At 59.1% G+C, this 112,264-nt stretch carries 106 protein-coding genes, 3 tRNA genes and 2 pseudogenes (2 of these 111 only partly in view); 44 read left to right on the forward strand and 67 right to left on the reverse strand.

All coding sequences use genetic code 11. The features are described from left to right. The 15 genes and pseudogenes from ACG2K1_RS03435 to ACG2K1_RS03505 all read right to left on the reverse strand — a co-directional run. On the reverse strand, window positions 1-145 hold the start of the coding sequence (locus ACG2K1_RS03435; RefSeq protein WP_009425341.1) for a DNA-binding transcriptional regulator. The gene continues 167 nt to the left of window position 1, outside the view; 145 of the gene's 312 nt are visible here — the first part of the coding sequence; its start codon is at window positions 143-145; its stop codon lies beyond the left edge, outside the window. After that, on the reverse strand, window positions 142-510 hold the full coding sequence (locus tag ACG2K1_RS03440) for a type II toxin-antitoxin system RelE/ParE family toxin (protein WP_395428981.1): 369 nt from the start codon (window positions 508-510) through the stop codon (window positions 142-144). Before ACG2K1_RS03440 ends, ACG2K1_RS03435 begins: the two co-directional genes overlap by 4 nt. Window positions 511-689: 179 nt before the next feature. Then, a complete protein-coding gene (locus tag ACG2K1_RS03445; protein WP_395428982.1) occupies window positions 690-1,454 on the reverse strand; it encodes a hypothetical protein in 765 nt (254 codons plus the stop codon). A gap of 72 nt (window positions 1,455-1,526) precedes the next feature. After that, window positions 1,527-2,402 carry a DUF927 domain-containing protein gene (locus ACG2K1_RS03450; RefSeq protein ID WP_395428983.1) on the reverse strand — a complete coding sequence of 292 codons (876 nt, stop codon included), beginning with the start codon at window positions 2,400-2,402 and terminating at the stop codon, window positions 1,527-1,529. A 12-nt stretch (window positions 2,403-2,414) separates the two neighbouring features. After that, window positions 2,415-3,011 carry a toprim domain-containing protein gene (locus ACG2K1_RS03455; RefSeq protein WP_395428984.1) on the reverse strand — a complete coding sequence of 199 codons (597 nt, stop codon included), beginning with the start codon at window positions 3,009-3,011 and terminating at the stop codon, window positions 2,415-2,417. A 256-nt stretch (window positions 3,012-3,267) separates the two neighbouring features. After that, on the reverse strand, window positions 3,268-3,957 hold the full coding sequence (locus tag ACG2K1_RS03460; protein ID WP_395428985.1) for a KilA-N domain-containing protein: 690 nt from the start codon (window positions 3,955-3,957) through the stop codon (window positions 3,268-3,270). After that, the gene (locus tag ACG2K1_RS03465; RefSeq protein ID WP_395428986.1) at window positions 3,954-4,361 is read right to left on the reverse strand and encodes a hypothetical protein; all 408 of its coding nucleotides are present in this window, start codon (window positions 4,359-4,361) and stop codon (window positions 3,954-3,956) included. Before ACG2K1_RS03465 ends, ACG2K1_RS03460 begins: the two co-directional genes overlap by 4 nt. After that, complete coding sequence (locus ACG2K1_RS03470; RefSeq protein ID WP_395428987.1) at window positions 4,358-4,669, reverse strand: hypothetical protein; 312 nt, start codon at window positions 4,667-4,669, stop codon at window positions 4,358-4,360. The genes ACG2K1_RS03465 and ACG2K1_RS03470 overlap by 4 nt, the downstream gene beginning before the upstream one ends. Before the next feature lie 41 nt (window positions 4,670-4,710). Next, complete coding sequence (locus ACG2K1_RS03475) at window positions 4,711-4,995, reverse strand: helix-turn-helix domain-containing protein (RefSeq protein WP_395428988.1); 285 nt, start codon at window positions 4,993-4,995, stop codon at window positions 4,711-4,713. Then, entirely contained in the window at window positions 4,992-5,210 is a 219-nt protein-coding gene (locus ACG2K1_RS03480; RefSeq protein WP_094031101.1) for an AlpA family transcriptional regulator, read from the reverse strand. Before ACG2K1_RS03480 ends, ACG2K1_RS03475 begins: the two co-directional genes overlap by 4 nt. 120 nt (window positions 5,211-5,330) lie before the next feature. Next, complete coding sequence (locus tag ACG2K1_RS03485; RefSeq protein WP_009424869.1) at window positions 5,331-6,134, reverse strand: hypothetical protein; 804 nt, start codon at window positions 6,132-6,134, stop codon at window positions 5,331-5,333. A 184-nt stretch (window positions 6,135-6,318) separates the two neighbouring features. Next, entirely contained in the window at window positions 6,319-6,732 is a 414-nt protein-coding gene (locus tag ACG2K1_RS03490) for a type II toxin-antitoxin system VapC family toxin (protein WP_009424870.1), read from the reverse strand. Next, complete coding sequence (locus tag ACG2K1_RS03495) at window positions 6,732-6,986, reverse strand: type II toxin-antitoxin system prevent-host-death family antitoxin (protein WP_009424871.1); 255 nt, start codon at window positions 6,984-6,986, stop codon at window positions 6,732-6,734. Before ACG2K1_RS03495 ends, ACG2K1_RS03490 begins: the two co-directional genes overlap by 1 nt. 507 nt (window positions 6,987-7,493) lie before the next feature. Continuing rightward, window positions 7,494-8,341: pseudogene (locus ACG2K1_RS03500) on the reverse strand (tyrosine-type recombinase/integrase). Window positions 8,342-8,548: 207 nt separating this feature from the next. Then, a tRNA-Leu gene (locus tag ACG2K1_RS03505) sits at window positions 8,549-8,633 on the reverse strand. Window positions 8,634-8,827: 194 nt separating this feature from the next. Between ACG2K1_RS03505 and ACG2K1_RS03510 the strand changes: the two genes are divergently transcribed. The 8 genes from ACG2K1_RS03510 to tatC all read left to right on the forward strand — a co-directional run bounded on the left by ACG2K1_RS03510 (window position 8,828) and on the right by tatC (window position 14,191). After that, entirely contained in the window at window positions 8,828-9,481 is a 654-nt protein-coding gene (locus ACG2K1_RS03510) for a GAF domain-containing protein (protein WP_395428989.1), read from the forward strand. Then, window positions 9,474-10,058 (forward strand): GTP cyclohydrolase II, encoded by a 585-nt coding sequence (gene ribA, locus ACG2K1_RS03515; protein ID WP_009426701.1) that lies wholly within the window; start codon window positions 9,474-9,476, stop codon window positions 10,056-10,058. Before ACG2K1_RS03510 ends, ribA begins: the two co-directional genes overlap by 8 nt. A 167-nt stretch (window positions 10,059-10,225) precedes the next feature. Then, window positions 10,226-10,477, forward strand: coding sequence for a hypothetical protein (locus ACG2K1_RS03520; RefSeq protein WP_395428990.1), 252 nt, complete (start codon window positions 10,226-10,228; stop codon window positions 10,475-10,477). A gap of 251 nt (window positions 10,478-10,728) precedes the next feature. After that, window positions 10,729-12,207 (forward strand): YdiU family protein, encoded by a 1,479-nt coding sequence (locus ACG2K1_RS03525; protein ID WP_395428991.1) that lies wholly within the window; start codon window positions 10,729-10,731, stop codon window positions 12,205-12,207. A 138-nt stretch (window positions 12,208-12,345) separates the two neighbouring features. Further along, window positions 12,346-12,678, forward strand: coding sequence for a histidine triad nucleotide-binding protein (locus ACG2K1_RS03530; protein WP_395429030.1), 333 nt, complete (start codon window positions 12,346-12,348; stop codon window positions 12,676-12,678). 38 nt (window positions 12,679-12,716) lie between these two features. Continuing rightward, window positions 12,717-12,923 carry a Sec-independent protein translocase subunit TatA gene (gene tatA / locus ACG2K1_RS03535; RefSeq protein WP_009426708.1) on the forward strand — a complete coding sequence of 69 codons (207 nt, stop codon included), beginning with the start codon at window positions 12,717-12,719 and terminating at the stop codon, window positions 12,921-12,923. A 3-nt stretch (window positions 12,924-12,926) separates the two neighbouring features. Beyond that, entirely contained in the window at window positions 12,927-13,448 is a 522-nt protein-coding gene (gene tatB / locus ACG2K1_RS03540) for a Sec-independent protein translocase protein TatB (RefSeq protein WP_009426714.1), read from the forward strand. Further along, a complete protein-coding gene (gene tatC, locus ACG2K1_RS03545) occupies window positions 13,445-14,191 on the forward strand; it encodes a twin-arginine translocase subunit TatC (protein ID WP_395428992.1) in 747 nt (248 codons plus the stop codon). The genes tatB and tatC overlap by 4 nt, the downstream gene beginning before the upstream one ends. 229 nt (window positions 14,192-14,420) lie before the next feature. On the opposite strand, the gene efp is transcribed toward tatC, so the two are convergent. After that, window positions 14,421-14,981, reverse strand: coding sequence for an elongation factor P (gene efp / locus ACG2K1_RS03550; RefSeq protein ID WP_009426716.1), 561 nt, complete (start codon window positions 14,979-14,981; stop codon window positions 14,421-14,423). Window positions 14,982-15,026: 45 nt separating this feature from the next. Continuing rightward, window positions 15,027-16,163: an elongation factor P maturation arginine rhamnosyltransferase EarP gene (gene earP / locus ACG2K1_RS03555; RefSeq protein ID WP_395428993.1), complete on the reverse strand. Its 1,137-nt coding sequence runs from the start codon at window positions 16,161-16,163 to the stop codon at window positions 15,027-15,029. Window positions 16,164-16,768: 605 nt separating this feature from the next. Between earP and ACG2K1_RS03560 the strand changes: the two genes are divergently transcribed. Then, window positions 16,769-16,844: transfer RNA gene (locus tag ACG2K1_RS03560), tRNA-Thr, on the forward strand. Between the two features lie 59 nt (window positions 16,845-16,903). Here the strand turns inward: ACG2K1_RS03560 and ACG2K1_RS03565 are convergent. The 3 genes from ACG2K1_RS03565 to ACG2K1_RS03575 all read right to left on the reverse strand — a co-directional run bounded on the left by ACG2K1_RS03565 (window position 16,904) and on the right by ACG2K1_RS03575 (window position 19,242). Then, the gene (locus tag ACG2K1_RS03565) at window positions 16,904-17,362 is read right to left on the reverse strand and encodes a hypothetical protein (protein WP_009426721.1); all 459 of its coding nucleotides are present in this window, start codon (window positions 17,360-17,362) and stop codon (window positions 16,904-16,906) included. Window positions 17,363-17,573: 211 nt separating this feature from the next. After that, window positions 17,574-18,743, reverse strand: coding sequence for an LD-carboxypeptidase (locus ACG2K1_RS03570; RefSeq protein ID WP_395428994.1), 1,170 nt, complete (start codon window positions 18,741-18,743; stop codon window positions 17,574-17,576). An 82-nt stretch (window positions 18,744-18,825) separates the two neighbouring features. Further along, window positions 18,826-19,242 (reverse strand): HIT family protein, encoded by a 417-nt coding sequence (locus ACG2K1_RS03575; protein ID WP_094031104.1) that lies wholly within the window; start codon window positions 19,240-19,242, stop codon window positions 18,826-18,828. Window positions 19,243-19,600: 358 nt separating this feature from the next. On the opposite strand from ACG2K1_RS03575, the gene ACG2K1_RS03580 reads away from it, so the two are divergent. The 4 genes from ACG2K1_RS03580 (at window position 19,601) to ACG2K1_RS03595 (ending at window position 26,411) form a co-directional block, all read left to right on the forward strand. Continuing rightward, window positions 19,601-22,936, forward strand: coding sequence for a TonB-dependent receptor domain-containing protein (locus tag ACG2K1_RS03580; protein ID WP_395428995.1), 3,336 nt, complete (start codon window positions 19,601-19,603; stop codon window positions 22,934-22,936). Window positions 22,937-23,144: 208 nt separating this feature from the next. Further along, window positions 23,145-24,068, forward strand: coding sequence for a Slam-dependent surface lipoprotein (locus ACG2K1_RS03585; RefSeq protein WP_395428996.1), 924 nt, complete (start codon window positions 23,145-23,147; stop codon window positions 24,066-24,068). Window positions 24,069-24,385: 317 nt separating this feature from the next. Further along, window positions 24,386-25,843 (forward strand): surface lipoprotein assembly modifier, encoded by a 1,458-nt coding sequence (locus ACG2K1_RS03590; protein WP_395428997.1) that lies wholly within the window; start codon window positions 24,386-24,388, stop codon window positions 25,841-25,843. Between the two features lie 298 nt (window positions 25,844-26,141). Beyond that, window positions 26,142-26,411 carry a hypothetical protein gene (locus ACG2K1_RS03595; protein ID WP_009426731.1) on the forward strand — a complete coding sequence of 90 codons (270 nt, stop codon included), beginning with the start codon at window positions 26,142-26,144 and terminating at the stop codon, window positions 26,409-26,411. A 60-nt stretch (window positions 26,412-26,471) separates the two neighbouring features. Here the strand turns inward: ACG2K1_RS03595 and ACG2K1_RS03600 are convergent, their stop codons facing one another. Beyond that, on the reverse strand, window positions 26,472-27,293 hold the full coding sequence (locus ACG2K1_RS03600; RefSeq protein ID WP_009426732.1) for a basic amino acid ABC transporter substrate-binding protein: 822 nt from the start codon (window positions 27,291-27,293) through the stop codon (window positions 26,472-26,474). A 217-nt stretch (window positions 27,294-27,510) separates the two neighbouring features. On the opposite strand from ACG2K1_RS03600, the gene ACG2K1_RS03605 reads away from it, so the two are divergent. Then, window positions 27,511-28,404 carry a LysR family transcriptional regulator gene (locus tag ACG2K1_RS03605; RefSeq protein ID WP_009426734.1) on the forward strand — a complete coding sequence of 298 codons (894 nt, stop codon included), beginning with the start codon at window positions 27,511-27,513 and terminating at the stop codon, window positions 28,402-28,404. Window positions 28,405-28,464: 60 nt separating this feature from the next. After that, a complete protein-coding gene (gene era, locus ACG2K1_RS03610; RefSeq protein ID WP_009426735.1) occupies window positions 28,465-29,388 on the forward strand; it encodes a GTPase Era in 924 nt (307 codons plus the stop codon). 70 nt (window positions 29,389-29,458) lie between these two features. Here era and ACG2K1_RS03615 read toward each other — a convergent pair whose 3' ends face one another. From ACG2K1_RS03615 to alr, 3 genes are all read right to left on the reverse strand, one after another. Then, window positions 29,459-30,106, reverse strand: coding sequence for an alpha/beta fold hydrolase (locus ACG2K1_RS03615; RefSeq protein ID WP_395428998.1), 648 nt, complete (start codon window positions 30,104-30,106; stop codon window positions 29,459-29,461). Between the two features lie 238 nt (window positions 30,107-30,344). Next, complete coding sequence (gene dapE / locus ACG2K1_RS03620; RefSeq protein WP_395428999.1) at window positions 30,345-31,481, reverse strand: succinyl-diaminopimelate desuccinylase; 1,137 nt, start codon at window positions 31,479-31,481, stop codon at window positions 30,345-30,347. Window positions 31,482-31,561: 80 nt separating this feature from the next. Further along, window positions 31,562-32,617: an alanine racemase gene (gene alr, locus ACG2K1_RS03625; protein ID WP_009426738.1), complete on the reverse strand. Its 1,056-nt coding sequence runs from the start codon at window positions 32,615-32,617 to the stop codon at window positions 31,562-31,564. A 224-nt stretch (window positions 32,618-32,841) separates the two neighbouring features. Between alr and ACG2K1_RS03630 the strand changes: the two genes are divergently transcribed. The 5 genes from ACG2K1_RS03630 to glnA all read left to right on the forward strand — a co-directional run bounded on the left by ACG2K1_RS03630 (window position 32,842) and on the right by glnA (window position 38,220). Then, window positions 32,842-33,240: a DUF350 domain-containing protein gene (locus ACG2K1_RS03630; RefSeq protein WP_009426740.1), complete on the forward strand. Its 399-nt coding sequence runs from the start codon at window positions 32,842-32,844 to the stop codon at window positions 33,238-33,240. A 30-nt stretch (window positions 33,241-33,270) separates the two neighbouring features. Next, entirely contained in the window at window positions 33,271-34,299 is a 1,029-nt protein-coding gene (locus ACG2K1_RS03635) for an SPFH domain-containing protein (RefSeq protein ID WP_395429000.1), read from the forward strand. 190 nt (window positions 34,300-34,489) lie between these two features. After that, window positions 34,490-36,166: a DUF4178 domain-containing protein gene (locus ACG2K1_RS03640; RefSeq protein ID WP_395429001.1), complete on the forward strand. Its 1,677-nt coding sequence runs from the start codon at window positions 34,490-34,492 to the stop codon at window positions 36,164-36,166. Further along, window positions 36,163-36,516 (forward strand): adenosylmethionine decarboxylase, encoded by a 354-nt coding sequence (gene speD, locus ACG2K1_RS03645; RefSeq protein ID WP_395429002.1) that lies wholly within the window; start codon window positions 36,163-36,165, stop codon window positions 36,514-36,516. Before ACG2K1_RS03640 ends, speD begins: the two co-directional genes overlap by 4 nt. 285 nt (window positions 36,517-36,801) lie before the next feature. After that, window positions 36,802-38,220 (forward strand): type I glutamate--ammonia ligase, encoded by a 1,419-nt coding sequence (gene glnA, locus ACG2K1_RS03650; protein WP_395429003.1) that lies wholly within the window; start codon window positions 36,802-36,804, stop codon window positions 38,218-38,220. Between the two features lie 940 nt (window positions 38,221-39,160). On the opposite strand, the gene ACG2K1_RS03655 is transcribed toward glnA, so the two are convergent. From ACG2K1_RS03655 to ACG2K1_RS03675, 5 genes are all read right to left on the reverse strand, one after another. Next, the gene (locus ACG2K1_RS03655) at window positions 39,161-40,402 is read right to left on the reverse strand and encodes a capsule biosynthesis protein (protein ID WP_395429004.1); all 1,242 of its coding nucleotides are present in this window, start codon (window positions 40,400-40,402) and stop codon (window positions 39,161-39,163) included. 90 nt (window positions 40,403-40,492) lie between these two features. After that, on the reverse strand, window positions 40,493-40,765 hold the full coding sequence (locus ACG2K1_RS03660) for a GNAT family N-acetyltransferase (RefSeq protein ID WP_094031059.1): 273 nt from the start codon (window positions 40,763-40,765) through the stop codon (window positions 40,493-40,495). Between the two features lie 17 nt (window positions 40,766-40,782). Then, window positions 40,783-41,451 carry a hypothetical protein gene (locus ACG2K1_RS03665; RefSeq protein WP_395429006.1) on the reverse strand — a complete coding sequence of 223 codons (669 nt, stop codon included), beginning with the start codon at window positions 41,449-41,451 and terminating at the stop codon, window positions 40,783-40,785. 92 nt (window positions 41,452-41,543) lie between these two features. Further along, a complete protein-coding gene (locus ACG2K1_RS03670) occupies window positions 41,544-41,975 on the reverse strand; it encodes a nuclear transport factor 2 family protein (protein ID WP_395429007.1) in 432 nt (143 codons plus the stop codon). 96 nt (window positions 41,976-42,071) lie between these two features. Beyond that, the gene (locus ACG2K1_RS03675; protein WP_395429008.1) at window positions 42,072-44,525 is read right to left on the reverse strand and encodes a heavy metal translocating P-type ATPase; all 2,454 of its coding nucleotides are present in this window, start codon (window positions 44,523-44,525) and stop codon (window positions 42,072-42,074) included. 109 nt (window positions 44,526-44,634) lie between these two features. Here ACG2K1_RS03675 and ACG2K1_RS03680 point away from each other — a divergent pair, with 109 nt between their 5' ends. Genes ACG2K1_RS03680 through ACG2K1_RS03695 form a run of 4 tightly spaced genes read left to right on the forward strand, consistent with a single transcriptional unit; the run spans window position 44,635 to window position 45,671 of the window. After that, the gene (locus ACG2K1_RS03680; protein ID WP_009426756.1) at window positions 44,635-44,985 is read left to right on the forward strand and encodes an NADPH-dependent FMN reductase; all 351 of its coding nucleotides are present in this window, start codon (window positions 44,635-44,637) and stop codon (window positions 44,983-44,985) included. Next, the gene (locus ACG2K1_RS03685; protein ID WP_232304403.1) at window positions 44,924-45,163 is read left to right on the forward strand and encodes an NAD(P)H-dependent oxidoreductase; all 240 of its coding nucleotides are present in this window, start codon (window positions 44,924-44,926) and stop codon (window positions 45,161-45,163) included. Before ACG2K1_RS03680 ends, ACG2K1_RS03685 begins: the two co-directional genes overlap by 62 nt. Continuing rightward, window positions 45,123-45,257, forward strand: coding sequence for a hypothetical protein (locus ACG2K1_RS03690; protein ID WP_255351480.1), 135 nt, complete (start codon window positions 45,123-45,125; stop codon window positions 45,255-45,257). Before ACG2K1_RS03685 ends, ACG2K1_RS03690 begins: the two co-directional genes overlap by 41 nt. 30 nt (window positions 45,258-45,287) lie before the next feature. Next, entirely contained in the window at window positions 45,288-45,671 is a 384-nt protein-coding gene (locus ACG2K1_RS03695) for a glutathione S-transferase family protein (protein ID WP_395429009.1), read from the forward strand. A gap of 87 nt (window positions 45,672-45,758) precedes the next feature. On the opposite strand, the gene ACG2K1_RS03700 is transcribed toward ACG2K1_RS03695, so the two are convergent. The 6 genes from ACG2K1_RS03700 to ACG2K1_RS03725 form a co-directional block, all read right to left on the reverse strand. Beyond that, window positions 45,759-47,450: an ABC transporter ATP-binding protein/permease gene (locus tag ACG2K1_RS03700; protein ID WP_395429010.1), complete on the reverse strand. Its 1,692-nt coding sequence runs from the start codon at window positions 47,448-47,450 to the stop codon at window positions 45,759-45,761. Between the two features lie 58 nt (window positions 47,451-47,508). Next, complete coding sequence (locus tag ACG2K1_RS03705) at window positions 47,509-48,624, reverse strand: HlyD family secretion protein (RefSeq protein WP_395429011.1); 1,116 nt, start codon at window positions 48,622-48,624, stop codon at window positions 47,509-47,511. Window positions 48,625-48,718: 94 nt separating this feature from the next. Continuing rightward, window positions 48,719-50,380 (reverse strand): MFS transporter, encoded by a 1,662-nt coding sequence (locus tag ACG2K1_RS03710; protein WP_395429012.1) that lies wholly within the window; start codon window positions 50,378-50,380, stop codon window positions 48,719-48,721. Window positions 50,381-50,482: 102 nt separating this feature from the next. Further along, window positions 50,483-50,863: a hypothetical protein gene (locus ACG2K1_RS03715; RefSeq protein WP_402838782.1), complete on the reverse strand. Its 381-nt coding sequence runs from the start codon at window positions 50,861-50,863 to the stop codon at window positions 50,483-50,485. A gap of 222 nt (window positions 50,864-51,085) precedes the next feature. Beyond that, window positions 51,086-52,570: an efflux transporter outer membrane subunit gene (locus ACG2K1_RS03720; protein ID WP_395429013.1), complete on the reverse strand. Its 1,485-nt coding sequence runs from the start codon at window positions 52,568-52,570 to the stop codon at window positions 51,086-51,088. A gap of 385 nt (window positions 52,571-52,955) precedes the next feature. Further along, window positions 52,956-55,163 (reverse strand): TonB-dependent siderophore receptor, encoded by a 2,208-nt coding sequence (locus tag ACG2K1_RS03725; RefSeq protein WP_395429014.1) that lies wholly within the window; start codon window positions 55,161-55,163, stop codon window positions 52,956-52,958. Window positions 55,164-55,530: 367 nt separating this feature from the next. Between ACG2K1_RS03725 and ACG2K1_RS03730 the strand changes: the two genes are divergently transcribed. Further along, window positions 55,531-56,898 carry a DEAD/DEAH box helicase gene (locus tag ACG2K1_RS03730; RefSeq protein ID WP_036496410.1) on the forward strand — a complete coding sequence of 456 codons (1,368 nt, stop codon included), beginning with the start codon at window positions 55,531-55,533 and terminating at the stop codon, window positions 56,896-56,898. A 156-nt stretch (window positions 56,899-57,054) separates the two neighbouring features. Here ACG2K1_RS03730 and ACG2K1_RS03735 read toward each other — a convergent pair whose 3' ends face one another. The 11 genes from ACG2K1_RS03735 to smpB all read right to left on the reverse strand — a co-directional run bounded on the left by ACG2K1_RS03735 (window position 57,055) and on the right by smpB (window position 73,775). Then, window positions 57,055-59,025, reverse strand: a complete 1,971-nt coding sequence (locus ACG2K1_RS03735) for an ABC transporter ATP-binding protein/permease (protein ID WP_395429015.1) — start codon at window positions 59,023-59,025, stop codon at window positions 57,055-57,057. 559 nt (window positions 59,026-59,584) lie between these two features. Beyond that, on the reverse strand, window positions 59,585-60,346 hold the full coding sequence (gene modA / locus ACG2K1_RS03740) for a molybdate ABC transporter substrate-binding protein (protein WP_036496107.1): 762 nt from the start codon (window positions 60,344-60,346) through the stop codon (window positions 59,585-59,587). Window positions 60,347-60,770: 424 nt separating this feature from the next. Then, window positions 60,771-61,475: a respiratory nitrate reductase subunit gamma gene (gene narI, locus ACG2K1_RS03745; RefSeq protein WP_395429016.1), complete on the reverse strand. Its 705-nt coding sequence runs from the start codon at window positions 61,473-61,475 to the stop codon at window positions 60,771-60,773. Window positions 61,476-61,497: 22 nt separating this feature from the next. Then, window positions 61,498-62,151, reverse strand: coding sequence for a nitrate reductase molybdenum cofactor assembly chaperone (gene narJ / locus ACG2K1_RS03750; RefSeq protein ID WP_395429017.1), 654 nt, complete (start codon window positions 62,149-62,151; stop codon window positions 61,498-61,500). Next, a complete protein-coding gene (narH, locus tag ACG2K1_RS03755; protein ID WP_395429019.1) occupies window positions 62,151-63,722 on the reverse strand; it encodes a nitrate reductase subunit beta in 1,572 nt (523 codons plus the stop codon). The genes narJ and narH overlap by 1 nt, the downstream gene beginning before the upstream one ends. A gap of 73 nt (window positions 63,723-63,795) precedes the next feature. Beyond that, complete coding sequence (locus ACG2K1_RS03760) at window positions 63,796-64,158, reverse strand: cupin domain-containing protein (RefSeq protein WP_395429020.1); 363 nt, start codon at window positions 64,156-64,158, stop codon at window positions 63,796-63,798. Window positions 64,159-64,251: 93 nt separating this feature from the next. After that, window positions 64,252-67,962: a nitrate reductase subunit alpha gene (locus ACG2K1_RS03765; RefSeq protein WP_395429021.1), complete on the reverse strand. Its 3,711-nt coding sequence runs from the start codon at window positions 67,960-67,962 to the stop codon at window positions 64,252-64,254. A gap of 567 nt (window positions 67,963-68,529) precedes the next feature. After that, on the reverse strand, window positions 68,530-69,201 hold the full coding sequence (locus tag ACG2K1_RS03770; protein ID WP_009751843.1) for a response regulator transcription factor: 672 nt from the start codon (window positions 69,199-69,201) through the stop codon (window positions 68,530-68,532). Further along, entirely contained in the window at window positions 69,198-71,108 is a 1,911-nt protein-coding gene (locus tag ACG2K1_RS03775) for a type IV pili methyl-accepting chemotaxis transducer N-terminal domain-containing protein (RefSeq protein ID WP_395429022.1), read from the reverse strand. The genes ACG2K1_RS03770 and ACG2K1_RS03775 overlap by 4 nt, the downstream gene beginning before the upstream one ends. A 236-nt stretch (window positions 71,109-71,344) precedes the next feature. Next, complete coding sequence (locus tag ACG2K1_RS03780; protein ID WP_395429023.1) at window positions 71,345-72,997, reverse strand: electron transfer flavoprotein-ubiquinone oxidoreductase; 1,653 nt, start codon at window positions 72,995-72,997, stop codon at window positions 71,345-71,347. A 292-nt stretch (window positions 72,998-73,289) separates the two neighbouring features. After that, on the reverse strand, window positions 73,290-73,775 hold the full coding sequence (gene smpB / locus ACG2K1_RS03785) for an SsrA-binding protein SmpB (protein ID WP_395429031.1): 486 nt from the start codon (window positions 73,773-73,775) through the stop codon (window positions 73,290-73,292). 118 nt (window positions 73,776-73,893) lie between these two features. Here smpB and ACG2K1_RS03790 point away from each other — a divergent pair, with 118 nt between their 5' ends. From ACG2K1_RS03790 to ACG2K1_RS03800, 3 genes are all read left to right on the forward strand, one after another. Further along, window positions 73,894-74,322, forward strand: coding sequence for a hypothetical protein (locus tag ACG2K1_RS03790; protein WP_395429024.1), 429 nt, complete (start codon window positions 73,894-73,896; stop codon window positions 74,320-74,322). Window positions 74,323-74,452: 130 nt separating this feature from the next. After that, window positions 74,453-74,812: a hypothetical protein gene (locus ACG2K1_RS03795; protein ID WP_009751851.1), complete on the forward strand. Its 360-nt coding sequence runs from the start codon at window positions 74,453-74,455 to the stop codon at window positions 74,810-74,812. Window positions 74,813-74,960: 148 nt separating this feature from the next. Then, on the forward strand, window positions 74,961-75,443 hold the full coding sequence (locus ACG2K1_RS03800; RefSeq protein ID WP_395429025.1) for a hypothetical protein: 483 nt from the start codon (window positions 74,961-74,963) through the stop codon (window positions 75,441-75,443). 236 nt (window positions 75,444-75,679) lie between these two features. Here the strand turns inward: ACG2K1_RS03800 and ACG2K1_RS03805 are convergent, their stop codons facing one another. From ACG2K1_RS03805 to ACG2K1_RS03820, 4 genes are all read right to left on the reverse strand, one after another. Continuing rightward, a complete protein-coding gene (locus ACG2K1_RS03805) occupies window positions 75,680-76,159 on the reverse strand; it encodes a TyrR protein (protein ID WP_395429026.1) in 480 nt (159 codons plus the stop codon). Between the two features lie 356 nt (window positions 76,160-76,515). Further along, window positions 76,516-77,322, reverse strand: a complete 807-nt coding sequence (locus ACG2K1_RS03810) for an integrase core domain-containing protein (RefSeq protein WP_395429626.1) — start codon at window positions 77,320-77,322, stop codon at window positions 76,516-76,518. A gap of 49 nt (window positions 77,323-77,371) precedes the next feature. Next, entirely contained in the window at window positions 77,372-78,037 is a 666-nt protein-coding gene (locus tag ACG2K1_RS03815; protein WP_395429474.1) for a DUF3108 domain-containing protein, read from the reverse strand. Window positions 78,038-78,228: 191 nt separating this feature from the next. Beyond that, on the reverse strand, window positions 78,229-79,581 hold the full coding sequence (locus ACG2K1_RS03820; protein WP_395429473.1) for a DUF3482 domain-containing protein: 1,353 nt from the start codon (window positions 79,579-79,581) through the stop codon (window positions 78,229-78,231). Between the two features lie 157 nt (window positions 79,582-79,738). Between ACG2K1_RS03820 and ACG2K1_RS03825 the strand changes: the two genes are divergently transcribed. Beyond that, a complete protein-coding gene (locus ACG2K1_RS03825; protein ID WP_036496115.1) occupies window positions 79,739-80,278 on the forward strand; it encodes a hypothetical protein in 540 nt (179 codons plus the stop codon). A gap of 91 nt (window positions 80,279-80,369) precedes the next feature. Beyond that, window positions 80,370-80,445 (forward strand) — tRNA-Asn (locus ACG2K1_RS03830). Window positions 80,446-80,594: 149 nt separating this feature from the next. Here ACG2K1_RS03830 and ACG2K1_RS03835 read toward each other — a convergent pair. Genes ACG2K1_RS03835 through moaC form a run of 3 tightly spaced genes read right to left on the reverse strand, consistent with a single transcriptional unit; the run spans window position 80,595 to window position 81,742 of the window. Then, a complete protein-coding gene (locus ACG2K1_RS03835) occupies window positions 80,595-81,029 on the reverse strand; it encodes a molybdenum cofactor biosynthesis protein MoaE (protein WP_009751860.1) in 435 nt (144 codons plus the stop codon). 1 nt (window position 81,030) lies between these two features. Beyond that, complete coding sequence (moaD, locus tag ACG2K1_RS03840; RefSeq protein WP_009751861.1) at window positions 81,031-81,285, reverse strand: molybdopterin converting factor subunit 1; 255 nt, start codon at window positions 81,283-81,285, stop codon at window positions 81,031-81,033. Next, window positions 81,269-81,742: a cyclic pyranopterin monophosphate synthase MoaC gene (gene moaC / locus ACG2K1_RS03845; RefSeq protein WP_009751862.1), complete on the reverse strand. Its 474-nt coding sequence runs from the start codon at window positions 81,740-81,742 to the stop codon at window positions 81,269-81,271. Before moaC ends, moaD begins: the two co-directional genes overlap by 17 nt. A gap of 511 nt (window positions 81,743-82,253) precedes the next feature. On the opposite strand from moaC, the gene ACG2K1_RS03850 reads away from it, so the two are divergent. From ACG2K1_RS03850 to ACG2K1_RS03895, 10 genes are all read left to right on the forward strand, one after another. Beyond that, window positions 82,254-83,501, forward strand: a complete 1,248-nt coding sequence (locus ACG2K1_RS03850; RefSeq protein WP_395429472.1) for a nitrate/nitrite transporter — start codon at window positions 82,254-82,256, stop codon at window positions 83,499-83,501. Between the two features lie 105 nt (window positions 83,502-83,606). Next, entirely contained in the window at window positions 83,607-84,989 is a 1,383-nt protein-coding gene (locus ACG2K1_RS03855) for an MFS transporter (RefSeq protein ID WP_395429471.1), read from the forward strand. 45 nt (window positions 84,990-85,034) lie between these two features. Further along, window positions 85,035-85,250 carry a hypothetical protein gene (locus ACG2K1_RS03860; RefSeq protein ID WP_395429470.1) on the forward strand — a complete coding sequence of 72 codons (216 nt, stop codon included), beginning with the start codon at window positions 85,035-85,037 and terminating at the stop codon, window positions 85,248-85,250. Window positions 85,251-85,610: 360 nt separating this feature from the next. After that, window positions 85,611-86,840, forward strand: a complete 1,230-nt coding sequence (glp, locus tag ACG2K1_RS03865; RefSeq protein ID WP_395429469.1) for a gephyrin-like molybdotransferase Glp — start codon at window positions 85,611-85,613, stop codon at window positions 86,838-86,840. Window positions 86,841-87,055: 215 nt separating this feature from the next. Further along, entirely contained in the window at window positions 87,056-87,754 is a 699-nt protein-coding gene (locus tag ACG2K1_RS03870; RefSeq protein ID WP_395429468.1) for an aspartate/glutamate racemase family protein, read from the forward strand. 215 nt (window positions 87,755-87,969) lie between these two features. Then, complete coding sequence (gene moaA / locus ACG2K1_RS03875) at window positions 87,970-88,956, forward strand: GTP 3',8-cyclase MoaA (protein WP_395429467.1); 987 nt, start codon at window positions 87,970-87,972, stop codon at window positions 88,954-88,956. Window positions 88,957-88,959: 3 nt separating this feature from the next. Then, window positions 88,960-89,484, forward strand: coding sequence for a molybdenum cofactor biosynthesis protein B (moaB, locus tag ACG2K1_RS03880; protein ID WP_238747737.1), 525 nt, complete (start codon window positions 88,960-88,962; stop codon window positions 89,482-89,484). Between the two features lie 62 nt (window positions 89,485-89,546). Then, on the forward strand, window positions 89,547-90,335 hold the full coding sequence (locus ACG2K1_RS03885) for a DUF2314 domain-containing protein (RefSeq protein ID WP_238747739.1): 789 nt from the start codon (window positions 89,547-89,549) through the stop codon (window positions 90,333-90,335). A gap of 213 nt (window positions 90,336-90,548) precedes the next feature. Continuing rightward, the gene (locus tag ACG2K1_RS03890) at window positions 90,549-91,157 is read left to right on the forward strand and encodes a molybdenum cofactor guanylyltransferase (RefSeq protein ID WP_395429466.1); all 609 of its coding nucleotides are present in this window, start codon (window positions 90,549-90,551) and stop codon (window positions 91,155-91,157) included. A 172-nt stretch (window positions 91,158-91,329) separates the two neighbouring features. Continuing rightward, entirely contained in the window at window positions 91,330-91,758 is a 429-nt protein-coding gene (locus ACG2K1_RS03895) for a molybdopterin-binding protein (RefSeq protein WP_395429465.1), read from the forward strand. A gap of 224 nt (window positions 91,759-91,982) precedes the next feature. Here ACG2K1_RS03895 and ACG2K1_RS03900 read toward each other — a convergent pair whose 3' ends face one another. Then, a complete protein-coding gene (locus ACG2K1_RS03900; protein ID WP_395429464.1) occupies window positions 91,983-93,008 on the reverse strand; it encodes an ABC transporter substrate-binding protein in 1,026 nt (341 codons plus the stop codon). A 654-nt stretch (window positions 93,009-93,662) separates the two neighbouring features. Here ACG2K1_RS03900 and ACG2K1_RS03905 point away from each other — a divergent pair. Further along, a pseudogene (locus ACG2K1_RS03905) lies at window positions 93,663-94,645 on the forward strand (IS110 family transposase). A 75-nt stretch (window positions 94,646-94,720) separates the two neighbouring features. Here the strand turns inward: ACG2K1_RS03905 and ACG2K1_RS03910 are convergent. Then, window positions 94,721-95,524 (reverse strand): ABC transporter ATP-binding protein, encoded by an 804-nt coding sequence (locus ACG2K1_RS03910; protein ID WP_395429463.1) that lies wholly within the window; start codon window positions 95,522-95,524, stop codon window positions 94,721-94,723. A 394-nt stretch (window positions 95,525-95,918) separates the two neighbouring features. Then, window positions 95,919-96,911 carry a FecCD family ABC transporter permease gene (locus ACG2K1_RS03915; protein ID WP_395429462.1) on the reverse strand — a complete coding sequence of 331 codons (993 nt, stop codon included), beginning with the start codon at window positions 96,909-96,911 and terminating at the stop codon, window positions 95,919-95,921. A 578-nt stretch (window positions 96,912-97,489) separates the two neighbouring features. On the opposite strand from ACG2K1_RS03915, the gene ACG2K1_RS03920 reads away from it, so the two are divergent. Next, entirely contained in the window at window positions 97,490-99,871 is a 2,382-nt protein-coding gene (locus tag ACG2K1_RS03920; RefSeq protein ID WP_395429461.1) for a FepA family TonB-dependent siderophore receptor, read from the forward strand. 92 nt (window positions 99,872-99,963) lie between these two features. Here the strand turns inward: ACG2K1_RS03920 and xth are convergent, their stop codons facing one another. The 11 genes from xth to ACG2K1_RS03975 all read right to left on the reverse strand — a co-directional run bounded on the left by xth (window position 99,964) and on the right by ACG2K1_RS03975 (window position 109,938). Next, window positions 99,964-100,734: an exodeoxyribonuclease III gene (xth, locus tag ACG2K1_RS03925; RefSeq protein WP_009425935.1), complete on the reverse strand. Its 771-nt coding sequence runs from the start codon at window positions 100,732-100,734 to the stop codon at window positions 99,964-99,966. Window positions 100,735-100,883: 149 nt separating this feature from the next. Beyond that, the gene (locus ACG2K1_RS03930) at window positions 100,884-101,207 is read right to left on the reverse strand and encodes a helix-turn-helix transcriptional regulator (protein WP_051040418.1); all 324 of its coding nucleotides are present in this window, start codon (window positions 101,205-101,207) and stop codon (window positions 100,884-100,886) included. 311 nt (window positions 101,208-101,518) lie between these two features. After that, window positions 101,519-102,178, reverse strand: a complete 660-nt coding sequence (locus tag ACG2K1_RS03935) for a DUF4190 domain-containing protein (protein WP_395429460.1) — start codon at window positions 102,176-102,178, stop codon at window positions 101,519-101,521. A 52-nt stretch (window positions 102,179-102,230) separates the two neighbouring features. After that, window positions 102,231-102,845 carry a lytic transglycosylase domain-containing protein gene (locus ACG2K1_RS03940; RefSeq protein ID WP_009425931.1) on the reverse strand — a complete coding sequence of 205 codons (615 nt, stop codon included), beginning with the start codon at window positions 102,843-102,845 and terminating at the stop codon, window positions 102,231-102,233. A gap of 75 nt (window positions 102,846-102,920) precedes the next feature. Continuing rightward, the gene (clpP, locus tag ACG2K1_RS03945; protein WP_009425930.1) at window positions 102,921-103,556 is read right to left on the reverse strand and encodes an ATP-dependent Clp endopeptidase proteolytic subunit ClpP; all 636 of its coding nucleotides are present in this window, start codon (window positions 103,554-103,556) and stop codon (window positions 102,921-102,923) included. A gap of 81 nt (window positions 103,557-103,637) precedes the next feature. Next, a complete protein-coding gene (gene tig, locus ACG2K1_RS03950; protein WP_009425929.1) occupies window positions 103,638-104,948 on the reverse strand; it encodes a trigger factor in 1,311 nt (436 codons plus the stop codon). A gap of 203 nt (window positions 104,949-105,151) precedes the next feature. Next, window positions 105,152-105,928, reverse strand: a complete 777-nt coding sequence (locus ACG2K1_RS03955; protein WP_395429459.1) for a ferredoxin--NADP reductase — start codon at window positions 105,926-105,928, stop codon at window positions 105,152-105,154. A gap of 210 nt (window positions 105,929-106,138) precedes the next feature. Then, the gene (accD, locus tag ACG2K1_RS03960) at window positions 106,139-107,002 is read right to left on the reverse strand and encodes an acetyl-CoA carboxylase, carboxyltransferase subunit beta (protein WP_009425927.1); all 864 of its coding nucleotides are present in this window, start codon (window positions 107,000-107,002) and stop codon (window positions 106,139-106,141) included. Window positions 107,003-107,160: 158 nt separating this feature from the next. After that, window positions 107,161-107,952: a tryptophan synthase subunit alpha gene (trpA, locus tag ACG2K1_RS03965; protein WP_009425925.1), complete on the reverse strand. Its 792-nt coding sequence runs from the start codon at window positions 107,950-107,952 to the stop codon at window positions 107,161-107,163. Window positions 107,953-108,132: 180 nt separating this feature from the next. Next, window positions 108,133-109,497, reverse strand: coding sequence for a PFL family protein (locus tag ACG2K1_RS03970; RefSeq protein ID WP_395429458.1), 1,365 nt, complete (start codon window positions 109,495-109,497; stop codon window positions 108,133-108,135). 168 nt (window positions 109,498-109,665) lie between these two features. Next, a complete protein-coding gene (locus ACG2K1_RS03975) occupies window positions 109,666-109,938 on the reverse strand; it encodes an ACT domain-containing protein (RefSeq protein ID WP_009425922.1) in 273 nt (90 codons plus the stop codon). Between the two features lie 587 nt (window positions 109,939-110,525). Between ACG2K1_RS03975 and gdhA the strand changes: the two genes are divergently transcribed. Together gdhA and ACG2K1_RS03985 are read left to right on the forward strand one after the other, a co-directional pair. Then, window positions 110,526-111,869 carry an NADP-specific glutamate dehydrogenase gene (gene gdhA, locus ACG2K1_RS03980; RefSeq protein ID WP_395429457.1) on the forward strand — a complete coding sequence of 448 codons (1,344 nt, stop codon included), beginning with the start codon at window positions 110,526-110,528 and terminating at the stop codon, window positions 111,867-111,869. 272 nt (window positions 111,870-112,141) lie between these two features. Beyond that, window positions 112,142-112,264, forward strand: partial view of an MliC family protein gene (locus tag ACG2K1_RS03985; protein ID WP_009425919.1) — the beginning only. It continues 240 nt past the right edge of the window; 123 of the gene's 363 nt are visible here — the first part of the coding sequence; its start codon is at window positions 112,142-112,144; its stop codon lies beyond the right edge, outside the window.

Below are 112,264 nucleotides of genomic sequence, written 5' to 3' on the forward strand. Positions count from 1 at the left end.
GGATTTGTTCGCCTGTCAGCGGTTCGGCTTTGGTCAGGCACGATTTGTCAAAACGCCTCATTTGCGTATCGCCGATTACGCCCGCTTGGTGCAGGCCTTGCGCGGTGTCGTGTATGGCTGCGAAAACTTCGCTTTTGTATTTCATGGTTCTATCTCCGTTAGTGTGCTGTTTTCAATGGCTGCCGCTATCTGCGTATCGGTCATTGCAAGCATGATTTCGGCGGCGGCTTTTAATTCGGCCAGTTCTTCGCGGCTGATGTTTGCGCGGTTGTTCTTGGCAAATGCCAGCATGAAGAAGGCTTTGTCGCCCTTTCTGAAAATAATCAGACTCCGATAACCGCCGCTTCTACCCTGTCCTTTTCGGGCTATGCGCTGCTTGATTACGCCGCCGCCCAAATCGGCGTCTATCAGGCCGTTATCTGCCCTTTCGGCGGCTTCGCGCAAGTCTGCGTCTGTAATTCCTTGTTTGGCGGCAAATCGGGTTATGTATCTGTTTTTGAATATCCGCATGCTGTTCTTTCTGTAATGCTGGGCATTATATCGGCGTTGTCTGTTTCCGTCTAATCCGATGCATTGCCGTGTATTCGGGCGGTAAAAAACACAGGGGCGGGAATGGGGCGGCTGTTAGTTTTTGTTATTGTCGCAAAAAAGCCGCCATGCGGCGGCTGTTGCGGTTTTTCAGACGGCCTTTACTCTTGGCTGTCGGAAACGGGCGGCTCTGCGCCAAGTAGGACGTAGAAGCGGCCTTTGCTGAATTTTTTGAATTGCCAGCGTTTGCCGTCGGACGGCTTGGACAGCCACCCGATGCCGTGCAGTACGGTGCAGGCTTTTTTGGTGTCTTTGCCCTGTAGGATTTCGCCTTCAAACACGGCAGGAATAATCCAATATTCCGCTTTTTCGCCCTGGTCGCCCTCGCGTCTGTAACCGGCGTGATCGCGGTTGGTGTATTCGCTGTGCCAGTCGACAAAGCGCATGCCGTGGGAGTGCTGCTGCATAAAGGCGGCCATGCTGCGGATGATTTGGCGGTCTTCATGCTTGCCGGTGCCGTTGGCGGCAAACCAGTCTTCAAAACACTGCTTGATGCCTGCGGTGCCGATGCCTGCGGCAAGGCCGGTGATTTCGGCGGACAGTTCCAGCGCGGCGGCGGCCAGTGCGAAGCGGCGGGCAACGCGGGCGGCTTGGCCGTCCAAATCGGGCAGGGTGGAAAGAAAGGCGGCATGTGCGGCGCGGACGGTGTCGGCGGGGATGGTTTGCAGCTTGGACAGCCATGCGCGGGCGGCGGTGCCGTGGTATTGCGCTGCGGCCTGTTGCAGGTGGTCGGACAGGGTGGCGCCGTTGGCAAAGCCGTGCAGGGTGTCGTAGATGCCGTAGCGGGCGGCAGCGGGGACGCTCGGCAGGCGGACGGCCTGCCCTGCTTCCCACGGCTCGCCTGCGCGTTCCATGTATGCCTGCATGGAATATTCGCCGGTGGAAAACAGCAGGATGCGCCATTCCTGATCGGGGCGGTTGCCGCCGTCTTTGGCGCCCTATGCTTTGCTGGTGCCGTTGATTACGCTGTAGGCGGTTTTGCTGACGGTTTTGGGGCCGGCTTCGCCGATTTCGTCGAGAACAAGGAAACCGTCGTTGCGCTCAAGGGCAAAATTGGAAAATCCCAAATCTGTACCGCGCCATGTTTTTTTCAGCGTCTGCGGCTGGCCCCATACCGAAAGGCCGACGGTGGTTTTGCCGTCGGATGAGTCGCCGCAGATGTGGAAACCGCCGCCTGCTTCGTGCAGGATGTGCAGCAGCGGGGCGGCCAGCGATGTGCCCAGCGCCAGCAGCAGGCGGCTATTGCCTGCGGCATAGCGGGCGATGTTGTCCTGCCAGTCTTTCAGGCTGCCTGCTTCGGTGTAGGCTTGGCCGCCGGTGCCGTTGTAAATCACTTTTTCGCTTGTCTGGTTTACGATTTCGCCGCTTGGCAGAATGTAGGCGCTGCCCTGCCAGCCTGCTTTGTCGGCCACGGTGTAGGGCGTGGTGGCGCCGTCTGTCTGCAGGTAGTCGGCCAGCAGTTCGCGCTTGCGTCTGCCGCTTAGGATGATGATGCCGCAGCCTTGCAGGCGCTGCCAGCTTTGCGGGGTGCCGATGTCGGCGCAGGCAAGGGCGGCGGTGCGCCGTGTGTGGGCGTCGCGCCAGCGGATGATGCGGTAGTGGCCGCCGTTGGCGTCTATGCCCCGCCCGATGATGTCGATTTGGTCGGACAGGCGCAGGGGCGGCTTTTCGATAATGCGGCCGTCTTTGTCGGTTTCGGTGTGGATGTAATACACGCCGCTGTTTTTGTATTCGAAGTGCGGGCGGGCGGCTACGGGTTCAAAGTCGGCGGCGGGATCGTTTGCTGCGGTTTGGGGCTGGTGTTGTGCGGTCATGGTGTTCTCCTTTCAGACGGCCTTTGCGGCCTGTTTGGCGTTCAGATCGTTCAGTGCGTCGAATCCTGCGGTTTCACTCTGCCAGATGCCGCCGCCGATGCCTGCGCGGGCGGCGCGGCGGGTCAGGGCTTCGGCGGCTTTGCGGCCTGTTCGGCTGTGGTCGTTGTCGGCGGCTATCAGCAGGGTTTGCGTTTCAGACGACCATTGCAGGGCGTGCAGGCCGTGGGCGGACAGGGCGGCAAGGGCGGGGATGCCGAAAAGCTGCCAAGCGGCAAGGGCGGTTTCTATGCCTTCGGCGGCGATGATGCGGCCTTGCGTATCGGGGCTGCCCAAATGCACGGCTGCGGCTGTGAATGCGCCCGCGTATCGGGCGGTCATTTTCTTGGCGGGCAACGGCTCGCCCGTATCGGGATGGATGCCCGCGAACTTGCAGAATCCGCCGCGCCTGTCGGCCTGTAAGTAGGTTTTGTGCAGCCCTTGCAATGTGCCGCATGGCGTTTTTACTGCGGCCAGCAGGGCGGGATACTGCCCGATGCAGACAGGGGCGGCGGTATGGGCGTGCGGGATGGTGATGGTTTTTTCGGGGGATGTTTGGGTAGATGATTTCATGATGTTGTACCTTTTCGAGATTTGAGAATGCCCGTTAGGGGGCGGGTGCTCTCTCCGGCGTACAAACCGGCCTGCGCCTTACGGTTGGCAGACACCCGCACAGCTTGACGGCTCGCCCGATGGTTTCAGGCTGCCTTTTGACTGGATGCAGGAATTTTTTACGCCGCGAACGGGCGTAAAAAAATCAGCTTTACTGCGCTGATTGCGGTGTACATTAGGAGAGAGGCCGTAATTCTGCTTCTCTGTATCGGTTTTGTCAATGCTGTGGGCAGCCTTTCAGGCTGCCTGAATGGCGCTTCTTTGCGGGGCGGCCATGGCAAACAGCACGGCTTTGCGCTCTTGGTAGGGCATGCCCTGCCCGATTTAGGGCGGCGTTGCGGCCTACCAAGCGGGCAAGCAGGGCAAGGGCGGGTTTATCCAAGGTGTCGCGCTGCAAGGGGGCAAACTGCCCCGTCAGGGCGGCATTGCACAGCATGGCTTCATTGCTGTAGTGGTGCGGCTTAGTGTCCTTGCCTTCGGCCTTGCGTGTTGCCTGCAGGATTTCGGCCATTACCTGCTGCCCGATGCTGCTTGCTTGGCGCGCGCCCTGCCAGTCTTTGTCGTCGCGTATCAGGGTTTCTATCTGCTCGTCGCACCAGATGGCAAAATCAACGTCGCACCAGCGGGCGAAAGCAACGGCCAGCTTCGGATGCAGCCACGTGCCTTGCTGCGTTAGGTCGTTGCCGCCTTTTCGGGTTTTTATGAAGTGAGATTTTCTCACTTCGGCTATTTGCCTTTTCTCGGCTTCGCGCTTGCACAATGCGGCGATGTAGCGATCTGTTTCAGGCAGCCTTAACCAGTCAATGGGGCGCTTGCCAAACAGGGCGGCGATTTCGGTAGCGTTAAACCACGCTTCGCGGCTGGCGTGCAGGGCAAGGCCGTTGTAATCGAGTGTCAGGGTATTCATGCGCTTTTCTCCGTTGCTGCCGGCTCGCTGAAAATATCAGCAAGGCCGCGCGTTTCCACTTTGACGGCCATGTTTGCGGACAAGTCCACGCGGTCGCCGTATTTCTTGGGCGCAAGGCGGGCGGCCAGCCATTTGCGGGCGTCTATCCGCGCTTTGGCTTTGGCGACTGCGGCGGCTTCCGGCTCGCAGGCGTCGGCAATCTCGATGATTTCATCTGCCAGCATGTCGGCCTGTATCTCGCGCGCGTGCGCGTATCTCTCCGAAAATTCCGCGCTTTCGGCTATCCAGCGGTAAACGGTGGACTGCGCCGGCATGGCTTTGCTGCGGCAGATTTGCGCCATGCTCTGCCCTGCGGCCAGCATTTCGCAGATGCGCCCGATAATGTTGGCTCTATCGGTCTTCATGGCTGCTTCTCCGTGTTTTCGGGGGTGGGGCCGATACCGCGTTTCTGCGCTTCGGAGGCCAGCAGGTTGAAAATCGCGCTGGGCGTTTTGCGCTTGGCTTCCAGTATCAGATAAACGGCTTCAGGATGCTGCGCCAGCACTTGGGCAACAGCGGCCTTTGCCGCGTGCTTGCTGGGGAAGTAGCCTAATGGTGTAAAGGTGTAATTCAGGCTGCCGGCGCCGCTTGGCAGGGCGTAGGCGGCAAGGCAGGGTTTCGGGGCGGGCGGGGTGCGTTTTTCGGTTTGCATGGGCTTGACTTTCGATTGCATGGGGTTATTTTTCAAAAACGGGTCTGCATGGGATTGAAGTTTCAAACGGCCAGCGTGTAGATGCCGCGTTTGATGGTCTTGCCGTGCTTGTTCTTGGTTGGCTCCATGCGGCAGACAACGGGAAAGCCTGCCGCTCTGATTTCGTTGATGCGGGCGGTAAAGGCCATGATGCCCATCTGGGCGGCCTGATAGTGGGTAAAGCTCTGCCCGCTTTGCAGGATGGCCAGCAGCTCGGCGCATTGGCTGTTGGGTTTGAACGGGTTACAATGGCGGCTCGCTTTCTCTGCCGCGCCTGAAATGCCTTGTGTGTTTCGGGCGTTTTTCATTGGGCGGCCTCCCGTGTTGCGGCCAGCTCGGCCATGTAGGCGGCCACTTCGTCGGCAGGCCAGCGGGTGGCGTTGGCCGATACCTTGACGGGTTTGGGGAAGTTCGGGCGGTAGTGGCGGCTTTTCGGGTTATTCCAGTTCCAAATCGTCGAAGTGGAAACGCTGAAAGCCTGCGCAAGGCCGTTGGCGTCGATAAAGCTTGGTATGGTTTGCATAATCTGCCTTTCCGCCGTGTTGGGAGTGGTTGGATGATGGGCAAATTAAAAACCGCCCACTAGGGGCGGTCTATGCAGTAGCGCGCTGATTTCAGGAAATACCGCGCTGATTTCGGTAAATCAGCATGCTGATTTCTGTTTTTCCCATTGCGTTATCCATGAAGCGGCGGTTTTTTCCGTAGGTATATCGGGGGCGGGGATTTCCTGATTTGCCGCCATGCTTTGAATCTTGCGGATAGCGTCGGCCTTGCCGCCGCGCGGCTCCAAAATACGGGGATTTTTATCCAGCCATGCGAAAACAGCGGCAATTGTGCCGGCCTTTTCGTAGGGGCTTTGTTTAGCTTTGGCGGCGCGGCGGGCTTGCTCACGAACGGCTTGCTTCTCTATCTCTTGCATTGCCGCCATGTCGATAATCTCTTTCCGTCTAAGGACTGTTTGAAAATAATCGTCTTTCGTGTAAATCAGCAGCCAAAAGGCATTTAATGCAATCTCTTTTGCGTACCCTTTTAAAAAAAGCGTCCATTCGCGACGCGACAAAGGAAAATTTTCTCCGCAGGTATCGTCTATAATTTCGTCGTCGAAGCAGTCGATAACTTCGTTGATTTTTTCATACACCAACACGGCGCAAAGCTCGTAAAAGCTAGGGTCCTCAAATTTTTCTGCATCAATCCAGTCGAAGTCGTGTTTTGCAACGTAACAATCAAGCGCATCTAAGCGGTCAAATCTTCCCTCATAACTATCATCGGAATTTTCAGCTTCATAGGCTGCTATACAGTCATCAACAGCTCTTGCAATGTAGTCGATTTCTGCTTGGCTTCTATTTTTCCAAATGTGTCTAATTCCTGAAATCAACACAAAAATTTCAGGAATATCCGAACTTACGTTAAATGGGTCTTTTTCGATTTCCGCAAGCGGTCTCAACATTTTTCAGGCTGCCTTTACTCAATATTCTCAACAATCCAAGTCTGCAACAGCGGGCTGCCGACAATCAGGCGGCCTTGCGCGTCTGTGCTTAACCATTCCTTGCGCTTCATGCGCCCTGCCGGCGCTATTCGCAATTAGCCACGGGATGGCTAATTGTGGCTAACGGCTCGGGTGTTTTCATGCTTTACCCCAAAGGGTTGATCAGCCGCACGCCCGTGCGTTCAAAATCCGCAATGTTGCGGGTAACCAGTATCAAACGGTGCTGCTTGGCTGTTGCCGCTATCCATGCGTCGTTCTCCGGCGCCTTGTCGGGGATGTGCAGGGTGGCGCAAACGGCAGCGGTATCGGCGTCTGCGGGCAGGATGCGCCCCCCGAAAATCTCCTTTATCCCATCAAACCATGCCCGCAGCCTTGCGCCCTGCGCCTTGTCTTTGCGCTCCATGCCCAAAACGCCCCGCTCCAGCTCCATCAAAACAACGGCGCTAGTGTACAGGTTGTCTTGCCTCTGCCCTGCCAGCCATGCAGCTAAGCCCGCGTTTGCCGTGCCGCGCGGGATTTTCCGCATTTCGCTAATGATGTTGGTGTCCAGCAAATACATTAATCCAGCTCCACAGGGCGGCGCTGCGCGGTGCTGCGCGGTGGAATTTCCAGCTCTATATCTGCGGTATCGGGCAGGGCGGCAAGGACGTCCAGCATGCTTTGCGCTCGCCCCGTCAGTCGCAGATATTCCGCATGGCTCAACAAAACCAAATCAGGCCTGCCCCTGTTGGTTATCAGCACGGGGGCGGCATGGGCGGCTTTTTGCGCTTGGTTGGTGCGCTGGTTAAATTCCCTACTGCTGTAAATCTTCATGATGCAGCCTTTCTGTATTGATGTTTATACGGGATTATAACGCATTGGGTCGGATTGCACGGCATGGAATGAAAAATACCGGTGAAAATACGGATTTATCCGCAGTCCAGTGATAGCGAATAGCACAACTTGCAAAGGCGGTTCCGTTTGCTGGCGCTGTGCTGCGTTTCTAGGCGGGTTAAAGCGCTTGGGAATGGGTAGCCATCAAGGGTAAAACGCCAGCATTTCGCAATACAGGCGCATTTGTGAAAGTGTGGTTTTCAGGCAGCCTGAAGATTCATACCCACCATACCCACCATACCCACCGCATACCCACCAAAAAATCAGTTAGTGGGTATGGTTTTTATCTTTTAAATAAATAACTTAAACCAATCATACCCACATACCCACCAAAATCGCATTTTCTCGCGCGTATAGCGTTTTTTCAGGCTGGCAGAAAAAAAACGCCGGTATTGCGGGCGCCGGCGCTTAAGTTTTACCAAGTTTTCATATGGATACAGCCTTGATTCATGTAGGCTTTTTGGCCTCTTCATAGTGCCGGCGCAGAAAATCCGCATACCACTGCATCATCTCCCGCCGCTCGTCCATGTAGTCGGAGCGGTTGTAGGCTGCCCTGATTCGGTTTTCGTCTATGTGGGAAAGCTGCCGTTCGATGGCGTCGAGGTTGTAACCCTGCTCGTTCAACACGCTGCTTGCAAGGCTGCGGAAGCCGTGGGGCGTGGCGATGCCCTTGTAGCCAAGCCGTTCCATGATGCGGGTTAGCGTCATGCAGAAAGCCTTTCAGGGCGCGGGCGGGGTTGCGGTCTGTGATTTCCAGCATGGCCGCATAGTCGTAAACCGCGCCGATCCAATCCCTGATTTTTTCTGCCGTGTTGATTGCCCCGCGTGCCAAGATGCGGCCTAGCAGGTCTTTGATGTCGGCCACTTTCAGGCCGTCTATCGGCTCGTTTCCGATGTGCGGGAAAACGTCTTTTTCAAAATAGGCCAGCAGGCGGGCGGCGTGGTTTGGCTTCCAGCGGTGCAGATTGTCGGCATGCCAGCGGCGGGCAAGGGCTTCAAACGTGTTTTGCAGCGCCGCCCGCCGCTCTGCTTTGTCCTGTTGTTTGGCGGCGGCGGGGTCAATGCCCTTAGCCAAGTCCGTCCGCGCCTGTTCGGCGGCTTGGCGGGCTTCCAGCAGGGAAACAGCGGGATATTTGCCGATGGTGAGTCTTCTCTTTCCCGTCGATACGGTACTTCAGCCGCCATAGCTTGCCGCCCGCAGGGGTAACGGCCAAATGCAGACCGCCGCCGTCTGCCAGTTTGTAGGGTTTGGCGGCGGGCTTGGTGTTCCTGATTTGGCGGTCGTTTAAGGGCATTTGGGGGGTATTTTGAGATACCCCCAAATATACCCCCTAAATTTGGTTGATTCAATCGGGCGGGATTGGACGGCGTTAGACAATTAAAGCGGGAAAATAGGAAGGGGAAATAGGCGCAAAGCCTTATGGGTCGGGCGTTTGGTTGATGGCGTTAGACGGCGTTAGACGTAAAAAAACAGCCCGAAGGATTGGGCTGTTTTTGTATGTTGGTGCGGATGGAGAGACTCGAACTCTCACGTTTCTCAACGCCAGAACCTAAATCTGGTGCGTCTACCAATTTCGCCACATCCGCATGAAACGAAGCGGCGGATTATACGGAAACAACGGGTTTTTGCAAGGGCGGCGCGGACGGCAATCGCGGCCATAGCGGGTGTCGGCTTGAAAATCCGGCAAAACGGATTATATTGGCCGACATTCGATACAGGCCGTCTGAACGGTTTCAGACGGCCTTTCTATTTATATTTGCTTGACGAGAAAGGTCGGACGATGTCGGACACATTGGTTCGGGATTACCTGCAAACGCAGGGTTTGCGGCTTTCTGCCGACGAGGTGCGCATGGCGCATCTGGCGGCGCAGGCGGTGGTAGGAATGGGGCAGGCGGAGATCGACCGCTCCGTGCTGTGGGGCGGCGTGGTGCCGTCGGACTATCTGCCGCAGGATGAAACCACGGAAAATTTGTTGAAACAGGTATTTATGGCGCTCGATTCCGCTTGGGATCGTTCGGGCGCGCGTTCGGCGGCGGTGTATCTGCGGCTGCGGGAAGCGGGCGTGCTGCTGGGTTTGGCGCAATGCGGCGAGGTGGCGGAAGGGCTGCTGCCGCTGGACGAGGAAACCGGCTGGCGGCATTTGGCGAGCCGTTCGGCGCAGAGCGGCTGGCTGAATCTGGCCGACGACGTGGCGCGATGGTTGGAATTTGACGAGCTGCGCGGCGCGGCGCATGCCGGTTCGGGCAGCCAGATGGCGTTGCCCGTCACGCTGGAAAACGGCACGGTTTTGGGCGTGGTTTATGTCGAAGCGGCGAAGAAAAACGCTTTCGACGCGGCGGCGCAAACGGTATGGGTCGGCCTGGCGCTGGCGCTGGCCGAGCCTTTGCGGCAGCTCGCAGGCGAAGACGAAGCGCAGGAGGACGGCCATGGCTAAGCTGGCATTTGTCGCCTCCTGCCGCCTGCCGACCGAGTGGGGCGTGTTCGTCATGCACGGTTTTGAAGACGAAAACGGTCAGGAACACGTGGCACTGACGATGGGCGACGTTTCAGACGGCCTGCCCGTTCTGGCGCGCGTGCACTCCGAATGCCTGACCGGCGACGCGCTGTTTTCGCGCAAATGCGACTGCGGGCCGCAGTTGCAGGCGGCCATGCAGGCCGTGCAGCGCGAAGGGCGCGGCTGCATCGCCTATCTGCGGCAGGAAGGGCGCGGCATCGGCCTGATTAACAAAATCCGTGCCTACCGTTTGCAGGATGAGGGCATGGACACGGTGGAGGCCAACCTTGCCCTCGGCCTGCCCGTCGACGCCCGCGATTTCCGCCTCGCCCAACAGATTTTCGCCCATCTGGGCATCAAGGGCGTGCGCCTCTTAACCAATAATCCCGACAAGGTTCGGACGCTGCGCGAAGCGGGCATCAACGTTGCCGAACGCGTGCCGCTGCATGTGGGCGAAAATACGGAAAACGAGCGTTATCTGCAAACCAAGGCCGAGAAGCTGGGGCATTTGTTTTAAAAGCCGCAGAGACTTTGAGACCGTCTGAAACCCTCTTTTTTTGCTTTCAGACGGCCTCAAAGGCTGCCCACGGAATCCTTTAAATAACAGAAAGAAAAACAAAATGGAAATGCCGGGGGCTGTTTACAATTGGTTTGCGAAGCGGATTTTGCGCCAGAAAACGGCAGATGCAAGGCGCAAACAGCAGCAAGGTTGGACACCTTGTGAGGATTTGCGACGCGGCAGGTGCTGTTTTATGGCGTGAAATTCGCCGCAATACCAAATGTAAACAGTCCCTAGTTCTCATTTCGCTGGTCTGCGCCGTTTTCGTGCTGCACCTGCATACCTGTTTCAGCGAAGCGCAACATCTGAACCGCTGGCAGGGTTGGCAGGTTATTCTGATGTTTGCGCTGACGGGCACGCTGTTTATCTATAAGTGAAACAAAATAGAAAATCTACGGCGTTGCTGCGCCTTGCCGTATTACTCATACTGTCTTCGGCTTGCTGCCTTGTATCTTTCCTATTTTGTTTCACTATACTTCGTCAGCCGCACGGCTCTGCTCAAAGGCGCGGTGCAGCTTGTGCTGATAGCGGGCGGTATTGCTGTGTTGTTTGCCTGAATGGAGGCCGTCTGAAAGCACCACCGCAGCCTTTTCAGACGGCCTCAACATCCCCGCCCAAAGGAAAACCCATGTCCCACACCCTGCCGCTGCGTCCCCTGCCGCTGGCCGAACTGCCCGACGTGATGTATGCCGCCGTGCGTCCCGAGCCGTTGAACGAGCCCTATTGGGTGGCGACCAATCCCGACCTGCTGGCCGATTTCGGCCTGGCGGCGCAGGATTTTCAGACGGCCGCCAACCTTGCCTACCTGTCGGGCAGCGCCGACGGCTATTCCCCGCCGCCCGTCGCCACTGCCTACGCAGGCCACCAGTTCGGCGTCTACACCCCCAAACTCGGCGACGGCCGCGCCCTGCTGATCGGCGAAGCCAACGACCGCCACGGCCGCCTCTGGCAGTGGCAGCTCAAAGGTGCGGGCAAAACCCCGTATTCCCGCTTTGCCGACGGCCGCGCCGTGTTGCGTTCGAGCGTGCGCGAATACCTGTGTTCCGAAGCCATGCACGGCCTCGGCATCCCCACCACCCGCGCCCTCGCCCTGTGCGGCAGCGCCGACCCCGTCTACCGCGAACGGCAGGAAAACGCCGCCGTCCTCACCCGCCTCGCCCCCGACTTTCTGCGCTTCGGCCATTTCGAATACCTGTTTTACACCGGCCGCAGCGGAGGACTGCAACAGCTTGCCGACTACCTCATCCGCCGCCACTACCCCGACTGCACCGACGCCGCAAGCCCCTACTCCGCCCTGTTGCAAACCATCATCCGCCGCACCGCCGACCTTGTCGCCGCCTGGCAGGGCGTCGGCTTCTGCCACGGCGTGATGAACACCGACAATATGTCCGTCCTCGGCCTCACCATCGACTACGGCCCCTTCGCCTTCCTCGACGCTTACGACCGCCGCCATGTCGCCAACCGCTCCGACAAAGCCGGACGCTACGCCTACCACGCCCAGCCCTACGCCGCCCACTGGAACGCCGCCGCCCTAGCTGCCTGCTTCGCCCCGCTGCTCGCAGGCGGCGAAAACGAAGCCGACGCGCTGGTGCAGCAGTGGCCGCAGCATTTTCAGACGGCCTATCTCGCCGTAATGCGGCGCAAACTCGGCCTACAAAACGGGCACGCGGGCGATGCCGCTTTGGCAGAAGACCTCTTCGCCGCCCTGCACGGCAAAGACATAGATTTCACACTTTTCTTCCGCCGCCTGTCCCTGCTGACCGAAGCGCACGCCGACGCCTTCCCCGCGCCGCTGCTCAACCTGTGCGGCGGCAGCCTGCCGCCCGACCTTGCCCTGTGGATCGGCCGCTACCGTCAACGCCTGCGCGCGGAAAACAGCCGCCGCGACGAACGCGCCACGCGCATGAACCGCGCCAACCCGCTCTACATCCTGCGCAACCATTTGGCGCAACAGGCCGTCGAGGCGGCGGAAGCGGGCGACTTCGCCCCCATCGAACGCCTGCGTCGCTGTCTGGCCAATCCTTACGACGAACAGCCCGAATTTGCCGACTTCGCCGAAGCCCCGCCCGCAGGCACGCCGCCGCCCGCCCTGTCCTGTTCGAGCTAACGTATGAGGCCGTCTGAAAGCCGTTTCAGACGGCCTCATTCTTAATTTATACGCAACGGCCTTTGTCGTTTGTATTACAATCCGCGCTTTGCCGCAGGCATCAGGCCGTCTGAAAACGCCTGCCGACAGGAGAACGATATGACCGACTGCATTTTCTGCAAAATCGCCGACAAGCAAATCCCCGCCGCTGTGGTGTACGAAGACGAAGAAACCCTGTGTTTCAAAGACATCCGCCCCGCCGCGCCCGTGCACCTGCTGCTGATTCCCAAAGAGCATTTCGACTCGCTCGCGCACGCCGAAAGCCGCCACGAAGCCCTGCTGGGCAGAATGATGCTGAAAGTGCCGCAAATCGCCGCCGAACACGGCCTCTCCAACGGCTTCAAAACGCAGATCAACACCGGACGCGGCGGCGGTCAGGAAGTGTTCCACCTGCACATCCATATCATGGGCACGCCCGCACAGGCCGTCTGAACAGCCCCAACCAAACGTTATATATAAAGGAAAAACTCATGCCCGGTTTCAGCAGCCTCAGCCACTGGCTCTTATTGTTACTCATCGTCGTGCTGGTGTTCGGCACGAAAAAACTGCGCAACGTCGGCAAAGACCTCGGCGGCGCGGTGCACGACTTCAAAAAAGGACTGAACGAAGGCACCGACGGCGAAGGCAAGGACGAAGCCGCTGCCAAGTCCGCCGCCGACAACGACAAATCCGCCTAAACCATGTTCGATCTCGGTTTCAGCGAACTGCTGCTCACCGGCATCGTCGCCCTCGTCGTCCTCGGGCCCGAACGTCTGCCGAAAGCGGCGCGCACCGCCGGAAAATGGCTGGGCAAACTGCAAGGCTTCGTCGCCGACATGAAAGGCGAACTCAACCGCCAAATCGAACAGGCCGAGCTGGCGGAAGTCAAAGACAACTTCGTCTCCGCCGTGCGCGAAGTACGTGACGGCCTGCAAAGCCCGCAATACGGCGAAAGGCCGTCTGAAAACCCCGAAGCGGACGATGGCCTGCCCGCTTGGGAGCGCCTGCCGCCGCAGCGTACCCCCGCCGATTTCGGTCTCGACGGCAACGGCCGTCCGCTTGATGCGGGAGGCGCTTTTTACGACTGCGCCGTGCCCGTGCACATGGTGACCCTGCGCCGCCAGGCGATGAACCGCCGCCGCGACCTGCGCCCGCGCCACCGCCCGCAGCCGCAGTTGCGCGTGCGCCGCCAAAGAGGCCGTCTGAAAGGAGCAGGGCAATGAGCGCGCAGACGCAAACCCTGATGGAACACCTGATCGAGCTGCGCCGCCGCCTGATGTGGATCATGCTGGCGCTTTTGGCCGCCTTCTTCGCCACCGTTCCCTTCGCCCAGCAGCTTTACACCTTCGTCGCCCAACCGTTGATGGCCACCCTGCCGCAGGGCTCGCAGATGATTGCCACCGACGTGATCGCGCCGTTTTTCGTGCCGGTGAAAGTGGCGCTGATGACCGCCTTCCTTGCCACCCTGCCGCACACGCTCTACCAAATCTGGGCTTTCGTCGCCCCCGCCCTCTACCGCAGCGAAAAACGCCTGATTCTGCCGCTGGTGCTCTCCAGCCTCATCCTCTTCGCCTGCGGCATGGCCTTCGCCTATTTCGCCGTTTTCCCCATCGTGTTCAAATTCCTCGCCGGCGTCACGCCGCAGGGCGTGAGCATGGCCACCGACATCGACAAATACCTGTCTTTCGTGCTCGGCATGTTCGTTGCCTTCGGCGCAACCTTTGAAGTGCCCATCGTCGTCGTCCTGCTGCACCGCATGGGTGTGGTGTCGCTGGAACAAATGCGCGGCGCACGGCCTTACGTTATCGTCGGCGCGTTTGCCGTCGCCGCCGTCATCACCCCGCCCGATGTCCTGTCGCAGGTGCTGATGGCCGTACCCATGGTGCTGCTCTACGAACTCGGCCTGCTGGCCGCCCGCCTGTTCAAACCCGTGCCCGACAGCGGCGAAGCGGACGGGGAGGAATAAGGCCGTCTGAAAACGCAGCTTGACAATAGTTAAGACGGTTTTCAGACGGCCTTTAGCAGCTTGATAGTGAAGCAAAATATCCGCCCGCGGCGGCAGCATCGGACGGTATTCGGAAGACGCGGCGGGCATTCGCAGGCGTGTCGTTGAGGCCGTCTGAAAAAGAGAGAGGCCGTCTGAAACGCTTTCAGACGGCCTTTTGAACTGAACGGCTTTGGCGAGGCGAGGCGGCTTAGGCGCGTTTGCGGAATTCGCCGGTGCGGGTGTCGATTTCCACTTTGTCGCCGTTTTCGATGTAGGACATCACCTGGATTTCGGTGCCGCCGACGAGACGTGCGGTTTTCATCACTTTGCCCGAAGTGTCGCCTTTGACGGCGGGCTCGGTGTATTCCACTTCGCGCACGATGATGGTGGGCAGCTCGACGGAAATGGGGTTGCCTTCGTAGAAGGTCACTTCGCACACGTCTTCCATGCCGTCGACGATGAATTTCAGCGCGTCGCCGATGTTGTCGGCTTCGATTTCGTATTGGTTGAACTCGTCGTCCATAAACACATACATCGGGTCGGCGAAGTAGCTGTATGTGCAGTTTTTGCGCGCCAGAATCACGACGTCGAATTTGTCGTCGGCTTTGTAAATGGTTTCGGAAGCCGCGCCGGTGAGCAGGTTTTTCAGCTTCATGCTCACTTTGGCGGAGGAGCGGCCGCCTTTGATGTATTCGGTTTTCTGTACCACCATCGGGTCGTTGCCGACCATGAATACGTTGCCGGCGCGCAGTTCTTGTGCGGTTTTCATGCTGTTTCCAATTCTGTAAAGGTTTAAAAATCAAAGCGGCGCATTTTAGCGGTGTTTGACGAAGTTTGCCAGTTTTTCCGCCGCCGTTTCTTGGGCAAACAGGTACTGCCGCCAGGCTTCGGCGGCCTGCGTCCAGCCGTTGTCGCGCCCGGCCAAAAGCCGCCAGCGCGCCAGCCGTTCGGCGTCGTTCAGACGGCCTCTGCCGTTCAGCTCGTCCGACAGGGCGCGGTGGGCGGCGGCGGTGTCTGCGGGGAACAGCGGGTAGGGCAGGCGCCAGAAGGCGTCGAGTTTGTCCAAATGCGCCATTTCGTCCTGCGGGTAGATGTGCCAGAAAAACGGTTTGCCCGACAGCTGCGCGCGCACGAAGCTGTCTTCGCCGCGCACAATCAGGCCGTCTGCAAGATACAGCAGCGTGTCGAAATCGTCCTGCGGCACGAAGGGCAGGCGCACCAGCGTGACGCAGGCCGTCTGAAAAACGCTGCCCGCTTCTTTCAGGCTGTCGCGCGGCAGGACGCCCGCTTCTTTCAGGCTGTCGGTAATCTGCGTGCCCGCCAGCAGCAGGGTGAGCGGCTCGCCCGCCGCCTGCCACATACGCAGCCAGTGCGCCCAAACGGGGCTGCGGTAGCCGAACAGAAGCCACTCGGGCGCGGTTTTCGGTGTCAGACCGAGAGAGCGTCTGAACGCGGCGAGAGCGGCCGTATCGGGCGCGGCATAGTCTTTTTCCCGCAGCAGGCCGCCGCCGCGCCCGTCAAAACCCATCAGCCAGAAGAATTTTTCCGTGCCGTCGGCCTGCGGCGAGGGTTTGCCGTGCATCGCCGCCGCCCATTCCTCCGCGCTGAGGTATTCCCAGTTCAGCCACAACGATTTACGCGCCCGTATGCCCTGTCTGACGCGCCCGGGCAGCTCGCAGCCGAAGGTTTCGATCACCACGTCCGCGCCCTGCCATTGCGGCAAATCCCCGCCTTCGCGCCACAAACGCATTTCCATTCCCCGGTAAACGCAGGGCAGCGCGGGCAGGTCGGGACACAGGGCGCGCAGCGCGGCTTCGTCGTCCGTCCACAGCGTCACGCGCCAGCCCGGTTCGTTTTGCAGAATGCGCGCCAGCCGCAGGCTGACGCCGATGTCGCCGAAATTGTCGATAACGGTGCAGAAAATATGGCAGTCGGCGGCGGGGTAGGGCATGGCGGTATCCGTAAAATCCAATCGGATGCGGGTTTTACGCCGATCCGCCGTTTTGTCAAGCCCGAAAAGGCGTACAAAATGCCGTTTATCCACACGGCCGTCTGAAAAACGACGGGCTGTAAAGAAATTTTAAATTTCGCTCTTGACAAGCCTTAAAATCATTTAATTTGATGATTTAAAACAAATTTTATAATTGACTATTTTTTATGCAGTTTAAGGGAAAATCCCGATTCGACGGCAAAAACCGCTTCCGCCCACAAAATACCCACAAAGTTATCCACAGCTTTTGTGGGCAACTCGGCGAAGCCTTGTTTTATCGCGGATTTGCTAGAGACTGTCGGCATTCTGCCTCTAGGCGAAGAGGCGGATGAGGCAGACCCTAAGGCCGTCTGAAACAGCGTGCGGCGGCATTTCCTCAGCCCGCCGCCGCTTTTTCAGACGGCCTTTGTGCCTGTCGGACGGATGCCGCGCCGCCCTGCGGCCGCTGCGCTTCGGGAGCGGGTTTTTTAATAGAAAAAACATTGCGATGATATGAAACCCCGTTTTTCCTGCGTGAAAACGCTTGCCTGCGGGCGGCCGATGCCGGATAATGCGCGCTTCTTTCAGCCGGTGTAGCTCAGTTGGTAGAGCACCTGACTTGTAATCAGGGGGTCGCGAGTTCGAATCCTGCCGCCGGCACCAAATTAAAACAGCCCGACTTTTCAGTCGGGCTGTTTTGCGTCTGCCGCAGATGTGGCGGCTTATTTTGTTTCGACGGCTTTGCCGTTGCGGTAAACCTGTTGGTTCAGCAGTTCGCCGCTGCGGGCATAGACGGCGCGGCTGCCGTTGTCGGGATGGGCGTCGGCGTCAAACAGGGCGCTGCGGGGGAGTTCCATCGGGTCGGTGCGTTTTTGGTCTTCGGTGTAAAAATCCTGCACCAGATAGACGCTGCCGCGTTTGCCGATCAGCCGGCGGTAGTAGCCGCCTTTGACCGGGCTGTCGGCGGTTTTGCCGTCGGCGGAGAAGTGGGCGACGGTTTTTTCTCCCGCATCGGCCGCGTCGGGCAGGGCGGTTTTGCCGCCGATGGGGATGTTGACCGATGTGCCGAGGCCGAGGTGGCGGCCGAAGCCGCCGATGCCTAGGCTGAGGGATGTGCCGTTTGTGTCCGAGCAGGCGGAGAGTGCGGCGGCGGTGGCGAGTAAAAAGGCAAGTTGTTTCATGGAGTTCTCCCGTTGGGTTGGAAACGGCGGCAGTATAGCGGAAACTCCGCGCCGCTGCGGCGGTTTGTTCGGGCAGAGGAAAAACGGTGCCGACTGTTTTCAGAAACGTTATTCCCGCGTTTATGCCCCGAAGGGGTATAGGCGCGAACGGCCTCAAAAAAAGCGGCAGGATGTTTCCCTGCCGCTTTGGCGTTCGGACAATGCCCGCAGGCTATTCCGAATCGGTTTTTTCTTCGATAACGCTTTGTGTGATACCCGTGTCAAAGGCGGTTTGCGGCATCAGGTTGTCAAGGCTGAGGCTGTTTTTGTCCAGTGTGGGGTAGCCGGAGAAGGCGACGGTGTAACCGCCGTTGCCGTCGCTGCGGATTTTGGCGTGCGCGCCGAGCGGGAAGGTGGTTTTGTCGGCGATGTGGCCGAAGGGGAAGCCGGTCAGCACGGGGATTTTCGCAGCACGGGAAACGGCGGCGGTGACGGCGCTCAAATCGTAGCTGCCATCGTACACGTCGCGGATGGAGCCCATGCGGAAATCGCCCAATACAACGGCCTGCTGTTTCTGCAAAACGCCCGCCAGAAGCAGGGTTTGCAGCATCCGTTCGATGCGGTAGGGCTGCTCGCCCACGTCTTCGATAAACAGGATGCCGCCTTTGATGTCGGGCATATAGGGGCTGCCGGCCAGTGCGGACAGGACGCTGAGGTTGCCGCCCCAAAACATGCCTTCGATGTGCAGGTCGCGCCGCTGCACGGCGGGCACGGATACGGTGTAATCGGGGTTGGTGGTGCAGCGGATAAACGAATCCATCGTGTAGCTGCTCGGCACGGGTTTGCCGAACTCGCTGTACACCATCGGGCCGGCGAAGCTCAGCCATCCGCCCTGCGCCAGCAGCGCCAATTGCAGGGCGCAAACGTCGCTGAAACCGAAAAACAGCGTGCCGTGTTCGCGCATTCTCGCGCCCAGCGAGGCAAAGTCGATATGCGGCAGCAGGCGGTGCGCGCCGTAGCCGCCGCGCATGCCCATCAGCACCTTGGGTGTGGCCGCGCGGCCTGCCGCCACGTCCTGCACGTCGGCAATGCGTTCGGCGTCGCTGCCCGCAAAGCGCTGGAAGCGGCGGAAGGCCGCTTCTTGGTTGGTAACGGCAAAACCCGCGTATTGCAGCAGATTGATACCCGCCTGCGCGCGGGCGGGTTCGGGCGCGAAGCCCGAAGAAGCGATAATACGTAACACGTTGTTTCCTGATGTTTTCGGTTGTTTGCTTTGCGGCTGCGGCCGCACTTGCGCGGCATTCTGCCCCGCAGGCGTGCCCGCGCAGGCCTGCAACAAGCCCGCGCCCGCCACGGCGGCCGAACCGCGCAGCAGGCTGCGGCGTGAAATCTGCCAAGTCATTTTTCTATCCTTTCAGACGGCATCAAAAAAACAGATTTGCAAAATCAAAGCGCGGCGTTTTGGCTGCGTTGCAACTTTGCTTTCAGACGGCCTCAATGCGTGCCAGCTGTTCGCGCACCTGCCGCGGCCAGTCTTCGGGCAGCACAACGGCGCTTTCGCGCTGTGCCGCCGCCCACACCGGCGCGGGAAAATTCGCATCGCCGGCAAAACGCGCAATCACATGCCAATGCAGGTGCGGCACGACATTGCCCAGGCTCGCCAAATTGATTTTCGCCGGGCGGAACACCTCGCGCATCGCCGCTTCCACGCGGTACACGGCCGCCATCAGCTCGTCGCGGTCGGCAGGCGTAAGATCGGTCATCTCCGCCACATGATCGTGCCAAATCACGCGGCAGAACGCCGGCGCATTGGCCTCGCCGTGCACCGCAATCACCCGCAGCCTGTCGTTTTGCCACAGCACGTCTTCGTTTTCGGCCGTGCAGATAGGGCATTGTTCCATCGCCAAACTCCGCAAAATAAAAGGCCGCATTGTAACGGAAACCGCCCGCGCCGACTTTTCAGACGGCCTTCGCGCTTCCCTCCTTTACCTGATTTGACGGAGAGACGGGCAAACCCGTCCCGCTTTCCGTTCTGCCGAACAGGTTTCCCTGCATGCGGTGCGCAAGGCGTAGAGAGGCCGTCTGAAAACCAATATTTCAGACGGCCTCCCCGCATCAAAAAGTGCCAAACAGTCGCGCGTGCTTTATCGAAACCGTTTTGTTCTGTTGCACTGAGTTAAATTATGTATAATCCTAATCTTCAAACAAAAATCAAACTGATTTGCATAATTTTAGAATCATTCTGCAAGGACTTCCGCCATGAATAAAACCCGTCTCAAAACCCTCGCCGCCTGCATCGCCATACTCGGCACGCCTGCCGCCTTCGCCGACAACACCGCCGCCGACGCTGCAGAATCCTCCGCTCTCGAAACCGTTATCGTCAAAGGCAACAAAAACAAACACCAAACCGGCCGCGACCGCGTCTACACCCGCGAAGTGGTAAACCTCTACAAAGGCAAGGAAGAAGTCGAAACCTTCAAAGGCAACACCGTATCCGACCTCTTCAGCGGCATGGTCGGCGTATACAGCGGCGACGCCCGCAACAGCGGCGCGGTCGACCCCAACATACGCGGCGTGCAGGGGCAGGGGCGCATTCCCGTTACCATCGACGGCACAGAGCAGGCCATCACCGTATGGCGCGGCTACGCGGGCGCGAACAACCGCAACTATGTCGACCCCAACATCATCAGCAGCGTCTATGTCGAAAAAGGCCCGTCGTTTAACCGCGGCATCAAGAGCGGCATCGGCGGCTTGGTGGCGATGAAAACCATCGACGCCGACGACATCGTGCCCGAAGGCCAAAAATACGGCCTCGAAGTCAAAGTCGAAACCTCCAGCAACTCCATCAAACAGCGCAAAAACGTCTACGAAGATTCTGTCGACTACCGCACCCTGCCCGAACCTTCCGTCGCCACCGGCGGCATTTGGCGCGCCATGCTCGACGATACCGACCGCGTCGACCAACGCTTTGAAGGGCGTAACAAATTCTTCAAAGACAAAGCATTCCGCATCGCCGCCGCCACCAAACAAGACAACTTTGATGCCATGATTGCCTACGCCTACCGCAGCAAGGGCAACTATTTCTCCGGCAAAAAAGGCGCGGAACGCTACGGCTATATCGGCCCGCTGACACCGGAGAAACTGGAAGAAATCAAAAGATTGGAAGAAGAAGCCCGACAACGTGGTGAGAATTTTTGGGGCAGCAGCAATGCGCTTGGCTCTCCTAATGTTGCCCGCGTCGGCCTTTTCTTCCATCCTGGCGGCGAAGTATCCAATACCTCGCTGGAAACCAAATCATGGATAGGCAAAACCACCTTCCGCCTGCCGCACAACCAAACTCTCAAATTCGGCCTGCGCCACACCGACACACAGTTTGGCGACGTGATGCCCTCGCGCATCATCGGCCCGATTTCCAATAATGAAAACCTCAACAAAATCGCCGAATGGCCGCGTTCGTGGGTGAAGCAGAATTCCGTCAATATTGACTACGCCTTTAAGCCCGAAAACAGCCGCTGGATAAACTTTGATGCCACCCTGTGGACAACGCGCACCAAATCCAAAACCAACACCGCAGGCGGCTCGCCCGGCGACACCCTATATGAAGACTTGGAATTCCAATCCCGCTACGACAGTGAAATCGGGCAGTGGCAGGAAATCATGAAACAATGGCCAAACATGAGCCAAGAAGAACGGCAACTGATGATTGACGATTACGACTTTAATCCTAATAAAAAGCCGACTGTTTCCCCAAACGCCCCCAACACCAACGGCCGCTTCAACACCGTACAGGGTCAGGCTTACTACGCCAAAAACGAGCGCGACGGTTTCACCTTCGCCAACCGCATGAAGCTGACGCCCAAGCTGGATTTGACTGTGATGGGCGACTACCAGTATGAAAAACTACGCTCAAGCGACGAATTTTCCGACGAATTGCGCTGGATGGGCATGGACAAATACAAAGATGAAATAGAAGCCAAGCCTCCTATTATCCGCGCTAACTACGAACTCAGCCGCCTCGGTTATCCGCGCAACGGTAGACGACACGAAGCCAATCTGGGCTTCAATTTCCATTTCAGGCCGACCGAATGGCTGAACCTTACCGCAGGTGCACGCTACACCCGTTTCAGTATTAATGATGACGGCAGGGTAGCAAAGGAAGGATTGACACCATATGGATTTCCTATAGGGATGGATCGTGGTCGCGGCTTTACTTTTACCCGCGTTGCCACACCTGAGGAATATGCAGTTTACAAAGCGGCGAAAGCCATATCCCAAGATACTCTTGATGATATGTGGGCAAGACAGGAATTTAACCGTGCTCTCACAATCCAAGAACAGCAGAAATTTCTTCAACTCAATGATCAAGGTGTACCTTATCTTGTTTATGACGGCAGACGTTACCAGCCGCTCCGTCCTAACTTTGAAAGACCTTTTGCCTATTATTACAAAGAGCCTTACAACAAACCTCTTCCACCTACCGTGTTTTGGAACAAGGATGCCTCAGGCCGTCTGAATCTTGCCGATCATCCGATTTTAAACGGCAGTAACAGCGCGATCCTTAGCGAAGAAACCGCCAATCCTGCTTATGATCCCAATAATCCGAACAGCCCGAAAACAGTTAAAAAATATGTTTTGGCTGACAGATTTCATCAAGAGGGCAATATCAGCCCGACCGAACTGAGCCGCATCCGGCATCAAAGTAACGGCGGTTGGGCACCCGCCTTTTCCGCCACCGTCAACTTCACCGACCACGCCCGCGCCTATCTGCGCTACACCGAAACCCTGCGCTACCCCAGCATCTTTGAAGGCACTTATGGCTTTTCCAATTTTGCAGGCGGTTTTAATCGTGCAGGCTACGGTTGGAAGCCCGAACACGCCAAAAATTGGGAAGTCGGCTATATCCACGATTTGACGGGGCTGCTGCCGAAAATGCGCCGCGCCGATTTCCGCATCAACTATTTCCACAACAAAACCAAAAACGTTATCGATCGCGACGAAAACTTAGAATTTGAGCAGTTCGACAAACAGGTGCGTACCGGCGTCGAACTCTCCGCCCGCTTTGACAGCGGCCGAGTTTTCGGCAGCTTGGGCGTATTGCGCAACATCAAAAACGAAATGTGCGACAGCATGTTTTCTCCTTATCCTGAAGAATTGGAAAGTCACTTTTTAGAGCCCGATAAATATCCGAGATCTCCCTCCTGCAACCACGGCGGAGTCAGCGACAGCGGCTATCTTGCTTCCGCATTGCAACCGCGCTGGTCAATCGATGCCGATTTGGGCATGCGCCTGTTTGGCGAAAAATTGGAAACGGGGCTGCGTTTCCATTATCACAGCCGGATTAAGAAAGACCGCGACGAAGCTTGGAACAGTTACCGCAAGCATCCGAACCATTTTTGGGCAGGCAAGGTGGCAGGGCAGGAATGGCAGCCGGTCGCTACATGGGATATGTACTTGCGCTACAAAATCCGCAAAAACATCACCGCCGAGCTGGTAGGAACAAACTTAACCGACCGCTACTACCTTGATCCGCTCAGTCCCTCATATATGCCTGCTCCTGGCAGAACCGTGCGCTTCGGGCTAACGGCAAAATTTTAATCATTAAAAACATATAATTATAAAATAAACCTGAAATTTTTATAAAAAATAGGAATTATCACTAGCAATTTCAGATTACTCTTGTATAATGGTTTTATCTTGTTAACGACACTGCAGTGCAGGTTAGGTTTTGTTTGTTTTGTATGTTATGCGGTGGTGCGCAACAAGATGGTTTCTTTATAATTTTTTAACTTATGGAGTTTGAAATATGAAAAACCTGAATATTAAACTGATTGTCGCCGCTGTTTCCGTGTTGGCTGCTTCTTCTGCTTTTGCTGAAGTTGCTATTCCCAAAGGTTTGCCGAATAACCCTGTTGCAAATGATGATGGGTACACTTCTGTATCCAATAGAAACGCAAATGCAAAACAGATATATGCCACAGTCGGCACTGAGGGTGAGCATAAAGGGAAGGCTTCTCTTTATGTTTATGACAAAAATGCTCAAACCAACAGCAGCAAAGGTTTGGCTAATAATAAAAGTGTTTCTTTCGAGAAAATCGACAGAACCGCCAGCCAGTTCTTTGTTAAAACCTTTGCCAGTGGTATTTTAGGCAAAGACAAAAATGGCGTAACTGTTGCCCATATGTACAAAATGACAGGCTTCCCGTGGAACATTATCCCCAAAATGCCCGACCACTCACACTTAGGCCGTATGTCTTACGGCAAGGTCGGTAATTTGGATGTCTACTACGGCGACTGGGACAACACACCGTCCGGTGCGGGTAGCGTGAATAAAGATACCAGCAAAAACAACTACACTGTGTTCTACAGCGGCACAGGTAAAACCACCAATATGCCCACCAGCGGCACGGCTACTTACGCAGTTAAAGGCATCAATGGTCATTACGAGCAGGGTACTGCTGTATTGAGCGGCGATTTGAAGGCTGATTTTGGCAAGAAAACGCTGGCAGGGACGCTGACTAGGACAACCGGTGATCTGAAAAAATTGGGAATTGACGCGAAAATCGTAACTTCCGATGCTTCATTCTCCGGCAAAGCCGTTGCCAACGGTTCGGTAAACGGCACAACCAAAGGCAACTTCTTCGGCAATAACGCCGTAGGCTTGGCCGGTATCGCCCAGTTTGACAACAACAAAAACCTCAATGCCGCTTTCGGTGGTGCGAAGAAATAATTTGAGTGCTGCTGAAAGTTAACATGAAAGATTATTATAAGCGGGCAGGAATGCGTTTTTCCTGCCCGCTGCACTTTGAGGCCGTCTGAAACCAAAAATCCCTCGCGCATTTACCCCATCTCCTGCGCCGAAGCGCGGGGGAGGGGCGGGCGGGGTGGCAGTTCGCAGAACTGCATTTCGCCGATGCCCTGCAAAAGTTGCCGCAGCGGCGCGAGCCCCCACCCTAACCCTCCCCCGCAAGCAGGGGAGGGAACACAGTTACTGCCGCTGCTCCAAAGACCGTCTGAAACCCTACCGAACCCGTCACAGGAAAGCCCATGAAATACCGTCTGTTTCTCCTTCCGCTGCTGCTTTTGTCCCTGCCCGTCCGCGCCGACAACGAAGACATGCGCCTGCAACTGAGATACGGCATTGAAGAGCGGCAGCAGCGGCAGGAAGGGGAAACGGTGGGCGATTTGTCTTTCGGCGCAGCCGCGCCGCAGGAAGACGACAATCTGCCGACCGCGCTGATGAAGGCGGTGAACGCGCAAAATGAAGCCGAAACGCTGCGTCTGCTCGAAATCTACAAGGCGCAGCCCGATGCCGATCCCGATATGGTGCTGTTTGCCGAAGCCAATCTGGCCGTGTTCCGCGACGATTTGCCGGGCGCGCTGGCACGCTATCGGGAGCTGTATGCGCGCAATCCGCAGTTTGTCCGCGCCAAGCTCGATTTGGCGCGGCTGCTGTTTGTCGACAAGCAGAACAGGGAATCGGCGGCGCTGTTCGGCAGCATCGATATTCCCGAACGCCCCGCCGTCAACGAAAAAATCAAAGGCTTCTCCGACGCGCTCTCCAAACGCGACGCATGGAGCGGCTCGCTCTCCGTCGGCTTGGGACACGACAGCAATCTGAACCGCTCCTCCGCCGCCACCATGCTGCGCGAACAGCAAAGCTGCGGCTTCGATTCCAACGGGCAGCCGATTTTGGACGCCAACGGCAATTTCACCTGCCGCAGCGAATGGCTGCCGATGAAAACCCCCGATGCGCTAAGCGGCCGCATGTGGGCATACGAAGCCGCCGCCGGCCGCCGCCTCTCGCTCAAAGGCCACCACGGCATCCGGTTTTCCGGCTATGCGCTGGGCAAAATCTATCCCGAAAACCGCGAATACACCGAACACAGCGTCAGCCTCGGTTCGGCATACAGCTTCCAAAACAAAGACACATCGTTTGAAATCGGCCCGCAAATCCAATACGACTGGGTCGGCGGAAAAATGCAGGACAGCAATGCGGGCGTCAGCGCGTCCTACAACCGCACCTTTGCCGACAAAGCCTCGCTGGGCGTGCAGATAGAGCACAAATACGACCGCTACCGCAGCGGCTACGAACATTTCAACGGCCCGCAATCGCTGCTGTTTGCCACCGGCGTGTACGTTTTGCCGAAAAATTGGGTGATCTTTGGCGGCTACGATTTCCTGCGCAAAAACAGCCGCGAAAAAGTCGATTCCTACCGCCGCCACGGCCTGCGCGGCGGCATCAGCAAACGCTTTGATTCGGGCATCGAAGCCACATTCCAAACCATTTGGCGCAAAACCGCCTATCAGGACTTCCATGCCTGGCTCGACACGCGGCGCAAAGACAAGGAGCACACCTACCAGCTCGACCTCAAATACGACCGCCCCGCCCTGCGCGGCTTCGTCCCCGTCCTCAGCCTGAAACGCACCAACAACCGCAGCACCTCGTGGGTCAACCGCTACAAACGCAACGAAATCACCTTCAAGCTGCAATACGGGTTTTGAATGTCCGCTTTGCGGGAAGGAGGCCGTCTGAAAGTTTCAGACGGCCTTTGTTTACCCGCACGCTTTTCCGAAAGACATCAAACCGCGTGCGTTGCTGCGCAACACACCCTACTACGGCAGCAGAGGCCGTCTGAAAGGGGAAATCCCTGTTCAGACGGCCTTTTTTTCATGCGGTGCATGTGGCGGCGGCAGGGTTGGGCTGACGGGTAAGTGTGATTGGCGGTGCTTGCGCCTGCGGGAGAATTGCTTTACCCTGCGCCGGCCTGTGTTTTTCAGGCGCTTTTAAGGAAACATTGATATGAACAAGAAAACCGCTTTGCTGCTTGCGTTTGCTGTTGCCGCCTTCGGCCAACAGGCGGCAGCCAAAGAAATCAAGATTCAGGAAAACTCTGCCGGGCTTTCTGCCGCGCTGACTGAAAATCTGGCCGGAACGGCTGTGTCCATGGGTGTGAAAGAGCCTTTGGTGATTAAGAAATCGGGCGACGGGGTGGTGATTTCCGGCGCGGGGGCGACACGCTGCAACATCAAGCTGAACGACGGCAAAATCGCCGGTGTAAGCTGCAAATAGGCTGCTCTGTGGCAAAGAGGCCGTCTGAAAATTTCAGACGGCCTCTTTTTTGCGGCGGCTTTATTTGGCGGCGGACGCTTCCTGTTGCGCTGCGCCTTTGTCGAACCATTTCTGTTCGATTTTGGCGTAGGTGCCGTCGGCCTTGATAGCGGCGAGGCCTTTGTTGATTTTTTCGCGCAGGCCGTCGTTGCGGCCTTTTTTCAGGGCAAAGCCGTATTGCTCTTTCGGGAAGGAGGGATCGACGAACATGTTGTATTTCATGCCGGGGTTGTTGGCGACGAAATACTGGACGACGCCGTTGTCGCCGACGGTGGCGTCCACGCCGCCTGCGGCCAGTTCTTTAAAGGCCAGCGGCATGTTTTCGAAGCGGCGGATGAGTTTGCTGTCTTTGCCCTGCAAATCTTGCAGAATCAAATCGGCGGTGGTGCCGTTTTGTACGGAAACGCTGCGGGTTTTCAAGTCGGCGAAGGATTTGATGTCGCTGCCTTTGTCGGCGGTGACGATCATCTGTGTGGCTTCGAAATAGGGGTCGGTAAAATCGACGATTTGTTTGCGCTCGTCGGTGATGGTGATGCTGGCGAGGGCGACGTCGCTGTCACCTTTTTGCACGTTGGCGAAGATGCCTTCAAAAGGTGTGTTGACGAAGTTGAATTTGATGCCTTCTTTTTCGCCCGCTGCGGCGAGGATGTCGCGCGAGAAGCCGACGACCTGTTCGCCTTCCATATATTCCAGCGGCGCGTAGGCGGCGTCGGTGGCGACGATGTATTCCTGCGCTGCGCCCGTTTGCGCGGACGCGGCGTTTTGCTGCGCGTTTTCGTGCGAGCAGCCTGCCAGCAGCAGGGCGGCCGCCAGCGCTGCGGACAGCGTTTTCTGGTATGACATGGTGTGTCCTTAAAGATTTTTTACAAGCGCGGCATAATACCGAAAGCGCCGTTTTGCGGCAAGCCGCGGGAGGCCGTCTGAAAACAGAGCCGCAACAGTGCGCGGGGCAGGGCGCTTTTCAGACGGCCTCTTTGCCCTCTGTGCTTCTCTTTGCGTGCGGCTTGTGTTAAAACGGCGCGCAGAAAAACAATCTTTCCCGACACGCAAAAAAGTAAAAATGGAGCTGAACCAACTGAAATCCTTTGTTGCCGTGGCGCATCACGGCAATCTCACCCAGGCCGCCGAGCGGCTGTTTTTGTCGCAGCCTGCCGTTTCGGCGCAGATTAAGGCGGTGGAGGCCGAATTGGGCACGCCGCTGTTTACCCGCGCCAGCAGCGGCATGACGCTCACCCGCGCGGGCGAAATCTTTCTGCCCGAGGCCGAGGCGCTGTTGCAGCACAAACACCGTCTCGACCAGTTTGCCAAAACACTCGCCGCCAACTACACCGAGGAGGCCGACCTCGGCTTGATTCATCCGGTGGACTCGGCCAAAGTCTCGCAGCTGACCGCGCTGATCGGCGAGTCGGCGCCGCACACCCGCCTGCACATCCAATACGGCATGAGCGGCGAGGTTCTCGAGCGCATCCGCGACAAGCGGCTGCACGGCGGTTTTTTCCTCGGCATGACGCGCCAGCCGGGCATCCACAGCCGTTTTCTCGAAAACATCCGCTACGCGCTTATCTGCCCGCAGGACGAGCTGGCGGCCATCCGCAGCAATCTGCCTGCCGCGCTTGAAGATTACGTTTGGATCGAAATGTCGGGCGTGTCGGGCAGCAACAAGCATTTGAAGCAGTTTTGGCGTGCCAACCGCCTCGCGCCCAAGCGGCAGATTCTGTGCGACTATCCGCAAACCATCATCGATCTGGTGGCCGACGGGCAGGGCGTGGCGATGGTGCCCGAAAGCAAAGCCCGCGCCGCCGTGGCAGCGGGCAGGCCGGTGGCGCTGGTGGAGGAATACCGGCAGACGCTGCCGCTGCACTTTATCTATGCCGACGAATACGCGCAAAATCCCACGCTACACATGCTCAAAGAATGCATTGCCGCCGTGTGGCAGACGGAATCCGGCCTGTAAACCCCACAGGCCGTCTGAAACCCTGTTTCAGACGGCCTCTTTATTGTGAAGAAAGCCCTTATGGACATCGAAACCTTTTTAAACCAAGAATCCGCGCGCGCCGCCGGATACCGCTGCGGCTTTGTCGCCATCGTCGGCCGCCCCAACGTGGGCAAATCCACGCTGATGAACCACCTCATCGGCCAAAAAGTGAGCATCACCAGCAAAAAAGCGCAAACCACGCGCAACCGCGTTACCGGCATTTATACCGACGACACCGCGCAATTTGTGTTTGTCGATACCCCGGGTTTCCAAACCTACCACCGCAACGCGCTCAACGACCGCCTCAACCAAAACGTTACCGAAGCCATCGGCGGCGTGGATGTGGTGCTGTTTGTCATCGAATCGATGCGCTTTACCGATGCCGACCGCGCCGTGATGAAGCTGCTGCCTACGCACATGCCCGTGATTCTTGTCGTCAACAAAGTCGATAAAGGCAACGCCGATGCCGCCGCGCTGAACGCGTTTATCGAAGGCGTGCGTGCCGAATTTGATTTTGCCGGCTGCGAAACCGTCAGCGCGAAACACGGGCTGGGGTTGGCCGCGCTGATGGCGCAGGTCAAGCCCTACCTGCCCGAAAGCGTGCCGATGTACCCCGAAGAAATGGTTACCGACCGCTCCAGCCGATTTCTCGCCGGCGAAATCGTGCGCGAAAAACTGTTCCGCTATCTGGGCGAGGAGCTTCCTTATGCGATGAATGTCGAGGTAGAACAGTTTGAAGAGGGCGACGATATTTACCATATCTATATCGCCGTGTTGGTGGATAAAGAAAACCAAAAGCCCATCGTCATCGGCAAAGGCGGCGAAAAACTGAAAAAAATCTCCACCGAAGCGCGGCTCGATATGGAAAAACTCTTCGGCTGCAAAGTGTTTTTGAAAGTGTGGGTGAAAGTGAAATCCGGCTGGGCGGACGACGTGCGCTTTTTGCGCGAATTGGGTTTGTAAACCGCTGCCTTGGCAAAAAGGCCGTCTGAAAGATTCAGACGGCCTTTTTGCTGTATCTGCCGTGTTTTTTTCAGGCGGCCTTCTGCCCGCGCTCGAAGCTGCCCTGCCGCAGGAAAACCGCTGCCTGATGCGCCGTTTCGCCGTCGTTCAGCATACCCGTGTGGGTAACGGGCAAAACGATGTGGTCGGCCATGCCGCCGCAGCGGGTTTCCGCCACCAAAACCGTGCCGTCGTTTTCGCCGTGCAGGCCGAAGAGGCGGCCGACACCCATCGGCGCGTTGCCCGCGATGCTGCCGAGCATTACGCCTTCGGGCAGGGGCGGCAGGTTGCCGTCGAGCAGCTGCCGGTATGCGCCGCCCAGCAGGGGCGCGGACAGGCCTTTGTTACGGATGGTTTTGGCGGTATGACTGCCCTGATGCGGCGTGCCGAGGGTAACGATGCGGCCGCGCACGAGGTCGGGACGCGCGGCGGCGAAGCGGCGCAGCACCAGCCCGCCGAGGCTGTGGCCGACAAAATGCAGCGGCTGTTGCGGATGCCGTCTGAAAAAGTCTTCGACGGCTTTGGCCAGCGCGGCGCAGTGCGCTTCGTGTGTCTGCCAGACGCTGTAATAGCCGAAGGTTTCCACATCCAACCCCTGTTGTTTGAGCAGGCGGGCAAAGGGAAACATCGTCCAAGCGTGCATATGGATGCCGTGCAGCAGCAAAACGTGTTCGGTCATGGCTTGTTCCTTTGTCGGCGGTTTTTAAGGTGGGAGGCCGTCTGAAAACGCGCTTTCAGACGGCCTGAAACCTTTGTACAACGCCAATGTTCATCTAAACGGCGTCATTCCCGCGTAGGCGGGAATCTTTTCGGAATCCAAGCAAAATATGGTCGTATCAGAGATTATTTTGGATCAGGCAAGATTCCCGCCTACGCGGGAATGACGGAGTTTATTGTTTTCAGACGGCCTCTTTGCGTTAACCGAGCAGGTCGGCGAGCATGGTGCGGTAGATTTCGGCGAGTTGTCCGACGGCGGCGGTGTCTATGTGTTCGTCGATTTGGTGGATGGTGGCGTTGACGGGGCCCAGTTCGATGAGTTCGCGGGCGATGTCTTTGATAAAGCGGCCGTCGGACGTGCCGCCGGTGGTGGAAAGCTCGGGGCGGATGCCGCAGATTTTTTCGGCGGCGTTTTGCGCGCATTCGGTGAGGCGTCCGGCTTCGGTGAGGAAGGGTTGGCCGGACAGGCTCCATTGCAAATCGTATTGCAGGCCGTGGCGGTCGAGTATGGCGTGCACGCGGCGTTTGAGGCCGTCTGAATTCGAGGCGGTGGAGAAGCGGAAGTTGAATTTGACGGTGAGCTCGCCCGGAATGACGTTGGTCGCGCCCGTGCCTGCGGTGATGTTGGAGATTTGGAAGCCGGTGGGCGGGAAGTAGGCGTTGCCTTCGTCCCATTGTTCGGCGGCCAGCTCGGCGAGGGCGGCGGCGGCGCGGTGGACGGGGTTGTCGGCCAGGTGCGGGTAGGCGATGTGGCCTTGTCTGCCTTTGACGGCGAGCGTGCCCGAGAGCGAGCCGCGGCGGCCGTTTTTGATGGTGTCGCCGAGCTCGGCAACGGCAGTGGGTTCGCCGACGATGCAGTAGTCTATGGTTTCGCCGCGCGCTTTGAGGGCGTCGACGACGCGCACCGTGCCGTCGTGCGCGTCGCCTTCTTCGTCGGAGGTAATCAGCAGGGCGATGCTGCCGTTATGTTGCGGATTGTCGGCGACAAAGGCTTCGCAGGCGGCGGCAAAGGCGGCGATGCTGCTTTTCATGTCGGCCGCGCCGCGCCCGTAGAGTTTGCCGTCGCGCTCGGTCGGCTCGAAGGGGGGCGACGTCCATTTTTCCAGCGGGCCTGTGGGAACAACGTCGGTGTGTCCGGCAAAGCACACCAGTGGGGCAGATGTGCCGCGCCGCAGCCAGAGGTTTTTGGTGTCGCCGAAGTTCATTTCTTCGGCGGTGAAACCGAGGGGGGCGAGGCGTTCGGCGATGAGCCGCTGGCAGCCTTGGTCGTCGGGCGTAACGGAGGGGCGGGCGATAAGTTCTTTGGCAAGGGCAAGGGCAAGGGCGGGATGGGTCATGATGTTGGTTCGGCAGTAGGCCGTCTGAAAAGGTTTTAAGGGGCAGAGGCCGTCTGAAAGCCTTTCAGACGGCCTCTGTGCTATTGGATGTAAACGAAGCGGGCGCGTTTGACGTTGCACAACAGCTCGTAGGCAATAGTGCCTGCGGCGGCGGCGACTTCGTTGATGTCCACCGCGTCGCCCCACAGTTCGACTTCGCTGCCGAATCCTTCGTTGTCGGCCAGCTCGACAGTAAGCATGTCCATAGAAACGCGGCCGAGGATTCGGCTGCGGCGGCCGTCGACGGCAACAGGCGTGCCGGTGGCGGCGCGGCGCGGGTAGCCGTCGGCATAGCCTGCGGCGGCGAGGCCGACGCGGGTGGAGCGTTTGGTATAAAAACTTGCGCCGTAGCCTATCGGTTCGTGCGGCTGCAACACGCGTTCGCCGAAGATTTCGGTTACGAGGCGCATCACGGGTTTGAAGCGCGGGTCTTTTTCCAGAAAGGGATCGACGCCGTAAAGCGCCAGCCCCGCCCTGCCCCAGTCGCGCCGCGCCTGCGGGTAGGCGATGGCGGCGGCGGAGTTGGCGAGGCTCTCTTCGCCCGCCAAAGCGGCGCAGGCGAGGTCGAAGACTTCGATCTGCATATCGGTCATGCCGCGTTCTTCTTCGTCGGCGCAGGCGAAATGGCTGGTTTTGACAACGGCGGCTACTTTGCCGCTCTGCATCAGCGCGGTGTGGGCGGCGGCGAAGTTGTGCGGGAAGAAACCGGCGCGGTGCATGCCCGTATCCATTTTCAGCCAGACGGTAACGGGCGTCTGCCAGTCGCGGCGCAGCAGGCTTTCGAGCTGCCACTGGCTGCCGACCACCGGCCACAGATTGAGCCGTTCCACTTCGGCGTATTCTTCGGGTTCGAACACGCCTTCGAGCAGGACGATGGGGTTGGCGATGCCGTTTTCGCGCAGCAGGCGGGCTTCTTCGAGAAAGGCGACGGCGAATCCGTCGGCGATGTCGGCAAGGGCGTGGGCGCAGCGCAGCGCGCCGTGGCCGTAGGCGTCGGCTTTGAGCACCGCCAGCATGCGGCCGCCGTGGATTTGTTTGAGGGTTTGGTAGTTTTCGCGCAGGCGGTCGAGGCGGATTTCGGCGCGCAGAGGTCTCATGGCGGTTGTCCTTCGGTGTGGGCGGGAACGGGAAACGGGAGGCCGTCTGAAAGCCCGTGTGCACGGGAAACGGGCTTTCAGACGGCCTGCGGATTATAGGCGGGTCGGGGGCGTTTTTGAAGATGTAAAAAAAACGCAAAAGGCCGTCTGAAAGCGGTTTGGCAAGGCGGACGGGCGGCACGGTTGTGGCATAATCGGCCGCATGGTTTACTTAGGAACGAACAATGTCCATCTCCCCCGCCCAATACTTTCTCTACCTGCAATACATGCTGGCCGCCCTCGCGCTGCTGGCTTTGTTTTGCACCCTCTACGTCAAAATCACCCCCGTGCGCGAGCTGCATCTGATTAAAAACGGCAACCTCGCCTGCGCCCTCTCCTTCGGCGGCACCACCGTCGGCTTCTGCTTGCCGCTGGCATCCAGCATTTCCCACAGCGTCGGTTTTACCGACTTTCTCTTGTGGGCGTGTGCGGCGGGCGTGCTGCAAACCGCCGTTTATTTCGCCGCCGCGCGCCTGATTCCGCAGGCGTCGGACGAATTGGCCGCCAACAATGTCGCTGTCGGCGCGCTGTTCGGCAGCTTCTCCCTCGCCGTCGGCCTGCTCAACGCCGCCTGTCTGTCGTAAAAAAATCTTCAACCGCAAAGGAAAAACGCCATGTTCAACTTCATTAAAAAGCAGTTTATCGACATCATCCAATGGGAAAACCCCGACGACGAAACGCTGGTGTGGCGTTTTCCCATTGCCGACCAGGAAATCCAAAACGGTGCCAGCCTCACCGTGCGCGAATCGCAAATGGCGCTGTTTGTCGACGAGGGCAAAACCGCCGACGTTTTCTCCGCCGGCACCTACAAGCTCAACACAAGCACCCTGCCCATCCTCACCTACCTGAAAAACTGGGACAAACTGTTTGAATCCCCCTTCAAATCCGACGTTTACTTCTTCAACACCAAACAGCAGCTCGCCCGCAAATGGGGCACCGCCCAGCCCGTAACCGTGCGCGACCCCGAATTCGGCGCGGTGCAGATCCGCTCCTTCGGCATGTACAGCTACCGCATCAGCAACCCCGAAGCCTTCTTCAAGCAAGTCAGCGGCGTGGTGGAAAGCTACACCGGCCACCAGCTCGAACAGCAGCTGCGCAACATCGCCGTAACCCAGCTTGCCGCCATTTTCGGCAACGCCGCCACCCCCTTCCTCGACATGGCCGCCAACCAGGTGCTGCTGTCGCAAAAACTCGGCGAAGCCCTCGCCCCCGAGTTTGCCCGCCTCGGCCTCACCCTGGAAAACACCACCGTCGAAAGCATCAGCCTGCCCGACAACATCCAACAGGCGCTCGACAAAAAAATCTCCATGGGCATCGTCGGCAACCTCGACACCTACACCAAATTCCAAACCGCCGAAGCCATCCCGCTTGCGGCGCAGAACGAAGGCGGCGTTGCCGGCATCGGCGCGGGACTGGGCGTGGGCGCGGGCATCGGCCAGGCAATGGCAGGCGCGATGGGCGGCATGATGCAGCCCGCCGCGCAGACACCCGCCGCCGAACAGCCCGCCGCGCCCGTTCAGACGGCCGCAGAAGACCCGCAGGCCAAGTTGCAGAAACTCAAATCCCTGCTCGATAACGGCCTGATTTCCGCCGAAGACTTTGAAAAAGCCAAGTCCGAAGTGCTGAAACAGCTTATCGGCTGACGGCGCAAAGAGGCCGTTCCCGCCTACACCGTGCGGGAATGACGTTTCTGAAAAACGGAAAACGTAAAATTCCGCTTTCAGACGGCCTCCAAGCAACAACGGCTTTTCTCCGACTTTCTTTTCAGACGGCCTCTGTATAAAAGGCCGTCTGAAAACAGAGACTCCCGACCAACCAGCCCATACCCGAGCCATGACCCGCGAACCCATCTTCCACACCGACTGCCCTAGCTGCGGAGCGCGCGTCGAAGCGCATTCGGCCACCTCCGTCACCCTCGTCTGCGGCTACTGCAACAGCATGCTCGTGCGCGAAGCGGCGGGCGTGGCAGACAAAGGCCGCGACTCCGCCCTTCTGGAAGACTACAGCCCGCTGCAAATCGGCACGCAGGGGCGCTGGGGCACGCATCCCTTCTCCCTCGTCGGCCGCGTGCAGATGCACTACGACGCGGGCGTATGGAACGAATGGTACGTCCTCTTCGACGACGGCGGCACCGGCTGGCTCGCCGAAGCGGGCGACATCTACACCTTCACCCGCCCACACGCCACACCGAACGGCCTGCCCGCCTTCGACGACATCCGCGCCGGTTTTACCACCTTCGACTTTGAAAACAAACGCTTCATCGCCTCCGACGTGCGCCGCGTCACCCTCAAACACGCCGCCGCCCAGGGAGAATTGCCGTTTGAATTTTCCGCAGACAGCGTCAGCCAAGTGGCCGACTGGCGTTGCGAAAACGTCTTCATCACCACCGACTACTCCGACAGCCCGCCCGCCTTCTACACCGGCAGCGCCGTCAAACTCGACGATCTGCAACTGCAATACACCCGCACCGCCGACCAAATCAAAGAAAGCACAGGCCGTCTGAAAGGCAGCCGCCAATCCGAAAACTGCCCCAACTGCGGCTCGCCCGTCCACTGGGTGAGCGGCCTGGCCGACAACATCCTCTGCCCCTCCTGCGGCAGCGACCTCGAAGCGGTGGACGGCAAAATCGAACTCATCGAAGCCAACGCCATGCGCGAAGCGCAGCAGGAAGCCCTCACCCTGCCCGTCGGCAGCAGCGGCACGCTCAAAGGCAAAACCTACACCGTTATCGGCGCGCTGCACAAAGACGAATACGAAGCGCAAACCGCCTTCGATTTGATGTACGCCTTCAAAAAACCCTTCGCTCCCGTGCCCGTCGGCCGCTGGCGCGAATACCTGCTCTACCACCCCGAAAACGGCTTTCTCTGGCTTATCGAAAGCGAAAGCGGCTGGGAAGCCTCCTACACCCTGCACGACTGGCCGCGCCTCGACCGCAACGGCCACCCGCAGGGCTGCGAAAAACTCTACGACTACGGCAGCCGCGTCGGCTACGCCGCAGGCGCGTTCTACTGGCACGTCCGCTCCGGCGATCTCAACTATTACAGCGACTACAAACGCGGGCGCGGCAAAATCTCCTCCGACCTCTCCGCCGCCGAAATGTCGTGGAGCATCACCGAACCCGTCGACCACCGCGAAATCGCCCGCGCCTTCGGTCTCGACGAAAAAGCCGCCGAACCCGACAGCGGCGGACACATCCCGGCCTACGTCGTTTGGCTGATGATCGGCCTGCTCGCCATCCTCAACCTGCCCGCCTTCTTTATCGGCGACTCCGACGGCGGCCTCTTTCTGCCCATTCTGGCGGGCTACGGCCTGCACAAACTCGGCAGCCCCTCCGAAGAAGACGGCACCTCCATGATCGGCAGCACCACCGCCTACGTCATTATCGGCTCCTTCCTCATCATGTTTGCCACCGCCTTCCACTACGCCGCAAGCAGCAGCAGCAGCGGCACATCCGGCTACGGCGGCGGCACGGGCTACATCGGCGGCGGCTTTTCGGGAGGCCACAAATGAGCCACCTCCCCGGCCGCCACGGCCTGCTCGACCTCTACGGCTGCGATGCCAACGTTTTGCGCGACGAAGGCCGTCTGAAAACCGTCCTGCACCAAGCCGCCGAAGCCGCGCAGGCCACCGTGTTATACAGCCGCTTCCACACCTTCGGCGGCGAAGGCGGCGTCACCGGCGTGCTGCTCTTGGCCGAATCGCACCTCACCGTCCACACCTGGCCCGAACGCCGCTACGCCGCCGCCGACATCTTCCTCTGCGGCGCCATGCCCGCCGAAGCCGCCCGCCTCGTTATCGAGAGGGAGCTGCGTGCCGAAAGCAGCCGCTGGCAGAGCATCGAGCGCGGAGAGGCCGTCTGAAACGTTTTTCAGACGGCCTTTGTGCACGTTTTGTTATCGGACGCGGAGGCCGTCTGAACACGCGGCTTCGGCGCAGCCCAAACCCGTTTGCCGTCTTTGAGGCCGTCTGAAACCCGTTTCAGACGGCCTTCCTGCATTCTGCGGCAGCGGTTTCAGACGGCCTTTGAGCCGCCTGCCGGGTTTCTTTCAGACGGCCTGCATCCGCTCCTGCGTAAAATTGTTGATAATTTAACGCTGCCTGTTTATATTCCCGCCCGTCCACAACCCGCCGCCCAGGAGCAGATTATGTCCGTCAAAAACGTTGTCAAACTGATTGAAGAAAACGAAGCGCGCTTTGTCGATTTGCGCTTTACCGACACCAAAGGCAAGCAGCACCACTTTACCGTACCCGCCCGCGTGGTGCTCGACGACCCCGAAGAATGGTTTGAAAACGGCCAGCCGTTTGACGGCTCGTCGATCGGCGGCTGGAAAGGCATTCAGGCTTCCGATATGCAGCTGCGCCCCGACCCCGCCACCGCCTTTATCGACCCGTTTTTCGACGATATAACCGTCGTCCTTACTTGCGATGTGATCGACCCGGCCGACGGCCAGGGCTACGGCCGCGACCCGCGCTCCATCGCCCGCCGCGCCGAAAACTACCTCAAATCCACCGGCATCGGCGACACCGCCTATTTCGGCCCCGAACCCGAATTTTTCGTGTTCGACGGCGTGGAATTTGAAACCGCCATGCACAAAACCCGTTTTGAAATCACATCCGAAAGCGGCGCGTGGAGCAGCGGCCTGCACCTCGACGGCCAAAACACCGGCCACCGACCCACCGTCAAAGGCGGCTACGCGCCCGTCGCGCCCATCGACGCAGGACAGGATTTGCGCTCGGCGATGGTGAATCTCTTGGAAGAAATCGGCATTCCGGTTGAAGTGCACCACGCCGAAGTCGGCACCGGCAGCCAAATGGAAATCGGCACGCGCTTCGCCACCTTGGTCAAACGCGCGGACCAAACCCAAGACATGAAATACGTCATCCAAAACGTTGCCCACAATTTCGGTAAAACCGCCACCTTCATGCCCAAACCCATCATGGGCGACAACGGCAGCGGTATGCACGTCCACCAATCCATCTGGAAAGACGGCCAAAACCTGTTCGCAGGCGACGGCTATGCCGGCTTGAGCGACACCGCGCTCTACTACATCGGCGGCATCATCAAACACGCCAAAGCCCTGAACGCGATTACCAATCCGTCCACCAACTCCTACAAACGCCTCGTGCCGCACTTCGAAGCGCCGACCAAACTCGCCTACTCTGCCAAAAACCGTTCCGCATCCATCCGTATTCCGTCCGTGAACAGCAGCAAGGCACGCCGCATCGAAGCCCGTTTCCCCGACCCCACCGCCAACCCGTATCTGGCCTTTGCCGCGCTGTTGATGGCCGGTTTGGACGGCATCCAAAACAAAATCCACCCGGGCGAACCGGCCGACAAAAACCTGTACGACCTGCCGCCCGAAGAAGACGCGCTCGTGCCCACCGTGTGCGCCTCGCTCGAAGAAGCCCTCGCCGCACTCAAAGCCGACCACGAATTCCTGCTGCGCGGCGGCGTGTTCAGCCAAGACTGGATCGACAGCTACATCGCCTTCAAAGAAGAAGACGTGCGCCGCATCCGCATGGCGCCGCACCCGCTGGAATTTGAAATGTATTACTCGCTCTGATACCGCGTTTGTTTGAACGCCAAAGGCCGTCTGAAAACCCGCAACAGGGCTTTCAGACGGCCTGTGTATGCCGCAGCCGTTTCAGGCCGTCTGACAGGTGTCTTTCAGACGGCCTTTTTACTGCTTCTGTATCCCGTTTCCTTTCCTGCGCCCAAGTGTGGGGGAGGGCAGGAGAGGGAGAGTCCGCAGAACTGCTTTTGCTGATGCAACCGAACAAAAGTTTCCGCAGCGGCACCAGCCACCACCCTGACCCTCCCCCGCGGGCGGGAGAGGGAATGCAGATACCGAAATGTTTTCAGACGGCCTTAAAGGCAGCATGCGGGACGGATGCTTGTATCCGCTATGGAGAGCCAACACAAAAATCTACGGCATTGGAGATGCCAGGAAAACCTGCCTCATACTGGATGTACTGTCTGCGGCTTGCTGCCTTGTATCTTTTTGTGTTGACTCACTATATTCGCAGGCCGTCTGAAACCGTCAATCCCGCCGTACCTCTTGCTCCCTCTCCTGCGCCCAAGCGAGGGGGAGGGCAGGGGAGGGGGTGGCGGTTCGCAGAAACGCTTTTTGCCTGTTACCTGCTGCCGCAACCTGTCGGATATTTCTGCGGCCTCCGTCCCTACGCTTAGCAGTATAGTGAGCCAAAATAAAAAATCTACGGCGTTGCTGCGCCTTGCCGTACTACCTGTACTGTCTGCGGCTTGCTGCCTTGTATCTTTTTTATTTTGACTCACTATAAAAGGCCGTCTGAAACCCGTTTTGCGGTTTTCAGACGGCCTTTTGCTTTTTCGTCCGCCAAACGGCACAAGGCCGTCTGAAAGGCGGGTTGACGTTTTATTTGTGTCGAAACGGCGCTTTCAGAAACATCATTCCCGCGAAGGCGGGAACGGCCTCTGCGGATTTGGCGTTTCGTGTGTCCGCTGCGGGCAAAGCACACGGGCGCTTATTTTTTGCGGCGGCGGGGCAGGGTGTCGGGCAGGTTGACGCGGCTGTAGAAGCTGCCGTTTATCTGCGTGACGTTGACGTGGTACATGCGGTAGGCGGCGAAGAGTTCGCGGTCGGGCGGCTGCGGGTTTTGCCAGAATTCGGCCAGCGGCTGGCGCGAGGTGAGGCCGGGGATGTCGTAGTTGGCGCGGCCGAGCAGTTTGACGGGCATGTTGTGGACGAGGGCGGAGAGGCCGCTGGTGCTGTTGAGCGTCACCATGCCCGTGCCGTGGCGCAGGAAGACGGGCAGCGGCACGTCGTGGACGTAGTGCACGCGCTCGGCGAGATCGGGATGCGCGGCGAGGAAGCCGCCGATGTCGCGGCGGTAGTCGGTGAAGCCTCTGTCCATCGGGTGGTGCTTGATGATGAGCGAGGTGTCGGACGGGGCGTGTGCGGCGAAGGATGCGAGTACGTGCAGCAGGAAGTCGCGCACGGAGGCAAAGTCGCTGTGGATGTGCACCTGGCTGTCGTTGAACACTTGCAGGGGCACGATGAAGAAGCGGCCGAAGCGGCCGCTGCCGACCCGGGCGGCGAAGCGGCGGTCGGCAAGCGCGTAGCCCGCGCGGCGGATGCCCGAACGCAGCCACAGGGCGATGTAGTGCGGTAGGTCGATGGCGCGGTGATGGCGGTAGGCGGGGTAGCGGCGGCCGCAGAAATTGGCGGCGGCGTAGTAGTACATGGCGCTTTTGGCACGCGGCCAGAAGCCGTCGGGCACGGGCGCGGGCGGGTTGTATTGCTGTACGGCGAGTTTGCGCCGCGCGTTGAGAAAGAAAGCGCCTTCGCGCGGCAGCGGCGAATGGGCGTTGACGCCGCCTTCTTCGAGGGTGACGAAGTGCGGGCGGAAATAGCCTTCCTCAAACGCCCAGAAGGAAACGCGCGCCTCGGTGCAAATCTCTTTGGCGATTACGTGGTAGAGGCGGTTGTCGCCGAAGCAGGCGACGGCGTCGATTTTGTGTTCTTTGATAAAGGACGAGAGACAGGCGGGGAAGTCTTCGGGGCTGCCGCGGTAGCAGGTGACGCGGGGAAGGCGGGCGGGATAACAGGCTTCGTCACCGCCGTTGAAATTGAATTTGAACACCCGTGCGCCGCGCGCTTCGAGCCAGAGGGCGAGGCGGCGGAAGAAGGGGCCGACAGGCCCCTGCAAAAGCAAAACACGCCGTTTGCGGGCGAGTTTTTCCAGGTTGGACGGGATGGTTTTCATGTTGTTTGGGCGGCTGCGGACTGCAGGCCGCCTTTTTCGGCAGCGGCGTCTGATAAGGGGCGGGATTGTAAGCCTTTATGATGCCGTATTTCAAGTTTTTGCGCCGTTTGTCGGCGGCGTGTCGAGAAACCGTGCGGCATATCCGCAGCTGCTGTACAAGGCAATCCCGTGTGTGCGGGCGTGTCCGACCAGTGCCTGCACGAGTATTTTGGCGAGGCCGCGGCCTTGGAATTCGGGCATGACTTCGGTGTGGGTGATGTTCCAGCCGCCGTTTTGCTCCTCATAGGCGGCAAAGCCCGCTTCCCTGCCTTCGAGCGTGAGGACGAAGCGGCGGCGTTCGGGTTGGTGGGTGACTGTGTTCATGGTGTTCTCCTTGTGTTTCAGGGCATGGCCGGGCGGTGGAAGCGGGGGAGGATGTGGCCGCTGTCTTTGAGGCGCACAGACTCCAAAACGTATTCGGCATCTTTGCGGTCGTTCGGGTCAAGGTTGTCCTGCAATAGGGTGCGCAATACCGATTCGGCGCGGGTGAAATCGCCGCTGATGCGGTAGATACCGGCTAGGGCGTAGCGGGCGGACTGTTTGTCTTGGGGGCTGCCCGGTTCGCGCAGGGCTTTGTTCAGGTGGGACAGGGCTTTGCGGTGGAGCCGTTTGAGTTCGGCACGGGAGTAGGGTTCGCCGGGGTATTTGCCGTTAGCGGCACGGAAATAGAGCCAACCGACGGCGGCGGGGCTGTATTCGCCCGACAGTTCGGCAAAGGCGGCTATGCGGTGGGCGTTTTCGGCGTGCGCGGGCAGGTTGCGGTAGGCTTTGCTGTTGATGATTTTTTCGTAGTGCGCCAGCTCTTGTTTGGTGAATTTGCCGTATTTGGCGGTTTTGAACACCAGTTTGTTGCCGGGGCAGATTTGGTATTCGGGCGCGCTGTCGTGCATCGTCGCCCAAAATTCTTCGCCGCCGACGGGGCAGGCGATTTCGCTTTGCGGCGGGGGAAGCAGGGCAAAGGCGCTGCCTGCGGCGGACAGCATAATCAGGAGGAGAAGGCGTTTCTTCATGTGCATTCCTTGCGGTTTGGGAAGGGTTTGAGCTTGTGCCCACTTTGCGGGGAGGCCGTCTGAAAGGTTTTAACTTCGTTGAAGCTTCGCTTTCAGACGGCCTTTTGTCCGGCGTTTGGATGGGGGCGGCCGGCAATCAGCATTTGTGTGCCGAACCAGCCCCAGTAGATGCGGTGGCGGGCGATGAGGCCGTCTGAAAGCTGCATCAGTTCGAGGATATCCACTTGGCCGCCGTCGGGCGTTTGGTGCGGGTATTCCCAAATCAGGGTGTCGCCGCCGGTGAAGAAGCGGCCGTCTTCGCGGTACCAGCGCACGAGTTCGTTCGGGCGGCGGCGCGTGCCTTCTTCGAGGAAGGCGAGGATTTCGCTTTTGCCGCGCAGGATGCCGCTGTCGCGGTTCATGATGGCGGGAACGAGCGGGCTTTCGAGAACGGCGTCGTCGGCATAGAGGGCGATGAGTTTTTCCGTGTCGCGGTTTTTAGCGTGTTCGTGCCAGTCGCGGTAGATGCGTTCGAAGTCGTTCATGTTTTTTCCTTTTCGGGTTTGCGCTTGTGTTTTCGGTTTTCAGACGGCCTTTGTGTTGCTTGGCAGAGGCCGTCTGAAAAGGCCGTTGCCCCGCTTTCAGACGGCCTTACGCAGCCGCAGGGCGTTGGCGAGCACCAGAAGCGAGCTGAGGCTCATGCCCAGCGCGGCGAGCCAGGGGGTGACGAAGCCGGCGGCGGCCAGCGGCACGGCGATGAGGTTGTACACACTCGCCCACCACAGGTTTTGCCGGATAACGGCGGCGGTGCGCCTAGCCTGGCGCACGGCGGCGGGAATGACGGACATATCGTCGTTCAGCAGCACGATGTCCGCGCCCGCGCGGGTGATGTCGGCGCCGCCCGCCACGGCGGCGGAAACGTCGGCGGCGGCCAGGGCGGGGGCGTCGTTGATGCCGTCGCCCACCATCAGCACCACGCGCCCTTGTTTTTGCAGCTCTGCGATGTAGGCGGGTTTGTCTTCGGGCGCGGCTTCGGCGCAAAAGGTGTCGGCGGACAGGCTGTCGGCGAGCGCGGCGACGGCGGTGCGGCGGTCGCCGCTGAGGATGTGCAGTTTCAGGCCGAGGCCGCGCAATTCGGCAGCGGTTTGCGGCACACGCTCTTTGGTTTGGTCGGCCAGCAGGAATAGGGCTTGGACGCCGTGGCGGCTGCCCAGCGCGATAAGCGTGCCTTGCAGGGCGGGGTCGTCGGTTTCAGACGGCCTCTGTCCGGCAATTTCGCCGACAAACTCGGGTTTGCCTAGCGCCCACAGGCCGCGTTCGCCGTTGATGGTGAGGCGGGCGCTGACGCCGTGGCCGACGCGGTTGGCACGCTCCTGCGGCGCGAGGTCGGGGAGGTCTTGCGGAAGCGGCAGGTCGTTGAAGGCGCGGGCGATCGGGTGTTCCGACTGCGCTTCGAGCACTTGGGCGATGTGCAGGGCTTGGGTTTCGCTCAGGCTGCCGGTCAAGACGGTTTTTTCGATTTTCAGACGGCCTGCGGTGAGCGTGCCCGTTTTGTCGAACACGGCGTCGGTGGCGGCGGCCAGCGTTTCCAATGCGCTGCCGCCCGCCACCAAAACGCCTTGTGCGGCGAGTTTGCCGGTGCTGGCGGCCAGCGCGGTGGGCGTGGCCAGCGACAGGGCGCACGGGCAGGTGATAACCAGCAGCGACACGGTAATCCACAGCGCCTGATGGATGTCCGCGTGCCACCACCAGAAAAGGAACACGGGCAGGGCGAACACAATCATGCCGCCGACAAAGCGCGAGGCGTAGCGGTCGGCCAGCAGGGCGAGGCGCGGTTTTTGCGACAGGGTTTTGTCGAGCAGGCGGGCGATGTGCGACAGGCGGGTGTCGCCGCCGACGCTGTCGGCGCGGATGATGAGCGGGCTTACGGCGTTGAGCGTGCCCGCCGTGACCTTGTCGCCCGCGCGTTTGGCAACGGGCAGGTTCTCGCCGGTGAGCATGGCTTCGTCGGCCTCGCTCTCGCCCGAGAGCACCGTGCCGTCGGCGGGAATGACTTCGCCCGCCTTCACCAGCAGCACGTCGCCCGCCGCCAGCCGCGCCACCGCCGCTTCTTCGCTGCGCTCGCTGCGCGGATAGTCGGGCAGCAGATGGCAGAAGGCGGGCACGAGTTTCACCAGCCGCTCGGCCGCGTCGCCCGCTTTTTGCCGCGCGCTCTGTTCCATAAACCGCCCCAGCGACAGCAGAAACACCAGCATCGCCAGCCCTTCGAAATACATGCCCTGTCCCGCATTGGTGAGCAGCGCGTACACGCCCGCGCCGAAGGCCAGCCAGACAGACAGCGCAATCGGCGTGTCCATGCCCGCGCGGCGGTTTTTGATGTCGCGCAGGCAGCCTCGGTAAAACGGCACGGCGGCGTAGAAAATCACGGGCAGCACCATCAGGAAGCCGCCCCAGTGCAGGATGGTGAGAAACTGCGGCTCGATGTCGTCGTAAAGATAGGTCGGCAGGGCGAACATCATCGTCTGCATCATGCACATGCCCGCCACCGCCAGCCGCACGATGGCCTTTTTGCGCGACTTCTGCGCCGCCTCTTCGGCCTTGCGCGCGTCGTAGGGCAGGGCGGCGTAACCCGTCTGCCGCACCGCCAGCAGGATGTCGGACAATTTGGTGCGCCCCTCGTCCCACTTCACCCGCGCTTTGAGCGAGCTGTAATTGAGTTCGGCCGACTGCACGCCGTCCAGCCGCATCAGCCGCTGCTCGATCAGCCACACGCAGGCGGCGCAGGTGACGCCTTCGAGCATCAGCACCGCCTCGCGGCCGTTTTCCGGCAGCGTTTCGACAAAATCGCGCTGCACGTCGGGCAGATCGTAGAGTTTCAGCTGCGCGAGCAGCTCGGGCGGTGGCAGCGCGGCACGCTCCGCGTCGGCGGTGCGCTGACGGTAATAATTGCCCAAACCCGCGTCGATAATGCTTTGCGCCACGGCCTGACAGCCCGCGCAGCAGGCGGGATGTTCCTGCCCTTCGTAGGCAATGTTCAGATGCAGATTCTCGGGCACGGGCTCGCCGCAATGGAAACAGTTGGCTTCGTTTTTCATGGCGGCGGATTGTACACGCTTTGGCCGCCCTTTCAGAAACGCTATCCCCGCGCAGGCGGGGACGGCCTAAGAGGCCGTCTGAAAAGCCCCGTGCCGTGTTTTCACTTGGTTGAAACTTCGCTTTCAGACGGCCTTCCGTTCCGCGCTTTACCCGATTGGGTTACACTGCGCCCCTTCCGCAACACACACACAAGGACAACCCAAGACCCGCATCGCCCTGATTATCGGCAGCCTCAGCCGCCCCCCGCTCAACCGCAGCGTCGCCGAATACATCGCCGCGCAGGCTCCGGACGGCGTAGAAATCGAAGAAATCGCCATCGCCGATTTGCCGCTCTACACCCAGGATTTGGACAAACAAAGCGTACCCGCCTACGACCCGGCTCAAAGCCGCCGACGCGGTGCTCATCGTCAGCCCCGAGCACAACCGCAGCATCCCCGCCGCAGTCAAAAACGTGATTGACGCAGCCTCGCGCCCGTTTGGCCAAAGCGTGTGGAACGGCAAAAAAAGTGGCCGTCGTTACCGCCTCGCCCGGCGGCTACGGCGGCATCAACAGCGGCCTGCACCTGCGCCAAAGCCTGCAGTCGCTGGGCGCGGATGTGCTGATTGCCCCCGAAGTTTTCCTCGGCCGCGCCCATGAAGCGCTGGACGAACAAGGCAACATCGCCAACGAGCGCACCGCCGCATTTTTAAACAAATTCGCCGCCGCGTTTTACGACTGGACGGCGGCATAAATCATCGCCGACACCCATCCCGCAGCCGATTTGGCCGCGGGCGGCGGCTTGGAAGACCAGTTCGAGTTCAACGAAACCATGGCCTTCTTAACCGGCGATTTCCACCCCGCCTTCTGGCCGATGTTCTCGCCCAACCGCTACACCACCGAAAAAACCGTCGCCGCCCACGACGCGGTGCGCGAAGCGGCCTATGCGCGCATCGACCGTGTGATGACGTTTTTGAACAACTTAATCGGCGAAAGCGGCCATGTGTTCCGCGACAAACGCAGCGTTGCCGATGCCTACGCTTTCGTGATGGCGCGCTGGTCGGTGAAAACGCCGAAAAGCTATAAGGAATATCCGCATCTGGCGGCGTTTATGCAGAAGATGAGCGAAGACGCGGCGGTAAAAAAAGTGTTGGAACTGTCGAAATAAAACACCTTGCCCAATTAGGCAAAAGGCCGTCTGAAATCTCGTTTGCGGGTTTTCAGACGGCCTTTCGGCTTCGCGGCTTGGGCGGCTTTACTCCGCCGCTTCCAGCCTGATGCGCTGCGTAAACAGCGCCTGCACTTGGCTTTGGTGGCTGATGCCGATAATCAAAGTATCGGGCAGTTCGCGTTTGAGCGTTTGCATCAACTCGAGCGAGGAAGCGTCGTCGAGCTGGTTGGTGGCTTCGTCGAGAAACAGGATTTGCGGGCGGAAAACCAGGGCGCGGGCGAGGCTGAGGCGTTGTTGTTCGCCGCCGGAGAGATGGCTGTGCCATTCCTGTTTTTCATCGAGACGATGTTTCAGACGGCCTAAGCCGACTTGTTCTAAGGCCGCTTGAATGGCGGCATCGTCGGCGCCGTTGGCGTGGGGGTAGCAGACGGCGGCGCACAGGCTGTCGTAGGGCAGGTAGGGGCGCTGGGGTAGGAACAGGCAGCTGCCGTCGATTCGGTAGTGCCCGCCGTGATACGGCCACAGTCCGGCCAACACGCGCAGCAGGGTGGATTTGCCGATGCCGCTTTTCCCTTCAAACAGCAGCCATTCGGGCGCGCGGGCACTCAGGCTTACGGGGCGCAGCATGGCCTGCCCCTGCGGCGTGTGGACGGCGGTGGCATCCAGCTGCAAAAAGCCGTTTGCGCCATCCGCGTTATCAGGCAGACAAAGCGGGCTTTCAGGCTGCCCGGTGTGCCGTTCGGCATCGTCCAAAGCAGCCTGAAAGTTGCCCAAGCGCTCGATAACCGCCGCCCATTCGACCAGGCGGCGGTAGGCATCGGTAAACCAGCCGAAGCTGTCCTGTATGCGGGCGAAGGACGTACGGGTCTGCATCATGTCGCCGAAAGTGAGGGTTTTGGCCAGATACATCGGCAGCGTGGCGAGAATGGGAATGAAAATGCTGATGCGCACATAAGCCGCCCAAAAGGTGCCGAAACGGAATTCGCAGTTGGTCAGGCGGAACCAGTTGTCGCGGATGCGGTTGAAACGGTGTTTCAGACGGCCTTGCTCAGCGTCGGCGCCGTGGTAAAAGGCTACCTGCTCGGCATGGTCGCGCACGCGCAGCAGGGCGGCGCGGTAGTCGGCTTCGCGGTGCTGGCGCTCGATGTTTAGGTCTTTGAGCTTGCGGCCGACAAAATGCGCGGCCAGCGTGCTGAGCGCGGAATAGGCCAGCGCCACCCACACCAGATAGCCGTGTACGGTAAAGCTGCGGCCGCCAATCTCGAAAGTCTGCACGCCCGACAAGCCCCACAGCACACCGACAAAGGCGCTGAATTTGGCGATATTGTTGATAAACGACAGCAGCAGGCTGATGCTTTGCGCCGCCAGAAGCGACACGTCTTCGGCGATGCGCTGGTCGGGGTTGTCCGGCTCGCCGGTAAGCTGGATGCGGTAGTGCTTGTGGCCGCCGAGCCATTCGCGTTCGAGCTGCGCCGTAAGGTGCGTGCGCCAGCGGAACACCAGCCGCTTTTGCAGCCACTCGCCGCAAACGATGCAGGCGATGATCATCGCCATATAGCCGATATATTCGACGATCAGCGCGGGCATTGCCTTGCCGTCGAAGGCCGCCAGCGCGTCGTAAAAACGCTTGTCCCACGCGGCAATCCACACGCTGACAGTGGTGGAAAACAGCGTAAAGCCGACGATTACGGCCAGCAGCAGCCATTCGCGCCATTGCGACGCGCCCGCCCAAAACGGACGGGCAAGGCGGAGAAATTGTCGGATGAGTTTTGCCATATGCTTGCTTTCGCGCTGCAAAAGGCCGTCTGAATCAGGTTTCAGACGGCCTGTATGTTTATTGTCGTGTGGACACGGTTACTTCCGCCGACATCCCGGGCGACAAACGTTCCCAATCTTTCTGCCCCGCATCCAGCGTGATTTTCACCGCGATGCGCTGGGCGATTTTCACGAAGTTGCCCGTGCCGCTGTCGGCTTTAATCAGGCTGAATTCGGAGGCGGTGGCGGGGGCGATTTGGCTGACTTTGCCGCTGAACGCCGCGCCGCCGAGCGCGTCGATGGTGATGGTGGCGCTTTGCCCAATTTTCACGTTTTTCATATCGGTTTCTTTGATGTTGGCGATGACCCAGCGCTCGGGCGGTACCACCGACATCAGCTGCGTGCCCGCGCTGACGAGCTGGCCGTTTTTCACCGCCACTTCGCCGAGTTTGCCGCTGGCGGGGGCGTAAATCACGGTGTGGCCGAGCTCTTGTTCCGCCAAATCCAGCAGCGCCTGCGCGTTGGCAATGCCCGCTTGTGCGCCTTCGCGGCCGACGCCTGTGTTGATAATGTTTTGCTGCGCCACGGCGTATTGCTGGCGCGCCTGCTGCAAGCCTGCTTCGGCCTGTTTGACGGCGGTTTGCGCGGCATCGCGGCTGCTTTGCGACACGGCATCGGGCGAGGCCGTCTGAATGCGCTGCCACTCGCGACGGGCGCGGTCAAGCTGGGCTTGGGCGTTGTCAATCACCGCCTGATTGGCTTTGGATGCCGCCAGCGCGGAAGCCTTGTCCTGCGTGGTTTTGCTTAACGCCGCCTGCTGAGCCGCCAAGCCTGCCTTTGCCTGCGCCACTTTCGCCTGATAGGGCGCGGGGTCAATCTCTACCAGAGGGTCGCCCTTTTTCACTTCGGCAAAATCGTTCACCAAAACCTTCTGCACATAGCCGCCCACGCGCGGGCTGACCACGGTCACGCTGCCGCGCACATAGGCGTTGTTGGTATGGATTTCGCCCAAACCGAACGGCGGCAGCCGCCATGCATACAGCGAGAGCAATACGCCTGCGGCGGTGGCGGTAAGAATGGCGATGCCGCCGAAACGGCGTTTTTCAGGCTGCCATTGGGCGGGCTCGGGCGTTTCAGACGGCGTTTGGGTTTGCGGCTCGGGGGTTTGTTCGGGGTTGGGAGTTTGTTCGGTCATTGTCGGATTTCCGTTTCAAAGTTTGGGTTTCAGGCTGCGTGGAGGCCGTCTGAAAATATAAATCGTCTGTGCGTTGGGTGTTTTCAGACGGCCTCTATCTCCCCAGCATCGCAAACACCGCCTTTTTCTCGTTCGCCAAAATATCAATTTTGTAACGCCTGCGGTATGCCCACAGCGCAAACGACACCAGCGCGGATATGCCAGCCATTACGGCGAGCAGGGCGAAGAGGTCGCTGTAGGCGGCGACGGCGGCTTCTTTACCCGCTTGGGCGGTGATTTGCGATACGGCGTGTCCTTGCAGTTGGGCGGGGTCGGCGAGGGCGGAGGAAAGGGCGGCGGCGTTGCGTTGGATGTCGGCGGCGAGCGCGGGGTTGTCCAAGGTGAGGTTTTGCGCGATGTCGGTGAGACGGTCGCGCGTGCGGTAGGTGAGAAAGGCGCTGAAAATGCCTGCGCCCGCCAGCCCGCCGAGGGTTTGCGACAGGCCGAATACGGCGGAGAAGCTCATGATGTGGTCGGGGCTTTTGGCGAGCGCGCGCACAATGCCTTCGAGCATCATCGGCCCCATAAACAGGAGCGTGGCAAAGGCGACGATGCTTTGGCTGAAATAAAGCTGCGCGGGGCGGGTGTTCATGCCCACACCGATTTCCAGCCATGCGCCGAGCGCGAAACAGGCCAGCGCGATGGTTACGGGTTTGCGGATGTTGTTGATGTCCAACAAAATCAGGCTGGCAATCACACCTGCCAGCGAGGCGGCCGCCATCATCAGGTAAAAGCCGCCCATCTGCGTGCCGCCGATACCCAAAGTTGCCATCAGCCCCGCCGCGCCGACGGTCTGTTCGGAGGTCAAAAGCCGCGCCATCGCGCCCATCACGGCGAAGATGATGATTTGCGGCACGGTCATCCAATGCCAGTCGAGCATCGGCTTGCGGCGGCGCGCTTCCAAAAACAGCGCCAGCCCGGCCAGCCCCACGCCACCCGCCAGCAGCCAGCCCAGCCAATGGGTTGTCCACCACACCGTGCGCCCCTGCACGAGAAAGGCGCACAACAGCGCGATGCCGACGGCAAACAGGGTAAAGCTGGCGGCATCGGAGAGCGTGAACGAGCCGCGTTCGTGGAAACCCGGCGGCAGCGGCAGCGCGGACACTCCGGCAATGCAGGCGAGCGACAAGGCCGTCTGAAAAGCGAATACCGAGCCGAGCAGCCCGTCGGCGTAAAGAAACGGCACAAAAGCCTGAGCCAGCGGCGTACCCACCTGCATCAGCCCGATGCCGAACACCAGCCCCGCCAGCTTTTTCTCGCCGGCAAACGCCTGCATAAAATAATACATCGACAACACCAGCAAACCGCTGGCGGCAATGCCTGCCGAGGCGCGGGCAAACAGCTCCACTTCGTAATGGTGCCAAAGCTGCTGCGACAGGTTGGCGGCGAGCAGCGCAAACAGCGTGATGCGCACAAAACGCTGCACGCCGAACGCCTTGCGGATTTTGAAAAACAAAATGCTCATGCAGGCGTAAGACATAAAATACGCCGCCTGTATCCAGCCGCCCTCCTGCAAATCCAACGCCAAATCACCGCGCAGTTGCGGCAGCACGGCGGAGAGAAAACCGTTTTGAAAACCCGCTGCCAGAGAGAGCAGAACGCCGATGGCGAGATAGGCGAGACGGCGTTTTTTCGGATGGTCGGGCGAAGCGGGCGTTCCCGCCATCATCGGCATCTCGTGCGGCTTGAAAGTGTAGTTGCCGTGTTTGAGGGTCATGGTTGTTAGGAATCCTTTGGGGCTGTTTTTCAGACGGCGTTTGGGGTTTCAGGCTGCCTTGGATGCCGTCTGAAAGGCAGCCTGAAAACGGGGGAAACTTGTCTACTCCTGTTTACAAAAATATTCGCCCGATAAAGCATTGGGTTGCTGCAAAACCAGCAATTCGTCGCCCCAATTGATCAAATCAAGCAAAGTGTGTCGGAACAGCAGGCGGAAACCGATTTCGCCGTGGATGTCGTACAGTTTTTTCATGTCCCGCAAAGTCTCGCCTTGCAGCGGACGGAACAGATCAAGCCCGCCCACATCAAATATTTTGAACGCCCCGTATTCTCCCAAAGAAACGCTTTCAAGCTCGCGGTTGAATTCGCAGGCTAAATTCTCTTTGCTGCCGTTGCATTTGATTAAAAGCGAACCGCGCTCCAAACCAAAGTAGATTTCAATCAGGTTTTGAAAATCAAAAGGGCTGTCTTCCGTGGGGAACACATGGAACAGTCCTTTTACCGAGACAATTTTTTGATTGAGCGTAATCATCGTGAAAAAACAGAATAGTTCAAAAACGAAGCGGGATAACTGTCGTTCGGATTCTGGAATCCGACGTTTCCCCACAAGGGAAAAACCGTTTTCAGTCTGCCTTCGGGCTTCCCATCTGCATTTGAGGCAGCCTGAAAACCGAAGGCGAAACGGCAAACGGCTTTTCAGGCTGCCTTATTGTCCGCCGCCCGCTTCAAACCCGCCGCCAAACGTGGTATTGAGCGCGAGCCATGCGGTGTGCAGTTTTGCCTGCGCCTGCGAGAGCTGGCTTTGGTTTTGCAGCGTTTCGTCTTGGGCGGCGAGGTAGTCCAATTTGTTGTCCAAACCCGATTTCCAGCGGCTTTGCGCGGCGGCGGCGTTTTTGCGGGCGAGGGCGGTCATTTCGCTTTGTTCGCGCACCGACAGGGCGGCGGCTTCGTATTGCGTGAGCGCGTCGGCGGCTTCGCGCAGGGCGGTGTACACGTTTTTGTTGTAACGCGCCGCCTGTTCGTCAAACTCGGCTTCTTTTTTCGACAGGTTCGCCCGCAGTGCGCCCGATGTGAAAATCGGCAGGCTCACGCTCGGCAACACGGCGGCGGTAAACGATTTGGACGCGGGCAGATGGCCGATTTCCAGATTCGCCAAGCCTGCCAAGCCTTTAATCGTAATGTTCGGATAAAACTCGGTTTTCGCGCTCTGCACCAAATGCCGCCGCGCCATCAGTCCTTCGCGCTGCGCCGCCAAATCGGGGCGTTTGCCGAGCAAATCGGCGCTCAGCTGCGAGACGGGCGGCTGCGGCACGGCAGCGGCGGCGTTGGGGGAAAAATTGTCCAAAGCCTGCGCCTGCTGCCCCGTGAGCGCGGCAAGGGCGTGGCGCACTTGGGCGGTGTTGGCGTCGATTTCAGCCAAGGCCGTCTGAAAACGGCTGTTGCCCTGCCGCACGGCATACAGCCTGCTCGGCGCAAGTTGTCCCGCGCGGATCAGTTCGCGCACCACGCGCTCGCGTTCGCGGTTGGTTTGAAAACGTTTTTCCACGATTTGCCGCTGTTCGAGCAGCATCTGCCATTGGCGGTAATACCCCGCCACGCCCTGCGCAATCAGCAGCCGCGTTTGCGCGCGCTCGTATTCGACGGCGCGTTGCTGCCCCAGCGCGGCTTCGAGCTGGTGGCGGTATTTGCCGAAAATATCGGGCGACCACTGGCCTTGCAGTTGCAGCGATTCGTAGCCGATGTTCACGCCGTGTTCGCCAAACAGGCGGTGTTCCAACTCCGTAACCAGCCGCGATTTGTCGCCGCCGCCCAAGCCGTCGCGGTGGACAAACGCGCCGCCTGCGTTCAAACCGATTTTCACGCCGCCCTGCGAATCCGCCAGCCGCGCCCCCGCTTCCGCCTGACGCAAACGCGCCGCCACCGCCGCCAAATCAGGCGATTTTGCCAAAGCGGTGTCGATCAGCGCGTCGAGCTTCGCATCGTTTAACGCGCGCCACCACTCGGGCGAAACCGGTGGCTGCGGAGAATCGGGCAAGCCGAGCGAAGCGGCGGTTTCAACAGGCGCGGGGGTGTGTTCGGTGAAGGAGGCGCAGGAGGCGAGGAGGGCGGCAAGGAGAAGGGTGGGGAGCAGGTGTCCGGGCATGGCGGGATAGGGGAACGGGGTGGAAAAGCGGCGGATTATATGGGGCAAGAGGCCGCCTGAAAACGGAATTTGCGTTGCTTCAACTACGTTAAAACCGCAAACGGATTTTCAGACGGCCTTTTGCCGCACGGAAATATCCAGCGGTATGCGGCGGAAGAAAAGCGTTTCCGCGAAACGCCGCTCCCACCCTAACCTCCCACCGCGCTTGGGGCGCAGGGGAGGGAGTCAGATGCGCGGCGGGATTTTCGGTTTCAGAAACGTCATTCCCGTGAAGGCGGGAACGGCCTTTCGGGTTCGCCTATCGGATCCTCGAAGCCGCCATCTGTTTGCAAAACGACAAAAGGCCGCCTGAAAACCGCCAAACGGGTTTCAGACGGCCTGTGTATGCCGCAGCCGTTTCAGGCCGTCTGAAAGGCGTCTTTTCAGACAGTCTTTACATTTTCCATTTGAAGCTGAACAGGACGTTGCGCGGTTCGCCGTAGAAGTTGCCGCTGTCGAAGCTGCGGCCGTATTGGTTGGTGTAGTAGCGTTTGTCGGTGAGGTTGTTGACGGCGAGGCCGAGCTGCATGTGCGGGTTGGGGCGGTATTGCAGGTTGGCGTTCCAGACGGTGTAGCCGCCTTGGGTGAGGGTGCGGATGCTGTTGGAGGTTTTGCTGCTGCTGTTGATGCCGAGGCCGACGCTCCATTTATTGCCTGCTGTCGGCAGGGTGTAGCTGGTGTAGAGGCGCAGCATGTGTTTGGGCGTGTGGGTGCTGAAATCGTAGCCTTTTTCGCGGCTGGCAATGCCGCCGGGGATGGTGTTGCGGTTGACGCTGCGGTTGAAGGTGTAGCCGGCGAAGATTTTCCAACGCTCGCTCAGGTCGCCGGAGATTTCGGCTTCCACGCCCCTGCTGCGGCGGTCGAGAGCGATCCAGTAGGGTTTGGGGGCGTTGACGCGGAAGTTTTCGTTGTCTTTGTCGGTGAAATAGGCGGCCAGCGCGGTGTTCAGACGGCCTGAAAGCCATTGGCCTTTCCAGCCGATTTCGTAGTTGCGCCCCATAATCGGCGGCAGCAGGTTGTCGTTTTCGTCGCGGTTCATGGTTTGCTTGAAGATGGCGGTGTAGCTGGCGTAGAGGCTTTGGCTCGTGGTGAGGTCGTAGGTGACGCCGGCGTAGGGGATGAAGCGGTTGCGTTTGAGTTCGTTAACCGTGCCCGGGGTGTTGTCTTTGAGGTTTCTGTCCCAAATCAGGTAGCGGTACCAGCGGGTGTAGCGGCCGCCGGCCATGATGTGCAGGCGTTCGGTGGGGTTGAGGCGCACACCCGCGCCGAAGGCGTGGGTTTTGTAGCGGCCGTCGCCGCCGCGCGCTTTGATGTCGGCGCCGTCCCAGTCGGGTTTGGCGATTTCGCTGCCGTTGAAGCTGTCGGCGTCGAAGCGGCGGCTGTCGTCGGGCCAGCGGTTGACGGTGTGGTGTTTTTCTTTGGAGAAGCTGTGCATGAAAAACACGTCGTGGCTGCGGCCGAGCGCTTGGAAGCGGCCGGTGAGGTTGTTCTGCCAGGTAAACTGGCGCGAGTCGTTGTCGTAGCGGTCGTGGCTGTAGGTTGCGCCCAGGCCGTCGGTGCCGATGCCCTCGCCGTTGATGCCGCCGAGGAAGTAGTATTCTTTTTCCGAGGCGGTTTTGCGCCAGTCAAGTTTGCTGGAGAGTTTCCAGTTGTCGTTGAAGAAGTGTTCGTATTCGGCGAAGAGGTTGGTTTTTTTCAGACGGCTTTCGTTCCAATCCGCGCCCAGATAGCGTTTGCGCGGCAGGCCGCGGCCGTCTGAATACAGCGGCAGGCCGACAAGGTCGGGGGTTTCGCTCTTGTCGATGCGGCTTGCGCCCCAAGTGAGTTTGCCGTTGTCGCCGATGTCTTTTTCCATCACGCCGTAGAGCAGGATGTCGCGGCCGCCGGAGCGTTCGCGGAAGTTTTTGTTGCGGGCGGCCGAGCCGACAAAGCGGCCGCGCAGGCCGTGTTCGCCGCTGAGTGTGCCGGAGGCGTCGAAAGTGCTGTTGATTTTGCCGAAGCGGTCGGCCAAAAGGTCGGCGCTGATTTGGCGCTGCGCGGTGGGTTTTTTGCGTGCGGCGTTAATCGTGCCGCCCGGTTCGCTGTTGGCTTGGGTCAGACCGGCCGCGCCGCGCACCACTTCGATGCGGTCGTAAAGCGCCAGATCGGTGGCGTTGGTCGGGTCGCCGTAGGGGCCGCCGAGGCCGAAGCCGCCGGGCGAGCCGATTTGGCTTGCCATGCCGTCTTCTTCAAACTGCTCGATAAAGTAGCCGCGCGACATGAAGTGGGTGCGGCCGCCGGATTGGAAAACGTTGACGCCGGTGGCGGTTTTGAGCGCGTCTTCCAGCGTGGTGATGCCTTGGTCTTCGAGCTGTTTTTTGGTGATGACGGTAACGGACTGGGGAATGTCTTTAGGCGCGAGAATCAGGCCGGTGGTGGAGCGCAGGGCGGAGGCGGCGTAGCTGTTGCGGTTTTCCGTGCGCAGGCTGCGGTTTTTGGCGGTAACGGTCACTTGCGCCACGCCTTCGCTTTCTTCTATGTTGTCTGCCTGTGCGGCGGTGTCGGCGGCGGCATGGCCGGCGATAAGGGCGAGGGCGAGGGCGGAAAGTTTGAAGGCGGACATGAATCGGCTCCTGATGTGTGTGGGAAGGGGAATCGGTAGGGAAAAACGGCGCAAGCAAACTGTTTTCAGACCGCCTTTCGCGGCTGCGTCGCCGCAAAAATGCGCGCATTGTAATAATGTAACACATGGTTTATTTTGATTTAAGTCAAACCGTTTGTGCGGAAAACTTGCGTTTCCCCCCCGCCCTGCGGCACAGGCGCGGGCGCAACGGCGGCGGGCTTTTGTGGCATAATGCGCGCCCTTGCCCGCACGTCGGACGCTGTATTTTTTCAGACGGCCTTTGCCGTTTGGAACCGTCATTTATTTCAAAACTATCCCCGAATCACGCAGGCGGCGAAGAGGCCGTCTGAAAACAGAAAGAACCGCCATGAATCCCTTTTCCTCATTGGGTTTGGGTCAGGAAATCGTCTCTGCCCTCACCGATCAGGGCTACGAAAACCCCACGCCCATCCAGGCCGCCGCCATTCCCAAAGCCCTGGCCGGACACGATCTGCTGGCTGCCGCGCAAACCGGCACCGGCAAAACCGCCGCCTTCATGCTGCCCAGCCTGGAACGCCTCAAACGCTACGCCACCCCCTCCACCTCGCCAGCCATGCACCCCGTGCGCATGCTCGTGCTCACGCCCACGCGCGAATTGGCCGACCAAATCGACCAAAACGTGCAGGGCTACATCAAAAACCTGCCCCTGCGCCACACCGTCCTTTTCGGCGGCGTGAATATGGACAAGCAGACCGCCGATTTGCGTGCCGGCTGCGAAATCGTCGTCGCCACCGTCGGCCGCCTGCTCGACCACGTCAAACAGAAAAACATTCACTTCAACAAAGTCGAAATCGTTGTCCTCGATGAAGCCGACCGCATGCTCGACATGGGTTTCATCGACGACATCCGCGCCATCATGCAGATGCTGCCGCGCGAGCGCCAAACCCTGCTCTTTTCCGCCACCTTCTCCGACCCCATCCGCAAGCTCGCGCAAGACTTTATGAACGCGCCCGAACTCGTCGAAGTCGCCGCGCAGAATACCGCCAATGCCAACGTCGAACAGCACATCATCGCCGTCGACACCTTCAAAAAACGCCACCTGCTCGAACGCCTCATCGTCGATTTGGACATTAAGCAGGTTATCGTCTTCTGCAAAACCAAACAAAGCGTTGACCAAGTCACCCGCGATTTGCAGCGGCGCGAAATTGCCGCCCAAGCCATCCACGGCGACAAATCCCAGCAAAGCCGCCTCGAAACCCTCGCCGCCTTCAAAGAAGGCAGCCTGCGCGTCCTCGTCGCCACCGACGTCGCCGCCCGCGGCCTCGACATCGCCGAGCTGCCCTTTGTTATCAACTACGAGCTGCCCGCCCAGCCCGAAGACTACGTCCACCGCATCGGCCGCACCGGCCGCGCCGGCGCCGACGGCGTCGCCATCTCGCTGATGGACGAAAACGAACAGAAAATGTTCGAAGCCATCAAAGAGCTGACCGGCAGCGACATCGCCGTCGAACGCATCGAAGGCTTCGAACCGCAATGGTGGGACAAAGGCACACAGGAGAGTGCCGCGCAGAGGCCGTCTGAAAACCGCCGCCGCAGCGACAGCGCCCGCAGCGAAGAGCGCCGGCCGCGCCGCGAAGCCGACAAAGGCAGGGACGCCGGCGACTCCTGCGGCAGAATCGCCGGACGCAGCAGGCGCAACCGGCGCGGCGAGCGCGTCAAATGCGCCCTGGTACTGCCCAACTTCGGCGTGAAATAAAGCGCGTCCGTCGCATACGCAAAGGCCGTCTGAAAACGCCGCCCGACAATGTCGGGCGGCGTTTTCAGACGGCCTAACCGTTTTGGCTGCTCCGAAGCTGTGTTTTCAGACGGCCTAACCGTTTTGGCTGCTCCGAAGCTGTGTTTTCAGACGGCCTCACCGTTTTGGCTGTGCCGAAGCTGTGCTTTCAGACGGCCTCACGGCACGGAATGCCCGCAAATCCAGCACCTCATCATAAAACTCCGCCAATTCCGGCTGATGGCTGACCATCACCACCGTAGTATTCGGCAACTCGGTTTTGAGCAGCGCCAACAGGGCGTGGGCGGAAGCGGTGTCGAGCGCGGAGGTGTTTTCGTCGAGATAGAGATAATCGGGGCGGATCAGCAGCGCGCGGGCAAAGGCGATGCGCTGCTGCTCTCCGGCGGAGAGGGTTTGCGCCCAGTTGCGCGTTTCGTGCAGGCTGCCCGCCCATTTGGCCAGGCCGGTTTTTGTCAGCACCTCGCGGCACAGGCCGTCTGAAACGGGTGCTTCGGCCGGATAGCTCAAGATTTCGGCTAGCGTGCCTTTGCCGATATAGGTTTTCTGCGGCAGCAGCAGGGTTTTGCCTGCCGCCTGCGTCCACGCGCCGCCGTAATACGGCCACAGGCCGCCGATGGTGCGCAGCAGCGTGGATTTGCCCAAGCCGCTGTCGCCGGCAAGCTGCGTCCAACGCTGCGGAGCGATGCGGGCGCGGATATTTTCCAATACCGGCACGCCTTCGGGAGTAAACAGGCTCAAGCCCTCAAGCGCGGTGGTTTCGGCTTCAGGCGCGGTTTTCTCTTCGCCCTGCTCAAAGGCGATGTTTTCGCGAAACTGGCTCAAACGCAGCAGCGTGGCGCTCCACTCGGGCAGAATCGAGTAGGCAAACACAAACCAGCTCAATGAGTTGAACACCGCCGTAAACGCGCTGCGTATCTGCATCAGGCCGCCCAGGGTGATTTTTTTCGCCAAAAACAGCGGCACCGACGCAAGCACCGGCAGCATCAGCGAAAAGCGGTCGTAGCCGGTGGTAAACAGCCCCAGATGCAGCTCTTTGGCCATCAGATTCCGCCAGTTGCCGACAATCGCGCCAAACTCCTGCCGCAGGCCGTTTTTTTCGCGCGCCTCGCCTTTATAGAGTGCAATCTGCTCGGCGTGGTCGTGTTTGCGTACCAGCGAAGCGCGGAAGTCGGCCTCGAATTTCTGCTGGTCGTAATTGAGCTTGTGCAGCTTTTTGCCGATTACCTGCGTGAACAGGCTGCCCAAGAGCGTATAGGCAGCGGCAATCCACACCAGATAGCCTGTTATCGTGATGTCGCGGCCGAACAGATGGAATGTGTGCGTGCCCGACAAGTTCCACAAAATGGCGATAAAGGAATATAGCTGCGCCAGATTGGTTAGGAGCGACACAAACAATTCGATGCTGCGCGAGACGAAAATATTGATGTCGTCGGCGATGCGCTGGTCGGGGTTGTCGGTGGACTGCCTGAGCGCAATGCGGTAATACGCGCCGCGTGCAAACCATTGGTTTAAAAAGTAATCCGTCAGATGCGCGCGCCAGCGGATAATCAGAAACTTACGCAGCCAGGCGCGCGATACCGAGCAGAAAATAAAAATGGCGATGTAAATCAGATACTGGCTGATGAGTGCGTAGAGTTTGGCCGCTTCGAGCGCGTTGAGCGTGTCGTAAAAGGTTTTGCTCCAATTGTTGATCTGCACATTGATGGCCACCACGGCAAAACCGAAGCCCGTCATTACCGCCAGCCAGAACACCGCCGACAGCGCGTTTTTACGCAGCCAGTAATCGCGCACAAACCAGCCCAGCCGGCGGAAAAAGGCAAAGCGTCCCAAAGCCAGCGACAGTAGCGCAAAGCCCGCCGCCCCCGCGTTGCACGCCGCCCACAGCTTCCACCACGGCGCGGCATCCTCCGCCGCCTGCACCGCCTCGGCAGGCGCGGGCGGCACAAGCGCAGACACGGCGGCAAAACCGTAATCGACCAAGGCCAAAATGCCGCTGACGACAAAAAAAGCCAGATTGACCCACAGCACAAACTGCGTGAGAGCGGCGGCCGTGCTGCGTTCGTTTTTTTGGGGGGTAGAAGGATTCATGGTTGCGGATTTCATCAGACAGATAATCGGAGGCTGTCTGAAACAGGCAGACGGCGGGTTTGTTTTCAGGCTGCTTTTTCAGACGGCCTTTGGTGTTTCAGGCTGCCTTGCGGCCGTCTGAAAGGATAAAGGTGTCGGATACAAGTATCCGACCTACGTCTGCTGCTTTAAGGCCGTCTGAAACTTTGTCCCCTCTCCCGCTTGCGGGGAAGGGCTAGGGTGGGGGCTTGCGCCGCTGCGGCCACTTTTGCAGAAACGGCACAAAAGCAGTTCTGCGGACTGCCACCCCCTCCCCAACCCTTCCCCGCGCTTGGGACGCAGGGGAGGGAGTCAGATGCATGGAGGAATGGGCGGTTTCAGACGGCCTGAATGTCGGATTCGAGAATCCGACCTACGGTTAAAGTTTGTAGGTCGGATACTTGTATCCGACATTTTTCTGCGTCGCTTTTGGGGTAGTCGGATTCAAAAATCCAACCTGAGACAAAAGGCCGTCTGAAAGCAGCCTGAAAACCGTTTACCCGTTTTCAGGCTGCTTTTGCCGTTCAGACGGCCTTGCCGTTTATTTGGCTTTGAAGCCTTTGGCGGAGCTGAAGCCGTATTTTTTCAGGATGTTTTGGCCTGTGGGGGACAAGACGAAATCGACATAGCTTCTGGCCGCTTTGTTTTTGGCTGCGGCGGTGGGGGCGATGGCGTAGGAAACGGGGGTTTCGAGGGCGACGGCGAAGGAGATGTTGACTTTGTCTTTGGCCAATACGGCGTCGGTGCGGTACACGAAGCCGGCCTCGGTTTCGCCGCGGGCTACGTAGTCAAGCGCTTGGCGTACGTTCTGGGTGGAGACGATTTTGGGCTGCAGGGTGCCGTAGAGACCGGCTTTTTCCAGCGCGCCTTTGGTGTAGCGGCCGGCGGGTACGCTTTCGGGATTGCCGACGGCAATGCGGCTGACGGTAGCGGCTTTCAGATCGTTAAGGGTTTTGATTTTGAGACGGCTGTCTTTGGGTTGGACGACGACCAAATCATTCAGCACAAAAGTGTGGCGGCTGGCTTTGTCGATCAGCTGCTGGTCTTGGGCTTTGTCCATGGTGGTTTGGTCGGCGGTGGCCAATACGTCAACCGGTGCGCCTTGGGCAAGCTGCTGCAGCAGTACGCCGGATGCGGCGGTGTTCAGTTTGATATTGGTGCCGGGGTGTTTTTTCTGGTAGGCAGCGTTGATTTCCTGAAAGGCTTCTTTCAAGCTGGCAGCGGCGGAGACGGTAAGGTCGTCGGCGAATGCGGGGGCGCTGACAATCAAGGCGGCGATCAGGGCGGTGTTGCGGAGTTTCATGTTGGGTTTTCCTTGGGTGGTTGGGATGGTGGGTGGGCAGCCTGAAAATGTTGTTCCCTCTCCCGCTTGCGGGGGAGGGTTAGGGTGGAGGCGGTTGCCGTTTCTGTAACGGCAGGCAAAGCAGTTCTTTGAACCGCCACGCCCTCCCCAGCCCTCCCCCGCGCTTGGGGCGCAGGGGAGGGAGTACGGTCGCGGCAGGATTTGCCGTTTCAGGCTGCTTTTGGCCGTCTGAAAATGCAGGCAAAAACCAAAGGCCGTCTTGCGGATTGCAGGACGGCCGTTTTGGCGGGTGTTGCGGTTTTTCAGGCTGCCTACGCGGGCGCGATTATAGGAAATCGGGGCAGCCTGAAAACCGTACCGAAGGACTAATCCGAAAGTAGGATTGCGTGTTTGGCGTTTTCAGGCTGCCTGTTTCCATGCGCTATCAGCGTGTGCCGTTGCGGCGGCGTACGAGCTGCCACGGGCGGATAAGGTAGAACGCGCTGGCAAAGCCGCTCCATACGTGCACCATGCGGGTGAATGGGAAGATGAAGAAGAAGGTCATGCCCATGAAGATGTGCAGTTTGAACAGGAAGTTCGCGTCTTCGATGTAGCCGGCCGCGCCGCCCCGGAAGGTTACGATGTGCTGCGCCCACTGCATGAGTTTGACCATTTCGTGGCCGTCCAAATGCCCCATGCTGACGAAGATGGTGGAGAGGCCGAGAAGCAGGGTGATTAAAATCCAAATCAAAACGAGTTTGTCGCGCCAGGTGCTGTTGATGCTGATGCGGTCGATTTTGAAGCGGCGTTTGATCAGGATAATCAGGCCGATCAGGGCGGTGGTGCCGAAGATGCCGCCCATGGTCATGGCGAACACTTGTTTTGCGCTGTGGCTCACGCCGATGGCATCCCAAAACCACAGCGGGGTGAGCAGGCCGAACAGGTGGCCGCCGAATACGGCGAGCACGCCGACGTGAAACAAGACGCTGCCCAAGCGCAGCTGGCCGCGGTAGAGCATTTCGCTGGAATCGCTTTTCCAAGTGTATTGCTCGCGGTCGAAACGCATCAGGCTGCCGAGGAAGAACACGGCCAGACAGATGTAGGGGTAAACGCCGAAGAAAAACTGGTGGAATGTGTTGAGGTCGTTCATGATTTTTCCTTTTCAGGCGGCCTTAGGCGGGGCGGCCGTTGGGGTAGAACTGTACGGTCTGCACGCTCGGTTTGAGCAGCGGCTCGATGCCCTGCACGTCGGGGCCGAAGGTTTCCATCGCTTCGTCCATGTCGCGCACGGGCGGCTCGGTTAAAGGCTGCGGCTCGACGGGGCTGAGGGATACGGCCGTCTGAAGCAGCGCGGCGTAGGGTGAGCCGTAGGCCGTGAGGTTTTTGCCGATGTGGTTGATGACGTGCACCGCGTCGCCCAAGAGTTTTTCCGCGTCTTCGGGCGGGATGTGGGCGAAAAATTCCAACAGCGCGGGCAGGTAGTCGGGCAGTTCGTCGTCGCCCAGCTCGAAGCCGTAGCGGCGGTATTCTTCGAGCAGATCAACCATCGCGCTGCCACGGTCGCGGTCTTCGCCGTAAACGTGCTCGAAGATATAGAGCGCGTGCTGGCGGGTGCGGTCGAACACGAGTACATAGTCTTCCTGCAATTCGCGCAGGCTGCGGCTGCCCAAATGGTCGAGCAAGGCCTGCAACGCGGTTTTGTGCGGCTCAAGCTCCGGCCATTCGTTTAAGGCCGTCTGAAACTCCGGCAACGCTTCGATAAGGTCGGCTTCGGGGTAACACATCAAAGCCGACAGCCATTTGTAAACCATCGGGTTGGCGGCCATCAGCGTACTCCTTCTTCGCGGTTTTTCTGGAGGTCTTTGCGGCGGTCGAAGAAGATAATCGGCGTGCCTTTGCGTTTGCCGAACAGGTTTTCCTGGGTGAGGCCGTCGCCGTTGTCGCCGGAGCAGCCGTTGCCGAAGCTGAATCCGCAGCTGGCTTTGTCTTCAAAGCTGTTTTCCACCATTTCTTTGTGCGAGGTGGGGATGACGAAGCGGTCTTCGTAGTTGGCGATGGCGAGAATCTGGTACATGTCTTCGACCATTTCGGGGGTGAGGCCGGTGCCGTCGAGGGTTTGTTCCAGTGTTTCGCCTTCGACTATCTGGCCGCGTTTGAAGCGGCGCATGGCGATCATGCGTTCGAGGGCTTCTTTGATGGGTTCGACTTTGCCTGCGGTCAGCAGGTTGGCCAGGTAGCGCAGCGGGATGCGCATTTCGTCCACGCTGGGGATGATGCCGTTTTCGCCGACAAAGCCGTTTTCGATGGCGGACTGGATGGGCGAGAGCGGCGGGATGTACCACACCATCGGCAGGGTGCGGTATTCGGGGTGCAGCGGGAAGGCGATTTTCCAGTCCATCGCCATTTTGTACACGGGCGAGCGTTTGGCTGCGTCTATCCAGCTTTGGCTGATGCCTTGTTTGAGGGCTTCGCGTTCGATTTCGGGGTCGTGCGGGTTGAGGAAGATGCCGAGCTGGGCTTCGTACAGGTCTTGCGGGTTTTCGACGCTGGCGGCTTCTTCGATGCGGTCTGCGTCATACAGCAGCACGCCCAGATAGCGGATGCGGCCGACGCAGGTTTCCGAGCAGATGGTCGGTTCGCCCGCTTCGATGCGCGGGTAGCAGAAGATGCATTTTTCGGCTTTGCCGCTGACCCAGTTGTAGTAGATTTTTTTGTAGGGGCAGCCTGAAATGCACATACGCCAGCCGCGGCATTTGTCTTGGTCGATTAACACGATGCCGTCGTCTTCGCGTTTGTAGATACTGCCGGAGGGGCAGGAGGCGACGCAGGTGGGGTTGAGGCAGTGTTCGCACAGGCGCGGCAGGTACATCATGAAGGTCTGCTCGAACGCGCCCATCATTTCTTTCTGGATGCCTTCAAACAGGGTGTCTTTGGCGCGTTTTTCAAATTCGCCGGCCAAGTCGTCTTCCCAGTTGGGGCCCCATTCGATTTTGTCCATTTTTTTGCCGGTAAGCACGGAAATCGGCCGCGCGGTGGGCGGGGTTTTCATTTTCGGCGCGTTTTGCAGGTGCTCGTAGTCGTAGGTAAACGGCTCGTAGTAGTCGTCGATTTGCGGCAGGTTGGGGTTGGAGAAAATGTTGGACAGGATTTTCAGACGGCCGCCCTGCTTGGGTACGAGTTTGCCGTTGGGTTTGCGCACCCAGCCGCCCTTCCATTTTTCCTGGTCTTCCCAGTTTTTCGGAAAGCCGATGCCGGGTTTGGTTTCGACGTTGTTGAACCACGCGTATTCCACGCCGTCGCGGCTTGTCCAAACGTTTTTGCAGGTAACGGAGCAGGTGTGGCAGCCGATACATTTGTCGAGGTTGAGTACCATACCGACTTGCGCTCTGATTTTCATAGTGTGTTCCTTGTGGTTTGTATTTCTGCTGTTTCAGGCTGCCTGTAAGGCCAAAGGCAGCCTGAAAACCGGGTTATCGGTTGTTCGGCGCGGCTTCGAAGCCGGCGCGGGGGCTGATAACGGAAACGAGGATGCAGTCCTCTTCGGCATCCGGCCGGTTGCGCGCGCCGTGTATCTGGTGCAGGCCGACGATGACGCTTTCGCCCGCACGGATGGTGCGGCCGCTGTTTTCGTCGTCGAGCAGCTCGGCTTCGCCTTGCAGCACGATCCAGATGTCCACACCGTGCGGATGGCGGTGGGCGGGCAGGCTGGTGCCGGGCGGTATCTGCCACAGCACCATGTTGTCGTGGCGGTCGTGGTGCAGCACGGTGCGCACGGACTCGGTGCCGCCGTCTTTGAGGTGGTCGGCGAAACGGATGATTTGCGGGGTCTGCATGTTTCCCTCCCTTGTGATCTGTTTTTCAGACGGCCTTTCAGGCTGCTTTGCAGAGGCCGTCTGAAAGGCAGCCTGAAAAGGTCGTCTGAAAGGCTAGATGCTGTGCAGCTCGACTTTTTCGCCTTCGGCGGCCGGTTCGTCCATCCAGTCGATGTCGCGCATTTTGCGCACGATCACCCACTCGTCGCGGTTGGAGCCGACGGTGCCGTAGTAGTTGAAGCTGTACGCAAGCTGGGCGTAGCCGCCGATCATGTGCGTGGGGTTCAGTACGGCTTTGGTTACCGAATTGTGGATGCCGCCGCGTTTTTTGGTGGTTTCCGCTGCGGGGGTGTGCACCAGTTTTTCCTGCGCGTGGTACATCAGGATCATGGTTTCGGGAATGCGCTGGCTGACAATCACGCGGCAGGCGATCGCGCCGTTGGTGTTGAACACTTCCACCCAGTCGTTATCGACCAGTCCGGCTTTTTTCGCGTCGGTTTCCGACATCCACACGTGCGGGCCGCCGCGCGAAAGCGTGAGCATGCGTAGGTTTTCCGAATAGGTGCTGTGGATGCCCCATTTCTGGTGCGGGGTGAGGAAGTTGAGCGTGATTTCGGGGTTGCCGTTGGGGCGCATGCCGAGCAGTTTTTTGGTGGTTTTGGTATCGACGGCGGGGCGGTATACGCAGAAGCCCGCGCCGAAGTCGCGCATCCATTTGTGATCCTGGTAAAACTGCTGGCGGCCGGTGAGGGTGCGCCACGGGATCAGCTCGTGCACGTTGGTGTAGCCGGCGGTGTAGCACACGGTTTCGCTTTCCACGCCCGACCAGATCGGCGAGGTTACGATTTTGCGCGGCTGGGCGACGATGTCGCGGAAGGCGATGTGGGTGTGTTCGCTGGCGTTGATCAGGTGGGTGTGGTCGCGGCCGGTGATGTTGCCCAGAGCCTGCCATGCTTTTTTGGAAACGTGGCCGTTGGTTTCGGGGGCGAGGGTCAGAATCATCTCGGCCGCATCGATGGCGGTTTCGAGCTTGGGCTGGCCTTTGCCCGCGCCTTCGCTGCGCACGCCGTTGAGTTTGCGCAGGTATTCGACTTCGTGCTTGGTGTCCCAGACCATGCCTTTGCCGTTGTTGTTGACTTTTTCCAGCAGGGGGCCGATGGAGGTGTATTTTTCATACACTGCGCCGTAGTCGCGCTCGATAACGGTCATCGCGGGCATGGTTTTGCCGGGAACCGGCTCGCATTCGCCCAGTTTCCAGTCTTTCGGGTCGAAAGGCTGGCCGAGTTCCTGCGGGCTGTCGTGCATCAGCGGGGTGAGCACGATGTCTTTGCGCACGCCCAGATAGTCTTTGGCCAGTTCGCTGAATTTTTTGGCCAGACCCTTGTAGATTTCCCAGTCGGAGCGGCTCTGCCACAGGGGTTGCACGGCTTCGGTAAACGGGTGGATAAAGGGGTGCATGTCCGAGGTATTAAGGTCGTTTTTCTCGTACCAGGTGGCAGTGGGGAAAATCACGTCGGCATAGAGACAGGTGGTGTTCATGCGGAAATCCAACAGCGTGAACAGATCGAGCTTGCCTTCCACCGGCGCGCGTTGTTTGACTTCGCTGGGCTTGAGGCAGTCTTCTTCGTCGCTCATCAGGCCGTTTTGCGTGCCCAGCAGGTATTTCAGGAAATATTCGTGACCTTTGCCGGACGAACCCAAAATATTGGAGCGCCAGATAAACATATTGCGCGGCCAGTTTTTCGGGTTTTCCGGGTCGTCGCACGACATATTCAGGCTGCCTTCTTTTAGCCCTTTGACCACATAGTCCACCGGATTCATGCCCGCCGCTTCGGCCGCGTCGGTTACGTCCAGCGGGTTGGTTTCCAGCTGCGGTGCAGACGGCGTCCAGCCCATGCGCTCGGCTTTGGCGTTGTAGTCGATCATGGTCAGGCGGCGCATGTCGTCTGAAGCGTCGGGCGACAGGAGTTCGTCGGCAGACACGGTTTCGTGGCGGTATTGGCCGGTATGGTTGTAGAAGAAGGAAGTGCCGGCCATCTGGCGGGCGGGGCGGTGCCAGTCGAGGCCGAAGGTGAGCGGCGCCCAGCCGGACTGCGGACGCAGTTTTTCCTGTCCGACGTAGTGGCACCAGCCGCCGCCGGATTTGCCGATGGTGCCGCACATCATCAGCATGTTGATGATGCCCCGGTAGTTCATGTCGAGGTAGTACCAGTGGTTGATACCCGCGCCGACGATGACCATGCTGCGGCCTTTGGTGTCGTGCGCGTTCTGGCCGAACTCGCGGGCAACCTGAATCACACGCTCGGCAGGCACGCCGGTGTGTTTTTCCTGCCATTTCGGCGTGTAGGGCTTGTCGTCGAAATAATCTTTGGCGGCGGCTTCGTCGTCCAGGCCGTTGTTTACGCCGTATTGCGCCACCAAGAGGTCGAACACGGTGGCCACCGGCGCAATGCTGCCGTCGGCCAGCCTCACGTGTTTGACCGGCACTTTGCGGTACACCTTGTCTTCGTCGTATTCGCCGCCGAAGTAGTCGAAACCCACGCGCACGATGTCGTCTGAACGCTCTTTCAGGCTCAGCGCGGCGTGCACGTTGTCGCGCCCCTGTGCTTTGGTTTCCAGATTCCATTTTTTGCTGCCGTCCCAGCGGAAGCCGATGCAGCCGTTGGGCACGACCAGCGTGTCGGACGTTTCGTCCCACACCAGCACTTTCCAATCGGGGTTTTTCTCTTCGCCGAAATTGTTGTCAAGCTGCGAAGCGCGCAGGGTGTATTCGGGTTTGTAGTGTTCACCGTCGCGTTGCAGGCGCACCAGCACCGGCATGTCGGTGAGGCGGCGGCAGTAGTCTTGGAAATAGTCCGAAGGCTTGTTGATGTGGAATTCCTGCAAAATCACATGTCCCATCGCCATCGAAAGCGCGGCATCCGTGCCCTGGCGCGGTGCCAGCCAGATGTCGCTGAACTTCGCCATTTCGCCGAAGTCGGACGACACCGCCACGGTTTTCGTGCCTTTGTAGCGCACTTCGGTATAAAAGTGCGCGTCGGGCGTGCGCGTCATCGGCAGGTTCGAGCCCCATACCAAGAGATAGTTGGAGTTGTACCAGTCGGCCGACTCGGCCACGTCGGTCTGTTCGCCCCAAGTCTGCGGACTGGCGGGCGGCAGGTCGCAGTACCAGTCGTAAAACGACAGCGGCACGCCGCCGATCAGGCCGAGATAGCGTGCGCCCGAGGCATAGCTGATCATCGACATCGCCGGAATCGGCGAGAAGCCGATCACGCGGTCGGGGCCGTATTTTTTGATGGTGTAGCAGTTGGCCGCCGCCACTATTTCATAGGCTTCGTCCCAGTTGGAGCGCACAAAGCCGCCCAAACCGCGCTGCGATTTGTAGGACTTGGAACGCTCGGGGTCTTCCACAATCCACGTCCACGCCTCGATCGGGTCTTTGGTTTTGCGCGCCTCGCGCCACAGTTCGGCCAGCGCGCCGCGCATCATCGGATATTTGATGCGCTGCGCCGAATACACATACCAGCTGTAAGACGCCCCGCGCGGACAGCCGCGCGGCTCGTGGTTGGGCAGATCCGGACGGGTGCGCGGATAGTCGGTTTGCTGGGTTTCCCAAGTGATGATGCCGTTTTTCACGTAAATCTTCCACGAACACGAACCGGTACAGTTCACGCCGTGGGTGGAGCGGGCGATGCGGTCGTGCGCCCAGCGGCTGCGGTAGGCGTTCTCCCACGTGCGGTCTTCCTCAATCAAAATGCCGTGGCCGTCGGAAAAAGGCTCGCGCTTGCGCTTGAAAAAGGTCAGGCGGTCTAAGAAAAGGCTCATTGGTGTATTCCTGTTGGTTATGCGGATTCGGTTTTGTCTGCCGCGCTTTCAGGCAGCCTGAAAACGCGGTATCCGTTATGAAGCAAATGGTAAGGGAAACGCCAAGTGAAAAAAATGGGTCGAAATAGAAGTCGGGCAAGGTGCGAAGTAGAGTCCGACCATGCTGTTTGACGTATTGATGCCTAGTTATTTCGAACTAGTTTGGATTAGATAGTTAGGATGGGATTGGCAGACGCAGGCCGTCTGAAACTGTCTGCTGTTATTGGTAACTTAATGATTGTGTGGGGCTAATACGCCGTCTGGAATAAAAAACGTTCAGCCCCGACAGCCGGGGTGTCGGCGGCTTGCGTTCCATGTTTTCGCTTCAAACGACAGATTCAGACGGCCTTTGGGCAAAAAAGGCCGTCTGAAAACCGGTTTGTCCGTTTCAGACGGCCTTACTGCCGCACACGGGGTAGTCGGGATTTGGGGTAGCAAAAAAAACGAAAACCGGACAGCCTGAAAAAGCGCAGGCAACGCAGCCTTTTCCGGCCCAAGCGGCCCGGTCAGACTGTCTTTCAGACGGCCTTATTCGTCGAAATCGGGCAGCGGTACGTTGTGCTGCACGGCATAGACGGCGGCCTGCACGCGGCTGGTGAGTTCGAGCTTGCGTAGGATGTTTTGCACGTACACTTTGACGGTGGATTCGGCCAAGTCGAGGTTGCGGGCGATGATTTTGTTGCTGTGGCCGGCGGCGAGGCAGCCCAATACGTCAAGTTCGCGCGAGGTCAGCTCTTCGAGGCGGTTTTCTTCGGCGGGTTTGTTGGGGCGGATGAGCGACTGCACCATGTTGGACACCATTTCAGGCGAGAAGACGTTGTTGCCCTCGGCGGCGTTGCGGATGGACTCGGTGAGGAAGTCGGCGTTGATGTTTTTCAACAGAAAACCGTTTGCGCCCATGCGGATACATTCGAGCAGGTCTTCGCCGTCTTCGGATACGGTGAGCATCACGACGCATTGTTCGGGGCGCACGCTGAGGATTTGGGCGAGAGCTTCGCGGCCATTCATCACCGGCATATCGAGGTCGAGCAGAACTACGTCGGGCGCGAGCTGCTGGACGATTTTCACGCCGGAGAGGCCGTCTGCGGCTTCGCCGATGATTTCAAAATCGTCTTCGTGCGAGAGCAGGGATTTGATGCCGCTGCGGAAAATGGTGTGGTCGTCGATTAAAACGATGCTGATTTTTTTGGTGTCGCTCATGCGGGATGTCTTTCTTGTGCGGGCAGCAGCAGGCGGATGCGGGTTTGCCCGGGTTGTGATGTGAGTGTCAGTTGTGCTCTGATGCGTCCGGCGCGCTCCTGCATGATGTTGAGGCCGACGTGGTTGCCGGGCAGGTTTTCCAGATGCTCGGCATCAAAGCCGATGCCGTTGTCGGTAATGGTCATGGCAAAATCGCGGCCGTTGTCGATGGTGATGTCCACGCGGTCGGCGCGGGCGTGTTTGCGGATGTTGGACAGGCTCTCCTGCAAGATAAAGATGCATTGCAGCTGCTGGTCGCTGGAAAGCGGCAGCCCCTGGTCGCTTACCCAGTCGATATTCACGGCAACGCCGGTTTGGCGGCGGAAACGCGCGGCCAATTCGTCCACGGCTTCGGCAAAGTCGCGGCGGCCGATTTTGGTACGGAAGTTTAACAGCAATTCGCGCACGTCTTCATAACACTCCTGCACGCCGCTTTGAATCAGTTGCATACTGTCGTTGATGCGCTCGCGTTTGCCCGAATCGAGTGCCCTGCCCAACACCTGCATTTGCAGGTTGAGAAAGGCCAGCGTCTGCGCGATGCTGTCGTGCAGGCCTTGGGCAATCAGGTTGCGTTCCTGCAACACGGCAAGCTGGCGGCTCTCTTCGCTCAGGCGCGTGTTGCTCACGGCCGCGCCGAACTGGCTGCACAAAAGTTCCAAAAGCTCGTCCACCGTATCGCTGATTTGTTGCGTGCGGCGGTAGTAGAGGGTAACGATGCCGATGTCTTGTCCTTTGTAGCGGATGGGCAGCACGCGCAAATCGGCAAACCCGTGGCGGCGGCATTCGTAGTCGTATTGGCCGTCTGAAAGAGTGCTTTCGGGGCGCGTGTCGTAAAAGCGGATGGTGCGCGCACCGTCGGCGGCAATGGCGCGGCCGCAGAAGCAGTCGCCGATTTTCGAGCAGGCTTCGGCGTTACGCAGGGCTTTGGGCAGGCCGATGTGCGCGGCCAAATCCATGCGCTGGCGGCGCGGGTCGGCCAAACGCACGCTGCCCGCGTCGGCTTCGGCGATTTTCATCAGCCGCTCCAAAAACACTTCGGCCGCTTCCGACGCGCTCTGCGATTTGCCCAGCGCGGATGAAAACGCATACAGCGTGCCGAGGATAAAGTTTTTGCGCTCCAAATCCTGCGTTTTGTCCGCCACTTCCTGCTCCAGCCCGCTGTAGAGCCGGTGCAGGTGCGTACTCATCTGGTTGAAGCCGCCGTTGACCTCGGCAAACTCGGCCGAACCGGCCGCATCGCCACCGGGTACCTGCACGCCGAAATGGCCGTCGCGCACCGACTGCACCCCGCGCAAAAGCTCCTGCAGCGGCGCGATAATCCACAGCTGCGTCAGCCACATCATCACCGCCGAGCTGATCAATACCAGCGCAAGCAGCCCGCTTTGGAAAAAGCGCAGCCAAGTGATGTAGGCGGCACTGGTTTTCTCCACGGCGATAACCGTGTCGTCCACCGTGTGCAAAAAAGCATCAAGCTGCGCCGAACCGATTTTTCGCCCCGAAGAGGCCGTCTGAAACACAGGTTTGACCGCCTGCTGCCATTGTTGTTCCAAAGCCGCCATCCGCGCCATCACTTCGGGATTGTCGGGCAGCGACAGCGGCCGCTGCGGGTCGCCGCGCCGCACGGCGGCAAGCACCTCGTCAAACCGGCGGATACGGTTGTCGATTTCCCGCTGCGGCACACCTTCTTCGGCCAACAGAGCCAAACGGTAGCTCTGAAAGCGCAGGCTGCCCAAATCGTTAATCGCCGCCGCATTGCCCTCCAGCCACAGCGACAGGTACAGTGTGAACACAATCGACGCCACCGATACGGCAATCCACAGCAGGGTGAAGAATTTGAGGCGGAAGGTGAGGCTTTTGAAATGGAACATGAAAGGGTCGGGCTGTTGTTGTTTGGGAAACGTTTTGGAACGGATACGGAAAAGGGCGGGCATTTTCAGCCGTTTTGCTGTTTTTTGAAAGCCCTTGTTTGAGGAAAACCGTACAAAACGGTTTTGACAGGAAGGAGGCCGTCTGAAGCGAAGCTTCAACGAAGTTCAAACCGAAAAGGGCTTTCAGACGGCCTTCTTTTTGCTTTGGGACAACCGCATCGGGCTTGCACGGCTTGCTACATATCGCCGTAGTTCGGCCCGCCGCCGCCTTCGGGGCAGATCCAGGTGATGTTCTGCGTCGGGTCTTTGATGTCGCAGGTTTTGCAGTGGATGCAGTTGGCGGCGTTGATGTGCAGGCGGGGGCTGCCGTTTTCTTCGTGGATTTCGTATACGCCTGCGGGGCAGTAGCGGGTTTCGGGCGAGGCGTATTCTTTGTAGTTGACGTTGATCATCGTCTGCGGGTCGCGCAGGAGGAGGTGGGAGGGTTGGTCTTCTTCGTGGCTGACGTTGGCGAGAAAGACGCTGCTGAGGCGGTCGAAGGTGAGGACGCCGTCGGGTTTGGGGTAGGCGATGGGGCGGCAGGCAGCGGCTTTTTTCAGGCTGCCGTGGTCGGTGCCGTGGTGTTTGAGCGTCCACGGGGCGCGGCCTTTTAGGATGTATTGTTCGAGGCCGGTGTAGGCGAAGGCCGGCCACATGCCCCATTTGAAGGAGGGGCGGATGTTGCGGGCGGCGTAGAGTTCGCGGTAGAGCCAGCTTTGTTCGAACAGGTCTTGGTAGGCGGCGGCTTCTTTGCCGTTTTGCGCGTTTTTGCCTTCGTTATCGAGTAGGGGGAAGACGGCTTCGGCGGCAAGCATGGCGGATTTGATGGCGCAGTGGATGCCTTTGATGCGGGGGACGTTGAGAAAGCCTGCGGCGTCGCCGACGATGGCGGCGCCGGGGGCGGTGAGTTTGGGCAGGCTTTGCAGGCCGCCTTCGCTGAGGGCGCGCGCGCCGTAGGCGATGCGGCGGCCGCCCGCGAAGGTGGGGGCGATGGCGGGGTGGGTTTTGAAGCGTTGGAATTCTTCAAAGGGGGAGAGGTAGGGGTTTTGGTAGTCGAGGCCGACGACGAAGCCGACGGCGACTTTGTTGCCGTCGAGGTGGTATAGGAAGGAGCCGCCGTAGGTTTTGCTGTCGAGCGGCCAGCCTGTGCTGTGGACAACGAGGCCGGGGCGGGCGTTTTCGGCTTGGATTTCCCAGATTTCTTTGATGCCGAGGCCGTAGGTGGGCGGCTGGCTGTTTTGGTCGAGGTTGAAGCGGCGGATGAGTTGTTTGGTGAGCGAGCCGCGGCAGCCTTCGGCAAACAGGGTTTGCCTGGCGTAAAGCTCCATGCCGCTCTGGAAGTTGCCGGTGGGCTGCCCGTCTTTGCCGACGCCCATGTCGCCGGTGGCGATGCCTTTGACCGAGCCGTCGGGGTGGTAGAGGATTTCGGAGGCGGCAAAGCCGGGGTAGATTTCGACGCCGAGGGCTTCGGCCTGTTCGGCCAGCCAGCGGGTGAGCAGGCCGAGGCTGATGATGTAGTTGCCTTTGTTGCGGAAGCTGGGGGCGGTGGGCAGCTTGAAGGCGCGTTTTTCGGTGAGGAAGAGGACGCGGTCTTCGCTGACGCTGCGGCTGACGGGTGCGCCGCGCTCCTGCCAGTCGGGGATGAGTTCGTTGAGGGCTTTGGGGTCGAGAACGGCGCCGGAGAGGATGTTCGCGCCCACTTCCGAGCCTTTTTCGACGATGCAGACGCCGATGTCGCGGCCGTGTTCGGCGGCAAGCTGTTTGAGGCGGATGGCGGCGGAGAGTCCGGCGGGGCCCGCGCCGACGATGAGCACGTCGTAAAACATGCTGTCGCGTTCGATGGTGTCCATGCGGTTTGTTCCTAAATTGTGTGTTTTGTTGTTATGGTTTGCGGCGGAAAAGATTCAGACGGCCTGAGGGGCTGTTTACATTTGGTATTGCGGCTGCTTTCACGCCATAAAACGGCATCTGCCGCGTTGCAAATCCTCGCAAGGTGTCCAACCTTGCTGCGGTTTGCGCCTTGCATCTGCCGTTTTCTGACGCAAAATCCGCTTCGCAAACCAATTGTAAACAGCCCCTAGGCCGTCTGAAATCTAAAAAAAGGTTGAGGCCGTCTGAAAGGGGATTGAGGCCGTCTGAAGGTCAGCGTGTGTTTTTCATCAGACGCTGTTTCTCGCGTTTCCAGTCGGCTTCTTTCAGGCTTTGCCGTTTGTCGTGCTGCTTTTTGCCTTTGGCCAGGCCGATGTCCATTTTGATATAGCCCCGTTTGTAGTGCAGGTTTAGCGGCACGAGGGTATAGCCGCTGCGCTCGACCTTGCCGATAAGCTTGTTGATTTCGCCCTGTTTGAGCAGCAGCTTGCGCGGCCGGACGGGATCGGGTTTGACGTGGGTGGAGGCGGTGGGCAGGGCGGTGATGTGGCTGCCGACGAGGTAGAAAGCGTCTTTTTTCCAGTGGATGTAGCTTTCTTTGAGCTGGACGCGTCCGGCGCGCACGGCTTTGACTTCCCAGCCGTCGAGTACCAGCCCGGCTTCGATTTCGTCTTCGATAAAGTAGTCGTGATAGGCTTTTCTGTTGTTGGCGATGCTCATTGGGCGACCCTTGTTTTTGGCAGGGCGGCATTGTAGCAGAAAGCCGTCGGCAGCATGGTTCGACCGCCGCGCCCAGCGGCAATTGTTATATTCTATCGGTCATCCGTTTGGCGATTGGCAGGGCGGGCTATAATGGCGCTTTTTTTGCGGAGACGGAATGATGGAAGGGCAGCGCAAATGGATTGCGGCCGCCGTGTTGCTGTTGGCGTTTGCCGCCGTGAAGCTGGCGGCTCTGCATTGGTGGACGCAGCGGCAGCCCGCCGCCGTGGAGGTTGCGGCCTGCGACATCGCGGCGGGCTGCACGCTGCCCGGCGGCGCGGTGCTGCGTTTCGCGCCCGCCGCCGCCTTGCAAAAGCCGTTTGACATTGTGCTCGACGGGGCGGACGGCGCGCGCGAAGTGTCGGTGAGCTTTTCCATGCGCGATATGGACATGGGTTTCAACCGCTACGATTTGCGGCGCGACGCGGCGGGCAGATGGTCGGCCGCCGGCGTGCGCCTGCCGCTGTGCACCGAAGCGCGGCACGATTTCTCGGCCGACGTGGCGGTAGACGGCAAGGTGTACAGCGTGCCGTTTTCGGCTTACTGACTGTTGCGGATACGGCAGAAGGCCGTCTGAAAAAAGCTTTTCTGTTTTTTCAGACGGCCTTATAGAGCCTGTTAACAATCGGCCTTGCGGCTGCGTTTGCTATGGAATTACTTTTTAAATTCGGAAAGTCATGATGCAAAAATCAATATTGCCAGCTGTTTTGCTTGTTAGCGCCTGTATCCCCATACGTGTCGTCTCCAAATACAGCCCTGATGTTTATAATAATTACACGGTAATACAGGGCATTCAGAAATACGGCAGCATGGGACACACCGACATAGTCAAAAGAAAGAAAGACGTTTTAGATTGCGGAGTAAGAAAATTAAACAACGGAACATTAGATGTAAATGTTCGATATCCCGATATGTCTGACGAGCAGGTGGATATACGAAGAAACGCTATATACAAGTGCCTCAAACAGAAAGGGTATGCAATCATCAGCCCGTCGGATTGCACTGCCAAAGGCAAATCCTTGGGCATTTGTAATTGACGCATCATCACTGCGGGCAAGCGCAGCGCGGGTGATGCGTAGGGGCGACGCACCCCACACATGACCCGCACTACGGCTTGCTGCGGCTTGCTGTTTTGTCGGGCATCGGTCGGCAGTTTTCAAATTTCAAACCATTGGAGATGCAAAAATGGCTTATCTGAATTTGGGCGAAAATATGCGCTTGATTTATGATTTTAAAAAAGAAATGGAAACCAAGCGTAAAAAGGAATTTATTGAAGAGGTAAGAGCGTTGTCATTAAATCAAGACAATCCGTTCGGAATCAAAAAAGACAAGGGTTTGTTTGCATCGGACGAATGGTGGCACAGCGTTGATTGCGGAAAAATCATTACCGAAACCGTTTCCGGCACCATCTTGTCGCTGTACGAAGCGGGAATGGAAATAAGGCGCGTACCGAACAGTTTTCGTTTTGTCGACAGCAGCGGGGCGATAAGGGACGAAAGTATGTATATGAACAATAAATCGGACAGAAGGCTGTTTGCCGTGGGCAAAGAAATAATGATTTTTTATGCGTACGACGAATTGAAAAAATCAACACAGAGACCGGGCGCACCGCTTGATTTGGAAAACAACTATGTCGGCCAAGTTATCGAAATGGCAATATCGAAATAAGCCGAAAAAGCAACGGCACAGCAAGCGCAGCGCGGGTCATGCGTAGGGTGTGCACCCCGCGACGCACGCGTTCCATGTGATACCTGCCGTGCCAAAGGCCGTCTGAAATACGCCAAACCTGCTGTTCAACTTCGTTGCAGCTTTGCTTTCAGACGGCCTTTTAAGTGTCTGCCCGCACGGTTTCCCGCAAAACCCAAACCACATGCGTCGCGGGGCGACTCTCTACGGCATGCGGGCTATTCTTTCCAAAGTTTGAACAAAAACACAATCAGCCACAGTAGCAATGGAATCCAAATACTGAGCAGGAAATCAAACAGTTTCCGGCCAAGACTGTTATGTCCGTATATAGCAGCAAGCGTGGCGGCATCATCCGGATGGGTGTAGGAACGAACAGGGCTGACGTAGGTTTCGCCCTCATCTCCAACCACTCTTGAGCCGTCGCCCAGCAAACGGGCGATGTCGATCATCAGGGACAGCAACGTATCATCCGGACCGATGGCCAATAGTTCTCTGTTTCCTTCATCACACACTTCGTAAAACAAAGTACGTTCTTGATCGTCGGTACGGTAAAAATACTGTTGGCCGCTATCGTCGGTATCGGCGTAAAAATCGAAATTTTTCCGCAGCCATGCGGCCAATGCCTGAGGCCGGTTAAGCATTTTCTCTGATGCGGCAGTATCCTTTGCAGTATTAATAATTCTGACATGGTAACCCATCACTTCTCCTTCATCTGAAATTCACAGCAAACGCAACCTGTATGCGGGCTGGTTCTGTATCAAGGCCGTCTGAAAGCCCTTATGGGGTTTTCAGACGGCCTTCTGCCATGTGTACGGGGTTCGGCTGCGCCTTGCCGTCTTGCTCCTGCATGCAAAACGGCGGTTTAGGGGCTGTTGACAATCAGCCTTGCGGCGGTGTTTTTGGTAAAAAATATCCGCCTGCCGCGTCAAAAATGCTCGCAAGGTGTCCAACCTTGCTGTGCTTTTTTCCTTGCATTCGGCCATTTTTTACTCAAAAAACCGTCTCGCAAGCTGAGTGTCAACAGCCCCTAAGGTGTTAGAAAAGTTCGCGTTATTTACACCACAGGTTGAGAAAAATAAGCCTGCAGCACTTCAAAGGGCGTATCCCATTTCAGGCTGCTGTGGGGCTTGACGGTATTGTAGAAATTCACAAAACGGCACAGCTCTTTTTGCCGATGCTCAGGGCTGTCAAACTGCTGTTTGTCGTGCCACATTTCCATAATCGTCCGTATCACCCTTTCGGCTTTGCCGTTAGTCTGCGGACGGGCAGGACGGGTAAACTTCCGATTGATGCCGTTTTCAAAACAGGCAATGCCGAACGGGTGGCTGGCCGCACCTTTGTACTCGCTGCCGTTGTCCGAATAGATGCAGTCAATTTGGTACGGACAGGGTTTGATTACCTGTTCGCAGAGAAACCTGGCTGCGCTCCTGGCAGTCTTGTCCGGCAGGATGGCGGCGTACAGCTCGCGGGAGAAATCGTCAATGGCAACAAACAGGTAATCGCGCTTATCGGTGGCTTTTTGTCCTTTTAGCAGCGGCAGCCGTTTGGTATCGACGTGCACCATTTCGCCGGGATAGGACTTGTTGTAGCGTTTGGCCTGCTTTTTGAATTTCTCTTGGATGGCGCGTTCCACTTTGGCCAAGCGGCGTATTCCGTAATACGCTTGTTTGAAGCGGTTGTTGGTGCTGTTTTGCGGCACGAGCAATTTAACCCGTGCGGCTTTGAGGATGCGGTAGATAGTGGGCCGGCTGACCATGTAGCGGCGGGCAAGTGAGATAACGCTTTCTTTTTCCTGCGTGTAAGCCGTCCAAATGGCTTGGCGGTGGTGCGGGGTAAGGCGGGTGTTTTTGTGTATGTTCATAACAGTATTGTCCTTGGAATACTGTAAACAACGCTAGGATTTTCTACACCTAAGGTTTAACGGTTTGGCCGTTGATTTTCAGGCCAGTGAGTTTGAGGTTGTAGGTGGTGCCGTTGTCGATGTAGCTGATTTTGGCGGGGATGTTGCCGAAGGCGGGGGCGAAGGAGTAGTTGACGGTGTCGTCGCCGCGTTTGACGGTGTAGTTTTCGACGGTGGTTTTGCCGCCCGAAAAAGCGTATTGCGCCGAGCCGGTTTTGTTCAGGCCACCGATGTTGTAGATGCGTTTGCCGTTGGTGATTTTGATACCGGCGGGCAGTTTGCCGTCGGTGGCGGCCAGCTGCCAGGCGAGGGCGAAGAGGTCGAGGATTTGGCCGGCGGTGTTTTCGGTTTGCTGTTCGCCCGCTTTGCCGTAGGTGATTTTGCCGCCGCCGAATTTGGCTTCGGCATAGGTTTTGCCTTTGCGGATGTCTTTGTAGTAGGAGGGGTGCAGGGCGTTGCCGCTGACGGTGCCGCCGCTTTCGAAGCGGAAGTTGTAGAGGGGGACTTTGATAACGGAGACGATTTTGTAGGCGTTGCCGCTGCGGGTGAAGGTCATGGTGGCGGGTACGCCGTAGGGGCCGCTGTATTGCAGCTCGGCGTTTTGCGGCAGTTCGGCGGCTTGGGCGCAGGCTGCTGCGGTGATAAGGGCTGCGGCGGTCAGTTGTTTCGGTTTCATGTGGTTTTCTCTCGTTTGGGGGCGGGCATTGTCGGCGGCGGCACGGGTTTTGTCAAAAAGGCCGTCTGAAAAGTATGTTTCAGACGGCCTTTGCTTCGGGCTGCGCCGATGGCAGACAGGGGGGTGTTTTTTGTTTTGCCAAACAGGCGGGAGGCCGTCTGAAATGTTTTCTGCGTGCGGCGGGGGCGTTTTCAGACGGCCTCTTGGTGCCGCAGGCGTTCGGCCAGGGTTTTTGCCGCTTCGCTTCTTTCTTCGCGGCTGGCTTCGGGGGCTCCGGTGTTGAGCGACGACCAGCGCGGGCGGCTGCGGGCTTTTTTCAGCTCGGGCGGCAGTTTGCGCGGCGGCCAGGGGGTTTTGCCGCTTTTTGGGGAAACGGGTGTCTGCGCCGCGTGGCCGCGTGTTTGCAGGGCGTGCAGCAGGTCGAGGGCGCGGGCGGCGAGCAGGGTGAGGGTTTCGGGGTCGGTGTGCAGGGTTTGGCGGCCGCTGAGTTTGTCGGAGATGTCGTTCATGTTGGGCAGAACGCCGCCGAGCAGGCTGCCGATGGCGGTGCCCAGTCCGAGCGAGCCGCCGAGGGTGGCGATGTCGATGCCTAAGCCGATGGCGGCGCCTGCGGCGGCACCCGTGCCGGTGCGGATGCCGTATTCTTTGAGCAGGGCGCTGTCGAAGGGGTCTTGGCGGAAGGCTTTGAGCGCCCAGCCGCCGCTTTCGGTTTCGCTGTGGTAGAAGCGGTAGAGGTGCAGGAGGCGCTGTTGGAATCCGCTTTCGAGGCGGCGGACAGCTTCCTGCATGGTGTGCAAAACGGGGGCGGGGTCGTCGTGTTCGCCGGTTTCCTGTTTGTAGGCGGCGGCATCGAGCAGGAATCCGGCGATTTCTTCTCTGGCTTGTTTGTCGAGGCTCTGCCATTCGCGGCGGCGCATTTGGACAAGCCGGGTGAGGATGTTGTTGCCGGGCAGCATGGTGGCGAGGCTCTGCCACAGGCGCATCTCGCCTTCGAAATCGAAGGCGACGGTGTCGAAGCCGCAGGTGACATGGAGGTTGCGGCGGGCGAGCATGTCGTTCCAGGCGGCGGTGTCGCGTTCTGCGGTGAAGTTGAAAACGGGCATCACGGGCTTGGCGCACCAGGAGAGGATGGTGAGTTCGTCTTTGTATTTGCCCAGCACGGGTTCGCGTGCATCGATAACATAAAGTGCGGCATCGCTTTGCAGAAGCTGGCGCAGGACCTTGGCTTCCTGCGAGAATTCGGCGGCGGCTTCGGGCGAGGCGAGAAACCGTTGCAGGCGCTCGATGCCGTCGGCGCGCGCGGAGGTGTGGGTTTCCAGCCAGTCGAGCACGCCGCCCGCGTCTTCGAGGCCGGGGGTGTCGTAGAGATAGAGGAGGGTGTCGCCGCCGTCGGCAACGGCGGCGCGTTCGACATGGCGGGTGGTGGCCGAGGCGTTGGCCACCTCGCCGAAGGCGCTGTCGCGCAGCAGCGTGCGCAGGAGGGAGGTTTTGCCGGTGTTGGTGTGTCCGACAACGGCAAGGGAAAGCGGAGTGTGTTCGGTCATGGCGTTTTCAGACGGCCTCAAAGGGCGGCATTGTCGGAAAAAGCGCCGCGCTTGGCAACGCCCGCCGCAGGAAGGCTTGAATAAGCGGCATTGCGCCAAATATCGGCGGCATCGGGCGGACAGGCCGTCTGAAAACACAAAACACACGGAGCAAACCATGGCCGCCGCCAGAAGCCTCACCGACAACGAAATCCGCGCCGCACGCCTCTTTTTCGGCAGCCATCTCGACTATGCCGCTATCCGCATCCGCTGCGGTTTTCCCCTGTTGCCCGACCTGTCTGCCGCCGTATCGCCCGACGGCCGCATCTATTTCCCGCGCCGCCACTACCTGCCCGACTACACGCAGGCAGGCGGCGGCTATCTTTTGTGGCTGATACACGAGCTGACCCATGTCTGGCAGTGGCAGCACGGTTTCCACACCTGGCTCGGCGGTCTGATACTGTCCGCACAGGGCGGCTACGCCCGCCGCCGCGCCTACCGCTGCCCGCCGCCCGAGCGCATCGCCACCTTCGCCGCCCTCAATATGGAACAACAGGCCGAAACCGCCGCCCGCTGCTTCGCCCTGCTGGCAGAAGCCGCCCGCTACAAGCCGCAGGACGAAAGCGGATACCGCCGCCTCGCCGCCGAATTTGCCGCCCAGTCCGCCGACAACCGCCCGCTGCCGCGCTATTTCTGCCGAGTTGGAAAAATTAAATAACAAGCTGAATTATGCATTTAGACAAATTTCGTAAAATTTCTACCGGCAAGTGTTTGACAGAATCCAAACAGCCGCTATAATGCGCACTTCTTCCCCGATAGCTCAGTCGGTAGAGCGACGGACTGTTAATCCGCAGGTCCCTGGTTCGAGCCCAGGTCGGGGAGCCAAATTCCAGCCACCTAAACAAGCGTTTAGGTGGTTTTTCTTTGTGGTTTATCAACAGAAAGCAAATAGATAAAAGGCCGTCTGAAAGTTTCAGACGGCCTCTTTTTGTTTGCGCCGGTATCGGTATTGATGCAGGATAAGTCAAACACAGTCAGCCCGCTCCGTGCGATTCGGGATTGGCCAGCCATGCGCTTTGGGTTTGGCCGGTGTAAAACTCTTCTTTCCAAATCGGCACTTGGGCTTTTACCGTATCGATGATGAAGCGGCAGGCGGTGAAGCCTGCGTCGCGGTGTCCGGCGGCCACGCCTACCCACACGGCCATGTCGCCCACTTCCAAGCGGCCGTGGCGGTGCACGCAGACGGCATCGGCGATGGCGAAGCGGCGTTTGGCTTCGGCGATGACTTCGTTGCCCGCGTTGAGCGCGAGTTCGCGGTACACACTGTACACCAGATAATCGACGCGGCTGCCTTCGTTTTGGCGGCGCACCCAGCCCTCGAAGCAGTTGAACGCGCCGCAGTTTTCGTTACCGAGCAGACGATTTCGCAGGGAGGCGGCATCGATGGGGGATTCGGTCAAATCAAACATTTCAGCCTCCGGCCACGGGCGGGATAAAGGCCAGCGTGTCGCCCGCTTTGAGGGCGGTGTCCCATGCGGCGAATTGGTGGTTGACGGCGCAGCGCAAACGCTCTTGCGGCAGAGCAAAGCCGTATTGCGCGGCCAGCCGCTCGTAAATGGCGGCGGCGGTGTCGCCTTCGGCTAGGGTAAGGGTTTCGCCCTCGCGTTTGGCCGCTTCGCGCAGGGCGGCAAAGTATAAAACTTGGATTTCAGCGGCTGAAGTCATGTTTGCCTCCGGCTTTGTGCAACAGGCGCACGTCTTGGATTTCGATGTCGTGGCTGAGGGCTTTGGTCATGTCGTACACGGTGAGCGCGGCCACGGTAACGGCGGTAAGGGCTTCCATTTCAACGCCGGTTTTGTGGGTTACGGCCACTTCGGCGGTGATGTTCAGGCTGTGGGCTGCGTCGTCGTATTCAAGCTCCAGTTTGCAGCGTTCGAGCATCATCGGGTGGCACATCGGAATCATTGATGCGGTGTTTTTGGCGGCCATGATGCCGGCGACGCGGGCGACTTCGGTAATCGCGCCTTTGGCGGTTTGGCCGTTGGATTGTTGGATTTGGGCGTACACTGCGGGCGGGAACACGACCCGTCCGCCCGCTACGGCCACGCGGCGGGTTACGGCTTTGTCGCCGACATCGACCATGCGGGTTTTGCCTTGTTCGTCAAGATGGGTGAGAGACATGGTTTGCTTTCCTGAATCGGTTAAACGGTATATGTATAGTGAAACGATACGGAAAGATACCAAGCGGCAAGGCGCAAACGTCGTAGATTTTCGTATCGGTTCACTATAAACAGCCGCATCATGCAGGCTTTGGCGGCATTATGCAAGGCCGTCTGAAAACGGGTTTTCCGCTTTTCAGACGGCCTTTTACTTTGTTTTCGCGGGCATTTTCGCCGTTGGCGGCCGTATGGGCGCGGCGGCGGCAGGGTTGCCCGACATTCAAACTAATACTTTAGGATTAGGCAGCACTTGGAAAACGGCTGAGTTTTGCCTACCTGCGAAAGTCGGCCTGTCCACTTCTTTTTGAGATGGCCGCGTTTCAGTATTAGTGGAACTGTTTTTTTGCAGGCCGCCGCATAAGAATAATGCTATGGTTCCGCGCCGGTTCAGGCCGTCTGAAAAGCCCGATGTGTGCGGACAAGATAATGATTTTTCAAATATTCCTGCTGCGTGCAGGCAAAGGAACGCGGAAATGAAATCCGAAAATTACAAACGCTATTCGGTATTGGTGTCGAGCACGGTGTCGTTTACCGTGTGTTTTATGATTTGGATCATGCTGGCGGTTATCGGCGTGCCGATTCAGAAGCAGCTCGGTTTGAGCGAAGCGCAGTTCGGCATCCTTACCGCCATCCCCGTGCTTTCCGGCTCGCTGGTGCGCGTCCCGCTGGGGATACTTACCGACAAATACGGCGGCCGCATTGTGCTGTTTCTGCTGATGCTGGCGAGCGTGCCGTTTATTTTTCTGATGCAGTTTGCCACCGAATACTGGCAGTTTCTCGCCATTGGCCTGATTATGGGTTTGGCGGGCGGTTCGTTTTCGGTGGGCACACCCTATGTCGCCCGCTGGTTTCCGAAGGAGCAGCAGGGTTTGGCGATGGGGGTGTTCGGCGCGGGCAATGCGGGCAGTGCGCTCACCAAGCTGATTGCGCCGCAGCTGATCAAATGGGCACCGGCGACGATGGTGGCGGCGGGCGCGTGGAAAATCGTGCCGAACGTGTATGCGGCGATTATGCTGGCTACTGCCGTTCTGTTTTGGTTTACCAGCTATCACGACCCGAAACACCTCACCGATTCCAAAGTGAGCCTCAAAGACCAGCTTGCGCTGATGAAAGACCCGGGCGTGCTGCGCTACAGCCAGTATTATTCCGTAGTATTCGGCGGCTATGTCGGCCTTGCGCTGTGGATGACGCACTACTACATCGGCGAATACGGCATGAGCCTGCAAACCGCAGCCCTGCTGGCGGCCTGCTTCTCACTGCCGGGCGGTGTGCTGCGCGCATTGGGTGGCTATCTTTCCGACAAATTCGGCGCGTACAAGGTTACCTGGTATGTGATGTGGGTACTGTGGGTGTGCTTCTTTATCCTGTCGTATCCGCAGACTGATTTTGTGGTGGCCAGCACCAAAGGGGCACAGAGCTTCCATATCGGGCTGAACGTGGTGGTGTTTACGCTGCTGATGTTTACCGCCGGCATCGCGATGGCGGTGGGCAAGGCTTCGGTGTTCAAATTCGTGGCCAACGATTATCCCGACAACATCGGTGCGGTCTCCGGCGTGGTAGGCTTGGCGGGCGGCTTGGGCGGTTTTCTGCTGCCGATTATGTTCGGCATCCTGCTGGACTACACCGGCATCCGTTCCACCGCGTTTATGCTGCTTTACGGCACAGTGTGCGTGTCTTTGATTTGGATGCACTTTTCGTTCAAGCCCAATCGCGGGCAGTAATACAAACAGGCCGTCTGAAAGAGAAACTTGCTTTTTCAGACGGCCTGCCGTGTTTTGGAATGTTTGAAAACAAAACCGAAATCCCAACCCATTGAGGAGCAACCCATGTCCCAACCCATCCAAGACTGGCGGCCGGAAGACCCGCAGTTCTGGCAATCCACCGGCAAAAAAATCGCCAAACGCAACCTGCTGATTTCCATTCCCGCGCTGTTTCTCGCCTTTGCCATGTGGCAGGTGTGGAGCGTAACCACCCTGCGGCTCAACGGCATCGGCTTTCAGTTCAGCAAAAGCCAGCTTTTCTGGCTTGCCGCCGTACCCGCGCTTTCCGGCTCGGTATTGCGCGCCGTATATTCGTTTATGGTGCCGATTTTCGGCGGCCGCCGCTGGACGGCGATTTCCACCGCCAGCCTGCTGCTGCCCGCTATCGGCATCGGCATGGCCGTGCAGGACACCAATACCAGCTACGCCACCATGATTATCCTGGCGCTCTTGTGCGGTTTTGGCGGCGGCAACTTTTCATCGAGCATGGCCAACATCAGCTTTTTCTACCCCCGCGCCGAAAAAGGCACCGCGCTGGGCTTGAACGCAGGTTTGGGCAACTTGGGCGTGTCGGCAGTGCAGTTTGTCGTGCCCATCGTGATTGCCGGCGGCCTGCTCGGCAGCTTCGGCGGCGCGCCGCAAACCTTTACCGACAAAACCGGCACCAGCCAAATCTGGCTGCAAAACGCAGGTTTTGTGTGGGTGCCGGTTATTCTCGCCTCCGCGCTGGCCGCGTGGTTCGGCATGGACGATTTGGCCTGCGCCAAAGCCAGTTTCAAAGACCAGGCCAGCATTTTCAAGCGCAAACACACTTGGCTGATGTGCGTATTGTATTTGGGCACCTTCGGCTCGTTTCTCGGCTTTTCGGCAGGCTTTCCGCTGTTGGCCAAAACGCTGTTTCCGCACATCATTCTGATTAAATACATTTTCTGGGGGCCACTTATCGGTGCGGTGATGCGCCCCATCGGCGGCTGGGTGGCCGACAAACTCGGCGGCGCGTTTATCACCAATATCGTGTTCGTCGGCATGGCCGCAGGCATCGTCGGCGTACTCTCCTTCCTGCCCGACGCAGCGGGCAACGGCGGCAGCTTCTGGGGCTTTTTTGCCTGCTTTATGGTGCTGTTCGGACTGGCCGGTTTGGGCAACGGCTCGACCTTTATGCAGATTCCCGCCATTTTCAGCATCTTCCACAAAAAACGCGCCGAGAGCGGCCACACCGACCACGACACCGCAGGCCGCGACGCGCTGCGCGAATCGGCCGCCGTCGTCGGCTTCACCGCCGCGTTTGCCGGCTTTGGTGGCTTTTTCATCCCCACCAGCTACGGCATTTCCATCAGCATGACCGGCAGCGTCAATGCCGCGCTGTATCTGTTTATCGGGCTGTACGTCGTCTGCGCCGCCATCAACTGGTGGTATTACCTGCGCAAAAACGCCGAAACCAAGTGCTGACGGACAAGGCAGCCTGAAAAGCCGTTGCGATATTTTCAGGCTGCTATGAACTCCCTCTCCCGCTTGCGGGGGAGGGCTGGGGTGGGGCAGTGGCCGCAGCAGAAACGCCTACCGCCAAGCGGTTTGCCAACCGCCACCCTCACCCTGACCCTCTCCCGCAAAGCAGGGGAGGGAATCAAGCGGCAGACTGTTCAGACGGTCTTACGCCGCCCAAGCTCAACCAAGCAGCCTGAAAGGCCGTCTGAAACCCCCAAACCATAGAATGCGAAAGCACAAGTAGGGCGTGCGGCCAAGCGCATCGCCGTTGCCCAACGGTTGCTCCTAGGGGGCTGTTGACAATTGGTTTGCGAAGCGGATTTTTTGTCGGAAAGCGGCAGATGCAAGGCGAAAACGCGAGCCAATGCCGCCCATTGGCGAGTGTTTTCAACGTGGCAGATGCCGTTTTACGGCGAAAAAGCTGCCGCAATACCAAATGTCAACAGCCCCTAATTCACGATGCCCCGCACGCCCTACCTGTGTTTTTGCTTTCAGGCTGCCTAACCAGCTTTTTAGACGGCCTAAACCGCCACAAAGCAGTCTGAGACCCCAAACCCGCCACAAAACCGCAAAAGGAACACCCCAATGGCACTCACCCCCGTTCACGAACTGCAAACCCTGATTTACGACAAAATCGCCGACCATCCCCAGCCGCTCGAAACCGAAACCGTGCCCGTGGCCGCCGCCGTCGGCCGCGTTCTCGCCCAAGACATCGTCTCCGCCGTCAACATTCCCCCCGCCGACATCTCGGCGATGGACGGCTACGCCCTGCAATCGGCCGCAAACGCAGGCAGCGAGTGGGCAGTGGTGGGCGAATCCGTGGCCGGACAAGCCTTTTCAGGCTGCCTGCTAAAAGGCGCGTGCGTGCGGATTATGACCGGCGCGGTTGTTCCCGACGACTGCAACACCGTCATTATTCAAGAAAACGTCAGCCTTTCAGACGGCCGCATCACATTGGCAAAAGACGTGTCCGAAGGCGCAAACATCCGCCGCAAAGGCGAAGAAATCGCCGCCGGCGACACCGTGCTTACCGCCGGACGCATCCTGCGCGAAGCCGACATGATGCTCCTGGCCGCGCTCGGTTACGGCGAAGTGCCCGTACACCGCAAAATCCGCGTCGCCCTACTCTCCAGCGGCAACGAACTTTTAGAACCCGGCGAACCCGATACCGGCCGCGACGACCAAATCTACGACAGCAACCGCGCCATGCTCGCCGCCCGCCTCGCCCGCCTGCCCGTCGAAATCATCGACTTCAAACAAGTCGGCGACGATTTGGAAGACATCCTGCACGTCTTCGATGAAGTCATCCGCACAGCCGACGTACTCATCACCACCGGCGGCGTGTCCGTCGGCGATTACGACTTTATGCGCACCGCCGTCGAGCGCGTCGGCAGCGTCCACCACTACAAAGTCGCCCTCAAACCCGGCAAACCCTTCGTCTTCGGCCGCATGATGAAAACCTGGTTTTTCGGCATGCCGGGCAACCCCGTTTCCGGCTTTGTCGGCTTCGACATCTTCCTTAAAGCCGCGCTGTGGCAGATTTGCGGCGCGGCCGACATTCCCCAACCGCTGCGCTTTAACGCCGTATTGAGCGAACCCGTTACCAAAAACCACAGCCGCACCGACATCCAGCGCGGCATCATCGAGCGCCAAGCCGACGGCACATGGCACGCCCGCCCCTGCGGCAGCCAGGATTCGCACCGCATCCTGCAAGTCTCCCGCGCCAACGCCTATCTGGTCATCCCCGCCGAAAGCGGCTCGCTTGAAGCAGGCGAAAGCGTAACCGTGCAGCCCTTTGCCGACGCGTTTTTATAAGGAATTTATAAGCATGGGGGCAGGGCAGGGTACAATACGCCCCGCAGTTTCAGGCTGCCTTTGCCAAGCAGGGCAGGGCAGCCTGAAAATCAGAAAGGCCGTCTGAAACCCGTAGGCCGGATACCCGTATCCGACAGCCGCCCGCAAGGCGGCAAAAGGCAGCCTGAAACCCCGAAACCGCTGCCCGCAACGGCGGTGCAAGACAAAGGAAAACCATGAAAACCATCGGCATCATCGGCGGCATGAGCCCCGAAAGCACCGTGCTGTACTATCAGGCCGTCAACCGCGAAACCAACCGCAGGCTCGGCGGCAACCGCAGCGCGGACATCGTGATGCACAGCGTCGATTTTGAAGAAATCGTCCGCCTGCAAAAAAGCGGCGACTGGGTGGCGGCAGGCCGCGTGCTGGCGGCAAGCGCGGCCAAACTCGAAACCGCAGGCGCGGATCTGCTGCTCTTGGCCACCAACACCATGCACAAAGTCGCCCCCGCCATCGAAGCTGCCGTCAAGATTCCCCTGCTGCACATCGTCGATGCCACCGCCGCCGCAGTCAAACGGCAAGGCTTAAACACCGTCGGCCTGCTCGGCACCCGCTTTACCATGAGCGACGGCTTCTACACCGAACGCATGGCCGCGCAGGGCGTGCAAACCCTGGTGCCGGACGGCGCGGAACAAGACGAAATCCACCGCATTATTTTTGAAGAACTGTGCCTGAACCAAATCAAAAGCGAATCGGCGGCGTATTTCCGCAACGCGATAGGCCGTCTGAAAGACGCGGGCGCACAGGGCGTGATACTCGGCTGCACCGAAATCTGCCTGATCGTAAATGAAGAAACCAGCCCGCTGCCCGTGTTCGACAGCACCGCCATCCACGCGCTCGCGGCTGTGGACGCGGCCTTGGCGCAGGCAGCCTGAAAGCCCGTAGGTCGGATACTCGTATCCGACAGCCGTTTGCAAGGCGGCAAAAGGCCGTCTGAAAAGCAGCCTGAAACCTTAAATGCCGTCATTGCCACGCACACAGTTGCCAAACACACAAAGGCAGCCTGAAAGCCGCCAAAGGCCGTCTGAAAAACAAAAAAAGCAGCCTGAAAACCCCAAACCACCCCACCCGCACACCCCCGAGACACGCCATGAACAACACCGCCCCGCTTACCGACCCCTTCAACCGCCGTCTGAGCTATTTGCGCCTGTCCGTTACCGACCTGTGCAACTACCGCTGCACCTACTGCCTGCCCGACGGCTACCAGGGCAAAGCCAAGCCCGACGAAATGTCGCTCGCCGAAATCGACACGCTGGTGCGCACCTTCGCCCGCTGCGGCACGCGCAAAATCCGCATCACCGGCGGCGAGCCCACCCTGCGTCGCGACCTGGCCGACATCATCGCCGCCTGCAAAGCCGCGCCGCACATCGAAAACGTCGCCCTGACTACCAATGCATTTAGACTTGGCAAACTCTTTCCCGCCTACCGCGCGGCCGGTCTCGACAAACTCAACATCAGCATCGACAGCTTCGACCCCGAAGTGTTTTACGAAATCACCGGCAAACGCGAGTGCGCCAACATCCTGCGCGATCTCGACGCCATTCTCGAGGGCGGATTTTACGGCATCAAAATCAACACTCTGCTGCTGCGCCGCTACGCCGAACGCACCCTGGCCGACGCGCTCGATTTTGTTAAACACCGCCCTGTAACCCTGCGCTTTATCGAGCTGATGCAAACCGGTGACAATCTCGGTTTCTTCAACAGCCAGCACCTTTCCGCCGCCAAAATCGAGCGCGGCCTGCAAGAGCAGGGCTGGCAGCTTATGCCGCGCCTGCCGCACGCCGGCCCCGCCCGCGAATACTTCCACCGCGATTTTGCCGGCAGCATCGGCTTCATCGCCCCATACAGCGAAGACTTCTGCAAAAGCTGCAACCGCCTGCGCGTTACCGCCCAAGGCAAAATGCACCTGTGCCTGTTTGGCGGCATCGCCTACGACCTGCGCGACTACCTGAAAAACCAAGATTCAGACGGCCTGCAACGCTACCTGTACGACACCGTCGCCCAAAAACCCGAACACCACTACCTGCACGACAAAAAAGTCGGCCTGATTACCAACCTGTCCATGACCGGAGGCTAAACCATGCACAAAGCCGCACCCGAATTCCGCCCCCTAAACATCCGCATCCTTACCGCCAGCGACACCCGCAAAGCCGCCGACGACAAAAGCGGCGACTATCTGGCCGAAGCCCTGCAAGGCGCAGGCCACATTTTGCAAGGCCGCCAAATCTGCCGCGACGAAAAATACGACATCCGCGCCGCCGCATCCGCCGCCATCGCCGACCCCGCCGTCGAAGTATTGCTCATCACCGGCGGCACCGGCATGTTTGAGCGCGACATCACCCCCGACGCGGTAGAAATCCTGTTCGACCGCAGCATTCCCGGTTTCGGCGAAGTGTTCCGCGCCGTTTCCATGCAGGAAATCGGCCTGTCCACCATCCAATCCCGCGCAACCGCCGGCATCGCCAACCGCACCCTGATCTTCTGCCTGCCCGGCTCCCCCGGTGCCTGCCGCACCGCCTGGGAACAAGTCATCGCCCCCCAACTCGACCCCCGCATCAACAGCTGCGGCTTCACACGCGTGTTTAATGCGTGGGATAAAGCCTGAGATTTTCAGACGGCCTGTTGCCAAAGCAGCCTGAAAACCGTTTACACCAAAGGAGAGAAAAATTGGGATTTTTCGACAAACTTTTCGGCAAAAAACGTGCTGCCGAACCGGTATCTTTCGTTCGGGAAGACAACGAGCAAATTCGGCAGGCAGCCGAAAAAGCACGCGAGACATTCAAATATTTCTGGCGTGAGTATTACTGGGAACAGCGCCGTATCGTCAAAGGGCTCAGCCATGCTGCAGTAAAAGCTCCGTTTTCTCAGGAAATCAAGGGAGTTATCGAAACCGAATACATGTGGCTGGACGATATTTACTTTGACGGCGTCAATATCAGCGGCACCTTAATCAACCAGCCGAATATTCTTACCATCGTTCGGAAAGGCGAGCGCATTACCGATCTGCCCTACCGCGAAATTACCGACTGGCTGCTGGCCTACGGTAAAAAAACCTGCGGCGGTTTCGGCATACAGGCGCTGCGCGCGCAGATGGACGAGCAAGAGCGCCGTGCCCATGATGAAGCCTGTGGGCTGGATTTCGGCGACGGCCAAAACGTGCTGCTGGCCATCGGTCAGGAAGAGCATCCCGAATACCTTGAGCAGCATCCGGCCGACATCAATATGTCCCCCGGCCTGCGCGATTATTTGGACAAACATCCCGCAGCGGCCAATGAAGCCGATGAAAACGGCCAAACCATGCTGCACCACGCCGCCATCGCCGGTAATGCACAGAGCGTGCGCGTGCTGCTGGAGATGGGCGCCAATCCCCGGCTGCGCGACGCGCGCGGCAACACCGCGGCCGATTACGCCAAAGAAATCGGCTGGCCGCAGCTGGCGAATATTTTGAATCAGTAAGGCAGCTTGGGTTGTCGAACCCAACATCCCGTATGCTTCAAAAACCGTTGGATCCCGACCCAAGCTACCGGCTTTCAGGCTGCTTTTTCAGACGGCCGCAAAGCAGCCTGAAACCTTAAACACCGTCATTCCCGCGCAGGCGGGAATCTTCTCCGACCCCAGCACACGGTGAAACAGCATGGCTAAAGGCCGTCTGATCCCGCCCCGCACACCATGCCCGACACCGAACCACTCCCGCTCCTTATCCTTTGCGGCGGCCAAAGCAGCCGCATGGGCAGCCCCAAAGCCCTGTTGCCCGTAGCAGGCGGCACGCTGCTCGATTATCTTGCCGCGCACACCGCGCCCAAGCGCCCGCTGTGGCTGGCCGACGACGGCAGCGGTTTGCCCGCGCCTGCCCGCGCCGTGCGCCTGCCCGATGCCTTGCCCGACAAACAAGGGCCGCTGTCGGCCGTGTTGTCGGCATTGCAGCAGGCGCGGCGGCAGGGTTTGGCGGGCGTGTATGTGATGACCTGCGACACGCTGATTGCGCCCGAAGCCATGATAGGCCGTCTGAACGCTGCGGGCGCGGCGCACAGCGATACAGTATTGATGCTGCGCTCGCCCGAAACCGCCTATCCGCTCTTGGCCTACTGGCCGTCGAGCCTTTCAGACGGCCTGGCCGCCTATCTCGATGGCGGCAGCCGCCGCGTGATGCGCTGGATCGCGCAAATCCAAGCCCGCGAAGTCGAAATGCCCACCCAATGGCAGCCCTACGCCAACTTCAACACCCCCGCCGAATTTTCCGCCGCGCTCTCTGCGTGGCAGGCGCAACAGGCAGCCTGAAAGCGCCGACGCCGCCGTTCGGGCTGAAAGAGACCCTAATTCTTTCGGTCGAATTTACAAAAAATCACACTTCGGCTAAGATGGCGCCCGTTTTTGCCAAGGCGGCGCCAAGGCCGTTTTAAGTAAAATATTTTTTTAATGATTTCATATAAATATCGATAAAGGGCTCCACATGAAAACCAGCGCGCGCAACCAGTTTGTCGGCACCGTAAAAGCCATCAAACACGGCGCAGTTAACGACGAAGTCATCGTCGCCCTGAACGGCGGACAGGAACTGGCCGCCACCATCACCTGCGACAGCCGCGAATATCTCGAACTCAAAGAAGGCAAACCCGTTGTCGCCCTGATTAAATCCACCAGCGTTATCATCGCCACCGACGCCGCCCATATCAGACTTTCCGCCCGCAACCGCCTGACCGGCACCATCAGCAACATCAGCCGCGGCGCGGTGTATTCGCTGGTGGAAATCGACTTGGGCAGCGGCGTTTCGATTATCGCCGGCATCACCATCGAAAGCTCCGACGGCCTGGATTTGCAGGTCGGCCAAACCGCCACCGCGCTGTTTAAAGCCGGCAGCGTGATTTTGGGCGTACCGGCGTAAAGCGGTTTATCTGAAAAGAAAAGGCCGTCTGAACCAGATTGCGGGTTCAGACGGCCTTTTTTATTTTTGAGTTTGCCAACACGCTGATTGCGCCCCCCCCCTAAGCAACGTCATTCCCGCCTGCGCGGGAATGGTGCCGCTTGGAGCAGTCTGCGGGTTTGGCAAAAGTTTCAGGCTGCCTTCCCGCACGGAAAAGCAGCCTGAAAACCTTTTACCCGAACGGACTACTGCGGATCCAAACCGTCCACAATCCGCTGCGCGTCGCCTTTGCTCAAATTGTAGCGGTAGTATTTTTGGTAAAACGCCTGGGTTTTGGCGGCCAGGTCAAGGTCGCGGAAGCGCTCGGGGTGGAACAGCTTGCCCGCCCACAGCACCTGCAGCGCGCCTTCGGCGCTGTAGCGGTCCCAGCCGAAAGTGCCGCCCGGGTTGGCGTGCAGGCGCTTGTTTTTCACCGCTTTGATGCTCTGCCAGGACGGGTCTTTGCGGATTTTGGCAATGGCTTCCGCAGCGTTGCGGCCGCCGATAATGATGATGTCGGGGTTGGCTTTGACGATTTCTTCCATCGGCACTTCGACCAGATTGGCGGTGTCCGGCAGCGCGGCGCGGCCGCCGGCGATGCGGATCCAGTCGCCGACGATGGAGCGGCCGCCGTCGATTTTGCGCAGGTTTTTGCCGTCGGACAGATGCAGCACCAGCGGTTTTTGCGCGGCGGGAATGGCTTTGGTGCGCTCGGAAACCAGGCGGATATTGGCGTCCAGCTCGGCGTTGTACTGCTTGGCAATCTGCGGTGCTTTGCCGCCGATGACGTCGGCGGTGATGCTGACGGTTTTTTTCAGGCCGTCATAAGTTTGGAAATTGACCAGCACGGTTTTCAGCCCGGCCTGCTTCACCTGCTGCTGCATGGCGGGCTGGGAGAGCAGCACCACATCGGGTCGGGCGGCGAGCAGGGCTTCGCTCTGCACGCTCGAGCCGTTGCTAAGCGAGGGCACTTGTTTGATGCGCGGATAGACTTTGACAAACCACGGGCGCTTGTGGATGGCTTCGACTGTGCCGACGAGTTTGTCCGCGCCGCCCAACAGCAGCACGACTTGGTTGTTGGCCGGCCACAAATCGGCGATGCGGTTGACCTGGTCGGGGATTTCGACAGCGTTGCCTTTGATGTCGCGCACGCTGCGGGCATCGGCGGGGTTAAACAGCAGTGCCGCACCGAGCAAGACGGCGGCTAGGGTTTTGGCGGGGTGTCGTAACATGGCGGATTTCCTTGTTTGGGGTTGTGGGGAAAGGGTGTTTTTGCGTTTGGTTGTAGGTCGGATACTTGTATCCGACATTTGGCCGCAAGGGCAAACATTGCCGCATTTCAGACGGCCTTTTGGTTTTCTTTTCGTAACCGGATTTGTGCTTATTTCAACTGTTTCCACTCGTCCGACGAGCGCGCTCTATCGCCGCGCGGGGCGACTTACTTTCTTTGCTTCGCCAAAGAAAGTAAGCAAAGAAAGGCGACCCCGGTTGCAGGCCGCGCTTGGAGCGCGGCTTCTCTCACGCCGCACGGTTTTTCCGGCGCGTGCGAACTCGCCGCTTTGGCGGCTCAAACAGGGCGCACGCTTTGATCCGGAAAAACCGCGCTCTGTTCGGCTGCGCCAGGGGCAGCTCGTTGTGGTGAAAGTGCGTAGTCGGATTCTCGTATCCGACTTTTCAGGCTGCTCTGTGCTTTCGACGCGCTTGTCGGATTCGAGTATCCGACCTTGTATATCGGAACTTCCGTATCATAGCAACAAACCGCCCGGCCGCCACCCGTACACACCCGAGGCAAACAACCGTCGCGTAGCTCAGGGAGCGGCCAGGCAACCCATCGACACAACCGGACAGTTGCCAGACAACACAACCGAATGCAAGGCAGGTTTATGATGAGTACCCAATACAATTACGTAGGCATCGACATCGCCAAACGAAACTTCGTCATCGCCGTTTCGTCTTTGTCTAAAACCAAAACCGAAACCAACAACCCGAAAGGTATCGCCCATACTATCGAGTACCTTAAAAAACACAACGTCACCCTCGTCGTCATGGAAAGCACCGGCGGTCTCGAAATCCCCGCCGCCAAAGCCATCCACCGCGCAGGCATAGCCGTGATCATCGCCAACCCGCGTCAGACGCATCAGTTTGCCCAATCGCAGTCGCTGACCAAAACCGATGCCAAAGATGCCAAAATGCTCGCCTTCTTCGCACAGATGACGGCACAGAAAGAAGATTGGCAAACCATGCTCTACCAACCGCCCACCGAAGCGGAAGAAGTGTTGGAAGCATTGGTTAACCGCCGCAACCAGCTGGTGGATATGCGGACTGCCGAGAAAAACCGTCTGCATCAGGTTCACGAAACGCAAGTCGAAAGCGTCAAACAACTGATTGCCCATTTTGACCGGCTGATTGACGAATTGGACAAACAAATCGACGACCACACCCACACGCATTTTGACGGCAAAGCCCAAGTGGCGGAACAAATCAAAGGCATCGGTTCGATAACGACGGCTACGCTGATGGCGATGCTGCCCGAATTGGGGCGGCTGTCGCACAAACGGCTAGCGAGTTTGGTCGGCATTGCCCCACATCCGAGGGAGAGCGGGGAAACCAAATTCAAAAGCCGCTGCTTCGGCGGAAGGTCTGCGGTGCGTAAGGCGCTGTATATGGCTACCGTGGTAGCGGTGCGTTTTGAACCGCTTATTCGGGATTTCTATCAGCGCCTGCTGTCCAAGGGTAAGCATATAAGGTTGCCGTTACGGCATGTATGCGCAAACTGCTGACGATATTGAATGCCCGGATGCGTGATTATTTTGCCGAAAACGGTACCACCGAAAACGGTACCACCGAAAACGGTATCCAAACGGCTTGATTTGAGTTTTGGTATTTTTGCCCGACGGGGTGAAAAATACAGTTGCTACGGGGCTGTTTTTGTTTTCAGGCTGCCTTACGTTTCCGCCCGCTGCGCCAGCGGCGCGAGGGCGCAGACGCGGCGGCTCCAGCCGGGGATGTCGAGCAGGCGCAGGTCGGTTTGGTAGAGTTCCTGCAGCGCGTCTTGGGTCAGGATGTCGGCGGTGTTGCCGCTTTGCACGGTGCCGTCGGCCAACAGCAGGGCGGTTTGGCTTTGCGGGTGGCGACCGTGCAAGAGCAGCGGGTGTTCGGGGTTGTGGGTGGTGTTGACAACGGTGTAGCCCGCTTCGGCCAAGTCGGCCATCAGGCTGAGGATGGCGGCGGCGTTGCCGTAGTCGAGGGCGGAGGTGGGTTCGTCAAACAGAATTACGCGCGGCTCTTGGGCAAGGGCGCGGGCGATGTTGGCGAGCTGTTTTTCGCCGCCGCTGGTTTCCATATAGATTTTCTGTGCCAAATGCGTGATGCCGAGCTTTTCGAGCGCGGCTTCGGCGACGGCGTAATCGGCTTCGGCTGGCTTGGCATACAGCGGCAGGCGGGCGGCGCGGCCGAGCAAAACGTAATCGAGTACGGTGTAGCGGTAGGTTTGCGGGGCGTTTTGCGAAACGTAGGCGATGCTGCGGGCGGTTTCGCGCGGGTTGAGTTGGGCGGTGTCGCGCCCGTCGAGCAGCGCGCGGCCCTGCTGCGGCTTAAACAGGCCGCTGATGCAGTTGAGCAGGGTGGATTTGCCCGCGCCGTTGCGCCCGAGCAGCGAGAGCAGCGTGCCGGCAGGCAGCTCGAGATTCACGCCTTGGAGCACGGCGCGGGCGTGATAGGCGTAGTGGATGTTTTGGATTTGGAGCATTTTTCGGGTTTGGGTTTCAGGCTGCTTTTTTTGGGGAGACCGTCTGAACGGGGTTTCAGACGGCCTTTTGGGGCTGCTGTTATTCCCTCTCCCGCTTGCGGGGGAGGGTCAGGGTGGGGGTGGTTGCGGCTGGGCAAACGTTTGCAGTTCGACAGCCCAAGCAGTTCTGCGAACTGCCACCCCATCCCCAACCCTCCCCCGCGCGGGCGCAGGAGAGGGAGCTTGATTGCTGCGGGATTAACTGTTTCAAACGGCCTTTGATGCCGTCTGAAAAGGCAGGTTTGCGTCGGTCGGATGCTTGTATCCGACAATTCTTTCAGGTTGCCTGTTGTTTTAACGGCGTGTCGGATTCGAGAATCCGACCTACGGCTGCGGTTTTTGCTTTTCAGACGGCCTAATCCGCCGGTTTCTGCCGCACCAGCACCCAGGCGAAAAACGGGGCGCCGATAAAGCCGGTGAGGATGCCCAGCGGGATTTCCTGCGTATAAAGGTTGCGCGCCAGCGTGTCGGCCAACAGCAGAAACAGTGCGCCGACCAGCAGCGACAGCGGCAGGCTGCGCAGATTGTTGTCGCCCGCGAGCATCCGCGCCAGATGCGGTACGACCAGTCCGAGCCAGCCGATGGTGCCGCTGATGCACACGGCCGAGGCGGTGAGCAGCGTGGCGCACACAATCATCAGCAGCCGCTCTTTGCGCGTGTCCGCGCCCACCAGCCGCGCTTCGCGCTCGCCCAGCGACAGTACGTTAATCCGCCAGCGCATCAGCAGCAACAGCAGCGCGGGCAGCAGCATCACGGGGGCAAGCCACAGCAGTTGCTCGGTTTGCGCTTTGGCCAGGCTGCCCATCTGCCAATAGACGATTTCGGCCAACTCGGTTTCGGGGTCGGCCAGATATTTGACCACGCCGAGCGTCGCGCCCATAAAGCCGGATACGACAATGCCCGCGAGCACCAGCACCACCGCCGAATCGCGGCCGATCAGGCGCGGCAGGGTCAGGGTCAAGGCCACCGCCAGCAGGCCGCCGCCGAACGCCGCGCCCTGCATGGCAAGCATGCCGCCGCCCGCAATCACCGCCGCCGCCGCGCCGACGCACGCGCCGGACGACACCCCGAGCAAATCGGGCGACACCAGCGGGTTGCGGAAAATGCCCTGATACACCGCGCCCGCCAGCGACAGCGCCATGCCCACCAGCATCGCGGCGGCAATGCGCGGCAGGCGCAGGTTGAAGATGATGTTTTGGTAGGTTTCGTCGGCGTTGTGGCCGCTCAGGGTCTGCCACACGGCTTCGGCGGGAATGGGGTAGCGCCCCCACGATAAAGAGAATAAGGCGGCGGCCAGCAGGGCGGCAACGGTAAGGGCGACAAGAAGCGGATATGGGATGCGGGGCATGGGCTTTAGATGTTTGTGGTGTGGGGCAGCCTGAAAGGCAGGCGGGCTGCTTTGAGTGGTCGGTATGTTGGGCGTGGGCAGGCTTTGTTTGTTCAGACGGCCTTTCGGGTTTTCCGTTTACCGCTTGGTCACGCGCGCGGTTTGCAAATATTCGGGCAGGAACTGCCAATGGCTTTGGGGACTTAAAAACCGCCACTTTATGCGGTTGGCGTCCGGGCAGCCTGAAGGCGGTTTCAGGCTGCCTTTTCTTTAAATAAATAAATAAATAAAGGCTGCCTGAAAACCGTAAAAACAGCTTTCAGGCAGCCTGAAAACTGGGAATCCCGTTCATCAACCAACAAATGGAAACTCCCGACCCGGATGTTTCAGGCTGCCTGAAAGCGGCGGATTGCATCACAGAAAACCGGCAGGCGTGATTGGCCGAAAGGATTAGTCCGTCGGTGCAGTATTTTTCGAATCACAAAGTTTTACAATGCCGACGCTTTTGTAAATGGCGGCTCAAAAGCCGCGCTAAACCGCTAAAAACGAAGCATCTTAACAAACCACAACCCCAACCACCCCGAATCGGAAACGCAAACATGAAACCCAATTTCCTCCGCCTCCATATTCTTGCCGCGCTCGCGCTGTGCGGCACGGCTCTGGCCGATACTGCCGACACCGCCGAAGCCGCCGACAACGGCGAATTGCAGACCGTCCACGTTACCGCCGAACGCCAGGCCAAGCAGCAGCTCGGCGTATCGGTGATTACCGCGCAGGACTTGCAGAAGATGCCCGTTACCAACGACATTTCCGAAATCGTCAGCAAAATGCCCGGCGTTACTCTCAGCACCAACTCGCCCGGCGGCGAGCGCGGCAACAAACGCCAAATCGACATCCGCTCGATGGGCCCCGACAATACGCTGATTTTAATCGACGGCAAGCCGGTCAACTCACGCAATTCCGAGCGCTACGGCCGCAGCGGCGTGCGCAACACGCGCGGCGATTCCAACTGGGTACCGCCCGAAATGATTGAAAAAATCGAAGTGCTGCGCGGCCCGGCTGCCGCCCGCTACGGCTCCGGCGCGATGGGCGGCGTGGTCAATATCCGCACCAAAGGCGTGAGCAAAGAGCTGCACGGCAGCGTCGGCCTGTTTTACGACCAACCCGCCAGCGGCACGCAGCAGGGCAACACCCGCCGCGCCAACTTCGCGCTCAGCGGCCCGATTATCCAAGACAAACTGGGCTTCCGCCTCTACGGCAGCCTGAACAAAACCAATCCCGATGCGTTCGACATCAACGACAGCGTCAAATCCTCGCGCACCGCCCTCTCCGCCGGCCGCGAAGGCGTGCGCAACCGCGACATCGCCGGCCGCTTAACTTGGAACATCACGCCCGAGCAACGCTTAATGTTCGATGCCACATACAGCCGCCAGGGCAATATCTACAACGGCGACACGCAAAACAGCAACGTACTTGTACCCGCCGTGCAAAAAGTCGCGCCCCTGCTGCTGGGCACGGAAACCGCCAAAATCTACCGCCAAAGCTACACGCTGACCCACAACGGCATTTGGGATTGGGGCGAAACCGAGAGCTATGTGGGCTTTGACAAAACCGTCAACAGCCACCTGCCCGAGGGCCTGCTCGGCAGCACCGAAGGCGCCTACAACAGCACCAGCGGCTTTGCCGACAGCGTGCTGAAAAACTACCGCTTCGGCACCAAAGCCGACCTGCCCTTCGGCCGCCACACCGTAACCGTCGGCGCGGAAGCCAACCGCTCCGTGCTCGACGACTCCCTCTCCATGACCGCCACCGCCCGCGCCTACGGCCAAATCCCGTGGCTGGCCGCCAACGGCCGCAGCGGCAAAGCCTCGCAGAACAATTACGCGCTTTATGCCGAAGACAACATCTCGCTCAACGAAGGCCGAACCTACCTCATTCCCGGCCTGCGCTGGGACTATAACACCGCCTTCGGCTCGGTATTTTCCCCCTCGTTCAACTTCTCGCACGCAGTGAACGGCAACTGGAAAATCAAAGGCGGCATCGCCCGTGCATTCAAAGCGCCCAACCTGTACCAGACCCAGGAAAACTACCTGCTGATCAACGCCAGCAACGGCTGCCCCATCGACAGCCACAACCACTGGAACAACCCCAACGCCCAAAACGCCACCAGCGGCTCGGGCACAGCGGCCGACCCCTACAAAAACGCCAACCCCGGCGGCTACGACTGGGGACGCGCCTGCTACTTCTTGGGCAACAGCAACATCAAACCCGAAACCAGCCTGAACAAGGAAATCGGTTTCGAGTTCAAAAAAGACGGCTACCTCGCCTCACTGGCCTTCTTCCACAACAACTACAAAAACCGCATTGTTGACGAAGGCAACTACGTCGGCACCGTCAACGGCCCCGCAGGCGGCTACGACCGTGAAATCCGCTCCGACAACACCCCCGGCGGCACCCCCGTTTACCGCAACTACACCACCACCCCCGTTTACCGCTGGGGCAACGGCGGCAGCGCGGTACTCGCCGGCCTGGAAGGCAACGTTACCCTGCCGCTCGTGCGCGACAAGCTCACCTGGTCGACCAACTTCACCTACATGAGCCGCAACAAAGAAAAACGCCACGACAACCCCGTCTCCATCGTGCCCAAATACACCATCAACAGCACGCTTAACTGGCAAATCACCCCCGCATGGGACGCAAACGCCGTGTACACCTACTACGGCCGCCAGCAAACCCGCAGCAACCCCGTGCGCTTTATGGACGTGATCTACACCAACGGCCAAAGCGTCGTCAGCAAATACGAGCTCGGCAGCTACGGCGTTTTCGGCTTCAACGTCGGTTATAACTGGAAAGAGCGCATCAGCGTGCGTGCAGGCGTGAACAACCTGTTCGACAAAACCGTCCTGCGCACCGCCGGCACCGCCCGCACCTACAACGAGCGCCGCCGAAGCTATTACATGAGTATGCGTTATTCGTTCTGATCTTTAACGGCAACACAAAGGCCGTCTGAAAAGTTTTTCAGACGGCCTTTGTGTTGCGGATAGCAGACAGGATGGGTTTTCCAATTCTATGTTTACAAAGCAAATTCCGCCCATACGGGCGCATGGTCGCTAGGGCGTTCTTGGGCGCGGGCGTCGAGATCGACTTGTACGTTTTGCAATGCGGCGGCAAGTGCGGGGGTAATCAGGAGGTGGTCGATGCGCAGCCCCAAGCCGCGCTGGAACATTGCGCCGCGATAGTCGAACCAGGTGTAACACGCGCCTTCGGGACGGACTTGGCGCAGCGCGTCGGTCAGTCCCAAATCGAGCAGGGTTTGGAACCAGCCGCGCTCTTCATCGGTGCAGAGGATTTTGTCGCGCCATTTTTCGGGGTCGTAACAGTCTTGGTCGGCGGGGGCGATGTTGAAGTCGCCGAGCAGGATGAGTTTTTCGTGGCGGGCGATTTCGCCGCGCACAAATTCGGTGAGTGAAGCAAACCATTCTTTTTTATATTGGAATTTTGGGCTGTCGGGGGCTTCGCCGTTGACGCAGTAGGCGTTGATGACGCGCACGCCGTTGATGGTGGCGGCGATGACGCGCCGCTGCGGGTCGTCGGGCAGCGCGGGCAGGCCGGTGTGTACGTCTTGCGGTTCGTGGCGGCTGATGATGGCGACGCCGTTGTAGGTTTTCTGACCGCTCCATACGGCGTGCCAGCCCATCATTTTGAGCGCGGCGGCAGGGAATTTGTCTTGGTCGAGTTTGAGTTCCTGCAAAGCGAGGATGTCGGGCTGGTGTTCGGCCAGCCAGTTTTGTACCTGCGGCAGGCGGACGTTGAGGGAGTTGACGTTCCAGGTGGCGGTTTTCATGCATCTTTCCAATATAGTGAAACAAAATAGAAAATCTACGGCGTTGCTGCGCCTTGTCGTATTACTCATACTGCCTGCGGCTTGCTGCCTTGTATCTTTTCTATTTTGTTCCACTATAAAAAAGGCCGTCTGAAACGGCTTGGAGGAGTTTATTCGGCAGGCGTTGCGGCGGCGTTTTCCGCTTCGGCATGCGGACAGCGGTTGAGGCAGAGGCCGCCGACGACGTCGAGGATGGTGCGCGCTTCGGGCGAGCAGAGGCGGTATTGCAGTACGCGGTGGTAGCGGGTGTAGTCGATGATGCCGGCGCTGCGCAGTTTGGAGAGATGGTTGGAGACGGCGGTTTGGTTGACGCCGATGGCTTCGACCAGCTCGGTGACGTTGCGCTCGCTTTCGGCCAGCAGGCAGAGAATCATCAGGCGGTGGGGGTGCGCCATCAGTTTGAGCATTTCGGCAACGTGTTCGGCATTGCGCATCGGATCGCTTTGGCCGCCTGTTGCGGTGGGATTGAGTCGTTGCAGGTGGATATTCATGGAGGGGATTTTATTTGTGATTGCGTATCAGCGCAATTTATTTTTTGATATGAGAAATTGATGGTATCAATAAACGGCGGGAAAACGGCAAAGGCCGTCTGAAAGCGCCGAATCCTTTTCAGACGGCCTTTATTTGCTGTTTTTGCGGTGCTGTTTGGCGGGTAAGGTTGTCGGTTGCGACAAGATTTGATTCGGGTTGTGCGCTGCGGTCAGGCCGTCTGAAAAGGATTCGGCGCTTTCAGACGGCCTGCGCTTTATTGCGGGTTGTCGGTGTTGCAGGCGCGCGGCAGGTAGCTGTTGCGGGCTTCTTTGGCGAAGGCGCAGTGCCATATGGTGCGGCCGTTTTCGGTTTGCGGCGTGAAGACGATGGTGTTGCCGTTCAGCGAACCGGGCCAGAAGGATGCGTTGCTCAGTCGGGCGTAGAGGACGCCTTTGTCGATGTAGACTTCCTGCCAGTATTCCGACATGCCGGGTTCGGCCGTTTCGATGGGGGCGGGCTCAGCTTCTTCGTCGTTTGCTGCGGCGGCACGCTTTTCCAGTTCGCTGCGTATGGGGGCGATGTAGGCGTCGGCTTTGACCATTCTGGCGCGGACGACGTAGTCTTGGTAGGCGGGCAGGGCGATGGCGGCGGCGATGCCGAGTCCCATGATGGCGATTTGGATGTAGCCCATGATGAGGCCGGCCAGCGCGATGCCTGCGCCGCCTTGGCCGTTGCGGCGGATTTGGCTGCGGGCGATGTGGCCGCAGGTAACGGCGGCGATGGCGAGGATGATGGGGATGAACCAGCCGAACAGGGCGCAGACGAGTGAGGCAATGGCGAGTCCGTTGGTGCCGTTGTTCGGCTTGGGCGGCGCTTGGTAGTAGCGGGGGTTTTGTTCGGGCGTTGGTTGGTTGGGGTTGGTGAAGTCGTTCATTCGGTCTGTCCTCTGAAAAATAAAGAAATAAAGTGTGCGGTTGGGATCGGTTTTATGCCCATTGCCAGCGGTTGCGCCAGGCGCCGATAACGGCGTTGGAGTATTTGCTGCTGCCGAGGCTGCCGTTGAAGCGGGCGAGTGCGCGGGTGATGTTGCCGTTTTCGATGTTGTTGTAGTGGCGCAGGATGGTGCAGCCGTAGCGCAGGTTGGTGCGGATGTCGAAGAGGTTGTGGTCGGGTTTGCCGATGTAGCGCTGCCAGAAGGGCATGACCTGCATCAGGCCTTTGGCGCCGACGTTGCTGATGGCGTATTGGCGGAAGCCGCTTTCGACTTCGATCAGGCCGAGGATGAGCTGGGTGTCGAGGCCGGCGCGGGTGGTTTCGTACTGGACGTTGATGAGGATGCGGCGGCGGGCGGCTTCGTCGGGCAGAAAGCGGGCGAGGCGGCCGGACATGTCGGCCAGCCAGCGTTCGCCGTCGCGCGGGTTGGCGAAGACGAGGCGGGCGGGGTTGACGTTGTTGACGGAGGTGCGCATGACGGAGGCGACGTCGTCGGACAGGGTTTCTTCGCGCTGGGCGCCTGCCAGGAGGGCGCGCGGGGCGAGGAGGGCGGCGCTGCCGGCCAGCAGCAGGCGTCGGCGCAGGGTGTCGGGGGCGTGTCTGTTCATAGGCGGTGGTGGGGGCGGGAGGCCGTCTGAAAACTTTTAATCCGAAGTTTCAGACGGCCTTTTTGCCGTGCGCGTTTATTTGGACGCGGCTTTGGCGGCGTCTTCGCGGGTGGCGATGACTTGGTCGATCAGGCCGTATTCTTGGGCGGCGTCGGCGGACATGAAGTTGTCGCGGTCGGTGTCGCGCTCGATTTTTTCCAGCGGCTGGCCGGTGTGTTTGGCAAGAAATTCGTTCAGTTTCTGCTTGATTTTAATCAGCTCGCGGGCGTGGATTTCGATGTCGGAGGCTTGTCCGCCCAGTCCGCCGCTGATAAGGGGCTGGTGGATCATGATGCGGCTGTTGGGCAGGGCGAAGCGCTTGCCTTTCGCGCCGGCAGACAGGAGGAACGCGCCCATGCTGGCGGCCTGACCGAGGCAGAGGGTGGAGACATCGGGCTTGATGAAGTTCATGGTGTCGAAAACGGACATGCCCGCGGTGACCGAGCCGCCGGGGGAGTTGATATATAAGAAGATGTCTTTGTCGGGGTTTTCGCTTTCGAGGAACAGCATTTGCGCGACGACGAGGTTGGCGGTGTCGTCGTTGACGGGGCCGACGAGGAAGATGATGCGCTCTTTGAGCAGGCGGGAGTAGATGTCGAAGGCGCGCTCGCCGCGTCCGCTCTGTTCGATTACGGTGGGGATGAGGGTGTTGTTGCCTATTTCGGGAAACATGGTTTGCCTTTCTGTTTTGAAAAAGCACCAAAGCGGTGCGGCTTCGGTGCTTTCGGGTTAGGAACGGACTTTCAGACGGCCTCAGGCGCGGTTGCCCATGACTTCGTCGAAAGACAGGACTTTTTCGCTGACTTTGGCTTTGCCCAGCACGAAGTCGGTGACGTTGGCTTCGACGGCCAGCGAGGTCGGGCCTTCGAGGCGGCTCTTGTCGGCGTGGTACCAGTCGATGACTTCCTGCGGATCTTCGTAGCTGTCGGCAAAATCGGCGACAACGGCGTCAATCTGCTCGGGCTTCGGTTCGAGGCCGTTGGCCTGCACCACTTCGGCCAAAATCAGGCCGAGTTTCACGCGGCGTTCGGCCTGCTCTTTGAACATGTCGAGGGGCAGGTCGAGGTTTTTCGCGTCGGCCATGCCCTGGTTGATGAAGTTCTGTTTCATTTCGGCGGCCATGCGGGCGGCTTCGTCGTTTACCAGCGCGTTGGGGACGAGCAGGTCGGAAACGGCGAGCAGGGCATCCATCGCGGCTTCTTTGTTCTGACTGTCGATGCGGCGTTTCACTTCGCGTTCTACGTTTTTCTTCACTTCGGCACGCATGGTGTCGATGCTGCCGTCGGCGATGCCCAGCGCTTTGGCGAATTGTTCGTCGATTTCGGGCAGCACGGGCTCGGCGACGTTGCGCACGGTGATGGTGAAGACGGCGGTTTTGCCGGCAACTTCTTTGCCGTGGTAGTCCTCGGGGAAGTTGACTTCCACGTCTTTGCTTTCGCCTTCTTTCAGGCCTTCCACGCCTGCTTCGAATTCGGGCAGCATCTGTCCCTGACCCAGTACGAAAGCGTAGTTTTCGGCCGAGCCGCCGGCGAAGGGTTCGCCGCCGATTTTGCCGGCAAAGTCGATGATGACGCGGTCGCCGTTTTGCGCGGCGCGGTCGGTGTGGTTGAAGCGGGTGCGCTGCTGGCGCAGGATGTCGATGGTTTTGTCTACTTCGGCGTCGGTAACGGCGGCGGTGACTTTTTCCACTTCCTGTGCCGACAGGTCGCCGATTTTCACTTCGGGGAATACTTCGAATACGCCGGAAAACAGGAAGTTTTCTTTGTCGTCTTGGCCTTCGACGCCTTCAAGGCGCGGCATGCCGGCGATTTTCCAGCCTTCGGCTACGGCTGTGTCGAAAAACACTTTCTGCGCCAGCTCGTTCATCACGTCGTTTTGGATGCTTGCGCCGTACATGGACTGAATCATGCCCAGCGGCGCTTTGCCGGGACGGAAGCCGTCGATGCGGGCGCGGCGCGCGGTCTGTTTCAGGCGCTTGTCGCATTCGGCGTTGATGTCGGCCCAAGGCAGGGACAGAACCGCTCTGCGTTCCAGGTTTTCCAGTTTTTCTAAAGTTACGCTCATCGTAAACCCTTAAATTGTTTTCGGTTGATCGGTTTGGACGGGGGAAGTCCGCCCGGAATGATGTGCCTTCGCGCGTTTGCGGGGCGAAAATAAAGGCGCGAGTTTAGCATAGTTTTGGTTTTCTTGGCACGCGCCGCCTTGCGCCCGGCGCAGTGCGGGAGGCCGTCTGAAAGCGGTTCGGACGGTATCGGGAGAGTGCAGGTTTAGAAGCCGTTTTCCATCAGAATCTGGCCGGGGATGCGGTTGCGGTGCATGGAAAACCCCATGCCCAGCAGGGCTTGGAAGGTGTCTTTCACCATTTCGGGGTTGCCGCAGAGCATGAAGCGGGTGTTTTCTTGGGTGAAGGAGAAACCGGCGGCTTCGGCGAGTTCTCCGTTTTTCAGCAGCTCGGGCAGGCGTTTGTAGAGCCTGGCGCCGCTGGTTTCGCGGGTGAGCACGGGGATGAAGGTGAGGCGGGCGGCGTGTTCGCCCACCAGCGGGTGTTCGCGTAGGGCGGCGATGCGGCCGTTGAAAATCAGCTCGTCGGCGTGGGAAACGGAATGCGCCAGCACGAGGCGGTCGAAGCGCTGCCAGACTTCGGGCTGTTCGAGGATGGAGAGGAAGGGGGCGATGCCCGAGCCGGTGCACAGCATGACGAGTTCTCGGCCGTCGGCGAAGCGTTCGGGCAGCAGGAAGCCGGTGGCGGCTTTGTCGAGCAGGATGGTGTCGCCCGCTTTCATTCGGGCGAATCTGGCCGACATCGGCCCGCCCTGTATCAGTACGGCGAAATATTCCAGCGTGTCGGCGTATTCGGCAGACACTACGGAATAGGCGCGCCAGATATAGCCTTCGCCGTCGTAGAAGCCGAGGCGGGAGAATTGCCCGGCGGCAAAGCGGTAGGATTCGGGACGGCTGATAGCGAAGGTGATGAGTTTGGGCGTATGGTGTTTGACCCACAAGACGGTTTCTTCGGTGAATTTGGCTTCGGGGGAGGCGGCCATGGCAAGCTCCTGACGTGTATGTTGGTGACGGGCGGATTATACAGAAAGGCCGTTCCCCAGTACCCCTGCGGGGCATAAACGCGGGAATGACGTTCTTGGAAGCGCGGGATGCGGTTTCAGACGGCCTCCATGCCGCTTTGCTGCCGTGCCCGTCAGGCAAAAGGCCGTCTGAAAGGGTTTTCAGACGGCCTTTTCGTGCGGCGGACGCGCTTATGCGGCGGAGGGTTCGCGGCGCAGCAGGGTAATCAGTTCGGCCAGACGCGCTTTCATTTCGCGGCGGTCGGTGATTTGGTCGATTGCGCCTTTTTCCAGCAAAAATTCGGCACGCTGGAAACCTTCGGGCAGGGTTTCGCGCACGGTCTGTTCGATAACGCGCGGGCCGGCGAAACCGATCAGCGCGCCCGGTTCGGCCATCACGATGTCGCCCAAAAAGGCGAAGCTGGCCGACACGCCGCCCATGGTCGGGTCGGTGAGCACGGAGATGAAGGGCAGGCCTTTTTCTGTGAGCAGGTGCAGGGCGGCGCTGGTTTTGGTCATCTGCATCAGCGAGTTCAGTCCCTCCTGCATGCGCGCGCCGCCCGATGCGGACACGCAGATAAAGGAGCAGCCGTCGGCGGCGGCGCGGCGTACGCCCTGAACGAAGCGCTCACCGACCACCGAGCCCATCGAGCCGCCGATAAAGCGGAATTCGAAGGCGGCAACGACAACGGGCAGGCCGTTCAGACGGCCTTTCATCACCACTATCGCGTCGTCTTCGCCGGTGGTTTTTTTGGCGGCGCTGAGGCGTTCGGGGTATTTTTTGCTGTCTTTGAATTTGAGGATGTCGGTGGGCTTCACGTCGGCGCCGATTTCCTCGCGGCCTTCTTCGTCCAGCAGCAGGTTCAGCCGCTCGCGCGCGCCCATGGCGTTGTGGTGGCCGCATTTGGGGCAGACTTTGTCGTTCTGCACCAGATCGGTGGTGTACACCGTGGCGGCGCAGGCGGGGCATTTGTGCCACAGGCCTTCGGGCACGGCCGATTCGCTTTTGCCTTCGCGTTTGATTTTCGGCGGGAGGATTTTGTCTAGCCAGCTCATGTGGACTCCGTTTCAGACGGCCTGTCAGACCGTTTGTCAGTTGGGGAAAGGCGCGGATGGTAGCCAAAGACGCCCTGTTAGGCAAGGCCGTTCCCGCCTGTGCGGGAATGACGTTTCTGAAAGCGGGTTTGCGGGCTTTCAGACGGCCTTTGTGCGTTTCAGACGGCCTTAACCGCCGCTTTCAACTCCTGCACCAGGGCGCCGACGGCTTCGGCTTCGCAGCCGGGGTTGGCCTCGATTTCCCTGACAATGCGGCTGCCGACGATAACGGCGTCGGCCACGGCAGCAATCTGCTGCGCGCTTTGTGCGTCGGAAATGCCGAAGCCGACGCCGACGGGCAGGCTGATGTGGCGGCGCAGGACGGCGAGTTTTTCGGCGACGTCGGCGGTGTCGAGCGCGGCCGAGCCGGTGACGCCTTTGAGGGAAACGTAATACACGAAGCCGCCCGCCAGTTTGGCGATTTCTTTAACGCGCTCTTCGGCGGTGGTGGGGGCGATGAGGAAGATGGTTTCCAAGCCGTGCGCTTTGAGCGCGGTTTGTAGGGGGGTGACGGTTTCGATGGGGCTGTCTACCGTCAGCACGCCGTCGACGCCCGCTTCGGCGGCGGCGCGGGCAAATTCGGCGTAACCCATTTTGTGCACGGGGTTGAGATAGCCCATCAGCACGACGGGGGTGTTTTTGTCGCTTTCGCGGAAGCGGCGCACGATGTCGAGCACGCCGGTGAGCGACACGCCCTGCGCGAGGGCGCGTTCGGCGGCACGCTGGATAACCGGGCCGTCGGCCATCGGGTCGGAAAAGGGTACGCCCAGCTCGATGATGTCCGCACCGGCGGCGGCGAGGCTGTGCATCAGTTCGAGCGTGACGGCGGGCGAGGGGTCGCCGGCGGTGATGTAGGGGATAAGGGCTTTTTTGCCGTTCAGGCGCTCAAAGGCGGCGGTGATTCTGTTCATGGCGCGGGCTTTCGCGGAGGGTTTCGGAAGGGCGGCTTTTTACTATATTTCAGGCCGTCTGAAAACGGCTTTGCGGGCGGCTGCGGTTTGCTGCCGTCGGGAGCTTTGTTTTCAGACGGCCTTAAGGGCCGTCTGAAACCTTGTGCCCTTTCCCGCTTGCGGGGGAAGACTATCTGAAAATCAGTTTTTCAAACTCTGCACCGGCGCGGGTATCCGTCCGCCTCGTTTGACGAACACTTCGCACGAGCCGTTTTTCACCGGCATAATGGGGGCGTAGCCGAGCAGGCCGCCGAATTCCACTAACTCGCCCACGTCTTTGCCGGGCACGGGGATGATGCGCACGGCGGTGGTTTTGCTGTTGATCATGCCGATGGCCGCTTCGTCGGCGATGATGCCGCTGATGGCGGCGGCGGATGTGTGGCCGGGTACGGCGACCATGTCGAGGCCGACGGAGCAGACGGCGGTCATGGCTTCCAATTTATCGAGCGTGAGCACGCCCGATTCGGCGGCGGCAATCATGCCTTCGTCTTCGGACACGGGGATAAACGCGCCGGAGAGGCCGCCTACGGCGCTGCTGGCCATCATGCCGCCTTTTTTTACGGCGTCGTTTAACAGGGCGAGCGCGGCGGTGGTGCCGTGCGTGCCGCACACGGACAAGCCCATCGCTTCGAGAATGCGGGCGACGGAATCGCCGACGGCGGGCGTGGGCGCGAGCGACAAGTCCAAAATGCCGAAGGGAATGCCGAGCCGCTTGGCCGCTTCCTGGCCGATGAGTTCGCCCACGCGGGTGATTTTAAAGGCGGTTTTTTTCACCGTTTCGGCGATGGCGGTCAAATCCGCGTCTGGCGGGCAGTTCTCCAAAGCAGCCTGAACCACGCCCGGGCCGGATACGCCGACATTAAGCATCACATCGCCTTCGCCCGCGCCGTGGAAGGCGCCGGCCATAAAGGGGTTGTCGTCCACCGCGTTGCAGAACACCACGATTTTGGCGCAGCCGAAGCCTTCGGGCGTGGTCTCGGCGGTGTGCTTGATGGTTTCGCCCATCAGCCGCACCGCGTCCATATTGATGCCGGCGCGGGTGCTGCCGATGACAACCGAGCTGCACACGATGTCGGTGGTGCGCATCGCTTCGGGTATCGAGAGGATCAGGGTTTGTGCCGAGGGCGACATGCCTTTTTGCACCAGCGCGGAAAAGCCGCCGATAAACGACACGCCGATGGCTTTGGCGGCTTTGTTCAGCGTTTGGGCGATGGAAACGTAGCTATCCGCGCCCGTGGCCGCCGCGATTTGGGCGATGGGCGTAACCGAAATGCGCTGGTTGACAATCGGCACGCCGTATTTGGCCGACAAAAATTGTGCGGTGGACACCAGGTCTTTACCCACGCGGGTGATTTTGTTGTAGATGTTTTGGTTGAGCGTGTCGAGATCGGGCGAGATGCAGTCGTGCAGGTCGATGCCGATGGTGAGCGTGCGCACGTCGAAATTCTGGTCGGCAACCATGCGTACGGTTTCGAGGATTTCGGCGGATTGGAGTTGGGTTTTCATGGAGACTTTCTGTTGAATGGGGTTGAACCGGAGGCCGTCTGAAAACTGCTTTCAGTAGGTCGGGCATTCATGCCCGATGTTTTTGAAGTCTGTCGGTGTTTGTCGGGCATAAATGCCCGACCTTATTTGTAGGCCGTCTGAATGCGTATTCAGACGGCCTTTTGTCTGCTAAATCCGGTGCATGGCGGCAAACAGCTCTTCGTTTTGCATCCGAATGTCCAGCGACAGGCGTTGCCCTGCTTCGGCGAATACGTCGAGCATTTCGGCGCGGCTTTGCGGGCATTTTTCGGTGTCCATCAGGATAATCATGGTGAAGTAATCGTCCATCAGCTGCTGGCTGATGTTGAGGATGTTGATTTGGTGTTCGGCCAAGAGTTTGGCAACGTCGTACACGATGCCGATGCGGTCTTTGCCGATAACGGTGAGAACGGAATGGGACATTTGGGGTTTCCTTATATAACGGATGGGCGGATGAGGCCGTCTGAAAGGGCGGGCAGGGGTGCCGCGCCTTCGGGCAAGGGGCGAACTCTATCGCCTGACTGAGGAAAAGGCAAATCGGTGTTAAGGCCGTCTGAAAGCGCGGCTGTGCGGGGAGCGGAAGCCTTAGGGTCTGTTGACAATCAGCCTTGCGGCGGTGTTTTTGGCAAAAAATACCCGCCTGCCGCGTCAAAAATCCTCGCAAGGTGTCCAACCTTGCTGCGTTTTTTCCTTGCATTCGGGCATTTTTTACTCAAAAAACCGTCTCGCAATCTGAATGTCAACAGCCCCTAGCAGGGCAGGCTGGCATTTTTTACATTTTCGGTTTTTCGGCATAAATCTGTCTTAAAAAACGATGTTTTCGCTTTTTTATTGCGCGAATGTTTTTAAAACGGAATCCGACGGATAAATTGTAGACAATTTTTCAATTTTGGCACTTGGCTTGCGCCCGAGTTGCGCGTAAAAAACGGTTGAAGATTGTAGACAATTATTGCTAGACTGCGCCGCAAGTCTTTCCCTTAATCTCTTAACCGTTCTGCAAAGGAAACACCATGAGCCAAACCAATCTCGACACCCTGTTCCAACAAATCAAACAACGCGACCCGAACCAGGCGCCCTTCCATCAGGCGGTGGAAGAAGTGTTTATGAGCCTGCAACCCTTTTTGGCGAAAAACCCGCAATACACCCGCCACGGCCTTTTGGAGCGCATCGTCGAACCCGAACGCGTGATTATGTTCCGCGTGTCGTGGGTGGACGACCAAGGGCAGGTGCGGGTCAACCGCGGCTACCGCGTGCAGATGAGTTCCGCCATCGGCCCCTACAAAGGCGGCCTGCGCTTCCATCCCACCGTCGATTTGGGCGTGCTCAAATTCCTGGCCTTCGAACAAGTCTTCAAAAACGCGCTCACCACGCTGCCGATGGGCGGGGGCAAAGGCGGCTCGGATTTCGATCCCAAAGGCAAATCCGACGGCGAAGTGATGCGCTTCTGCCAGGCCTTTATGAGCGAACTCTACCGCCACATCGGCGCGGACACCGACGTGCCCGCAGGCGACATCGGCGTGGGCGGCCGCGAAATCGGTTTCCTGTTCGGCCAGTACAAAAAACTGCGCAACGAATTTACTTCGGTGCTCACCGGCAAGGGGCTTACTTGGGGCGGCAGCCTTATCCGCCCCGAAGCCACCGGCTACGGCACGGTGTATTTCGCCCAATCCATGCTGCAAACCAAGGGCGACGGCTTTGAGGGCAAACGCGTCGTGATTTCCGGCAGCGGCAACGTGGCGCAATACGCCTGCGAAAAAGCCATCCAGCTCGGCGCGAAAGTGCTCACCGTGTCCGATTCCAACGGCTTCGTACTCTTCCCCGACAGCGGCATGACCGAAGCGCAGCTGGCCGCTCTGATCGAATTGAAAGAAGTGCGCCGCGAACGCGTGAAAACCTACGCGCAGGAGCAGGGCTTGCAGTATTTCGAAGGACAGAAACCGTGGGGCGTGAAATGCGATATCGCCCTGCCTTGCGCCACCCAAAACGAATTGGACGGCAAAGACGCCGCCACCCTGCTGGCCAACGGCGTGCAGTGCGTGGCCGAGGGCGCGAATATGCCCTCCACCCTCGAAGCCGTCGAAGCCTTCCTGAAAGCGAAAATCCTCTACGCGCCGGGCAAAGCCTCCAACGCGGGCGGCGTCGCCACCTCGGGTTTGGAAATGAGCCAAAACCACATCCGCCTCTCCTGGCCGCGCGAAAAAGTGGACGGCCGCCTGTTCGACATCATGGCCAACATCCACGAAAACTGCGTCGCCAACGGCACGGAAAACGGCTACACCAACTATGTGAACGGCGCGAACATCGCCGGTTTCAAAAAAGTGGCCGACGCCATGCTGGCGCAGGGCATCGTTTGATTTGAGGCCGTCTGAAAACGCCGCGCCGACGCAGTCGGAGCGGACAAAACACCAAGCAGAAAGCCGTGCGCAGGATTCGTCCGCCGCGCGGCTTTTTCCGCGTTCCGCGTGCGGAAAAAAACAGGCGCCAAAGCGCGTCCGCCGCCCGTTTGCACAGCCATAAATACGCGTAAATTCGCGTTAAACAGACTTGCCCGCCCGCAGGAGGCGCCATTAACATGGCGCGGCAGTTTTGCTGCATTTGTTAAAAAACAACCCACAGGAGTGAATACATGAAAGCAAAATCCCTCGCAGCCCTTGCCGCCGCACTCGTTATCGCCGCCTGCGCCTCTCCCGAAGGCGCACGCCCCGATTCTGCCGGCAGCGCGCCCGAACAAAACGGCGCCGGTGCACGT

It is taken from the genome of Neisseria sp. 23W00296 (assembly GCF_044772855.1).
GTDB lineage: Bacteria > Pseudomonadota > Gammaproteobacteria > Burkholderiales > Neisseriaceae > Neisseria.

Coding starts and splice junctions, on each gene's coding strand:
- ACG2K1_RS03915 (WP_395429462.1), bottom strand. CDS start 96,911: ATGCCCCGCATCCCATATCCGCTTCTTGTCGCCCTTACCGTTGCCGCC.
- ACG2K1_RS03800 (WP_395429025.1), top strand. CDS start 74,961: ATGGCTTATCTGAATTTGGGCGAAAATATGCGCTTGATTTATGATTTT.
- ACG2K1_RS03585 (WP_395428996.1), top strand. CDS start 23,145: ATGAAAAACCTGAATATTAAACTGATTGTCGCCGCTGTTTCCGTGTTG.
- ACG2K1_RS03665 (WP_395429006.1), bottom strand. CDS start 41,451: ATGAAGAAACGCCTTCTCCTCCTGATTATGCTGTCCGCCGCAGGCAGC.
- dapE (WP_395428999.1), bottom strand. CDS start 31,481: ATGACCCATCCCGCCCTTGCCCTTGCCCTTGCCAAAGAACTTATCGCC.
- ACG2K1_RS03705 (WP_395429011.1), bottom strand. CDS start 48,624: ATGACCGAACAAACTCCCAACCCCGAACAAACCCCCGAGCCGCAAACC.
- narJ (WP_395429017.1), bottom strand. CDS start 62,151: ATGGCCGCCAACCCGATGGTTTACAAATGGCTGTCGGCTTTGATGTGT.
- ACG2K1_RS03940 (WP_009425931.1), bottom strand. CDS start 102,845: ATGAACAGACACGCCCCCGACACCCTGCGCCGACGCCTGCTGCTGGCC.
- modA (WP_036496107.1), bottom strand. CDS start 60,346: ATGAAACTCCGCAACACCGCCCTGATCGCCGCCTTGATTGTCAGCGCC.
- trpA (WP_009425925.1), bottom strand. CDS start 107,952: ATGAACAGAATCACCGCCGCCTTTGAGCGCCTGAACGGCAAAAAAGCC.
- ACG2K1_RS03495 (WP_009424871.1), bottom strand. CDS start 6,986: ATGAAGATTTACAGCAGTAGGGAATTTAACCAGCGCACCAACCAAGCG.
- ACG2K1_RS03450 (WP_395428983.1), bottom strand. CDS start 2,402: ATGACCGCACAACACCAGCCCCAAACCGCAGCAAACGATCCCGCCGCC.
- ACG2K1_RS03580 (WP_395428995.1), top strand. CDS start 19,601: ATGAATAAAACCCGTCTCAAAACCCTCGCCGCCTGCATCGCCATACTC.
- ACG2K1_RS03770 (WP_009751843.1), bottom strand. CDS start 69,201: ATGAGCGACACCAAAAAAATCAGCATCGTTTTAATCGACGACCACACC.
- ACG2K1_RS03815 (WP_395429474.1), bottom strand. CDS start 78,037: ATGAAACCGAAACAACTGACCGCCGCAGCCCTTATCACCGCAGCAGCC.
- ACG2K1_RS03910 (WP_395429463.1), bottom strand. CDS start 95,524: ATGCTCCAAATCCAAAACATCCACTACGCCTATCACGCCCGCGCCGTG.
- ACG2K1_RS03675 (WP_395429008.1), bottom strand. CDS start 44,525: ATGAAAAACGAAGCCAACTGTTTCCATTGCGGCGAGCCCGTGCCCGAG.
- ACG2K1_RS03600 (WP_009426732.1), bottom strand. CDS start 27,293: ATGTCATACCAGAAAACGCTGTCCGCAGCGCTGGCGGCCGCCCTGCTG.
- ACG2K1_RS03520 (WP_395428990.1), top strand. CDS start 10,226: ATGCAAGGCGCAAACAGCAGCAAGGTTGGACACCTTGTGAGGATTTGC.
- ACG2K1_RS03760 (WP_395429020.1), bottom strand. CDS start 64,158: ATGCAGACCCCGCAAATCATCCGTTTCGCCGACCACCTCAAAGACGGC.
- ACG2K1_RS03780 (WP_395429023.1), bottom strand. CDS start 72,997: ATGGACACCATCGAACGCGACAGCATGTTTTACGACGTGCTCATCGTC.
- earP (WP_395428993.1), bottom strand. CDS start 16,163: ATGCCCTACCCCGCCGCCGACTGCCATATTTTCTGCACCGTTATCGAC.
- ACG2K1_RS03655 (WP_395429004.1), bottom strand. CDS start 40,402: ATGAAAACCATCCCGTCCAACCTGGAAAAACTCGCCCGCAAACGGCGT.
- xth (WP_009425935.1), bottom strand. CDS start 100,734: ATGAAAACCGCCACCTGGAACGTCAACTCCCTCAACGTCCGCCTGCCG.
- ACG2K1_RS03735 (WP_395429015.1), bottom strand. CDS start 59,025: ATGAATCCTTCTACCCCCCAAAAAAACGAACGCAGCACGGCCGCCGCT.
- ACG2K1_RS03490 (WP_009424870.1), bottom strand. CDS start 6,732: ATGTATTTGCTGGACACCAACATCATTAGCGAAATGCGGAAAATCCCG.
- ACG2K1_RS03805 (WP_395429026.1), bottom strand. CDS start 76,159: ATGGGTTACCATGTCAGAATTATTAATACTGCAAAGGATACTGCCGCA.
- ACG2K1_RS03710 (WP_395429012.1), bottom strand. CDS start 50,380: ATGACCCTCAAACACGGCAACTACACTTTCAAGCCGCACGAGATGCCG.
- accD (WP_009425927.1), bottom strand. CDS start 107,002: ATGAGCTGGCTAGACAAAATCCTCCCGCCGAAAATCAAACGCGAAGGC.
- ACG2K1_RS03855 (WP_395429471.1), top strand. CDS start 83,607: ATGTCCCAACCCATCCAAGACTGGCGGCCGGAAGACCCGCAGTTCTGG.
- narI (WP_395429016.1), bottom strand. CDS start 61,475: ATGAACGACCTCAACACATTCCACCAGTTTTTCTTCGGCGTTTACCCC.
- ACG2K1_RS03810 (WP_395429626.1), bottom strand. CDS start 77,322: ATGAACATACACAAAAACACCCGCCTTACCCCGCACCACCGCCAAGCC.
- ACG2K1_RS03825 (WP_036496115.1), top strand. CDS start 79,739: ATGGCCGCCGCCAGAAGCCTCACCGACAACGAAATCCGCGCCGCACGC.
- ACG2K1_RS03605 (WP_009426734.1), top strand. CDS start 27,511: ATGGAGCTGAACCAACTGAAATCCTTTGTTGCCGTGGCGCATCACGGC.
- glp (WP_395429469.1), top strand. CDS start 85,611: ATGGCACTCACCCCCGTTCACGAACTGCAAACCCTGATTTACGACAAA.
- ACG2K1_RS03445 (WP_395428982.1), bottom strand. CDS start 1,454: ATGCAGGCATACATGGAACGCGCAGGCGAGCCGTGGGAAGCAGGGCAG.
- ACG2K1_RS03900 (WP_395429464.1), bottom strand. CDS start 93,008: ATGTTACGACACCCCGCCAAAACCCTAGCCGCCGTCTTGCTCGGTGCG.
- ACG2K1_RS03895 (WP_395429465.1), top strand. CDS start 91,330: ATGAAAACCAGCGCGCGCAACCAGTTTGTCGGCACCGTAAAAGCCATC.
- ACG2K1_RS03485 (WP_009424869.1), bottom strand. CDS start 6,134: ATGTTGAGACCGCTTGCGGAAATCGAAAAAGACCCATTTAACGTAAGT.
- ACG2K1_RS03955 (WP_395429459.1), bottom strand. CDS start 105,928: ATGGCCGCCTCCCCCGAAGCCAAATTCACCGAAGAAACCGTCTTGTGG.
- ACG2K1_RS03510 (WP_395428989.1), top strand. CDS start 8,828: ATGTCGGACACATTGGTTCGGGATTACCTGCAAACGCAGGGTTTGCGG.
- moaC (WP_009751862.1), bottom strand. CDS start 81,742: ATGTCTCTCACCCATCTTGACGAACAAGGCAAAACCCGCATGGTCGAT.
- ACG2K1_RS03570 (WP_395428994.1), bottom strand. CDS start 18,743: ATGACTTGGCAGATTTCACGCCGCAGCCTGCTGCGCGGTTCGGCCGCC.
- glnA (WP_395429003.1), top strand. CDS start 36,802: ATGTCCGTCAAAAACGTTGTCAAACTGATTGAAGAAAACGAAGCGCGC.
- clpP (WP_009425930.1), bottom strand. CDS start 103,556: ATGTTTCCCGAAATAGGCAACAACACCCTCATCCCCACCGTAATCGAA.
- ACG2K1_RS03575 (WP_094031104.1), bottom strand. CDS start 19,242: ATGGAACAATGCCCTATCTGCACGGCCGAAAACGAAGACGTGCTGTGG.
- tig (WP_009425929.1), bottom strand. CDS start 104,948: ATGAGCGTAACTTTAGAAAAACTGGAAAACCTGGAACGCAGAGCGGTT.
- tatB (WP_009426714.1), top strand. CDS start 12,927: ATGTTCGATCTCGGTTTCAGCGAACTGCTGCTCACCGGCATCGTCGCC.
- ACG2K1_RS03930 (WP_051040418.1), bottom strand. CDS start 101,207: ATGCGCAATGCCGAACACGTTGCCGAAATGCTCAAACTGATGGCGCAC.
- ACG2K1_RS03790 (WP_395429024.1), top strand. CDS start 73,894: ATGATGGAAGGGCAGCGCAAATGGATTGCGGCCGCCGTGTTGCTGTTG.
- ACG2K1_RS03480 (WP_094031101.1), bottom strand. CDS start 5,210: ATGCAAACCATACCAAGCTTTATCGACGCCAACGGCCTTGCGCAGGCT.
- ACG2K1_RS03820 (WP_395429473.1), bottom strand. CDS start 79,581: ATGACCGAACACACTCCGCTTTCCCTTGCCGTTGTCGGACACACCAAC.
- ACG2K1_RS03565 (WP_009426721.1), bottom strand. CDS start 17,362: ATGAAACAACTTGCCTTTTTACTCGCCACCGCCGCCGCACTCTCCGCC.
- ACG2K1_RS03640 (WP_395429001.1), top strand. CDS start 34,490: ATGACCCGCGAACCCATCTTCCACACCGACTGCCCTAGCTGCGGAGCG.
- alr (WP_009426738.1), bottom strand. CDS start 32,617: ATGAGACCTCTGCGCGCCGAAATCCGCCTCGACCGCCTGCGCGAAAAC.
- ACG2K1_RS03530 (WP_395429030.1), top strand. CDS start 12,346: ATGACCGACTGCATTTTCTGCAAAATCGCCGACAAGCAAATCCCCGCC.
- tatC (WP_395428992.1), top strand. CDS start 13,445: ATGAGCGCGCAGACGCAAACCCTGATGGAACACCTGATCGAGCTGCGC.
- ACG2K1_RS03455 (WP_395428984.1), bottom strand. CDS start 3,011: ATGAAATCATCTACCCAAACATCCCCCGAAAAAACCATCACCATCCCG.
- ACG2K1_RS03465 (WP_395428986.1), bottom strand. CDS start 4,361: ATGAAGACCGATAGAGCCAACATTATCGGGCGCATCTGCGAAATGCTG.
- ACG2K1_RS03595 (WP_009426731.1), top strand. CDS start 26,142: ATGAACAAGAAAACCGCTTTGCTGCTTGCGTTTGCTGTTGCCGCCTTC.
- ACG2K1_RS03970 (WP_395429458.1), bottom strand. CDS start 109,497: ATGAAAACCCAACTCCAATCCGCCGAAATCCTCGAAACCGTACGCATG.
- ACG2K1_RS03630 (WP_009426740.1), top strand. CDS start 32,842: ATGTCCATCTCCCCCGCCCAATACTTTCTCTACCTGCAATACATGCTG.
- narH (WP_395429019.1), bottom strand. CDS start 63,722: ATGAAAATCAGAGCGCAAGTCGGTATGGTACTCAACCTCGACAAATGT.
- ACG2K1_RS03475 (WP_395428988.1), bottom strand. CDS start 4,995: ATGAAAAACGCCCGAAACACACAAGGCATTTCAGGCGCGGCAGAGAAA.
- moaA (WP_395429467.1), top strand. CDS start 87,970: ATGAACAACACCGCCCCGCTTACCGACCCCTTCAACCGCCGTCTGAGC.
- speD (WP_395429002.1), top strand. CDS start 36,163: ATGAGCCACCTCCCCGGCCGCCACGGCCTGCTCGACCTCTACGGCTGC.
- ACG2K1_RS03935 (WP_395429460.1), bottom strand. CDS start 102,178: ATGAACGACTTCACCAACCCCAACCAACCAACGCCCGAACAAAACCCC.
- ACG2K1_RS03730 (WP_036496410.1), top strand. CDS start 55,531: ATGAATCCCTTTTCCTCATTGGGTTTGGGTCAGGAAATCGTCTCTGCC.
- ACG2K1_RS03890 (WP_395429466.1), top strand. CDS start 90,549: ATGCCCGACACCGAACCACTCCCGCTCCTTATCCTTTGCGGCGGCCAA.
- ACG2K1_RS03860 (WP_395429470.1), top strand. CDS start 85,035: ATGAACTCCCTCTCCCGCTTGCGGGGGAGGGCTGGGGTGGGGCAGTGG.
- ACG2K1_RS03590 (WP_395428997.1), top strand. CDS start 24,386: ATGAAATACCGTCTGTTTCTCCTTCCGCTGCTGCTTTTGTCCCTGCCC.
- ACG2K1_RS03775 (WP_395429022.1), bottom strand. CDS start 71,108: ATGTTCCATTTCAAAAGCCTCACCTTCCGCCTCAAATTCTTCACCCTG.
- ACG2K1_RS03920 (WP_395429461.1), top strand. CDS start 97,490: ATGAAACCCAATTTCCTCCGCCTCCATATTCTTGCCGCGCTCGCGCTG.
- ACG2K1_RS03615 (WP_395428998.1), bottom strand. CDS start 30,106: ATGACCGAACACGTTTTGCTGCTGCACGGCATCCATATGCACGCTTGG.
- ACG2K1_RS03700 (WP_395429010.1), bottom strand. CDS start 47,450: ATGGCAAAACTCATCCGACAATTTCTCCGCCTTGCCCGTCCGTTTTGG.
- ACG2K1_RS03870 (WP_395429468.1), top strand. CDS start 87,056: ATGAAAACCATCGGCATCATCGGCGGCATGAGCCCCGAAAGCACCGTG.
- ACG2K1_RS03975 (WP_009425922.1), bottom strand. CDS start 109,938: ATGTCCCATTCCGTTCTCACCGTTATCGGCAAAGACCGCATCGGCATC.
- ACG2K1_RS03460 (WP_395428985.1), bottom strand. CDS start 3,957: ATGAATACCCTGACACTCGATTACAACGGCCTTGCCCTGCACGCCAGC.
- ribA (WP_009426701.1), top strand. CDS start 9,474: ATGGCTAAGCTGGCATTTGTCGCCTCCTGCCGCCTGCCGACCGAGTGG.
- ACG2K1_RS03795 (WP_009751851.1), top strand. CDS start 74,453: ATGATGCAAAAATCAATATTGCCAGCTGTTTTGCTTGTTAGCGCCTGT.
- tatA (WP_009426708.1), top strand. CDS start 12,717: ATGCCCGGTTTCAGCAGCCTCAGCCACTGGCTCTTATTGTTACTCATC.
- ACG2K1_RS03660 (WP_094031059.1), bottom strand. CDS start 40,765: ATGAACACAGTCACCCACCAACCCGAACGCCGCCGCTTCGTCCTCACG.
- ACG2K1_RS03725 (WP_395429014.1), bottom strand. CDS start 55,163: ATGTCCGCCTTCAAACTTTCCGCCCTCGCCCTCGCCCTTATCGCCGGC.
- ACG2K1_RS03525 (WP_395428991.1), top strand. CDS start 10,729: ATGTCCCACACCCTGCCGCTGCGTCCCCTGCCGCTGGCCGAACTGCCC.
- efp (WP_009426716.1), bottom strand. CDS start 14,981: ATGAAAACCGCACAAGAACTGCGCGCCGGCAACGTATTCATGGTCGGC.
- gdhA (WP_395429457.1), top strand. CDS start 110,526: ATGAGCCAAACCAATCTCGACACCCTGTTCCAACAAATCAAACAACGC.
- moaD (WP_009751861.1), bottom strand. CDS start 81,285: ATGACTTCAGCCGCTGAAATCCAAGTTTTATACTTTGCCGCCCTGCGC.
- ACG2K1_RS03440 (WP_395428981.1), bottom strand. CDS start 510: ATGCGGATATTCAAAAACAGATACATAACCCGATTTGCCGCCAAACAA.
- moaB (WP_238747737.1), top strand. CDS start 88,960: ATGCACAAAGCCGCACCCGAATTCCGCCCCCTAAACATCCGCATCCTT.
- ACG2K1_RS03635 (WP_395429000.1), top strand. CDS start 33,271: ATGTTCAACTTCATTAAAAAGCAGTTTATCGACATCATCCAATGGGAA.
- ACG2K1_RS03835 (WP_009751860.1), bottom strand. CDS start 81,029: ATGTTTGATTTGACCGAATCCCCCATCGATGCCGCCTCCCTGCGAAAT.
- ACG2K1_RS03765 (WP_395429021.1), bottom strand. CDS start 67,962: ATGAGCCTTTTCTTAGACCGCCTGACCTTTTTCAAGCGCAAGCGCGAG.
- ACG2K1_RS03850 (WP_395429472.1), top strand. CDS start 82,254: ATGAAATCCGAAAATTACAAACGCTATTCGGTATTGGTGTCGAGCACG.
- ACG2K1_RS03670 (WP_395429007.1), bottom strand. CDS start 41,975: ATGAACGACTTCGAACGCATCTACCGCGACTGGCACGAACACGCTAAA.
- ACG2K1_RS03470 (WP_395428987.1), bottom strand. CDS start 4,669: ATGCAATCGAAAGTCAAGCCCATGCAAACCGAAAAACGCACCCCGCCC.
- era (WP_009426735.1), top strand. CDS start 28,465: ATGGACATCGAAACCTTTTTAAACCAAGAATCCGCGCGCGCCGCCGGA.